85 protein-coding genes, 1 other RNA gene and 1 pseudogene (1 of these 87 cut by a window edge) are annotated in these 95,763 nt (G+C 48.3%); 8 read left to right on the plus strand and 79 right to left on the minus strand.

What is annotated here, in order from left to right:
* The 21 genes from lepB to I2G42_RS01610 all read right to left on the minus strand — a co-directional run.
* Positions 1-292, minus strand: the 5' portion of a protein-coding gene (lepB, locus tag I2G42_RS01510; RefSeq protein WP_055218369.1) for a signal peptidase I. 269 nt of this gene lie to the left of the window's left edge; only the first 292 of its 561 coding nucleotides appear in the window; it begins with the start codon at positions 290-292; the stop codon falls past the left edge of the window.
* Between the two features lie 81 nt (positions 293-373).
* Positions 374-721 (minus strand): 50S ribosomal protein L19, encoded by a 348-nt coding sequence (rplS, locus tag I2G42_RS01515; RefSeq protein WP_022461510.1) that lies wholly within the window; start codon positions 719-721, stop codon positions 374-376.
* Between the two features lie 88 nt (positions 722-809).
* Positions 810-1,934, minus strand: a complete 1,125-nt coding sequence (gene trmD, locus I2G42_RS01520) for a tRNA (guanosine(37)-N1)-methyltransferase TrmD (RefSeq protein ID WP_117760368.1) — start codon at positions 1,932-1,934, stop codon at positions 810-812.
* An 18-nt stretch (positions 1,935-1,952) separates the two neighbouring features.
* Positions 1,953-2,459, minus strand: coding sequence for a ribosome maturation factor RimM (gene rimM, locus I2G42_RS01525; protein WP_022461508.1), 507 nt, complete (start codon positions 2,457-2,459; stop codon positions 1,953-1,955).
* A gap of 176 nt (positions 2,460-2,635) precedes the next feature.
* Positions 2,636-2,866 (minus strand): KH domain-containing protein, encoded by a 231-nt coding sequence (locus I2G42_RS01530; protein WP_022461507.1) that lies wholly within the window; start codon positions 2,864-2,866, stop codon positions 2,636-2,638.
* 21 nt (positions 2,867-2,887) lie between these two features.
* Positions 2,888-3,133, minus strand: coding sequence for a 30S ribosomal protein S16 (gene rpsP / locus I2G42_RS01535; protein WP_195530648.1), 246 nt, complete (start codon positions 3,131-3,133; stop codon positions 2,888-2,890).
* 54 nt (positions 3,134-3,187) lie between these two features.
* Positions 3,188-4,537, minus strand: coding sequence for a signal recognition particle protein (ffh, locus tag I2G42_RS01540; protein WP_022461505.1), 1,350 nt, complete (start codon positions 4,535-4,537; stop codon positions 3,188-3,190).
* 2 nt (positions 4,538-4,539) lie between these two features.
* Complete coding sequence (gene ylxM / locus I2G42_RS01545; protein WP_330377042.1) at positions 4,540-4,884, minus strand: YlxM family DNA-binding protein; 345 nt, start codon at positions 4,882-4,884, stop codon at positions 4,540-4,542.
* 160 nt (positions 4,885-5,044) lie between these two features.
* Positions 5,045-6,298: a peptidoglycan-binding protein gene (locus I2G42_RS01550; RefSeq protein ID WP_173815689.1), complete on the minus strand. Its 1,254-nt coding sequence runs from the start codon at positions 6,296-6,298 to the stop codon at positions 5,045-5,047.
* A gap of 73 nt (positions 6,299-6,371) precedes the next feature.
* The gene (rseP, locus tag I2G42_RS01555; RefSeq protein WP_173815690.1) at positions 6,372-7,664 is read right to left on the minus strand and encodes an RIP metalloprotease RseP; all 1,293 of its coding nucleotides are present in this window, start codon (positions 7,662-7,664) and stop codon (positions 6,372-6,374) included.
* Positions 7,665-7,670: 6 nt separating this feature from the next.
* Positions 7,671-8,825 carry a 1-deoxy-D-xylulose-5-phosphate reductoisomerase gene (locus I2G42_RS01560; RefSeq protein ID WP_173812433.1) on the minus strand — a complete coding sequence of 385 codons (1,155 nt, stop codon included), beginning with the start codon at positions 8,823-8,825 and terminating at the stop codon, positions 7,671-7,673.
* 50 nt (positions 8,826-8,875) lie between these two features.
* On the minus strand, positions 8,876-9,667 hold the full coding sequence (locus tag I2G42_RS01565) for a phosphatidate cytidylyltransferase (RefSeq protein ID WP_173815691.1): 792 nt from the start codon (positions 9,665-9,667) through the stop codon (positions 8,876-8,878).
* A 5-nt stretch (positions 9,668-9,672) separates the two neighbouring features.
* Positions 9,673-10,410 carry a polyprenyl diphosphate synthase gene (gene uppS / locus I2G42_RS01570; protein ID WP_022461499.1) on the minus strand — a complete coding sequence of 246 codons (738 nt, stop codon included), beginning with the start codon at positions 10,408-10,410 and terminating at the stop codon, positions 9,673-9,675.
* Positions 10,411-10,477: 67 nt separating this feature from the next.
* Complete coding sequence (gene frr / locus I2G42_RS01575; RefSeq protein WP_373141022.1) at positions 10,478-10,996, minus strand: ribosome recycling factor; 519 nt, start codon at positions 10,994-10,996, stop codon at positions 10,478-10,480.
* A 210-nt stretch (positions 10,997-11,206) separates the two neighbouring features.
* Positions 11,207-11,905: a UMP kinase gene (pyrH, locus tag I2G42_RS01580; RefSeq protein ID WP_022461497.1), complete on the minus strand. Its 699-nt coding sequence runs from the start codon at positions 11,903-11,905 to the stop codon at positions 11,207-11,209.
* 58 nt (positions 11,906-11,963) lie between these two features.
* The gene (locus I2G42_RS01585) at positions 11,964-12,200 is read right to left on the minus strand and encodes a helix-turn-helix domain-containing protein (RefSeq protein WP_118594719.1); all 237 of its coding nucleotides are present in this window, start codon (positions 12,198-12,200) and stop codon (positions 11,964-11,966) included.
* A 209-nt stretch (positions 12,201-12,409) separates the two neighbouring features.
* The gene (locus I2G42_RS01590) at positions 12,410-13,729 is read right to left on the minus strand and encodes an aspartate kinase (RefSeq protein WP_117800910.1); all 1,320 of its coding nucleotides are present in this window, start codon (positions 13,727-13,729) and stop codon (positions 12,410-12,412) included.
* 134 nt (positions 13,730-13,863) lie between these two features.
* The gene (locus tag I2G42_RS01595) at positions 13,864-15,183 is read right to left on the minus strand and encodes a glycoside hydrolase family 32 protein (RefSeq protein ID WP_118594786.1); all 1,320 of its coding nucleotides are present in this window, start codon (positions 15,181-15,183) and stop codon (positions 13,864-13,866) included.
* A 117-nt stretch (positions 15,184-15,300) separates the two neighbouring features.
* Positions 15,301-16,161, minus strand: coding sequence for a carbohydrate ABC transporter permease (locus I2G42_RS01600; protein ID WP_022461494.1), 861 nt, complete (start codon positions 16,159-16,161; stop codon positions 15,301-15,303).
* Positions 16,161-17,033 carry a carbohydrate ABC transporter permease gene (locus I2G42_RS01605; RefSeq protein WP_022461493.1) on the minus strand — a complete coding sequence of 291 codons (873 nt, stop codon included), beginning with the start codon at positions 17,031-17,033 and terminating at the stop codon, positions 16,161-16,163. Before I2G42_RS01605 ends, I2G42_RS01600 begins: the two co-directional genes overlap by 1 nt.
* A gap of 27 nt (positions 17,034-17,060) precedes the next feature.
* Entirely contained in the window at positions 17,061-18,434 is a 1,374-nt protein-coding gene (locus I2G42_RS01610) for an ABC transporter substrate-binding protein (protein WP_117760371.1), read from the minus strand.
* 312 nt (positions 18,435-18,746) lie between these two features.
* Between I2G42_RS01610 and I2G42_RS01615 the strand changes: the two genes are divergently transcribed.
* Positions 18,747-19,775: a LacI family DNA-binding transcriptional regulator gene (locus I2G42_RS01615; protein ID WP_117812866.1), complete on the plus strand. Its 1,029-nt coding sequence runs from the start codon at positions 18,747-18,749 to the stop codon at positions 19,773-19,775.
* Between the two features lie 114 nt (positions 19,776-19,889).
* Here I2G42_RS01615 and I2G42_RS01620 read toward each other — a convergent pair whose 3' ends face one another.
* The 8 genes from I2G42_RS01620 to I2G42_RS01655 all read right to left on the minus strand — a co-directional run bounded on the left by I2G42_RS01620 (position 19,890) and on the right by I2G42_RS01655 (position 28,913).
* Positions 19,890-20,585, minus strand: coding sequence for an L-ribulose-5-phosphate 4-epimerase (locus I2G42_RS01620; protein ID WP_022461490.1), 696 nt, complete (start codon positions 20,583-20,585; stop codon positions 19,890-19,892).
* Between the two features lie 34 nt (positions 20,586-20,619).
* Positions 20,620-22,212 carry a xylulokinase gene (locus I2G42_RS01625; RefSeq protein ID WP_334294850.1) on the minus strand — a complete coding sequence of 531 codons (1,593 nt, stop codon included), beginning with the start codon at positions 22,210-22,212 and terminating at the stop codon, positions 20,620-20,622.
* 32 nt (positions 22,213-22,244) lie between these two features.
* Positions 22,245-22,727, minus strand: coding sequence for a GntR family transcriptional regulator (locus I2G42_RS01630; RefSeq protein WP_055226473.1), 483 nt, complete (start codon positions 22,725-22,727; stop codon positions 22,245-22,247).
* Between the two features lie 123 nt (positions 22,728-22,850).
* Positions 22,851-23,468 (minus strand): DUF5662 family protein, encoded by a 618-nt coding sequence (locus tag I2G42_RS01635; protein ID WP_243277111.1) that lies wholly within the window; start codon positions 23,466-23,468, stop codon positions 22,851-22,853.
* Entirely contained in the window at positions 23,446-25,341 is a 1,896-nt protein-coding gene (locus tag I2G42_RS01640) for an alpha-amylase family glycosyl hydrolase (RefSeq protein ID WP_195530649.1), read from the minus strand. The genes I2G42_RS01635 and I2G42_RS01640 overlap by 23 nt, the downstream gene beginning before the upstream one ends.
* A 96-nt stretch (positions 25,342-25,437) precedes the next feature.
* The gene (locus I2G42_RS01645; protein WP_117509068.1) at positions 25,438-26,193 is read right to left on the minus strand and encodes an exodeoxyribonuclease III; all 756 of its coding nucleotides are present in this window, start codon (positions 26,191-26,193) and stop codon (positions 25,438-25,440) included.
* Between the two features lie 81 nt (positions 26,194-26,274).
* The gene (locus I2G42_RS01650) at positions 26,275-27,735 is read right to left on the minus strand and encodes an aminotransferase class I/II-fold pyridoxal phosphate-dependent enzyme (protein WP_195530650.1); all 1,461 of its coding nucleotides are present in this window, start codon (positions 27,733-27,735) and stop codon (positions 26,275-26,277) included.
* A gap of 113 nt (positions 27,736-27,848) precedes the next feature.
* On the minus strand, positions 27,849-28,913 hold the full coding sequence (locus tag I2G42_RS01655; protein WP_195530651.1) for a branched-chain amino acid aminotransferase: 1,065 nt from the start codon (positions 28,911-28,913) through the stop codon (positions 27,849-27,851).
* 278 nt (positions 28,914-29,191) lie between these two features.
* On the opposite strand from I2G42_RS01655, the gene I2G42_RS01660 reads away from it, so the two are divergent.
* From I2G42_RS01660 to I2G42_RS01670, 3 genes are all read left to right on the plus strand, one after another.
* Positions 29,192-29,560, plus strand: coding sequence for a DUF1292 domain-containing protein (locus tag I2G42_RS01660; protein WP_117509071.1), 369 nt, complete (start codon positions 29,192-29,194; stop codon positions 29,558-29,560).
* Positions 29,561-29,778: 218 nt separating this feature from the next.
* Positions 29,779-30,102 (plus strand): helix-turn-helix domain-containing protein, encoded by a 324-nt coding sequence (locus I2G42_RS01665; protein ID WP_055218165.1) that lies wholly within the window; start codon positions 29,779-29,781, stop codon positions 30,100-30,102.
* Positions 30,103-30,291: 189 nt separating this feature from the next.
* Positions 30,292-33,882: an ABC transporter ATP-binding protein/permease gene (locus I2G42_RS01670; protein WP_119198151.1), complete on the plus strand. Its 3,591-nt coding sequence runs from the start codon at positions 30,292-30,294 to the stop codon at positions 33,880-33,882.
* A 94-nt stretch (positions 33,883-33,976) separates the two neighbouring features.
* On the opposite strand, the gene I2G42_RS01675 is transcribed toward I2G42_RS01670, so the two are convergent.
* The 11 genes from I2G42_RS01675 to I2G42_RS01725 all read right to left on the minus strand — a co-directional run bounded on the left by I2G42_RS01675 (position 33,977) and on the right by I2G42_RS01725 (position 49,135).
* Positions 33,977-35,287, minus strand: coding sequence for a M18 family aminopeptidase (locus I2G42_RS01675; protein WP_119198150.1), 1,311 nt, complete (start codon positions 35,285-35,287; stop codon positions 33,977-33,979).
* A 240-nt stretch (positions 35,288-35,527) separates the two neighbouring features.
* A complete protein-coding gene (locus I2G42_RS01680; protein WP_022463286.1) occupies positions 35,528-37,453 on the minus strand; it encodes an ABC transporter ATP-binding protein in 1,926 nt (641 codons plus the stop codon).
* Between the two features lie 3 nt (positions 37,454-37,456).
* The gene (locus tag I2G42_RS01685; RefSeq protein WP_022463287.1) at positions 37,457-39,205 is read right to left on the minus strand and encodes an ABC transporter ATP-binding protein; all 1,749 of its coding nucleotides are present in this window, start codon (positions 39,203-39,205) and stop codon (positions 37,457-37,459) included.
* Positions 39,199-39,660, minus strand: coding sequence for a MarR family winged helix-turn-helix transcriptional regulator (locus I2G42_RS01690; protein WP_022463288.1), 462 nt, complete (start codon positions 39,658-39,660; stop codon positions 39,199-39,201). Before I2G42_RS01690 ends, I2G42_RS01685 begins: the two co-directional genes overlap by 7 nt.
* A gap of 237 nt (positions 39,661-39,897) precedes the next feature.
* Complete coding sequence (locus I2G42_RS01695) at positions 39,898-41,685, minus strand: cobaltochelatase CobT-related protein (RefSeq protein WP_119198149.1); 1,788 nt, start codon at positions 41,683-41,685, stop codon at positions 39,898-39,900.
* A gap of 11 nt (positions 41,686-41,696) precedes the next feature.
* The gene (locus tag I2G42_RS01700; protein WP_119198148.1) at positions 41,697-42,608 is read right to left on the minus strand and encodes an AAA family ATPase; all 912 of its coding nucleotides are present in this window, start codon (positions 42,606-42,608) and stop codon (positions 41,697-41,699) included.
* A gap of 269 nt (positions 42,609-42,877) precedes the next feature.
* Positions 42,878-44,335 (minus strand): radical SAM protein, encoded by a 1,458-nt coding sequence (locus I2G42_RS01705; protein WP_055226489.1) that lies wholly within the window; start codon positions 44,333-44,335, stop codon positions 42,878-42,880.
* A gap of 230 nt (positions 44,336-44,565) precedes the next feature.
* Positions 44,566-45,024 carry a cyclase family protein gene (locus I2G42_RS01710; protein ID WP_022463293.1) on the minus strand — a complete coding sequence of 153 codons (459 nt, stop codon included), beginning with the start codon at positions 45,022-45,024 and terminating at the stop codon, positions 44,566-44,568.
* A 323-nt stretch (positions 45,025-45,347) separates the two neighbouring features.
* A complete protein-coding gene (gene aspS, locus I2G42_RS01715; RefSeq protein WP_330418062.1) occupies positions 45,348-46,682 on the minus strand; it encodes an aspartate--tRNA(Asn) ligase in 1,335 nt (444 codons plus the stop codon).
* 387 nt (positions 46,683-47,069) lie between these two features.
* Positions 47,070-48,242 (minus strand): metallophosphoesterase, encoded by a 1,173-nt coding sequence (locus I2G42_RS01720; protein WP_117760381.1) that lies wholly within the window; start codon positions 48,240-48,242, stop codon positions 47,070-47,072.
* Between the two features lie 92 nt (positions 48,243-48,334).
* Positions 48,335-49,135 carry a PHP-associated domain-containing protein gene (locus tag I2G42_RS01725; RefSeq protein ID WP_055218178.1) on the minus strand — a complete coding sequence of 267 codons (801 nt, stop codon included), beginning with the start codon at positions 49,133-49,135 and terminating at the stop codon, positions 48,335-48,337.
* A 296-nt stretch (positions 49,136-49,431) separates the two neighbouring features.
* Between I2G42_RS01725 and I2G42_RS01730 the strand changes: the two genes are divergently transcribed.
* The gene (locus I2G42_RS01730) at positions 49,432-50,454 is read left to right on the plus strand and encodes a hypothetical protein (protein WP_055218180.1); all 1,023 of its coding nucleotides are present in this window, start codon (positions 49,432-49,434) and stop codon (positions 50,452-50,454) included.
* Between the two features lie 21 nt (positions 50,455-50,475).
* Here I2G42_RS01730 and I2G42_RS01735 read toward each other — a convergent pair whose 3' ends face one another.
* The 35 genes and pseudogenes from I2G42_RS01735 to I2G42_RS01905 all read right to left on the minus strand — a co-directional run bounded on the left by I2G42_RS01735 (position 50,476) and on the right by I2G42_RS01905 (position 85,634).
* On the minus strand, positions 50,476-51,024 hold the full coding sequence (locus I2G42_RS01735) for a TetR/AcrR family transcriptional regulator C-terminal domain-containing protein (protein WP_055218182.1): 549 nt from the start codon (positions 51,022-51,024) through the stop codon (positions 50,476-50,478).
* 120 nt (positions 51,025-51,144) lie between these two features.
* The gene (locus I2G42_RS01740) at positions 51,145-52,743 is read right to left on the minus strand and encodes a sensor histidine kinase (protein ID WP_243109116.1); all 1,599 of its coding nucleotides are present in this window, start codon (positions 52,741-52,743) and stop codon (positions 51,145-51,147) included.
* On the minus strand, positions 52,740-53,423 hold the full coding sequence (locus I2G42_RS01745) for a response regulator transcription factor (protein WP_022463300.1): 684 nt from the start codon (positions 53,421-53,423) through the stop codon (positions 52,740-52,742). The genes I2G42_RS01740 and I2G42_RS01745 overlap by 4 nt, the downstream gene beginning before the upstream one ends.
* A 260-nt stretch (positions 53,424-53,683) precedes the next feature.
* Positions 53,684-54,787: a glycerol dehydrogenase gene (locus tag I2G42_RS01750; protein ID WP_117760383.1), complete on the minus strand. Its 1,104-nt coding sequence runs from the start codon at positions 54,785-54,787 to the stop codon at positions 53,684-53,686.
* Positions 54,788-54,819: 32 nt separating this feature from the next.
* The gene (locus tag I2G42_RS01755) at positions 54,820-55,212 is read right to left on the minus strand and encodes a nitroreductase family protein (RefSeq protein WP_117760384.1); all 393 of its coding nucleotides are present in this window, start codon (positions 55,210-55,212) and stop codon (positions 54,820-54,822) included.
* 124 nt (positions 55,213-55,336) lie between these two features.
* The gene (locus tag I2G42_RS01760) at positions 55,337-56,626 is read right to left on the minus strand and encodes an ATP-binding protein (RefSeq protein ID WP_195530652.1); all 1,290 of its coding nucleotides are present in this window, start codon (positions 56,624-56,626) and stop codon (positions 55,337-55,339) included.
* Between the two features lie 223 nt (positions 56,627-56,849).
* The gene (locus I2G42_RS01765; RefSeq protein ID WP_055218189.1) at positions 56,850-58,400 is read right to left on the minus strand and encodes an ATP-binding cassette domain-containing protein; all 1,551 of its coding nucleotides are present in this window, start codon (positions 58,398-58,400) and stop codon (positions 56,850-56,852) included.
* 313 nt (positions 58,401-58,713) lie between these two features.
* Positions 58,714-59,634 carry an aminoglycoside phosphotransferase family protein gene (locus I2G42_RS01770; RefSeq protein ID WP_055218190.1) on the minus strand — a complete coding sequence of 307 codons (921 nt, stop codon included), beginning with the start codon at positions 59,632-59,634 and terminating at the stop codon, positions 58,714-58,716.
* A gap of 153 nt (positions 59,635-59,787) precedes the next feature.
* The gene (locus I2G42_RS01775) at positions 59,788-60,333 is read right to left on the minus strand and encodes a hypothetical protein (RefSeq protein WP_022463305.1); all 546 of its coding nucleotides are present in this window, start codon (positions 60,331-60,333) and stop codon (positions 59,788-59,790) included.
* A 201-nt stretch (positions 60,334-60,534) separates the two neighbouring features.
* Positions 60,535-60,711, minus strand: coding sequence for a YccF domain-containing protein (locus I2G42_RS01780; RefSeq protein ID WP_082424435.1), 177 nt, complete (start codon positions 60,709-60,711; stop codon positions 60,535-60,537).
* Between the two features lie 38 nt (positions 60,712-60,749).
* Complete coding sequence (locus I2G42_RS01785) at positions 60,750-61,226, minus strand: LURP-one-related/scramblase family protein (protein WP_055218192.1); 477 nt, start codon at positions 61,224-61,226, stop codon at positions 60,750-60,752.
* A 116-nt stretch (positions 61,227-61,342) separates the two neighbouring features.
* Entirely contained in the window at positions 61,343-61,936 is a 594-nt protein-coding gene (locus I2G42_RS01790; RefSeq protein WP_022463308.1) for a type IV toxin-antitoxin system AbiEi family antitoxin domain-containing protein, read from the minus strand.
* A 607-nt stretch (positions 61,937-62,543) separates the two neighbouring features.
* Entirely contained in the window at positions 62,544-63,164 is a 621-nt protein-coding gene (locus tag I2G42_RS01795) for a hypothetical protein (protein ID WP_195530654.1), read from the minus strand.
* A 16-nt stretch (positions 63,165-63,180) separates the two neighbouring features.
* Positions 63,181-63,945, minus strand: coding sequence for a carbohydrate ABC transporter permease (locus tag I2G42_RS01800; RefSeq protein WP_147326093.1), 765 nt, complete (start codon positions 63,943-63,945; stop codon positions 63,181-63,183).
* Positions 63,946-63,966: 21 nt separating this feature from the next.
* On the minus strand, positions 63,967-64,815 hold the full coding sequence (locus I2G42_RS01805; protein ID WP_055266562.1) for a carbohydrate ABC transporter permease: 849 nt from the start codon (positions 64,813-64,815) through the stop codon (positions 63,967-63,969).
* 35 nt (positions 64,816-64,850) lie between these two features.
* A complete protein-coding gene (locus tag I2G42_RS01810) occupies positions 64,851-66,164 on the minus strand; it encodes an ABC transporter substrate-binding protein (protein ID WP_195530655.1) in 1,314 nt (437 codons plus the stop codon).
* 428 nt (positions 66,165-66,592) lie between these two features.
* Positions 66,593-66,899: pseudogene (locus I2G42_RS16940) on the minus strand (DUF188 domain-containing protein); the annotation flags it as partial.
* A gap of 13 nt (positions 66,900-66,912) precedes the next feature.
* Positions 66,913-68,373, minus strand: a complete 1,461-nt coding sequence (locus I2G42_RS01820; RefSeq protein ID WP_195530656.1) for an RNA-binding domain-containing protein — start codon at positions 68,371-68,373, stop codon at positions 66,913-66,915.
* A gap of 745 nt (positions 68,374-69,118) precedes the next feature.
* Positions 69,119-69,476: a transfer-messenger RNA gene (gene ssrA / locus I2G42_RS01825) on the minus strand.
* 128 nt (positions 69,477-69,604) lie between these two features.
* Positions 69,605-70,075 carry an SsrA-binding protein SmpB gene (gene smpB, locus I2G42_RS01830; RefSeq protein WP_195530657.1) on the minus strand — a complete coding sequence of 157 codons (471 nt, stop codon included), beginning with the start codon at positions 70,073-70,075 and terminating at the stop codon, positions 69,605-69,607.
* A 19-nt stretch (positions 70,076-70,094) separates the two neighbouring features.
* Positions 70,095-71,924, minus strand: a complete 1,830-nt coding sequence (gene rnr, locus I2G42_RS01835; RefSeq protein ID WP_416388225.1) for a ribonuclease R — start codon at positions 71,922-71,924, stop codon at positions 70,095-70,097.
* A gap of 223 nt (positions 71,925-72,147) precedes the next feature.
* Positions 72,148-72,384 (minus strand): preprotein translocase subunit SecG, encoded by a 237-nt coding sequence (secG, locus tag I2G42_RS01840; RefSeq protein WP_055226503.1) that lies wholly within the window; start codon positions 72,382-72,384, stop codon positions 72,148-72,150.
* 86 nt (positions 72,385-72,470) lie between these two features.
* Complete coding sequence (gene eno, locus I2G42_RS01845; protein WP_117814074.1) at positions 72,471-73,814, minus strand: phosphopyruvate hydratase; 1,344 nt, start codon at positions 73,812-73,814, stop codon at positions 72,471-72,473.
* Between the two features lie 56 nt (positions 73,815-73,870).
* Positions 73,871-74,104: a hypothetical protein gene (locus I2G42_RS01850; protein ID WP_195530658.1), complete on the minus strand. Its 234-nt coding sequence runs from the start codon at positions 74,102-74,104 to the stop codon at positions 73,871-73,873.
* Positions 74,105-74,374: 270 nt separating this feature from the next.
* Positions 74,375-75,916, minus strand: a complete 1,542-nt coding sequence (gene gpmI, locus I2G42_RS01855; protein WP_055218206.1) for a 2,3-bisphosphoglycerate-independent phosphoglycerate mutase — start codon at positions 75,914-75,916, stop codon at positions 74,375-74,377.
* A gap of 180 nt (positions 75,917-76,096) precedes the next feature.
* Entirely contained in the window at positions 76,097-77,386 is a 1,290-nt protein-coding gene (locus I2G42_RS01860; RefSeq protein ID WP_195530659.1) for a homoserine dehydrogenase, read from the minus strand.
* Positions 77,387-77,401: 15 nt separating this feature from the next.
* Positions 77,402-77,785 carry a RidA family protein gene (locus I2G42_RS01865; protein ID WP_055218381.1) on the minus strand — a complete coding sequence of 128 codons (384 nt, stop codon included), beginning with the start codon at positions 77,783-77,785 and terminating at the stop codon, positions 77,402-77,404.
* Positions 77,786-78,082: 297 nt separating this feature from the next.
* On the minus strand, positions 78,083-78,835 hold the full coding sequence (tpiA, locus tag I2G42_RS01870) for a triose-phosphate isomerase (RefSeq protein WP_022463322.1): 753 nt from the start codon (positions 78,833-78,835) through the stop codon (positions 78,083-78,085).
* A 31-nt stretch (positions 78,836-78,866) separates the two neighbouring features.
* Complete coding sequence (locus tag I2G42_RS01875; protein WP_173815701.1) at positions 78,867-80,060, minus strand: phosphoglycerate kinase; 1,194 nt, start codon at positions 80,058-80,060, stop codon at positions 78,867-78,869.
* A 214-nt stretch (positions 80,061-80,274) separates the two neighbouring features.
* On the minus strand, positions 80,275-81,288 hold the full coding sequence (gene gap / locus I2G42_RS01880; protein WP_022463324.1) for a type I glyceraldehyde-3-phosphate dehydrogenase: 1,014 nt from the start codon (positions 81,286-81,288) through the stop codon (positions 80,275-80,277).
* A 263-nt stretch (positions 81,289-81,551) separates the two neighbouring features.
* The gene (locus I2G42_RS01885) at positions 81,552-82,352 is read right to left on the minus strand and encodes a histidinol-phosphatase HisJ family protein (RefSeq protein WP_173815702.1); all 801 of its coding nucleotides are present in this window, start codon (positions 82,350-82,352) and stop codon (positions 81,552-81,554) included.
* Positions 82,349-83,443 (minus strand): tRNA 2-thiouridine(34) synthase MnmA, encoded by a 1,095-nt coding sequence (mnmA, locus tag I2G42_RS01890; protein WP_022463326.1) that lies wholly within the window; start codon positions 83,441-83,443, stop codon positions 82,349-82,351. Before mnmA ends, I2G42_RS01885 begins: the two co-directional genes overlap by 4 nt.
* Before the next feature lie 2 nt (positions 83,444-83,445).
* Positions 83,446-83,883: a Fe-S cluster assembly scaffold protein NifU gene (gene nifU / locus I2G42_RS01895; protein WP_022463327.1), complete on the minus strand. Its 438-nt coding sequence runs from the start codon at positions 83,881-83,883 to the stop codon at positions 83,446-83,448.
* Between the two features lie 107 nt (positions 83,884-83,990).
* A complete protein-coding gene (gene nifS / locus I2G42_RS01900) occupies positions 83,991-85,172 on the minus strand; it encodes a cysteine desulfurase NifS (RefSeq protein WP_022463328.1) in 1,182 nt (393 codons plus the stop codon).
* 6 nt (positions 85,173-85,178) lie between these two features.
* Entirely contained in the window at positions 85,179-85,634 is a 456-nt protein-coding gene (locus tag I2G42_RS01905; protein WP_022463329.1) for an RrF2 family transcriptional regulator, read from the minus strand.
* A gap of 158 nt (positions 85,635-85,792) precedes the next feature.
* Between I2G42_RS01905 and I2G42_RS01910 the strand changes: the two genes are divergently transcribed.
* Complete coding sequence (locus tag I2G42_RS01910; RefSeq protein WP_022463330.1) at positions 85,793-87,154, plus strand: oligosaccharide flippase family protein; 1,362 nt, start codon at positions 85,793-85,795, stop codon at positions 87,152-87,154.
* 167 nt (positions 87,155-87,321) lie between these two features.
* A complete protein-coding gene (locus I2G42_RS01915) occupies positions 87,322-88,356 on the plus strand; it encodes a 3-deoxy-7-phosphoheptulonate synthase (protein WP_117804024.1) in 1,035 nt (344 codons plus the stop codon).
* Between the two features lie 98 nt (positions 88,357-88,454).
* On the opposite strand, the gene xerD is transcribed toward I2G42_RS01915, so the two are convergent.
* From xerD to I2G42_RS01930, 3 genes are all read right to left on the minus strand, one after another.
* The gene (xerD, locus tag I2G42_RS01920; RefSeq protein WP_118594699.1) at positions 88,455-89,336 is read right to left on the minus strand and encodes a site-specific tyrosine recombinase XerD; all 882 of its coding nucleotides are present in this window, start codon (positions 89,334-89,336) and stop codon (positions 88,455-88,457) included.
* Positions 89,337-89,447: 111 nt separating this feature from the next.
* Positions 89,448-90,023, minus strand: a complete 576-nt coding sequence (locus tag I2G42_RS01925) for a stage II sporulation protein M (protein WP_117814068.1) — start codon at positions 90,021-90,023, stop codon at positions 89,448-89,450.
* Positions 90,024-90,237: 214 nt separating this feature from the next.
* The gene (locus tag I2G42_RS01930; protein ID WP_173815703.1) at positions 90,238-92,820 is read right to left on the minus strand and encodes a glycoside hydrolase family 3 protein; all 2,583 of its coding nucleotides are present in this window, start codon (positions 92,818-92,820) and stop codon (positions 90,238-90,240) included.
* A gap of 187 nt (positions 92,821-93,007) precedes the next feature.
* On the opposite strand from I2G42_RS01930, the gene I2G42_RS01935 reads away from it, so the two are divergent.
* Positions 93,008-93,838 (plus strand): AraC family transcriptional regulator, encoded by an 831-nt coding sequence (locus tag I2G42_RS01935; RefSeq protein WP_055267029.1) that lies wholly within the window; start codon positions 93,008-93,010, stop codon positions 93,836-93,838.
* 112 nt (positions 93,839-93,950) lie between these two features.
* Here I2G42_RS01935 and rny read toward each other — a convergent pair whose 3' ends face one another.
* Entirely contained in the window at positions 93,951-95,516 is a 1,566-nt protein-coding gene (gene rny, locus I2G42_RS01940; RefSeq protein WP_173815704.1) for a ribonuclease Y, read from the minus strand.
* Between the last annotated feature and the right edge of the window lie 247 nt (positions 95,517-95,763).

The following is a 95,763-nucleotide window of genomic DNA, read 5'->3' on the forward strand; positions in this document are numbered from 1 at the left end:
ACGCAATCACACGCTTGATGTGGATGCTCGCCTTCTTGTCCTCACTCGTCCGGAACGCGATGATATCCCCGCGTTTCGGAGAACTTAAGCGGTACCAGGCGGAGTCCATCAGCACACGCTCCCCCGGCACGAGAGTCGGCTCCATCGAGCCCTCCTGCACCACGACACTTCTGCAGAAAAACCAGGAAAATGCCGCCGCAAGAAGAATCGCTGCGATGATTTCCAGATTCCATACAAACATGGAACGGATCTTTTTCTTGTAGAAATATTCTTTTACATATCTGGTATTCATACCCATAGTGTAATTCTCCGTAAGACAAAACCGGAGAAACACAATTGCTCATGTTCCTCCGGCCATCCTTTTAACGACTTATTATTTTACCAGCTCTTTCACTTTCGCTGCTTTACCAACACGGTCTCTTAAGTAGTTCAGTTTCGCACGTCTTACTTTACCACGTCTGATAACTTCTACTTTCTCAACGTTCGGAGAGTGTACCGGCCATGTTTTCTCAACGCCTACGCCGTTAGAGCTCTTACGAACAGTGAAGGTCTCTTTGCTTCCGCCGCCCTGTCTTTTCAGGACAACGCCTTCGAATACCTGGATACGCTCGCGGTTACCCTCTTTGATTTTACCGTAAACTTTAACGGTATCACCAACGCGGAACTCCGGTGCTTCTGCTTTTAACTGTGCATCTTCGATTTTCTTAATAATGTCGTTCATTTCTTTATCTCCTTTTTTTACCCTGGATGTTCTTAATGCCTTTTTGCAACAGCGGACCATCTCTTTACTCACAACAAGTTACATTATACTATAATGCATCCGCAGATGCAAGTATTTTTTTCACTTTCCATTCGCCGCTGTACAGCAGACTGCGAAGCGCGAAAGAAAACCGCTGCAGGCCGTCCGCGGACGGTATGCCGGTAAGCCGTGCGACCAGACGGAAACCGTTTTTTTCCAGCTGCTCTTCGAGTTTTTCTTCCTCTTCTGAGAATCCGTCCGGGCACAAAAACACCAGCGGTGTTTCTTTTCCGGCAAAGCTGCGGATATACTCGCTCTTTGCTTTCATACCCTCCTCAAGCGTTCCCGGAAGCTGCAGAATCAGCAGATCATGGTCATCAAACAGATTTTTCTGTTTCCGGATCTTCTTTCGTCCGAGATCAAGGCTTACACCATAGCGTGTCATGCCTGCCAAAAGATCGTGCGCCCAGGCAGACGATTCCTCTTTTTCATTGCATGCGCAGGAAATCTGGAATGCATTTTCCAGAAGGTCCGGCCGCCGCTCGGCTGTCCGCACCAGGGATGCCTCATGACGCCACGCTTCGATCTTTTTGTGGTCACCGGAAAGAAGCACCTCCGGAACTTTTTTCTCGTGCCATGTCTCCGGTCTTGTGTAATGCGGATACTCAAGCAAGTTGTCCTGCAGCGACTCAAACTGCGAAGATTCCTCGTTGCTTAAGACACCCGGCACAAACCGCGATACCGCATCCACCAGCACCATTGCACCGAGTTCTCCGCCTGTTAAAACATAATCCCCGATCGAGATATAGTCCGTTACCACTTCCTGCAGTACGCGGTCATCGATGCCCTCATAGTGGCCACAGAGCAGCACAAGATCGTCCTCAAGCGCCAGCTCTTCCACCATCGTCTGGTTCAGTACTTTTCCCTGCGGTGTCAGATAGACCGTGCGCGGCTTTTTCCCGATCTTTTCGGCTACCGACTGGTAGGCGCGGAACACCGGCTCCGCCTCCATGACCATGCCCGCACCGCCGCCGTACGGGTAATCGTCCACGCGGTTGAATTTATTTGCTGAAAAATCCCGGATATTCGTCGTCTCGAGGGAAATATAGCCGTTGTTGATGGCTCTTCCGAGGATGCTGGTGTGCAGCCCCTGCTCGATCATCTCCGGAAACAGCGTCAGAATATGATATTTCATCGTTCTTTACTCTCTTTATCAGTCAATCAGGCCCGGAAGAAGGTGAATCGTCATCTTCTGTTCATCCAGGTCCACATCCAGAATGCAGTCATGGATCGCCGGAATCAGAACCTCTCCGTGCTCTTTCGAATCTACAATATAGACGTCGTTCGCACCGGTCTCCATCACATCGCGGAGCGTGCCGAACAGTTCGCCGTCCTCGGTGTACATCTGCATTCCCTGCAGGTCTGCGATATAGTATTCGTCCTCTTCCAGCGGAATGGCATCCTCTCTCGTCACATAGAGGCTGCAGCCTTTATACCGTTCGATATCGTTGATGTTGTCAATTCCTTTGAATTTTACAATGGCAAGCTGTTTGAAAAAACGCACGCCAGTTACATGGAGTTCTTTTTTTTCTTTTCCTGTATCGAGAAAAACGCGGTCCAGAGAAAGAAAACGCTCCGGATCTGTCGTCGGGTATACCTTTACCTCACCGCGTACGCCGTGGGTTGTGGTAATTACGCCAATCTGCAAATATTCTTCCATTCAAAAACCCTTTCCAACCAGTTCTACTGTGTATTGCGGCTTGAGAAACACGCTTTGCGAGTTTCTCAAGTTATCGCGGCAGTCGCCAAGGTCCCGTGCAAGCACGGACTTTGTCTCGTTGCCCGCGTAAAGAAAGGAACCGGCAACAACTGTCGGTTCCTTTTCCTATCTTTTACTTACTGTAAAATTTCTACGACAACTTTTCTGTCGCTCTTTGAGGAAGCTGCTTTTACAACCGTACGGATTGCTTTCGCAATGCGTCCCTGACGTCCGATGACTTTTCCCATATCTGACGGATCTACTTTGAGTTCCAGCAGAAGGTCATCACCGCTGACGGTTTCTGTCACAACTACCTCAGATGGATGATCAACCAGAGATTTTGCAATTACTTCGATAAGTTCTTTCATTACAAGATACCCCCGTATGAATTATTTCTCGATACCAGCCTGTTTTAAGAGTTTGGCAACGATTTCGGTCGGCTGTGCGCCGTTAGCCAGCCATTTTTTAGCAGCCTCCTCGTTGAAGCTGATTGCGCTCGGCTTGCGGTTCGGATCGTAAGTTCCGATCTCCTCGATGAAACGTCCGTCTCTTGGGGATCTGGAATCTGCTACAACGATTCTATAAAAAGGAGCTTTCTTCTGTCCCATTCTTCTTAATCTCATTTTTACTGCCATTTTTCTTTACCTCCATTGTAAATTCATGTATTTATTTATATTTTTTCTTTTATGCTAAAAGGGAAGTTTGAATCCTCCTCTTTTACCACCCTTACCGACCATTCCGGTCATCTGTTTCATCATTTTTCTTGACTGTTCAAACTGTTTGATGAAACGGTTTACCTCCGCGATGTCAACACCGGCGCCTTTTGCAATTCTCTGCTTTCTCGACGGATTGATGAGATCCGGGTTTTCTCTTTCCTTTGGCGTCATAGAAAGTACAATAGCTTCCTTTCTTGCCATGTCTTTTTCATCCACCATGCTCTCAAGATCCTGGCCCTTCATTTTCGCGCCGACGCCCGGAAGCATATTCAGGATGCTGGAGATGCCGCCCATATTGCGCATCTGCTCCATGGAATCCAGATAATCGTTGAAGTCGAACTGCGCCTTCTTCATCTTCTGTTCCATGGCTTTTGCTTTTTCTTCGTCGATGTTTGCCTGTGCTTTTTCAATCAGGCTCATCACATCGCCCATGCCGAGAATGCGGGACGCCATACGGTCCGGATAAAACTGTTCCAGATCCGAAAGCTTTTCGCCCATGCCGACATAGAGAATCGGTTTGCCGGAAACTGCGCGGATCGAAAGTGCCGCACCGCCTCTGGTGTCACCATCTAATTTTGTAAGTACTACGCCGTCGATGCCGACTTTATTGTTGAACATCTCGGACACATTGACTGCGTCCTGTCCGGTCATAGCATCTACTACCAAAAGGGTCTGATCCACAGGAACAGCCGCTTTGATATCCTGTAACTCCTGCATCATCTCTTCGTCGATGTGCAGACGGCCTGCCGTATCCAGAATCAATACATTGAAGCCGTTTGTCTTTGCATGCACCAGCGCTGCCTTTGCGATATCCACCGGACGGTTTTTATCTCCCATGGCGAACACTTCCACGCCCTGCTTTTCTCCATTGACCTGCAGCTGTTTGATCGCTGCCGGGCGATAGACGTCACAGGCGGCAAGGAGAGGTTTTCTTCCCTTTGCTTTTAACTTTCCTGCAATTTTTGCGGTTGTGGTTGTTTTACCGGCTCCCTGAAGACCTGCCATCATGATGATGGTAACTTCGCTTGCCGGGCGCAGTGCAATCTCCGTTGTCTCGGAGCCCATCAGCTTAACCAGCTCGTCATTTACGATTTTAATGACCATCTGTCCCGGGTTCAGTCCGTTCATGACGTCCTGTCCGACTGCCTGCTCCTGTACGGATTTGATAAACTGTTTTACTACTTTGAAGCTGACATCCGCCTCGAGAAGTGCCATTTTAACTTCCTTCAGCGCAGTCTTTACATCCGCCTCGGTAAGACGGCCCTTGCTTCTGAGATTTTTGAAAACATTCTGGAGTTTCTCGGTTAAACTTTCAAATGCCATGCTCAAAGCTCCTCTAATATATCCGATGCAATTGCCGCAATCCGCTGCATCACATCTTCTTTCGGGGTATCACCGGATGGGTCTGTCAGCTTTCGGATCTCGTTCACATTTTCCCTGATCTGTACAAAGCGTTGTACCAGATGAAGCTTTTCTTCATACTCTTCCAGTGTCTTGTTGCAGCGTCTGACCAGATCGTGGACTCCCTGGCGGGAAATGCCCCGCGCTGCCGCAACCTCGCTCAGGGAAAAATCGTTGAGCACCACGTCTTCGTATACCTGACGCTGATGTTCAGTCAGAAGTTCGCCGTAAAAATCATACAGTAATGTCTGTTCCAATATTTTTTCCATTGCGATCACCTTGGTTATCATACACGAAATGATGCTGGGTGTCAAGTATTTTTTCTTGACAGTTTTAAAATTTTTCTGATCCGTTTCAAAAGCCGCAGAAAAGGCGCATTTTCCGCGTTTTTTCGCAGAAAACACGCCCCTTATAAAGACTTTTGTATACCTACTGCAGCTCCGCAATCCTCGTCACAGCCACATAAATCGACTGGATTTTGTACCACGTCGGATAATCCACAATGCCGGAAACCGGCAGGCCGAACAGCCGCTGGAACGCTTCGACGGCGTCCTGCGTCTCTTCATCGAAATAGCCATTTTCATAGACCGTCGGAATCGATGAATACACCTCCGCAATCACGTTCAGCTGCTCCTGCATCTGCAGTACCTTGTTCCCGGACGAGCCGATGGTGAGGTCATACCCCGGCCAGGAGGACGGGATGCCGGAAATCTCCTCCGCCGTGTTGATATACATATTGTCTCCATAATAATTGCGGAGAATCTGAATCGTTGAATACCCTTGGTCCGCCAGGTTTTTGGACCCCCACTGGCTCATCCAGTTCGGGCAGCTCACACGGTTTCCGTCACAGTACTGCGTCAGAATCGGTTGTTTCACATTCGGGCGCGACAGGTAATCGGCAAAAATCTCATCGACCACAAGGGAAATGCTGTCGAAAATATTTCTGCCGTAAATCCATTTGTGATCGTAGGCTGTCGACGAAGTGATCGTAAAATCGTATCCCTTGTTGCGGTACCATTCTGTATAGACACGGTTCAGCGTAAATGACATGATTGCGAGGATATTCGCCCGGATCGCCGCATCCGGCCATGTTGCATAGATTTCCGAGCACGCCACGTTTTTGATGTAGTCGCGGTACCGCACATAATAGTCGCGCGCCGTGCTGTCGGTCGGCGCTCCGTCGTGGACAACGACATACTCCGGGATCACGACGCGGGACAGCACAATCTCACCGCTCTCCCACGTCGGCTTGATCTCACTTTCCGGAATTTTCGCCGGATATTCGCCGAACAACGTATGGTCCGGGATCGTCACATCCGCAAACGCTGCGCCCTCTGCCGGTCCGAGGTCCACCTGCTGGACGGACTGTTCTCCTGAAAGAAGCTCGGAGCCCGTCACTTCAACCGGTTCATACCCTTCCGCCTCCACTTTCACCGTATATTCGGAATACGGCTGATTCACATTCGGTTCCAGACTGTACTCGAGCGGCGGCGTCGCCAGATCCAGCGTCTCCGTTCTGCCGTCCCCGTCGGTAATCAGCTCCTCGATCACATTCTGCGGATCTCCCGTATACGAAACCGTCACCCGCGCCCCGGAAACAGGCCGCGCCTGGATTCTTGCATTTACCCGGATTTCCAGCCGCCCGCGGTCAGTCATTTCCTGCTGCATACGCAAATTTTTCATAAAAAAGCCCCATATCCTGCACTCCTTTTATGGTATGCAGAATATGAGGCTTTGTTGCTTTTCACTTTTCGATTTACAGGATCCGCTGGACGTCGTGGATCATGACGTAGACCATCAACGCCATCAGAAGCACCAGGCCCGCGAAGTGAACCATACCCTCCAGGTCTCGCCGGATTGGTTTTCTGCGGATGGCTTCTATGATCAGAAAGACAAGCCGTCCGCCGTCGAGTGCCGGGAGCGGCAGCAGGTTCATGACGCCAAGGTTCGATGACAGCAGAATCACCATGTTCAGCATCGTCATCACCGTAACCAGAACGCCCTGCGATTTTACATCATCATAGGCGGTTCCGATCGCATCCACCACGCCGACCGGGCCGGAAAGATCGTTCACGGAATACTGTCCGGTGATCAGCATACCGACGCTGTCAATGACGGTGCGCACCCAGTATTTGATCTCCAGCACGCTGTATTTCAGCACGCCGATCGGGGACTGTTTCTCCCGGAGCTGATACGAAAACTGTACATTCGCATACATGTTTTCAACCGGTGTCACCGTAATCTCTTTCGTCTTTCCGCTGTGCTCATACTCCAGCGTCACAGCGCTTCCATCGAAAGGATGCTCTGTCTGGTAAGCAGTAAAATCTGCCACACAGGTGATCGGCGCTCCGTTGATCGATACGAGCAGGTCGCCCGCGACAACACCCGCAGCGGCAAGCGGCATATTCTGCTGCACATACGTGAATTCCATGCCGCGGTCGCAGTCATCGTAGTTGAAGCCCATCATATACCGCGTTGTCACCGTCGGTTCATATGTGATCGTTTTCTTTTCCCCGTCGGCCTTTTTAACCTCCAGCGTAATCTCATCCGTCGGCACGCCCTGTACCGTCATCACAGAGTTCAGCTCTTTTCCGATGGAAATATGTCTTCCCTCATAGGAAGTGATGATATCTCCCGCTTCCAGGCCTGCCTCTGCCTCCGGCGAACCGTCTGCCACTTCTGTGACGCGCGCCGGGGAACTTCCCGCGTAACTGATCACAAAGATTGCGCAGAAAAATGCCAGAATCATGTTGAACACCGGTCCCGCCACAACGACGGAAATTCTTGCCCACACGGATTTGCTGTTAAAGGTTCCTTCCCCCTCCTCTTCACCGTCCTCGCCGAGCATCTGGCACGCACCGCCGAAAGGCAGAAGTTTTAAGGAATAGATCGTTCCTCCTTTTTCTGTCTTTACCACCGTCGGGCCAAAGCCGATCGAAAATTCCGTCACGGTAATACCATTCGCTTTCGCCAGAAGAAAGTGCCCCAGCTCATGGATAATGACGGTGATTCCGAAAATGAGTACGGCTATCAGGATTTTTACAATCATGCTGTCTTATTCTCCCATCTTATATCTGTTCGCAATCCATTCATACGTCTCCTGCTCCGCCGCGAGAATCTGCTCCAGCGTCGGATCGGCAATCGTTTTGTGTGCTTCCATTGCACCGGCGATCACGTCGTAAATCTCGAGGAAACGGATCTTCTTCGCGAGGAACAGTGCAACGGCGCGTTCATTTGCCGCATTGAAGACCGTCGGCATGGAGCCGCCCGTCCGGGACGCCTTCATTGCCATCGGAAGGCCGAGGAAGGTATCCATATCCGGTTTTTCAAACGTGATCTGTGTCAGCGCCGCAAAGTCGAGGCGGTCGCCTGCAAGGAAGCGGCGCTCCGGGTAATACAGTGCGTACTGGATCGGCAGTTTCATATCCGGTGTGCCAAGCTGTGCCATGACAGCGCCGTCTTTAAATTCTACCATGGAATGGATAATGCTCTTTGGCTGTACCACAACCTGGATGTGGTCGAGATCAACACCGAACAGCCATTTTGCTTCCATGACTTCCAGTCCTTTGTTAACGAGTGTCGCGGAATCAATCGTGATCTTGTGCCCCATCGACCAGTTCGGATGACGGAGCGCCTGCTCTACCGTTACGTTTTCGAGCTCCGCTCTTGTTTTTCCGCGGAACGGACCGCCGGATGCAGTAATCAGAAGTTTTTCAATTTCTTTTCTGTTTTCCCCGTGCAGGCACTGGAAAATCGCCGAGTGCTCGCTGTCCACCGGAAGGATCTGCACACCGCATTCCTCTGCCAGCGGCATAATAATGTGTCCCGCCGTTACCAGTGTCTCTTTGTTTGCCAGTGCAATGTCTTTTCCTGCCTTCATCGCCGCAACCGTCGGGCGGATGCCGATCATGCCGACGATCGCTGTCACAAGGATTTCGCTCTCCGGCATCGTGGCAAGCTCGATCATGCCGTCCATGCCGCTGCCGATTTTTACAGGAAGATCCTTCACTCTGTCACGGAGTTCTGCCGCTTTCGCCTCATCGCCAACTGCCGCAAACTTCGGATGAAATTCCCGGATCTGCTGCTCGAGCAGTGTAATATTGCTTCCGGCACTGATGCCGACCACCTCAAGATCGCCGTTGGCACGCACGACATCGAGGGTCTGGGTTCCGATCGAACCGGTTGAACCAAGAATTGCTATTTTCTTCATATTCCAGTTTCTCCCATCTGCTTCCCGTTTATGCTGTAGGGGAAGCTTTTTTAATGAATCAGAAGCACCGACAGGAAATAGATGATCGGTGCGGTAAAGATCACGCTGTCGAAGCGGTCGAGAATACCGCCGTGGCCCGGAATCAGCTTTCCGTAATCCTTGATGCCCTGATTTCGTTTGATTGCGGATGCCGCAAGGTCTCCGACCATGGAGATCAGCGCGCCGACACCGCAGATGATGGCGTATTCCACCATGCCGCCCTTTGTCGCAGCCGCATAGATGATGCCGAGCAGAATCGCTCCGACAACACCGCCGACAGCCCCTTCTACGGATTTTTTCGGGCTTAAAACCGGTGCCATTTTATGTTTTCCAAAGAGTACGCCGACACAGTATGCACACGTATCGCAGCCCCAGGAGCACAGGAAAATCAGCCATACATGGAATTTTCCGCCGTCCAGCATACGGGTCTGATATACATAGGAAAGCATTACGCCGACATAGACAACCGCAAAGAACGCCGGCATCACCTGATTGGCGTTGTATTTCGGATAAGTAAATACGTATACTGCCATCAGAAGCACGAGATCCAGGATCAGCGCGAGCATCTGGTACATCGGGTCATGAAGCAGCAGGGACAGATAGAAAATCACAACGCCCGCATAGCCCGTAATTTCCAACAGATTCCATTTATCTTCTCTTACCTTCATCGCGCGGAACAGCTCTCCTGCGCCAATCAGCGACAGGCACAGAACCGTCATATAAAGCACGGTTCCGCCGCTGCAGATCGTAAGCAGCGCCACAAGGACGAGCACGATGCCGCTTAACAGTCTTGTCTTAAACATCTTTTTTATTCCTCCTTCACGCCGCCGTAACGCCGGTCTCTGTTATTATATTGTTCGATGGCTTTTCTCAATTCCTCTTCGTGGAAATCCGGCCACGGAACCTCGGTAAAGTAAAATTCCGTGTAGGCCAGCTGCCACATCAGGTAGTTGGAAAGGCGCTGCTCGCCGCTTGTACGGATCAGAAGATCTGGATCCGGGATTCCAGCGGTGTCGAGGTAGCTCTCAAAACACTGCTCCGTCAGTTTTCCGTTCTCATCAAACGCATTCTCTGCGAGAGTTCCGTTTTTCACATCCTCGATCATGCGGGTCATGCCGCGCAGGATCTCATCGCGGGAACCGTAGTTCATTGCGATCTGGAAGTACATGTGATCGTAATCTTTGGAGCACTCCTCCAGTTCATGAATGCTGTCCTGAATATCCTGCGGGAATGCGCTCGGATCTCCGATGATTTTGACGCGCATCTGATTTTTATGTGCTTTTTTGATGCATCGTTTCAGATACTGGCGGAACAGCTTTAAGAGGCCCTCCACCTCGGCGCGGGAGCGTTTCCAGTTCTCGGTTGAGAACGCATAGACGGTCAGATATTTGACACCCATGTCTTTAATCACGTCACACATTTTTTCCAGATTGTCGCATCCGACGATATGGCCGTAGCCGCGCGGCATATTGCGTTTTTTCGCCCATCTGCCGTTTCCGTCCAGGATGATGGCGATGTGATTCGGCACTTTTAATTCATTATCCATACTTTTTTCCTCCGTAAACGATAACAGGCTGCCTGCAAATGACAGGCAGCCCCTCGTTTTCTTTGTATTACACGGTCATAATTTCTTTGGATTTTACGTCCACCATCTGATCTACTTCTTTGATATATTTGTCTGTTAATTTCTGGGTCTGCTCCTCGAGCTCTTTGATTTCGTCCTCGGAAACGTCCTCTTTGGCAAGTTTCTTGAACGCATCATTGGCATCGCGGCGGATGTTGCGGATGGCTACCTTTGCGCCCTCTGCTTTTTTCTTTACCTCTTTTACCAGCTCTTTACGACGGTCCTCGGTAAGCTCCGGGAATACCAGACGGATGACTCTTCCGTCATCGGACGGGTTGATGCCAAGGTCAGACATCATGATCGCTTTCTCGATCTCTTTTACCAGGGATGCTTCCCACGGCTGGATCTGGATCATACGTGCTTCCGGAACAGAGATGTTTGCCACCTGCTGCAGCGGAGTCGGTGTTCCATAGTAATCTACAGTAATGCGGTCCAGTACGTGCGGGTTTGCACGGCCTGCGCGGATGGTTCCGAATTCGGAATCGAGGCTTGCAATGGATTTGCCCATTTTTACCTCAAACGGTTTTACTCTCTCGTCGATCTGATTTGCCATATTAAATTTGTCCTCCTGCTATCTCTTATACGGTCACAGTTCTGCGAACTGTGACATTCGCAGCTCTCATTTAAAGTTTTGCTTCGCAAAAGGAGAGCTGCTCACACCTGAATCATTTTCTTACGCAGTAAAACAGCAAGTGTTTTACTGCTGAATTTTTATTAATTATACCGTTACTCTTGTGCCGTTAATTTTTCCGTTTGCAGCATTTACAATGCTGTTCTCTTCATTTAAACCAAATACCAGCATCGGCATTTTGTTTTCCTTGCAAAGGATGGATGCGGTCATATCTACCACTTTCAGATCCTTTTCAATGACTTCCTGAATGGAAATCTCGTCAAATTTCTTTGCATCCGGGTTTGTTTTCGGATCGCTGTCGTAGACACCGTCTACTGCTTTTGCAAGCAGAATCTCGTCTGCCTCGATCTCAATCGCGCGAAGTACGGTTGCCGTATCGGTTGAGAAATATGGATGGCCTGTACCGCCGGCAAAGAATACAACCATGTTGTGCTGGAAATATTTGTTTGCACGGTCTTTGGAAAATCCTTTTGTGAACTCTCCGCATGGAAATGGAGTCAGAACTGCGGTCATCATTCCCTGGGAACGGAAGATTTCTGATACATAGATACAGTTCATAACGGTTGCCAGCATACCGATCTGGTCTGCTTTGGTACGGTCGATATTTTCGGAACTGCGTCCTCTCCAGAAGTTTCCTCCTCCGATTACGATGCCGACTTCAATCCCCTGGTCTACCAGAGTTTTTACCTGTTTTGCCACTTTTGTGACGGTCGGCTCGTCAAAACCGGTGTGTTTCTCTCCTGCAAGAGCTTCTCCGCTCAATTTCAGTAATACTCGTCGTTTCATCTTGCATCCTCGTTCCTTTATGATATTTTTTCACAAATGTCTTGCATTTATGAAATGATTATACCATCTGTTCCCAAAAACGACAAGGGCAAAATTCGTTTGTGTTCCGCAGATTGTCTGCCGCTGCGAGAATCCGTCTCCACTGCAGATATTCCGTCGGCGTCCGGTGCAGATACGCTTTGAAAATCCGCTGACATTCCCGTGGAGAGAGGTGAACGCTTGCGGCGATTTCTTTTAAAGTGAGCGGCTCCGTCAGATGGTTTTCCACCCAGGACATCATCTCTTTGATGTGCATTTATACTCTTCGCCCTGTTTCTCGTCCCGTCGATCGGATACCGCGCCGGCTGCTTCTGCGAACCGACGACCTGGATCATCTGTTGTGTGGTAATCTGTATTTTTACATTCACCATTCGAAAAGAATTCCGCGATACGGCGGCATAAAAACCATAAAAAAATCTCTGTCGGAAGTTCAGACTCCTGACAGAGATTTTTTATAGATTCATTTTAGATCTGCGCTACGACAAAGATATCATAAATTGCTTTGATTGCTGTTTCAAAGTCGCGGTTTTCAACGCCAATGATGATGTTGAGCTCGCTGGAACCCTGATCGATCATCTTAACGTTGACGTGTGCATGCGCCAGTGCAGAGAAAATCCTTCCGGCTGTGCCTCTCGTTCTTCTCATGCCGCGGCCTACAACAGCGATCAGCGCCAGATCGGATTCAAGATCAATAGAATCCGGCTGTACGGCACGATGCAGTCCTGCGATAACCTGCTGTTCTTTTGCTGCAAACTCACTCTGATGAACAAATACCGTCATGGTATCGATGCCGGACGGCATATGCTCAAAGGAAAGATTGTTGTCCTCAAAAACACCGAGCACTTTTCTGCCAAAGCCGATCTCGGTATTCATCATGCTCTTCTCAACCGTGATGGATGCAAAGCCTTTCTTTCCGGCGATACCGGTGATGGTGAATTTCGGTTTGCTGCAGGTATTCTCCACGATCATGGTTCCCGGATCCTGCGGTGCGTTGGTGTTCAGCACGTGGATCGGGATTCCCTCCTGACGGAGTGGGAAGATGGAGTCCTCATGAAGGACGGTAGCTCCCATGTAGGAAAGCTCACGCAGCTCACGGTAGGTAATGGTGGAAATGACTTCCGGATCCTTGACGATACGCGGATCGGTTACCAGGAAACCGGAAACATCGGTCCAGTTCTCGTAGATGTCAGCGTGTACGGCCTTTGCCACGATGGAACCAGTGATATCGGATCCGCCGCGGGAGAAGGTTTTTACGCTTCCGTCCGGTTTTGCGCCGTAGAATCCAGGAACGACTGCGTTATCCAGATCTTTTAAACGCTCGGAGAGCACTTCGTCAGTCTTGTCTGCAAGGAAGTTTCCGTTCTCATCGAAGCAGATCACTTCTGCAGAATCAATATACGTATATCCCAGATAATTTGCCATCACGATACCGTTCAGGTACTCTCCGCGGGATGCGGCGTAGTCCTCTCCGGCTGCTGCGGCAAAGTTTTCTGCGATTTTTTCAAATTCCGGGGAAAGATCCAGGCTGAGGTTCAGACCGTCGATGATCTCCTGATATCTCGCTTTGATGTTCTGCAGTTTCTTCTTGAAATCTCTTCCAGCAACTGCAGTGCGATAGCAGTCATACAGCATATCGGTTACTTTCGTATCAGCAGAATTTCGTTTTCCAGGAGCGGAAGGTACCACGTATCTTCTTCCCTCATCTGCGCGGATGATGTCTCCGACCTTCTTAAACTGCTCTGCGCTCGCGAGGGAACTGCCGCCGAATTTTACTACTTTCTTCATAATAATCTCTCCTTGCGTTCTTTTCGGATATCTTTCGAAATCTCGTTTTTCAGCCCGTCACTTTAACGTTAGAAAGCTGTTACGTACTAGATTAGAACAAAATCCCGTATGCGTCAAGAACTTTTTGGGCTGATTTATTCATTCCACAGATAAATTTCCGGTTTTTTCTCCATTTCATAGGAGAATGTCTCTCCAAGCCCGTAAACTGCCTGGCTTAATACGTACTCGCCGTTGTTTGCATAGATTTCGATCATATTCGGATCCACGAAAATCTCAAGAAGATCGCCCTCTTTTAACTGCGGCGTCTCGGCATGAAGCCATCCTTTTGCACCGGATGGATAGACATCCGTGCGGTCTGCGCAGACTTTTCCGCTCTGCCGCCAGATCTTATAGCCGCCGATTTCCAGGCTCTCACCCTCTTTTAATTCGGCGCGGATCATGGCACACTCTCCGCATGCCGAAACGAGGGAATCCGTCTTTTTGCAGAATCCGTCGCGGATGGCAGGCAGAACACGGAAGTAAATATGATCGTTCTGTACATCCACCACACGCGGCAGGCAGAACATGCCTTGCCATATACCATCTACCGGTTCCGGCATCCGAAGCCATGCGATGGAAATCCGGTTTCCGTCCGCATCCGTCATGGTCTGCGGTGCATAGAGGTCACCGCCGCAGTCCAGAAGCTGCCAGTTCTCCGGAAATTTCATTGTGCAGGTTTTTTCATCAAACTCAGGCAGCATACAGATCGCCCGATCCGCATAGCCGTCGGGGTCCTCGATCAGTTCCATCGGGGAGAATACAAAGACGCTGCGTCCGTTTACGTTAAAGAGATCCGGGCACTCCCACATCCAGCCGAGCTTCTGTTTCGTCGTCGCCTGTCCGGCCAGATGCCAGTGGGAAAGATCCTCACTCTTATAGAATAATGCCTCGCCCTTGTGATCCTTCGTCGTGCTTCCAAGCACCATATACCATGCGTCGCTTCCCTTCCAGACTTTCGGGTCACGCGTGTGCGTATTGTCGCCGATTTCCGGATCGGTGAGTGCCGGGATAACAACCTCCTTATCCCCGAAGACATCAAAATGCATACCGTCCTTCGAAGTAAGGTGAAGCTGCGCCGAGGTAAAATCCTGATCAAGGCACTGATGAATATCCTTCGGATTTACCTGATTATAGTGAACACCCGTGTAAAAGAGATGCATCACGCCGTTCTCTTCTACTGCGCTTCCGGAAAAGCAGCCGTTCTGGTCCTCGGAAAGACTCGGGAACAGGGCAACGCCGACATGCTCCCAGTGAATCAGATCCGGACTCACCGCATGGCCCCAGTGCATGGTGCCCCAGCGCGGCGCGTACGGAAAATGCTGATAAAAAAGATGATACTGTCCCTTATAATAAATCATGCCGTTCGGGTCATTCACCCAGTTGCCCGGCGCTTTTACGTGTAATCTGTTTTTCATGTGTTTGATTTCCTTTCTGTCTCTTTCTTGTTGTCTCTGATAAGAAAAGCCGGAAAAAGAAAGCATTTTTAATTCCGCCCTCCTTTGCCCGGCTTGTTCTTGATTTCTATGATTTACTTATTTGACTGCTCCGGCTACGACACCGTTGATGATCTGTTTCTGCAGTGCCACGTACAGAATCAGGATCGGGATGACGCAGAGCAGAAGACCTGCCATGATGGTTCCGTAATCTGCGGAGTAAGTTCCGTAGAAGCTGTAGGTGGAAAGCGGCAGAGTCAGCAGCTTTTTGTCGGTCAGCACCAGGGACGGCAGCAGGAAGTCATTCCAGAATGCCATCGCATTCATGATTACCATGGTGGAAATGATCGGCTTTAACAGCGGGAACACGATGCGGAAGAAGGTCTGGGTGTGGGTACAGCCGTCGATGTAAGCGGCCTCCTCCAGCGCCAGCGGGATACTTCCGCGGATGAATCCGTGGAACATGAACACGGACATCGCCATGGAAAATCCGGTGTGCATGAAGATCAGGGTCAGTCTGTGGTTCAGAATGTTTAAGGTTCCGCCGTATACACTGACAAGCGGGATCATGATTGCCTGGAATGGAATGATCATGGATGCAACCATCAGTGCAAAGATGATATTGGAAAATACGTTGACATTACGCACGATGTAGTAAGCCAGCATAGCTGCGAGTACCGTAACCAGTACGGTTGCTGTTACGGTTACAACCAGAGAGTTCTTGAAGGCATTCAGGAAGTTCATCTGATTGAATGCTTTTACAAAGTTGTCAAACGAAAGACCTTTGATGGTAAACAGCCAGGAGAACGGGCTCTTGATGATATCACGTTTCTGTTTTAAGGAGTTGATGATAACCATGACAAACGGGAACATGAACGCACAGAAAACGATGATCATAAGGAGCATAGCCAGCGCGTCAGTTACTTTTTTCTTTGTTCCGCCAATTTTCTTCTGATTCATTATGCTTCAACCTCCCTCTTCTTGGTGGTGTATACCTGAATACCGCTGATGCAGGCTACAATGATAAACAGGATAAAGGCTTCTGCCTGGCCGACACCGAACTGTCTCGATGTGAATGCTTTCTCATATACGTGCATGGCTGCCATCTCGGTGGTTCCGTACGGAGCACCGCCGGTTAAGGACAGGTTGACATCGTATACCATGAACGCACGGGACAGGGTCAGGAAGAGGCAGATAGTAACGGAGGACATCATCAGCGGAAGGATAATGTTTTTCATTTTTACCCAGCCGGATGCACCGTCGATGCTTGCCGCCTCGAGCACGTCCTCGGAAAGTCCCATAAAGCCGGCGACGTAGATCAGGATCATGTAGCCTGCCAGCTGCCATACTGAAACGAGCACCAGCGCTGCAAATGCTTTGTTCGGGGTAGAAAGCCAGGAAATTTCAAACAGGCTCCATCCTGTGGTCTCACCGATGCTGACGAAAACACGGGAGAATACGAACTGCCAGATGTATCCAAGTACGATACCGCCGATCAGGTTCGGGGTGAAAAATCCGGCGCGGAAGAAGTTCTGACCTTTGATGCCGCGGGTCAGAATATAAGCCAGTAAAAAGGCGATCACATTGACGAGAACAACAACCGCAATGACATATTTAAAGGTTAACAGCAGGGATTTCCAGAACTGCGCGTCGCGCATAACGGCTGCGAAGTTGGAAAGTCCTACAAAGTTTTTCACGCTGGAAACACCGTTCCAGTCGGTTAAGGTCAGGTAAATACCGTAGATAAACGGTACCATGACGACTGCCAGGAAGCAGAACAGGCCCGGCAGCGCAAATACACAGAAATCTTTTCCCTTGTTGCTTGATTTCATTTTCGTTCCTCCTTCATATCCTCCGGCTTACTGCTCATCCCAGTATGCCTGGATGGAATCTATCAGTTCCTCGCGGTCACTTCTTCCGGCCAGATATTTCTGCATTGCCGCACCAAGGACAGACCAGTGATCGTTCGGCACGATCGCAGATGCGTTGAATGCTCCGCCGTTCTGTACTTTTTCGTAAATGTCGCGGCTTAACGGATCGCTTGGCTCGTTCGGGTTGTTTTTAAACGGAGGGATCAGGCTGCAGGTCTTTACAACCATCTGCTGTCCGATCTCACTGTAAACCAGCCAGTTCAGGAACTCTTTTGCTGCTGCTTTCTGCTCGTCGGTAGCCACGATATCATCCAGCATGATCTGTTTGGACGGGGATGCCTGGATTTTGCTGTTGACGAAGTCGTCCGGATCATTGTTCAGGAAGTATGGAAGGAAACCGTACTCGTCGGTCGTCTCGGCTCCTGCCTCCTCAAGGTTCGGCCATGCCCAGTTTCCGTTGAACCAGAAAGCGGTTTTTCCGTCTGCCAGGTCAATTGCCATCTCATCGTAATCTGCGCCGAGTGGATCGCCCTTTGCTACGTTGTACTCTTTTAACAGGTCAAAGGTATTCAGGAACTCGTTCATGCGGGTGTAGTCCGGCAGATATAAGGTTCCGTCCTTCAGCTCGTTGATGACTTCTGCTGCACCGTCGGAGGTTCCGTTGTATGTCTCGTAGATGTACTGCAGCTGGTGTGCTCCAAGGGACCAGTCTTCTTTTGCCATGGAGATCGGATTCTTCATTCCGTTGTCCCGCAGGCTCTGGAGAAGTGCTGCGAAATCGTCCTGGGTTTTGATATCGGATGGATCGAACTCGGTACCTAAGGTATCTTCAATCACGCTCTTGTTGTAGATAATACCGCGGCCCTCGATACAAAGCGGGAAGCTGTAAACCTTTCCGTTGATTTTGGTCAGGTACTCTTCTGCCTCGCCGGTCCATGCTTCATTGCTTAAGTCGGCTGCTTTTTCTTCTGCCAGTGCAATGACATCGGTCGTATCCAGAATGGAAAGTGTCGGCGGGTTTCCGGAGTTGTAGAGGCTGACTACTTTGGTATAAGGAGAATCGCCGTCCGTTACCGGCATGATCTCAATATGTACGCCTGCTTTCTCCTCGAACACTTTTGCAATCTCTTCCAGTGCTGTCTGGATTTCTGCTTTTGTGTTCATGATGACGATACTCGTTCCGGAAAGCGACGTATCGTACTGGAAGGTATCGGTGGTCATGTCGATCGGCACTTCTTCTTTTACTGCGTTCGGGTCATCCGGATCGCTTGCGAAGCCGAAGGTGCATCCGGTCAGTGCAGAAGTAAGAAGCACGCCAGACATTCCAAGAGCTGCCGCCCTGGCACTAAATTTCTTTCTCATCACAATTCCTCCTGTTATCTCTGGACAGCTGGTCCTGTCCTTCGTTTTGTGTAACCGGTCAAGTAACCGGTTACTTTCATTGTCTTTATCATAGCATTGACAGTGGGTTTCGTCAATATTTTCTTTACTTTTCGTGATTTTCCATAATTTTGTTTTTGGCTTTTGTGGAACTTTTACAAAACCGGTTACTTAACCGATTCCCGCTTGTTCCGGCGGGCGAGAAATGTTATACTATCTTCATATATTATTTGTTTTTTTCTGAAAGCTTACATGATTCACGCAACACTTTTGAAGGGAAGGACACTTGAACTTATGGCACGAAAAAAAAATGTAACCTTTAATGATATTGCACAGTACACGCATTTTTCCAAAACAACCATTTCCCGGTATTTCAACAACCCGGATTCCCTGACACCGGAAAATCAGCAGATCATTTCCGATGCACTGGATAAACTGAACTATAAAGAAAACAAAGTGGCAAAAATTCTCGCGAACGGACAGACCGAATTTGTCGGCGTCCTGATCCCGAGTCTCTCCATGAACTACTATTCCGAGATGCTGAATCAGATTCTTGCTTCTTATGAGAAATATGGCTATAAATTCCTCGTCTTCGCCGGAAACGGCCACGACGAGACGGAGCACCGCTACATTCAGGAGCTGATGTCGTACAAAATCGAGGGCCTCATCGTCCTCTCCCATACACTCTCCTCCCGCGAACTCTCCGATCTGCAGATCCCGGTCGTTGCAATTGAGCGCGAAGACCAGTTCGTCAGCAGTGTCAATACAGACAACTACCTCGGCGCGTACGAAGCGACTTCGCTTCTGATTCATAACCACTGTGATGTCCTGATTCATCTGAACTCACCGACCAAAGAAAATGTTCCTGCCTACCGCCGTCTCGCCGGTTTCCAGGATGCCTGTATAAAGGCCGGTGTACCGCACAAGGTTATCATTCGGGATTTTGGACTCTCCTATCAGGAAGCCGCAGCACCGCTGCAGGAAATCTTTGACAACATCGAACAAAAATATGCCGGTCAGAAAAAGGGCATCTTCCTCTCCAACGATGATCATGCCAATATTCTTTTAAATCTTCTGATCCGCAAGTACCATACCCTGCCGAACGATTACGAACTCATCGGCTTCGACGGTGCGCCGATTTCCGAGCAGGCTATCTATCCGATCAGCACTGTCGGCCAGCAGATTGACCAGATTGCAGACGAGGCTGTTTCCCTTCTGGTCTCCCAGATGCAGGAACGGAAAAAACGCCACCCGGTGCCGCTTGCCGAGCCGGTTCACAAGACCGTTCCGCCGCTTCTGATCCGGCGTCAGACGACCACTTGATTTTAAAAGCAGATTTCTATCATAAAAATGTTTTTATCAAAAAAGTGTCATCCACCTGCGGGCTGTGTGCCCTGCAGCTTGTGGATGACACTTTTCTTATCTTCTTACTCTTTTTTAGTTCTGTCCGTAATAAGCATTTGCACCATGCTTACGGTAATAGTGTTTATCCTGCAGCTCCTGCGGTGCCGGCTGGATTCTCGGGTTGATGGTCTCGGCACGGTATGCCATTTTGGCAACCTCTTCGAGGACAACAGCATTGTGAACAGCCTCATGCGCATCTTTGCCCCAGGTGAACGGTCCGTGGTTCTTGCAAAGAACGGCCGGAACGGCTTTTACATCTTTTCCCATCCGTTTGAACTCATTGACGATCAGATGGCCGGTGTTTTCCTCGTATGCCTCGTCAATCTCTTCTTTTGTCAGGCAGCGCAGGCACGGTACTTCACCGTAGATGTAGTCTGCATGGGTTGTTCCGTAGCACGGAATGCTTCTTCCCGCCTGTGCCCAGCTTGTCGCATAGGAGGAATGGGTGTGAACAATGCCGCCGATCTCCGGAAATGCTTTGTACAGCTCCAGATGGGTCGGGGTGTCAGAAGACGGACGGTAGCGTCCTTCTACTTTGTTTCCGTTCAGATCCATGACAACCATATCGTCCGGTGTCAGCAGGTCGTAATCCACGCCGCTTGGTTTGATGACGAACAGACCGCTTTCCCGGTCAATCTCGCTGACATTTCCCCAGGTAAAGGTAACCAGTCCGTATTTTGGAAGAAGCATGTTGGCTTCGTATACTCTTTTTTTCAGTTCTTCTAACATTGTGTTGTCCTTTCTGTCTTTCCCAAACGATGGTTCATTTTAAGCTCTCTACTGCTGCACGCTCAATCGGCAGGCCTTTTTTGTAGCGCTCGGTGAATACTTCAAATCCAGCGACGTCTGCCGGGTCCGGATCCATCTTGGTTCCGGCATTTCCTGCGAAGACTTTTGCATCGAGGTAATCCTCGAGTGTTTCATTCTCTTCTTTGTTGATCATATAAGAAGCCAGCAGTGCGATGCCCCAGGCTCCGCCCTCTCCTGCTGTCTCCATGACGGAAACCGGTGCGTCGATGGCACCTGCGAGGATCTTCTGGCCGACACCTTTTGTCTTGAAGAGACCGCCGTGGCCGAGAATCTGGTCGACCTGCACATGCTCCTCTTTCATCAGGATATCAAGGCCGACTTTCAAGGCGCCAAGGGAAGTAAACAGGTTGACTCTCATAAAGTTTGCCAGATTGAATTTCGCATCCGGAGTACGTGCGAAGACAGGACGGCCCTCGTTGAAGCCGGTTACGTGCTCGCCGGAGAAGTAGTTGTAGGCAAGGAGTCCGCCGCAGTCTGCGTCGCCCTCCAGGGCTTTGTTGTACAGCTTGCCGAACAGATCATTCGTGCTGATTTCCATGCCGAAGGTCTGCGCAAATTCACGGAAGAGATTGACCCATGCATTCAGATCAGAAGTACAGTTCTGGCAGTGCACCATGGCAACCGGATGACCGGACGGGGTTGTTACCATATCGATCTCCGGGTATACTTTGGAAAGGTTCTTCTCCAGAACGATCATAGCAAAAACGGAAGTTCCGGCAGACACGTTTCCGGTTCTGACGCGGACGCTGTTTGTTGCTGCCATACCTGTTCCGGCATCTCCCTCCGGCGGGCAGAGCGGAATGCCTGCTTCCAGATTTCCGGACATGTCGAGAAGTGCGGCACCTTCTTTTGTCAGAACACCGGCATTGTCACCTGCGGTCAGAACGTGCGGCAGAACATCGAGTGCTTTCCATGAATATGCTTTGTCTGCGACTGCCTCGTCAAATTTGGCGATCATGTCGGCAAAGTAAGTGTTGGTTTCAGAATCGATTGGAAAGATTCCAGATGCCTCGCCGACACCAACGACACGCTCGCCGGTCATTTTCCACTGAATGTATCCGGCAAGGGTTGTCACGTAGTCGATATCTGCCACATGCGGCTCACCGTTTAAGATTGCCTGATACAGATGGGCGATAGTCCATCTCTGCGGGATGTGGAATCCGAAAAGATCGGTCAGCTTCTCGCTTGCTTCTTCTGTGATATTGTTTCTCCAGGTGCGGAACGGCACGAGGAGGTTTCCTGCTTTGTCAAATGCCATATAGCCGTGCATCATGGCACTGAAGCCGATGGCTCCGACGCGGGTCAGGGTGATGTCGTATTTTTCTTTAACATCAGCTGCCATTTTGGTATAGGCATCCTGCAGGCCCGTCCAGATGTCCTCGAGGGTGTAGGTCCACACGCCGTTGTCGTAGCGGTTTTCCCACTCGTGATCTCCGGATGCGATCGGGGCGTTGTCTGCGCCGATCAGGACGGCTTTGATTCTGGTTGAGCCGAGCTCAATACCAAGTGCTGTTTTCTGTTCGAGGATTGCTGTTTTTGCATCCATTCCCATTGTTTTTTCCTCCCTTGGGTTCTTTTCTATTTTTTCGTCTCTGTTGACAGATTTTTTCCTGCGGTGGATTCTCTTACGATGAGTTCCGGGGAAATCAGGCGTTTGACGCTGCTTTCTTCTTCCGGGACTTTTCTGATTTTTTCGAGAATGAGCTCTGCTGCCATCTCACCGAGTTTTTCCTGCGGATGGGCAATGGTCGTGATCCCGATCGGACTGCTCTGGCCGATCAGCGAGTTGTCGTATCCGGTGACGGCGATGTTTTTTGAATTATGACGCTGGATTACGCGCTCGGAGCAAAAGGTTCCTTTGCCGTGCTGGGCGGTGATGTAGCCTTCATTTTCGAGAAGAGCGAGGGCCTTTCGGACGGTGTGGCGTGAGAGGGCGTATTCCCGGGTCAGTTCGTTTTCGGAGGGAAGCTTCTGGCCGGGTTTTATGGTTCCGGAGAGAATCTGCTCTTTTAGGGCTTCCATCAGGGTGTAGTATTTGGCTTTGCCGGTGGTTGGTTCCATGTGATTGGTGATTCCCCTTTCTGGAATTTATAATACAACTTGTACGGTTGTTGTAACAAGTTGTATTTTTGTTGTGGGAAAGGGACGCTCAGGAGTATCGGGAGGGCGGGTGGGTCCAATACCTTAATGAGTGGACGGGGACACTTTCTTGCGGATGGCCTCTTCGTAGACGGTGTATTCTTGAGGACAGTGCATTCGCGGGACGGGGTCACCTTTTAGAAAGTGGTAGCGGATGTAATAGAGGGTATCGTCTTCGCCGCGTTCCGAGAGCATGCGCAGCAGAAATTCGAGCTGCGAGAGTGTCTCGGGATGGACGAACCAGAGGTGGCCGATTCCTTTTTTGAGATACTGGTACGGCGCCTGATCGGTATAAGCGTCTCCGAGGTAGACGCGGGACGCGCTGATGCGGTCCATAATCATCTCGGCGACGTAGCGGCGCGGCATTGGGACGCCTTTGATGATGGTGTCACAATTGATACCGTAATCAATCCAGTATTCAAAATGATGTTTGTTGCGCCCTTTATGGTGCATCCAGGATTTTGACATGCCGGTGTCTTCGCGCTCGGCGTTATTGGGACTCCGGTCGCCCTGATAGTATTTCATGCCGACCAGAAATTCCGTCGGCGAATATTTCGAGAGGTCGTGGGTCAGTCCCTGCCAGTACAGTCCTATTTTGAAGCAGTACCGCATGACCCATATTTTGTGTGTGGTAATGGTTTTAAAGTGCTGCCATGCTTTCATCATTCTGTCTCTTCTCCTGCTTTCCTGTTAAAATTATGATACTGCGCGGCGGCACGATGACCGTTTTTGCGCTGACTTTTTTCTGATTTTCTTCTGTCAGGAATACTTCCGGTGTGTTGGTGTCGGCCGTCAGATACCAGACCTTCTGTTCCGGGAGGGACGGCAGTGCCAGCTCATGCGGATTCCAGTGCATGTTGTAGGCAATATAAAGATCGTCGTCCTTGTTTCCGTCTTTGTCCTGGAAATAACTTCCGCAGTACATCACACCGATAAAACGGCACGTATTTTCCATCTGGGAGAACCAGGCTCTCTGGCTGTGGAAGGACATATCCGGGCAGCCGTAGGATTTGTAGTCGATGAGGCGCGGCTCGCGTTCGCCGTGCAGCGCCGGATGCGCTTTCCGGAAGGCGATTGCTGCTTTTACAAAGGCGGCAAACTCCGGATTCCGGGCGGCTGCTTTCCAGTCGATCCAGCCGGTTTTGTTGTCCTGGCACCAGGCGTTGTTGTTGCCCTTCTGGCTGTTGCCGAATTCATCGCCGCCGTAAATCAGCGGTGTTCCCTGGCTTGTCATCAGCATGAGAACGGCATTTTTCAGCTGGCGGAGACGCAGCGCGCGCACAGCCAGTTTCCGGGTCACGCCTTCTGCGCCGCAGTTCCAGGTCAGGTTTTCGTTGGAACCATCCATATTGTCTTCGCCGTTGTCCAGATTGTGTTTCTGTTCGTAGGAAACGCTGTCATACAGGGTAAAACCGTCGTGATCCGCAAGATAATTGATCACACCGTGTGTCTCCGGGCTTCTTCTCAGATAATAGGTGAAGTCGGAAAGGCTGCCCTCATCGCCTTTTAAGAAGCGGCGGATATGGTACTGGTAGCCCTGATTGTGTTCCCCTAAATTCCGGAACCACGGGCGTTTTCCCTGATAGATCCGTGCGCCGTCAAAACCGAGGAAAATCAGTTTCGTCTTCCGAAGGAGTGCATCTTTGGACGCTTCTTCTGCCAGCGATGCATCGCCGACCAGATGGAAACCGTCGATCTGATAGCGGAGCTGCCAGTGGTGCAGAACCTGCAGGGCAAAACCAGAAGGCGTTCCCGGGGCAAAACAGAATTCCATCAGGCATTCGATACCATTCTCATGCAGGGCATCGACCATCTCTGCGAACTCTGCGACGGCATCTGCGGATGCAGCATACGAAGCTTTCGGAGCAAAATACAGGGCCTTTGTGCCATATCCCCAATAATTCACGCGCTTCTCTTCCGCCGGCACCGGATATACATAGGCCGGCTCCGTAAGGGAGGTCCACTCAAAAAACTCGTAGGACGGCATCAGTTCTACTGCATTGATACCGAGTTCTTTTAAGTATGGAATTTTTTCGATCACGCCGCGGAACGTTCCCTTGTTCTTTACACGGGAGCTTCCGTCTTTGGTGAAGCCGCGCACATGGAGCTTATACAGAATCGTCTCCTCATACGGCCGGTGCAGTGAGGTGGTGCGCATTACCGGGTACTCCGGGAGAAGGCAGCAGCAGGCGCCCTCTTCTTTTTCCATCGGTGCACCGAAGGTTTCTCTTCCTTCTACTGCTCCCGCATACGGATCCAAGCAGAAAACTTCATCCATCCGGTAGGCATACGAAAACTTTCCTACCGTCAGGCCTGTGATTTCCACGGAACTGATCACGCCAGTGCGCTCCTCTTCCGGAAGCGGCACGGTAAGAAACGGTTTCTGGTGACCTTTCCGGTACAGCAGAAGCTCTGCTTTTTTTCCATCTGATACTTCTACGGCAAAATTGTATCCGTCTTTCGTCGCCGATGCGCCCATTTTCTCCGGATTTCCCGGTAAAATTCGATATTTTCCTCTGTTTTTTGTCTGTATCATAATTCCCGCCCTTATTTTTTATAATTTGTTGCAATTGTCATACTATTAATGTAAATCATTTGAATAAAATTGTCAATTGACCAATGTTACCAATTGTTATACCTCTAAATCCAGTTCCACCGGGCAATGGTCGGAACCGAGAATTTCGGTATGGATTTTGGCATCTGCAACTGCATCTTTTAAGGACTCTGATACCATAAAGTAATCAAGCCGCCATCCTGCATTCCGCTGGCGTGCCTGAAAGCGGTATGACCACCAGGAATACGTCACGGTGTCCGGATACAGCATACGGAAGGAATCAACAAAGCCTTTTTCTTTGATCACAGCAAATTTTTCGCGCTCCTCTTTCGTAAAGCCGGCGTTTTTCTCATTTGCCTTTGCATTTTTGATATCCATCTCGGTCGCTGCGACGTTCAGATCTCCGCAGAAAATCACCGGTTTTTCCTGCTCCAGTCCTTTTAAGTAAGAAAGAAACGCATCCTCCCACTCCATCCGGTAGGCAAGGCGTTTTAATTCATCCTGTGAATTCGGTGTGTAGACGGTTACAACAAAGTATTCCGGAAACTCTGCCGTGATCACACGGCCTTCCATATCATGTTCTTCGATTCCGATACCATAGCGAACAGAAATCGGCTCCTCTTTGGTAAACAGGGCCGTGCCGGAATATCCTTTCTTTTCCGCATAATTCCAATACTGATGATAGCCGGGCAGCTCAAGGTCGATCTGTCCTTCCTGCAGCTTTGTCTCCTGCAGGCAGAAAATATCGGCATCTGCCGCCTCAAAGTATTCCTGAAAGCCTTTCTTCATACAGGCTCTCAGTCCATTTACGTTCCAGGATATCATTTTTTTCATACGCAATTCATCTCCTTTTCCTGACAGTCTGTTCTCTGCGGTTTCTGTTGCAAAGCGCTGGGAACCGACTTCCGTTTTCTTTTATTCCTCTTTCAGAACATACAGCACTTCCAGCGACGCATCCGACGGTCCGTGAAATTCGCAGCCGTCTGCTTTATACTGGCGCATCAGTTCCAACATTTCTCTGCTGTACCGCTCGCCCGGGCAGATGAGCGGGATTCCCGGCGGATATGGGGCTGCCATCTCGGCTGCAATTCGTCCTTCCGCTTCTGCAAACGGAACGGCTTCCTTCTCCGCAAAATATGCCTCGCGCGGTGTCTTTACCATCTCCGGCAGGCTGCGGAACAGCCACTGCTTTTCTGTAAACTTCGTCCGCCCCGTCGTTTTCCCGCTCTCTGCTGCCGAAATTCCTGCCAGCGCATCGATCAGCCGTGTGATATCTTCCTCGCTGTTTGCCCAGGTAATAACGCAGACCACGTTCTCCTCGTCGGCAAGCTCTGTACTGACGCGGTATTCCTCGTACAGACGCACCTGCAGATCGTAGCCGGAAATACCAAGTTCTCTTGCCGAGAATACAAGACGCGTCAGGTCGATCTTCCATACGCCGCACGTTCCTTCCATCTCGGTCCCAAGAACTTCGATTCCTTTGATCTTTGCAAGCTCCTGCCGCGCCCTCTGGCCGAGTTCCAGCGCGCGTTCCATTCGCTCTTTTCCGTGCAGCGCCATCCCGCGCCGCGCCGCATCGAGGGATGCCATCAGAAGGTAGGACGGCGATGTACTCTGTACCATCTGCAGATTGGCGGCCACTCTTGCCTCATCGAGACGGCCAGAACCGAGTGATAAGAAGGAGCTCTGTGTAAAGGAACCCGCCGTTTTGTGGATACTCTGCGCGCAGGCATCCGCACCACTTTCCAGTGCGCCGAGAGGAAGCTGTTCGGAAAAATAGAGGTGCGATCCATGTGCTTCATCGACAAGAAGCGCTGCGTTGTGGCAGTGACAGATTTCTGCGATCGCCTGCAGATCACTGCAAAGACCGTAGTACGTCGGGCTGACCAGAAGTACGGCTTTCGCATCCGGCGTTTCCGCGAAGGCTTTTTCGATCGTCTCCGGCGTTACGCCGCCCCACATCTGCCATTTCGTGCTGTACTCCGGCATCACATAAACCGGTGTGGCTCCGCTTAAAATCAGGCCCATCAGCACCGATTTGTGCACGTTTCGCGGAACAATGATTTTTTCGCCCTCTTTCACAGACGAAAGCACCATCGCCTCGTTGCCGCATGTCGTACCGTTGACGAGAAAGAACGTTTTTTTTGCCTTCCACGTTTCTGCCGCCAGACGCTGCGCCTCCGCGATCACGCCCTCTGCATGGTGAAGATCGTCGAGGCCTTCTGCCTCCGAGAGGTCATACGCTGCAAGCGATGCTCCGTTTAGCGCCTCATCCAGCCCCCGCTCAAACCGGTGTCCCGGGATGCGGAAATAAGCCGGCGCTTCCTCCCTGAACTGTTGTAACGCCTCCACAAGAGGCATTCGATTCTGATCCATTCTGTTTTGTTTCCTTTCCAATGGTTTCTCCATCTTTTTCTGAAACGAAAGAATCCTCCCCGCACCGCCGTGCGGGAAGGACCCCTTATTCGCATTTTTCTGTTTATTATGGTTTATTCTACCGGAGTAGTCCAGCCATATTTGTCTTCCAGCTTGCCCCACTGGATACCGGTCAGGGTATCGTACAGTTTCTGGGTCAGCTCACCGATCTTGAAATCGTTGACGATAACGGAATCGTCTTTGTATACGAACTCGCCGACTGGAGATACAACAGCTGCTGTACCGGTACCGAATGCCTCTTCCAGTGTGCCGTCATGGCCTGCTTTCATCAGGTCGTCGATGGACAGGTGGGTCTCGTTTACTTTGTAGCCCCAGTCACGCAGGATGTGGATCAGGGAATCACGGGTTACGCCCGGAAGTACGGTTCCTTCCAGCGGTGCGGTGTAGATTTCGCCGGCGATCTTGAACATGATGTTCATGGTTCCAACTTCCTCTACATATTTACGATGTACGCCGTCCAGCCACAGAACCTGGGTGCATCCCATCTTCTCTGCTTTTACCTGGCCTGCGATGGAGCTTGCATAGTTACCGCCGCATTTTGTGAAGCCTGTGCCGCCTTTGACTGCACGGACATATTCATCCTCAACCAGGATCTTAACCGGGTTGATGCCCTCTGCATAGTATGCTCCAACCGGAGTGGTGATGATAACGAATTTGTAGGATTTTGCCATATGTACGCCAAGGCTTGCCTCAGTAGCGAACATGAACGGACGGATGTAAAGAGATGTACCTGGCTCAGACGGTACCCAGTCTTCCTGTGCTTTAACCAGTGCTTTGACAGCTTCTACAAACATCTCCTCCGGTACGCCCGGCATGCAGAGTCTCTCGTTGGATTTAATCATACGGCGTGCGTTCATTTCCGGACGGAACAGCTGGATCTTTCCTTCTGCTGTTCTGTAGGCTTTCAGTCCCTCGAACGTTTCCTGTGCATAGTGAAGTACCATGGTTGCAGGATCCATCGGGATTCCGCCGTACGGTACGATTGCTGCATCATGCCATCCCTGCTCTTTGTCCCAGTCCATGACAAACATATAGTCTGTAAAGTGTTTTCCGAATCCAAGATTTTTCTGATCCGGTTTTTCCTGTAAATGTTCTCTTTTTTCAAATCTGATATCCATTTTTTGCCTCCCCGGCAGTTGAGGATAAGTTTGTTCAGCTGCCTGTATATTTAGATTCAATAGTGATAGTATAAAACTGTACCCGAAAACAGTCAATAGAAAATACGACTAATTTTTCATTTTTTCGTTCTTATTTATTGTATCTTTTCCGTATTTTCCTGTATCAGCCGCATTTTTTCTGCTTTCCCGGCACAGCCATTGTGTTTTTTTCTATTATCTGTTAGAATGGCAGACAAGAACCTGATAAGACTTGAACACGAAAAAGGAAGGTAATACAAATGAGTGAAGAATTATTCAACAGCGCATCCTGCAGCGGAGACTGCGCAGACTGCGGCAGCGACTGCCAGGATCTGGATCAGCCGACTGTTACCCTGACACTGGACGACGATACCGAAGTAAAATGTGCCGTACTGACCATTTTCCCAGCTCCGAACCAGAAAGAGTACATCGCTCTTCTGCCGCTCGATGAAAACGGCGAGAACGAAGACGGCGAAGTTTATCTGTATCGTTACTACGAAGAGAACGGCCAGCCGAACCTCGACAACATCGATTCCGATGAAGAGTACGAAATTGCAGCAGACGCATTCGACGAGCTGATGGATACCGAGCAGTTCAACGAGATGGAAGAAAATTCCACCGAAGAGTAAGAATCACAGACTTTGAAACGATTGCAGAACCCGGCGGGAGACCTTATTTTCCTGCCGGGTTTTTCTCTCTTTTTCTCTCAAATTCCCATTATTTCTTATTTGTACAGCTTTTCTGCATCTCTCTTTAAGATCTGTTTCTATTCTTTTACAGACGTATAATATATGTGAGTAGCAATTTTCATGCCGCTACATTACATAGGAATACGAGGTATCTTTTTATGAGAGATAAAGATGTGATACAGCACATTCAGGATTTATGCAAAGAGCGTTCCTGGACTTATTACCGTCTTGCAAAAGAGGCGGACATTCCCTATTCTACCTTAAATAATATGGTAAACCGCACCAATATTCCAACCATCCCTACCCTGCAGAAGCTCTGCGACGCTTTCGGCATCACACTTGCCGATTTCTTTCTCGACGAGCCGGATGCCCTGCAGCTTACCGAAGGACAGCAGGAAATCATTACGCTTTACAATAATCTTTCGCTGGAGAAAAAGAAAATCTTAAAAGCTTATATGAAAGGTCTTCTGATGGAAGTCTGACTTTTCCGGCATCATAAGTATCACAGATAAAGAAAGTTCCGTTTTTTGTTTTTCTAAAACAGAGGCGGAACTTTTTTTCTGTCGATAAACTTTTCTTAAATTTTTCTAAAGCCCGGGACTTTTCCCGTATTTCGTTGTAGAATAAAGGACAACTGTTCACATATTAATCACAGAAGGAGTTACCCTTTCATGCTACAGATTCAGCATATCAAAAAAGAATACCGGACCGGGACGCTGGTACAGAAAGCGCTCGACGATGTGTCCTTAAATTTGCGCGACAACGAGTTTGTCGCTATTTTAGGGCCGAGCGGTTCCGGAAAGACGACGCTTCTGAATATCATCGGCGGCCTCGACCGCTACGACAGCGGCGATCTGATCATCAACGGCATTTCCACGAAAAAGTATAAGGACCGCGACTGGGATTCCTACCGGAACCACACGATCGGCTTTGTCTTCCAGAGCTACAACCTGATCCCGCACCAGACCATCCTTGCAAACGTAGAGCTGGCGCTTACCATTTCCGGTGTTTCCAAAGAGGTGCGGCGCAAAAAAGCAATCGCGGCACTTGAAAAGGTCGGTCTTGGAAAACAGCTCCACAAGCGGCCGAGCCAGATGTCCGGCGGTCAGATGCAGCGTGTCGCCATCGCCCGCGCTCTTGTCAATGATCCGGAAATTCTGCTTGCCGATGAGCCGACCGGCGCGCTCGATTCCGACACCAGTATTCAGGTCATGGACCTGCTGCAGGAAGTTGCCAAAGAACGCCTTGTCGTCATGGTCACACACAATCCGGAGCTCGCCGAGCTTTACGCCAACCGGATCGTCACCCTGCGTGACGGTGTGATCTGCTCCGACACGAACCCGTTTGAGCCGGATTCCGAAACCCTGCTTCCGCCCAAACACAAAAACATGGGCAAATCGTCGATGTCCTTTCTGACGGCACTCTCCTTAAGTTTTAATAACCTGCGCACCAAGAAAGCGCGGACCTTGCTCACCTCGTTTGCCGGCTCAATCGGCATCATCGGCATTGCACTGATTCTGGCACTCTCCTCTGGTGTCAACGAGTATATTCAGAATATGGAAGAGGAAACTCTCTCCGAATATCCTCTTCAGATCCAGAGCACCGGCTTTGACCTCACTTCGATGATGGTCGGCTCACAGAATGCCGGCAAAGACTCAAAAGATTCCGGCAAAAAGAATGAAATCAAAGTCCAGGAAGTCGTGACCAACATGTTCTCCACCATGAACTCCAACGATCTCGCTTCCCTGAAAAAGTACCTTGACGGCGGTGCGGACGGCATTTCCGACTACACAAATGCCATCGAATATTCCTACTCCGTCACGCCGCAGATCTACCGCGAAAACGGCGATTCCATCCGCCAGGTGCACCCGGACCAGTCGTTCCGCTCGCTCGGCCTTGGCGCAAGCTCCAACAGCATCATGTCATCCATGATGAGCACCAACGTCTTTTACGAGATGCCGGACACCGCTTCCCTGTACGAGAACCAGTACGACTTAAAAGCCGGACACTGGCCGGAAAACTATAACGAATGTGTGCTTGTCCTCACTTCCGACGGCGGAATGAGTGATTTTCTGCTCTACACCCTGGGGCTCCGCGATGCACTCGAGCTGGATGAGATGGTCCGCCAGTTTTTAAATGAAGAAACCGTCGAGACCCCTTCCTCCATCGGCACGTATTCCTACGATGATATCCTCGGCACCACGTTCCGTCTTGTGAACAGCGCCGACTGCTACGAATACGACAGTCAGTATCAGGTCTGGAAAGATAAAAGCGACAACGAAGACTATATGAAAAAGCTCGTTGCCAACGGCGAAAAGCTCACAATCACCGGTATTGTCCAGCCGTCCCCTGACTCTGCCGCCTCTGCCCTGACCGCCGGCATCAATTACCCGGCATCGCTGACCCGCCACGTTGTGGAGGAAGCAAAGAAATCCGAGATTGTGAAACAGCAGATGGCGGACTCCTCCATCGATGTCTTTACGAATCAGGAATTCGGCACCGTGGATCAGAACAGCGGTCTTGATATGGATTCCTTTATCACTGTCGATGAGGACAAGCTGCAGAACGCTTTCCAGTTCGACGATTCCGCACTCTCCGGTGCTTTTTCCGGTGATTCCATGAACCTTGATTTTTCCAGTGCCTTTGCGGACGCCGGAAGCAGCATGGATCTCGCGGGTGCGATTGACCTCAGTCAGATCTCTCTTAATTTCGACGGACTGCCGCAGCTTGATCTTGGCCAGATTTTATCCGGGCTTACTCTCAATGTCAGTGAAGACGGCATGCAGGAACTGGCTTCCAGCCTCATGGAGGGCTATCAGGGCTACGCCTCGGAGCACCCGGAGGCGGATTATTCCCATTTACAGGAGGATTTCGTCTCCTACATCAATTCCACGGAAGCACAGGAAATCCTGCGGCGCCACATCCAGACCATCATTGCAGGCGGCGGTGTTTCCATTACACAGGAACAGATCCAGGAACTCATTCAGCGGATCTTCAAAGGGTATCAGGCATACCTGATCAAGATGGGCTACACCGACCCGGAACAGTTTGATGCTTATCTTGCGGAGTATCTGCAGACCGAAGAAGCTGTTCAGATCATCAACGACTGGATTTCCGAGGTGATGCAGAACAACGGCAATATCGAAATTACATCCGACCAGCTCACTGCGCTTGCGACGGAGCTTTCCAACGGTTATCTCGCTTACGTGAAGGAGAACGGCCTGCCGGATCCGACGGAGATGGGCCAGCACTTTATCGCCTATCTGAACACGGCGGACGGCCAGCAGCGGCTGAACAGCGGTATCACAAAAATCGTCGATCTCGACGGACTGCAGTCCCAGGTTTCTTCTGCGCTCACAAACTACATGGCAGGCGTTATGGGAAGCTACTCCGCTTCTGTCGCCTCGGTTCTGCAGACACAGATCACTTCCGCGATGGAACAGATGATGACGCAGATGGCCTCTGCAATTCAGTCCGAGATGGAGCGCGCCATGACGCAGGTCGGTAATTCTCTTCAGGATTCGATGGGCGATGCCATGAAGATTGACACCGATGCCTTTGCAAGTGCCTTCCAGATGAATATGACTGAGGATGATATGAAAGAGCTCTTCGCTTCTCTTAGTTCTTCCGGCTCTTCCACCTATGAGGGCAATCTGCAGAAACTGGGCTACGCTGATTTTGACGAACCTTCTTCGATCAGCATTTACCCGAAAAACTTTGAGAGCAAGGAACACGTTGTCTCCATCCTCGACGGTTACAATGACACGATGGAAAAAGAAGGCAAAAACGAGCAGGTAATCTCGTACACCGATATGGTCGGCACTCTGATGTCCTCCGTCACGGATATCGTCAACATCATCAGCTACGTGCTGATCGCTTTTGTCGGCATTTCCCTTGTGGTTTCCTCGATTATGATCGGCGTCATCACCTATATCAGTGTTCTGGAACGCAAGAAAGAGATCGGTATCCTGCGCGCGATCGGTGCTTCGAAACGCAATATTTCGCAGGTCTTCAATGCCGAAACCTTCATCATCGGACTCTGTGCAGGACTGATCGGCATCGGGCTCTCGCTGCTTCTGATGATTCCGGGCAACCTTCTGATCCACCATCTGGCGGATACGACGAAGGTCAGTGCTTCTCTTCCGCTCGTCCCGGCGCTTGTTCTGATTGCACTCAGCGTCGTTCTGACCCTGATCGGCGGTCTGATTCCGTCGAAGAAAGCGGCAAAAAGCGATCCGGTTACGGCACTCCGGACAGAATAATCTGATCCTTAAAACACACTTTGCAAGTACGCAAAAAGCGGCCGGCAGAGGCTTTTCAAAAGTCCCGCCGGCCGCTTTTTTCTATCTTAAACTTTTATTTTTCTTCCAGAAAAAATCCATGCTCTGTCCGCACCAGTGTCGTCTCATAGAAGGTCTTTGCGAACTGCACCAGATAAGCAGTATCTTTGGCGCCTGCCGTCTCATACGGGGAATGCATCGCAAGCTGAGCCATTCCGATATCCACGCTTGTCACCGAGACAAGAGAGTTCAGAATTGCGCCGAGCGTGCTTCCGCCCGGAATGTCGGCGTGGTTTGCGAATACCTGGCACGGTACGCCGGCCTTCTCGCAAATCATCTTTGTTACGGCTTCCGAAACAGCATCGGTCGTGTATTTCTGGTTTGCACTCTGTTTGATGACAACGCCGCCGTTCATGTAGACGCGGCTCTTCGGATCGTATTTCTCCGCATGCGCCGGATGGAACGCATGTGCATTATCGGCAGAAACCATAAAGCTTCCCGCAAGATCTCTGTGGTAAGCGATCGTATCTTTTCCGCACGCTGCGTTGATGTGCTGCAGGGTCTCAGTCAGGAACGACGAATCTGCGCCCTGTTTGGTAAGGCTTCCGACTTCCTCGTTGTCAAAGATTGCGCAGACATTAACCTGACCTGTCGCTTTTGCGGCAAGGAATCCTTTTAAGGAACCGAATGCGCTCTGCAGATCGTCGAGGCGGCCGCTGGACAGAAATTCTTTGCTGGCGCCCCAGATAGAGCCCTCCACGCGGTTGTACAGATAAAGTTCCATCGAGAGGATGTCCTCTTTTGCCGTATCCGGCAGAAACAGCTCATAGAAATGATCTTTCGCTGTCTCATCACCGAGAATCGGGAGCATGTCGGTCTGCACACTGTATTTGATTCCGTTGTTGATGTCGCGGTTCAGATGAATCGGCAAATTCGGGATCGTCACCAGATCTCGTCCGGCATCAACCAGCACGGATTTCACGCTGTTTCCGTCACGTACCACCATGCGGCCCGCCAGGGAAAGCGGACGGTCAAACCATGGGGAACGGATCATTCCGCCGTAGCCCTCCACGTTCAGGCGGGTATAATGACCATCCGTCACGAATGGGTCCTCTCCCTTTACTTTAAACGTCGGACAGTCGCTGTGGCTTGCGATGATCTGGTAGCTGGAAAATGCGCTCTCCGGGATCTGGAACGCAATCACCGAGGATTCATTTCTCGTCACATAATATTTTCCGCCCGGAACGAGACTCCATTCTTTTGTCTCCTCCAGTTTTGTATATCCATTTTCGTTCAGCAGATCACTGGCTTCTTTTACCACATGAAACGGGCTTTTGCACCGCATGATAAAATCGAGCAGCTCCTGCGCTGTATTCAGGTATTCCATAGTTTTTCTCCTTTGCATATATTCAAACGCTTCTTCTATTTTATAAAATCCCGCTGTCTTTTTCAAGACCCAAAAACCTGTGGGAACTTACTGTATCACTCGCAATCATCGTTTCGAATCGGATATTCGCAATCCGCTTCGCTACTCGCACATAAAACCAGCCGCTGCTTCACAAAAAAATCCCGCACAGACAGATTTTTATTTTCTGTCGTGCGGGACTTACTTTTTCCGTTTTTTCTGCTATGCAGAAACCTGATTTCCGGTATACAACTGATAATATTTTCCTTTCTGTTCCATCAGCTGATCATGGGTACCGCGCTCAATAATTTGTCCCTGCTCAAGAACCATGATACAATCGGCGTTTCGTACGGTGGACAGACGATGTGCGATAACAAAGGTTGTTCTTCCGCTCATCAGCTTATCCATACCATCCTGAACAATGCGCTCGGTACGGGTATCAATGGAGCTTGTCGCCTCATCGAGAATCAGTACCGGCGGATCCGCAATGGCTGCACGCGCGATCGCAAGAAGCTGCCGCTGACCCTGGGACAGATTCGCACCGTCTCCGGTCAGCATTGTGTCATAGCCCTGCGGCAGACGCATAATGAACCCGTGCGCATTCGCCAGTTTTGCTGCTGCTACAACCTCATCCTCCGTCGCATCGAGCTTTCCGAAGGCAATATTTTCTCTTACCGTTCCCGTAAACAGATGTGTATCCTGCAAAACAATGCCAAGCGATCTTCTCAGATCGTCTTTTTTGATCTTTCCAATATTGATCTCATCGTAACGGATCTTACCTTTCTGAATATCATAAAAACGGTTGATCAGATTGGTAATGGTTGTTTTTCCGGCTCCGGTGGAACCGACAAACGCGATCTTCTGACCCGGCTCCGCAAACAGTGATACATCGTGCAGAACGATTTTATCCGGGTTATAGCCGAAATCAACATGTTCGAATACCACACGGCCCTGCAGCTCGCGGTAATCCACAGATCCATCTGCCTGGTGCGTATGCTTCCATGCCCATTTTCCGGTACGCTCTTTCGTCTCGGTGAGTTTTCCGTTTTCTTCCTTCGCATTGACAAGCGTTACATACCCCTCGTCCAGCTCCGGCTCTTCATCCATCAGGCGGAAAATACGTTCGGCTCCTGCAAGTGCCATAACGATTGCGTTCAACTGCTGGCTGACCTGGTTGATCGGCATGTTAAAACTCTTGTTGAAGGTCAGAAAGCTTGCCAGACCACCGAGCGTAAAGCCACCGACATTGCCAAGGGCAAGTGCACCGCCGACAATCGCACAGACAACATAGCTCATATTTCCAAGCTGTGCATTGATCGGTCCGATGACATTCGCAAACGCATTGGCATTGTAAGCACTCTCATACAGATTGTTATTAATTTCTTTGAATTTTTCGATATTCTCCTCTTCATGACAGAATACCTTGACAACCTTCTGGCCATCCATCATCTCTTCGATAAAGCCGTTGACTTTACCAAGATCCCTCTGCTGTTTTACAAAGAAATTTCCGGAAAATCCGGCCACCTTTTTTGTCACTCCCAGCATGATAGATACCATAACCAGCGTTGTAATCGTCAGCGGGATGTTCAGAATCAGCATACTGACAAAGACACTGACAATCGTGATTGCACTGTTGATGATCTGCGGGATACTCTGACTGATCATCTGGCGCAGAGTATCAATATCATTTGTATAAATCGACATAATATCGCCGTGCGCATGCGTATCAAAATATTTGATTGGCAGCTTTTCCATATTGCCGAACAGATCATTTCTCAGATTCCGCAGGGTTCCCTGGGACACATAAATCATGGTACGGTTCTGAATGAACGCAGCCACAATACCGATCCCGTAAAATCCGGCCACCCGCAAAATTGCGTGGAGCAGCGGGCCAAAATCCGGATCCGGCTGGGTCAGCATCGGCGTGATATAGCCGTCAATCAGCGTTTTCATAAACATCGTTCCCTGTACGTTTGCCAGGACGTTGACAAAAATCGCAATGACAACAGCGATGCAATGTACGGTATAATCCTTTAATGCATATTTCATAATTCTGGTAAAGATCTTCATCGGATTCTTGACCTGCGGTTTCACCCCTCTTGGAGGTCTTGCGCCCGGCCCCTTTACCTGCTGTACTCTCTCTGCCATTCCTTACTCACCTCTCTTTTCGTCAAAGTCTCCGCCGCCACCGGTCTGAGACTCATATACTTCCCGGTAAATTTCATTGGTTTTCAGTAATTCCTCATGGCTTCCAAAACCATTTACTTTTCCGTTCTCCATGACAATGATACGGTCTGCGTCCTGCACACTGGAAATACGCTGTGCAATGATCAGCTTTGTCGTTTCAGGAATCTCGGTCAGGAATGCCTTCCGGATTTTTGCATCGGTTGCGGTATCGACAGCACTTGTACTGTCATCCAGAATCAGCACCTTTGGTTTTTTCAGCAGCGCTCGTGCGATACAGAGGCGCTGTTTCTGGCCGCCGGATACGTTGGATCCGCCCTGCTCGATGTAGGTGTTGTAGCCCTCCGGCATCCGGTCGATAAATTCATCAGCGCAGGCAAGACGGCAGACACGCTTGCACTCTTCTTCCGAAGCATTTTTATCACCCCAGCGAAGATTGTCGAGAATGGTACCGGAAAACAGCACATTTTTCTGTAAAACAACGGCTACTTCATTTCGCAGAGTTTCCATATCGTAGGAACGGACATCCTTTCCGCCGACTTTGATGGAGCCTTCCGTGACATCGTACAGACGGCTGATCAGGTTGACAAGACTCGTCTTCGCACTTCCGGTTCCGCCGATGATACCGATGGTCTCACCGGATTTGATCGAAAGGTTGATATCCGAAAGAACCGGCTCGCCTGCTCCCTTTTTGTAGTTGAAGTAGACGTGATCGAAGGTAATGCTTCCGTCCGGAATATCAAAGTCCGGATTCTCCGGATTGTCGAGATCGCTCTTCTCATTCAGAACCTCGGTAATACGGCGCGCACTCGCAAGGCTCATCGTGATCATAACGAATACCATCGAAAGCATCATGAGGCTCATCAAAATGTTCATGCAGTAGGTCAGAAGGCTCATCAGCTCTCCTGTTGTCAGGCTGCTTCCGACGATCATCTTCGCACCGAGCCAGCTGATCAGAAGAATACAGCTGTAAACGGTAAGCTGCATCAGCGGCGCGTTGAAGGAAAGGTTTTCCTCTGCTTTACAGAAAATTTTGTAGATGTTCTCTGCTGCTTTGTGGAACTTACTTGTTTCATGATCCTCACGCACATACGCTTTTACTACGCGGATGGCGGATACGTTTTCCTGTACGCTCGCATTCAGCTCATCGTACTTCGGAAATGCCTGATCGAAATATTTCATCGCGGAACGCATGATCAAAAACAGACACGTTCCGAGGATAAGAATGGCTACCAGATAAACGCTTGCAAGACGTGCATTGATATAAAACGACATAATCATCGCGATAATCATGCTCGACGGTGCACGCATGCACATACGAAGAATCATCTGATAGGCATTCTGCAGGTTGGTGACGTCTGTCGTCAGGCGGGTGACAAGACCTGCGGTGCTGAATTTGTCGATATTCGAAAATGAATATTCCTGAATGTTTTCAAACATGGCCTGACGCAGATTTCTTGCAAATCCGGCAGACGCTTTTGCTCCATATTTTCCGCCCATGATACCGGCAAACAGACCGATGGCTGCTGCTGCCACCATGAACGCTCCCACCACGTAGATGTGATGGAGATCGCCTTTTTCTACACCATCATCGATAATGGATGCCATCATAAGAGGAATGATCATCTCCATGATAACTTCCAGAATCATGAAAAGCGGAGTGGCAATGGAGGCTTTTTTAAACTCTTTTACCTGTGCTCCAAGTGTTTTTAACATGATGTCTCTCCTAACATATTTTTTACATTGCTTTTGAGCTGGTCGATGACACGGTAGAAGGTATCGAGATCTTCTTTTGCAATTCCTTCAATTGTCTGTTCTTCCAGAATATCGATCATATCTTTCGTCTTCTCGTGAAGCTCTCTTCCGGTATCGGTCAGCACCAGTTTCTTCAGACGTGCATCATAGGGAACGGACTCCCGTCGGATGTAGCCCTTTTTCTCCATGAGCTTTAAAATATTCGTCACGGTGGACCGACAGATCTTAAACTCCGCCTCGATATCCTTCTGGAAAATATCTTTGTCTTCGTTCCGGCACAGATACCCTAAAATCCATCCGTGCATGGCGGTCAGTTCATCGACCCCCCGCTCTCTGGCGGCTGCCATCAGGTTCCGTGACATCATATTGTCCAGCGTCCGCAGTTCGTGGCCGATTTTTCTTTTTTTACAACACACGCTGCTTTTTTCCTCCTTTCCCCTTTGCTGCCGTCCCCATCTGTTCTTTATAAAACTGTTTGAACAAGGACTGTTCTATAAGCAACTGTTCTATAGATAACTGTTTCATATTAAACAGTTCGCTATAGAACATTCTAGGAGGTTTTGTGGGAAATGTCAACCTGTTTGCGTAAAAAAATTTGAAAAAAATGCTCCGGATAAAAGTTTTCCACTTTCCGCCCGGAGCATTCCGCTCGTTTATTCTTCGATTTTTCTTCTTAAATAGCTTCCCACCATATGGGAAAAGTTGCGGATGTCGCGCGCATATGCGAAATCCTTGCCGAAAATCTTCTGCTCCGCCATAAGCTCCGTCTCCTCGCCTACAAAGACCCCAAGCACCGAGACACCCTGCTGCCTAAGGCGCCGCACCTCAGTTGCCGTGTCATGCAGCGCATAGTCATCCCGGTACGGCTTTGGATTTCTCGCATTCGGCCGGTTCACCAGCACATCGTACGGCTTTCCGTCGCTTAAGAGGATCAGCAGCTTCCGGTCCTCCTGGCGTTTTAAAAGATCCATCCCCGCCGCCTTGACAGCAAGCCCGTCGCGGTTGTTTGATGATGTAATATACTCAAAAATATTGCTGTTCTTCTCCCGCGGATCGTCGTAATCGCGCATCCGGTGCAGAATCGTGTAATCCCAGAACGTACAGAAGCTCATCACGCGGAACGGGATGTGCAGGCGGCTTAAGGTCTCCGCCAGAATGTACGTCTGCAGTGTCACATTCTCCTGGCGCGGCCGCTGGGAACCGCTCGCATCCACGAGAATATCCACGACAAAATCCAGCGAATTCCGCCGCTGCTCCAGCCGGAACAGATCCGCATTCTGACTCCGTCCCACCTTCCACATCCGCGCGGGCTGTAAAATTCCGTGGTCTGCATCTGCAAACGACTGGTCCTCCTGCAGCAGCATCGCTTTTTTCAGTTCCTGATACAGCAGCGAAATGTTCTGCCGCACCGCGCGGTGCTGGTCGTAATAGGCATGAAGGTTTTTATCCTTCTGCTTCTGCGCGTAGGAGAGCTGATAATACTTTCCGACCGGATTTTTCAGCACACCCTCCGTGTAATAGAGGCTGCAGTCGCTGTGGATGCCGCGGCAGAGCTGGTAATTCCGGCTTTTCTCCTCACTCTCCGAGAGCCACGTTTTTCCGTAATTGCGCTGAATGTACTGATACATCCGTGCCAGCGCTTTCTCATCAACGACAACGACCTTTTTGGTATCGCTTCCCGCTGTTTTTTCTTTCTTCTCTTCCGCCTCTTTTGATGTGAAATTTGTCATATCAAGCGAAACTCGCTCCAGATATGTCTCGAGCCCGTCCTCGTACAGTTCCTCCGAAATGAAATCCTTCCAGGAATACTCGGTGAGCTCCTCGATCGTTACCGCAAGAACCGAGGCAAGATCACCGTGCTTTTTCACAAATGCGGGATCGACGACCTTATTGTACAGCTCGTCCGTCACCCGGATCAGTTCCATTGTATCCGCTGTTTCGGATGCGTGCTTCAGCAGCTCCATCCACTCCCGCGTTTTCCCCGAGTATGAAGGGCTTTTTTCCTCGTCCTCCTCTCTTCTTCCGCGCAGATACTCCAGTTTCAGGCGCCCTGTCTCATTTTTGGATAAAGATTCAAACGAGTGGTCCAGTATTTCCTCCGCTGCTCTCCTTCGAAAGCCCTTGACACCGGGGCGCTCGCTTTCGAGCCGCTTCGATACGGCCTCCTCCGTCACCAGCTGGGCGAGCATCATCAGTTCTCCCTCCGCTGCGCCGCTGTAAACCTTCTTCACCAGATACAGGCTGTAGGCTTCCCGATCAAAGTAACACGAAAAGGCACCCTGGCGGATCGTATCGTACAGCACCGTATCCGGCTCTTTCGCATACCGCTCCACGTCCGGGTTCAGCTTCAGCGTGTAGTCGCCGCTGACGGTCCAGACGAGATTGCGGATCCGGCTCTCCAGCTCCATCTCATGCGTTTTTAATGTTTCCTCTGTCACCATACGTATTTCCTCTAAAAAATATCCTGCGGCGTCCACTCTTCCGGAATCCGCGTGCGCACAACATCCCGCACGATCTCTTTTTCAAACAGGTCAAAGCATTTATTGACAATGCCGATCTGCACCGCAAGATACGGGGACAGCCCCTGGCGCATCGTACCGATCGCTCCGAACAGGCCGCGGAGGTCGAGCGCACGCGTGGTGATTTCCGCCTGTTTTGCCTTTTTCTGCAGATCGAGGTAAAGACCGGCCAGCGCATCGCGTGCCGCCGGTTTCAGATCCGGGAATTTTGACTGCATCAGATAAAACAGTGTCTCTTCCGTAAGCGACGGCATGTCAATCACCAGAAAGCGGGACACCAGCGCCTCGTTCAGCTCTCTCGTTCCCGCATAGCCGTAGTTCATCGTTCCGATCATCCGCGCCGCCGGGTGAAGCGGAATTTTATCGTAGCCCGGCACATCGATAATGCGGCGGTAGTCGAGCGCGGCGTGAAGAACACTGACTGCATCGTTTTTCGCCATGTTGATCTCATCGAGAATGCCAAAACCGCCTTCCTCTGCACAGCGGTAAATGCTGCCCTTCCGGAGTGTGACCTCCTGGTTCTGGAACGTATCGGTTCCGATCAGCTCGGCACTTCCTGTGTTTACATGGAAGGAAACGTTGTACGTCGGTCTTCCGAAAACATACGCCAGTGTCTCTGCCAGCACGTTTTTTCCCGTTGCCTTCTCGCCGGTCAGCAGCAGATTTTCGCCCTGCAGCAGCGCGGCAATTGCCATCTCCAGAATCTCTTTTCCAAAAAACGGGATTTCCGGCGTACTCATGCGGTTCTCTAAGCCCTCCGCCACCGGATAGCTCTCGCGGAATCTCCGCACGCTCTCAATTAACGCCCCGCTCACGCCCTGTTCCTGTAAAAATGAATCGTTCATCTTCTATTTTTTAATCCTCTCTGTCGTTAAAATATCTTTTTGCTTCTACCAGTATACGGGATCTGCCTTTTTTCTGCAAGACCTGTCGGACTTATAGTAATCCCCGAAAATAATGCAAAAAATTCGCGCTCTGCAGCACTGCCTTTTTTGCATTATTTTCGGGTCTTGCTATAGATTGAATTGAATTGAAACATAAAGACACCGGAAAACAGGCTTTATCCCGTTTCCCGGCGTCTTATTTCTGTCATTGATTCAGTTCATGCATCGCATTATCCGCGGATTCCGGAAAGAATTTCCTCTGTGGAAGCTTTTGCCTCCTCGTCCAGGTTCTCTTTCTTATAGTTCTCATATCTCTGTTTGTGATGCGGATTCTCTGCCCACAGCTCGTCTGCGGCTTTTTTCCACTCAGCAGCATACAGGTCACATTTTCCGCACAGATGCTCTGCGCTCTCCGGAGACTGCAGGTCGGTTGACTTCGCGCCGGTCTTCTCTACCATCTCACGCAGCAGTTCCGGATTTTCGAGCATCGGACATGGGCGCAGGTGGTTGCGGTTGAACGGCTGTCCATCGCGGTATGCCTGGAACAGCGGCTGCTGCAGTGCTTCGATCAGGGAAACTTCGTTGATGTTGGCGCCGGAGTAATGGATGAAAACACACGGCTCCACATCGCCGTTTGCATTGATATGGCAGTAGTTTCTTCCTCCTGCGATACAGCCTCCGACGAACTCACCGTCGTTCTGGAAGTCCATAACAAAGATCTGTTTGTCGCTCTTATCGGAACGGATCTCACGCAGTCTGTGATAGATATATTTTCTCTGCTCAACCGTCGGCATCAGCTCCGGTGCAGCGTCCATGCCGACCGGCATGAAGTGGAAATACCAGCTGTAACGGCATCCGTGCTCGATCAAAAGATCCAGGAACTCGTCACTTGTAACGGTCTCGAGGTTTGCTCTTGTGTAGCAGATGGAAGTACCAAAAAGCAGACCGTGTTTTTTCATCAGATCCATGGCTGCCAGAACTTTATCGAAAATACCCTCGCCGCGGCGTCCGTCGTTGACCTCCTCGAAGCCTTCCAGAGACAGGGAGAAGGAGATATTGCCGAGCTTCTGAACCGCCTCACAGAACTCCTCGTCGATCAGGGTTCCATTGGTGAAGCAGTGGAATTCACAGTCATGATGCTCTTCTGCCAGACGCAGGATGTCTTTTTTGCGCACAAGCGGTTCGCCGCCGGTGAACATGTAGAAGTAGGTTCCCAGCTCTTTTCCCTGGCTTATGATATCAGAAAGTTTCTCATAGGAAAGATTCAGCTTGTGGCCGTATTCTGCTGCCCAGCATCCGGTGCAGTGCAGGTTACAGGCACTTGTCGGGTCCATCAGCATCGTCCATGGGATGTTGCAGTTGTATTTTTCACGGTTCATACGGATCTGTTTCGTTCCGACGAAAGCTGCCTGGAATCCCAGGTTCAAAGCAGTCATTTTGATCACCTGCGGATCCAGCTCGTCCAGTCCGCGGTTGACATACTGTACCCATTTGTTGTCCGGATTCTGCAGCATGGTGCGGATGTTGTCGAAGGTTTTCTCCGCAAACATATTTCCGGTAAATTTCTGTACAAAATCCGTCAGATTCAACAGCGCTTTTGTTCTGTCGTCTCCGTGATTCACATATTTTAAAACACCATCGATCGCAGCGCCTGCAGCGGCTCTTTCTACTTTCATTTTTGCATCCATTGTTCACGATCTCCTTTGTAATAGTTTAATATTTTCGCCCGGAATTGATCTGGTTTTGAATACCACATCCTGGCTTTTTCCCATTATATTCTCCATATTTGGAAAATACAACCCAAAATTCCCTCGTTTTGGACACATCAAAAAAAGTGTCCCACAAGGGAACACTTTTTCCTGTTTTTCTCTTTCCGTTATATTTTACATTGCATTTTCAGATTCACACAAAGCATTTTCTAATTTTCGATCAGAACCGCGCGGATCGGTCCGCCGTACTGGTGTTTCTTTTTGACCGGAGCAGCCACAAGAAAATAATGACCCGAGGTCACTTTCTCCAGATTCAGATTTTCGACAATCACCGTACCTTTTTTCAGCAGCTGCTGATGAACATCATTCCCCGATGTCTCATTTCCGACAGTTTCCTGCTCCACACCGAGCAGCACCAATTTTTTCTCTGCCAGGTAATCTGCCCCATCGCGTGTAATCTGCGCATCGCCGCGGATCAGAAGACGTTCACAGTCCTCTTCCATGACCTCCTCGAGCACTTCTCTTGTCACTTTTCCCTCAAGCTCCGCCACCTGACAGATGCCAAGTGACCGATCGAGCGTCGTCTGCGCCGTTCCTTCCTCCGTCATCAGATGACGCGGCGCGTCCATTGCGGAAAACTGCTCTCCGGAAATGTCATATAATTTCATATTTTCCTATCCTCAAACCGGGAAACTCCCGTCTTTCTTTTTTCCAATATTTGCCGATACTGCCAGATTCTGCCGGCAGCCAAACCTTGTTTAGTATAGCCTATTTTCGGACGCTTTACAAGGCTCATTTCTGCAAAAATTCTGACTTTTATACAGCAATCCTATCTGCAATAAACAATTTGTCATTTTCACTCCCCTGGTGTATAATAGAAATATCCAAACGGTTACGCTATCTTTCAAAAGGGAGGGAAATCTTATGAAACTCCGGCTAAGCCCGTGGATCTGCGCCACAGCTTCGCCGGAGTTTTTTACACTCTTCTGGTTTACGGAATCAGACGGTGAATGTCTCTTGGAAACAGGGATGCGTTCCGCACATTTTCAAATCCGAGAAGCCGTGCCGTAAACCGCTCCAGCCCAAGACCGAGACCGCCGTGCGGAGGCATGCCGCAGCGGTGCATCATTAGATAGCTCTCAAACGCTTCCACATGCATGCCGCGGCTTTCGATCTTTTCCACCTGCTCCCGGTAATTGTGGATGCGCTGGCCGCCGGTCGTCACTTCAAGGCCGCGGAACAGAAGGTCAAAGCTTTCCGTCTCTGCCGGGTTTTCTCTGCTGTCCATCGCGTAGAACGGGCGCTTGGCGCTTGGATAATGTGTCACAAATACGAAGTCACTGCCTGTCGTTTTCTTCACGTATTCGCACAGCAGTTTTTCCTCCTCCGGTTCAAAGTCCAGTTTCTCCGAAAAGGCTCTTTTGTATACGCGGCTCACCAGCTCTTTCGCCTCGGAAAAACGGATTCTCGGAATCTCCGTGATCACCGGCACCTCTGCTTTTAAAAGCGAAAGCTCCGCTCCGCATGTCTCCTGCAGCCGTCCAAATGTGTACCGCAGCATTTCCTGCTCCATCGCCATGATGTCCTCAAAATTCTCGATATAGCCCATCTCAAAGTCCACGCTTGTATATTCGTTCAGATGACGCGCCGTGTCGTGCTTCTCCGCCCGGAAGACCGGTGCGATCTCGTAGACACGCTCGAAGACGCCGACCATCATCTGCTTGTAAAACTGCGGGCTCTGCGCCAGATATGCCTGTTCGCCGAAATACGACAAAGAGAAGATATTAGCTCCGCCCTCGGCTCCCGCCGCTACGAGCTTCGGTGTGTGGATTTCGGTGAAGTGCTGTCCATCCAGAAATTCGCGGAACGCCTGACAGATCTTTGCCTGGATCTGGAAAATCGCGCGCTCTTTTTCGTTGCGCAGCGTAATTGGGCGATAGTCCAGCAGGTTCTCGATGGAAGTGTTGACCCGCTTCTGGTTGATGACAACCGGCGGTACTTCTTCCGGCTCGGAGAGGATTTCCACGTCTAACAGATGCAGGTCATACCCGCTTCTGGAACGCTCTTCACGGATCACCTCCGCGGTAAACCGGACACACGCCTCTTCTTTTAATTCCTCCAATGCAAACCGGGCATACGCCGGCTCGTACACGCACTGTACCATCTGCCGTTTCGTCCGAAGCAGCACAAATGCAAATGAGCTCATTTTTCGGATTTTGTAAATGCTTCCATGCAGCCGCACGATTTCGCCGATGTGTGCTCCTAACTGCTCTGCTTCGAGTTCCTCTGTTTTTCTTACTTTTACGGTATTCATTTCTGTCTTCATAGTCTTTTCTGCCTTTCTGTTCTGATTTTTCTTTATCGCCGCAAAATCAGCAGAAAATCCATATGGACATAATCTGTATGTCCCATACGATCACAACCCTTCTCTGATGTAAATTTCAAGTCATTCCCGCATGGATAAAAAATGGCAAAGAAAAACCACACGGGGTATTTCTTTTTCTCCCAGTGTGGTTTCCCTTTGCCTTATCTTCCACACAGGTACAACACAATCAGCGCCTGTACCTGTGAAGTATAGTAGTCTTCACTTTGATACAAGCGCTATCAATCGTCGTCCCTGTGCATCTGTACGCTGTGCATCTCGTTCATCGTTGATAACCTCTGTTTCGTAGTTTTGTTGTATTATAATTCTGCGTTCCGGTTTTGTCAACCCTTATTTTCCGTAATTGATGATCACCACTTCCGCTTTCGTCCCGATCCGCATCGGCGGTCCCCAGAGACCCACGCCGGATGTGACGATGCTGTACATGTCTCCGACTTTCTTCATCCCGCAGGCATTCTCCCACATCAGGCCGGTAAGGATATTTCCTGGGAAGAGCTGTCCGTCATGCGTATGGCCGCCAAGATCAAGGTCTGCGCCTGCCTCTGCCAGCTCGGTCAGCTCCGACGGCTGGTGGTCAATCACAAAAACTGGAAGCGACTGGTCCAGTCCGGTAAGCAGTTCGGACGGCGTGTCGCGTGTCTCCTGCGTTTTGCGGATCCGGTCGGGATCTTTTCGGCCCGCCAGATAAAAGGCATCATCGATACAAACCACATCATCCTCCAGCAGATGAATCTTCGCGCGGTCCAGGAACTCACCGAACCGGCGGTCGGCGACGCGCTCCTCCTTCGTCTCAAACGTAAAGCCCGCGAGAATCTTCTCATCGAGATCGTGGTTGCCGTAGCAGGCGTACGTGCCGTACCGGCTCTTTAAGCCCGCCAGAAGATCCGCCACGCGGTCCGGCTCATAGATGGCATCGTACTCATTATCAAAAATATCCCCGGCAATCACAACGACATCCGGCTCCTCAGCGTTGATTTTTTCCACCATCTCTTCCATCTGATGACTGCCGATGCTGTACCCCAGATGAAGATCTGCGACGAGCGCAATTTTCAGATGTGCATCCTTTTTCGATGGAACCTCATATCGTGTCGTGTAAATATGGACTGCATGCACCATTCCATAGATGCACATTCCCGTCACAAAAAGGATCGCGCCAAGGCCGACCGCTTTCAATCCCATCGGAGAATACAGCCAAGTTTTCGTCAGTACCGTATGCGCAAAAATGAAGCGCAGCAGCACCAGAATCGCGGTGAAGCCAAGAAAATACAGATACATGCCGAGCCAGCAGTTGCTGATGACCTTTAAAATCCGGTGAACGGGATCTCTTTTGATCAGAAAGCTCGTCAGCAGGGAAAGTGCAAAAAATGCATACAGCACCAAAATGACACCCAGCACGGCCGGATGGCGGAACAGAGGATGCACCTCCTTCATCCACCGCAGCAGCCAGTAGGCGGTAAATACATTTGCCAGTATGTAGACCGGCGCAAGAAATATTGCAAGCATACGTATGTTTCCTCTCTTTTTCGATTCAAATACAGGGCAGGAAAAAGCGTGCCGAACGAAACGTTTCCGGCACGCTTTTTGCCAGGCATTCATCAGAGTTTTTTCTCTATGATATCAAACAGCTCACGTCTCCGCTTCCGCCAGCGCCAGCCATTTGCAAGTTTGTTGTAGAAATAGAACGAATCCACAAGCACCATGTTCAGGCGGCCGATCCGGTCTTTCGTCGTTCCGTTGTAATGTTCGCCGCCGCATTCGATCTGCGGGCACGTTTTTACGTAGGCGATCAGATCATCCTCACTTCTGATGGTATCCGGCAGCTCGGTGTACGCTTTTCCGATGCAGTCCAGCCGGTGCGCATCGCTTCCACCAAAGCCGGGCTTATTGAATTTCTCCGCCAGCCGTTTCGCTTTTGCGTTCGTCTCCGCGCTTTCACACGCATTGAAAATTTCAACAAAATCGAACTGCGGGAGAAGCTGGGCAATCCGCTGCTGATACTTTTTCTTCCGTTCATTCGTGCTGATCATGCTCATAAATTTTTCGCCGTACGGATGCGCCGGTCCTAAAATTCCGCCGTACGCATGGACGATCTTGACAAGGATCGATCCCGGCAGGCCGCGCAGCTCCAGAATTTTTAATTTTACGCCGAACGGCATAATCACAAGAATGTGGCCGCAGTCGCACGTATCGTACTCAACACCTTTTAATACCACAAAATCCTGGTGTGCTCTTCCCTTGATGGCATTCTTCCACTCGCGGTATCCGTCATAGGAATCGTGGTCGGATACCAACATTCCTCCAAATCCTTTTCGTTTCAGTGTTCGGATGTACTCCTCAATCATGACTTTTCCATCCATCGAACCCTCTTTTGTGTGGCAGTGCATATCAAATTTCATGCAAAACGCCTCCTTTTATCTTCCATGTTCGAAAACCATTTCGTTTTTCCTATTTTTCTGGAATCGTTTCGGATGGTTCCGCCGCGTTTTTGGCGCGGCAGAATCGATAGTTTGTACCATCTAACTTTATTTTACCACTTTTTCCACAAAAGAAAAAGAAATTTCTTCTGAAGATCTGGTAAATTTTCCTTAAAGAATGGAGTTTTTAGACAATTCCTGTTCTTTGTCCCTGTTTTTACCGTGTTCTTTTTGCTATGATAAAAACAGCTTATTTTACTTGATCGGAGGAACACATTATGAATTCACAGGACATCACCCGCGCACTGATCGACACAACAGTTGCACGCGCGATGGTGGAGATGGACGCAGATCCGAAACGCAGCGTCCGCAAGCTCTGCGATCTTGGCCGCCAATTTTCCCGCGGCCGCTTTCAGAATCAGATTTTTGCCATTTTTCAGGATCTTCTGCGCAACGATGAAAGCCCGTATTATCAGGCGATCGACTTTCTGCTGCGCAGCAACGATCCGGAAGCGCTTCGTCAGTTCGGCATCAACATCGGCTACAACAGTTTTACCTACGGTGCGCAGATTCTGCGCCAGAAGCAGAAAGAACTTTCCTTTGCTGTTCCCTGGGTTGTCAAGCTCCGTCTCGACAGCCGCATCCCGGACACTTACGATTCCTCGTTTTTTGCATCCGTGGTCAGAACCGGTCTGACATACGGCATCTACTCTTATCAGCTCCGCTCCATGGATCATCATGAGGATATGGAATCCTACCTTGCCGTTATCCAGTCGCATCCGGAATGCGCGTTTCTCTGGTTTCTTTCCGATACGCCGCTTACCGAAAAACAGCAGAAACTGCTTTTATCCTGCCCGAACCTGATGGTTTCTCTTCCAATTGATGCCCCCTCAACGGCTTCCATGGCAAAAGCCCTGCGCCGTCAGAAAACGCTGTTCGGTATGCACAAAGTCTATCAGGATGCAGATGCTGCCGCTTATCTGCTCTCTTTTGACCACCTGTATTCCCAGATGGAACAGAGTGTCTTTTTCTTTCTGGTCGCAGATGATTCGTGCTCAAAAGAAAGTATCCGGGCTGTTTCCGATGTTGTTCAACAGTACCGCTTCACCCCCATACAGCCATTCTTCCCGATCGAAGTGCAGGAAGACTCCCGCAAAATTGAGCAGATTATCACCGCCAATCCGGCGTATCTGCTGCTTCTGCCGGATCACATGGCCCGCACACTCGATACGCCCACCGTTTCCTTTGAAGAGTTGTCTCTTCGGAATATATTTTACCGTGAACTGCTCGCAGATGCATAAAAGTACAGCCAAAGCGGAATTTTATTTCTTTGGTTCCGCTTTGGCTGCTATTTTTTCTGATGATCTGCATATCACTTCTTTCAGTTCTTCGACAAACGTTTCCGGTTCCAGCTCGCTTTCCATGGAAAACCAGCGCAGAACCGCGGTCAGGAAGGCATCACAGAAGAACGTTACAAACAGTTTCTGATTCTGTACCTGAAAGAGATCCTGTACAAAAAACGCCATGACCGGCTCGAGCATCTCGTAAAAGTAATCCTTAAAACTGTTCTGCCCTTCGATCCTCAGGGCACTCTGGTAAAATGCTTTATTCTGATAGAAAATATTGCAGACCGCCACCAGCACATCCCATTCATTCTCAAAGTTCTTTCCGCCCATGTTTGTCAGAAAGTCCACATAAAAGATCCAGTTTACCAGATCGTATTTATCTTTAAAATGATAATAAAAGCTTTTCCGGTTCAGACCGCATTCCTCGCAGAGATCTGAAATACTGATTTTCGCAAAAGACTTGCATACCATCAATTTTTTCATTGCATCTGCAAGCGCACTCTTTGTACTGTTGGAATCCGCCATCTCTTCTCTCCCTCTCTTTTCGACCGTTTGTGCTATTATTCTACACCATCTTTTTCCTTTATGCAAGAAAAGCGCACCAGGAAAAGGCTGTATTTCCTTTTTCTGGCACGCTTTTTGCAATCATGCTTCTTCCGTTTTTCCATCTGCCTCCAGTGTGAACCAGAATGCCACACCGTTGTCGTAATTCTGGCAGCCGCACTGCTGCTGGAAGGAATCCATAATGGCTTTTACGATGGAAAGGCCGATGCCGCTTCCGCCGTATTCCCTTGTTCTCGCTTTGTCCACCTTGAAGAATTTCACCCATACCTTGTCGAGATCCTCCTCCGGGATCGGGTCCCCGGTATTGAAAACGGTTGTCTTTACGACATTCCCTTCTTTTTTGCAGCTGATCTCAATCGTGTGGTCGTAGTCCAGATGGTTGAGGGCATTCGTCAGATAGTTGGTGATAACCTCCTCGACTTTGAATTCATCGCCCCAGACATAGAGCGGGTCGCCGCCGGTAAAGAGCACTTTTGCCTCTTTCTGGCGGATCAGGATGTCGGAGGACTGCAGCACGCCTTTAATCACGGCGTTCAGATCGAACCGTTCCATATTGACCTGATCCTCACCGAACTCGAGTTGGTTCAGGTTCAGGAGTTTTTTGACCATCTCGTTCATCTTTGCCGCCTCGTCGATGATGACATCGCAGTAGAACTCGCGGCTTTCCTCGTCGTCGTTGATGTTGTCTTTCAGGCCTTCCGCATAACCCTGAATCAGAGCGATCGGGGTTTTCAGCTCATGTGTGACATTTGCGAGAAACTCGCGGCGCATTTCATCAATCTGCGTTTTTTTGTCAATATCTTTCTGCAGCTCAACGTTCGCACTTTTCAGCTCGGAAATCGCCTGCTCAAGCTGTTCGGACATGACATTGAAGTTGTTTCCAAGCTCGCCGATCTCGTCTTTTCCGCCGCTCACGTAGCGGGCATCGAAGTCAAGGGCTGCCATTTTTTTCGAAATTTCGGTCAGCTCCTGCACCGGACGGACGATCTGGCGGGTGATGATCCAGATCACAATGGCACCGATGATGATGATCGGAATGCCGATAAAGAGGTAAAACTGGTTGGAAAGGCCGACCGCATCCGTGATGCTCTCCAGCGGGCATCTTGCAAAGTAGCAGTTTCCATTGTCAAACCAGCCGATGATCTGCAGATACTCGGCATCGGCGTGGCTGTCGTAGAATTTCTGGATCTGATAGTTGTCTTTGCTGTCAACGACTTTGGTATTTGCCTGCTCGTTTCCGCTGATCAGGCCGAAGATCAGGGTCTGGAGGCTCTGGCGGTCGGTTGCGTTGGAATAGACGAAGCTGCTGAGCTCCGGTCCGGTGATAATGACTTTCAGGTTGTTGGTAACGCAGAACTGCTCGAAGGTATCAGGGATATCGTCGCTGTCTCCGCCTGTCGCATTCAGTTTCTGAAAGCTCTCTGCCAGAATGTGTTCTTTATCCCGGATATAAAAGGACCCGAGAAAGAAGTAATTGATCAGGCCGATGATAAGCAGGGTAGCCGCCATGGTCGCAATAAAAGTGTAGGCAATTCGTTTTTTGACGGAGTGTTTTCTTCCCTTTTGTGGCATTTTCAAGTGAAACCGGTGCTTTTTCTCCGTCTGGTTTCCCATTGTCACACGAGAATCTTCTGCAGGTATCTCCATGGAAGTCTCATTTTGTTTTTCTGTTCCGTTCATGATTCGTCCGCCTCGAATTTATAGCCCATGCCCCAGATGGTCTTGATTAAATCGCCTTTGTCGCCCATTTTGCTGCGAAGTTTTTTGACGTGGGTGTCGATGGTGCGGGCGTCGCCGTAGTAGTCGTAGTTCCAGACGTTGTTCAGGATTTTTTCTCTGGAGAGGGCGATTCCCTGGTTTTCGAGGAAGTAGGTGAGGAGTTCGAATTCTTTATAGCTTAACTCCATTGGTTTTCCGTCAATGGATGCCATGTGGGCGGCTTTGTCGATGCGGATGCCGCCGGCTTCTAATACGTCGTCTTCGCCGGTTTTGCCGCTGCGGCGCAGGATGGCTTCGACGCGGGCGACGAGGATTTTCGGGGAGAATGGTTTTGAGATGTATTCGTCTACGCCGAGGTCAAAGCCGAGGAGTTCATCGCGTTCTTCGCTTTTGGCGGTGAGCATGATGATCGGGACTTTGGAGTTCTGGCGGATTTCGCGGCAGACCTGCCAGCCGTCCATTTTGGGCATCATGACGTCGAGGATGATGAGGGCGATGTCTTTCTGGGCGTAGAAGGTGTCTACGGCCTGTTCGCCGTCACCGGCTTCGATGACGTCGTATCCGGCTTTTACTAAAAAATCTTTGACAAGTTTGCGCATACGGCTTTCGTCGTCTACTACTAGGATTTTTAATTTGTCCATGATTGAAAGTCTCCTTTATTTGACGGACGGAAAAAAAACGGCTGCCCGCCCGCTCGTGCTTTTTCCTAATCTCGTTGTGTTTTTATGTTTGATATTTTTACCATTTTACTTTAACATGGGTTTATGTTTTTTCTGTGAAATGGGGTGAGTTTATTTTAACATATAGAAAGGGAGTTGGAAACTTCTATTTTTTGTATTGATTAAATTTGGGTATGAAAAAAGATCTCCTGGGGTTGGCAGGAGATCTTTTTTCATACGGGTTATTCTTCTTCGTCGAGATAGTATCTACCGTAGGCGTCGGCTGCTTTAATGGCGGCGAAGACGGTCTCCGGGGTTACTTCGAATGGCATGTTGTGGAGGGTGTCGGTCTCTGCGCATGCGGTTTTGGCTACTTCCATGAGCTGGTCGTCGGTTACGTTTCCGGCACCGAGTTCAGCCAAGGTGACTGGGAGACCGACTTCGATGCACCATAAGATGATGTCTTCGAGTTCATCGAGCGGTACGTTTTCCAGGACGAGCTGAGTCAGGGTTCCGAAGGCTACTTTTTCACCGTGGTACATGTGATGGCACTCTTCGAGTACGGTGAAGCCGTTGTGGATGGCGTGGGCTCCTGCGAGGCCTGCGCTTTCAAAACCGATTCCGGAAAGGAGGGTGTTGGCCTCGATGACTTTCTCGACTGCCGGGGTGCATACGCCGGCTTCAAGAGCGATTTTGGCTTTTACACCTTCTTCCATCAGAGTGTCAAAGCAGAGTTTCGCGAGTGCCATCGCTGCCTCGGTTGTTTTTCCACCGGCGCAGGAAGTAGCTCCGCTTCTCTGGCAGGCTCTTGCTTCAAAATAGGTGGCAAGTGCATCACCCATTCCGGCTACGGTCAGGCGGACTGGAGATTTTACGATGATGTCGGTGTCCATCAGAACCAGGTTCGGGTTTGCCGGAAGGAAGAGGTATTTCTCGAATACACCCTCTTCTGTGTATACAACAGACAGTGCGCTGCACGGTGCATCGGTCGATGCGATGGTCGGGCAGATGAATACTGGTTTTTCTGCGTAGTAGGCAACTGCTTTTGCGGTATCAAAAATTTTGCCTCCGCCGACACCGATGACCAGATCACAGCCTTTTTCTTTCACGATAGCAACCAGACGGTTGATCTCACTCTCACAGCACTCGCCGTTGAAATAATCAAAAACAACGTTGCAGTCGCTTCCCGCAAAGCTTTCTTCGATCATTGTTCCGATCCGTCTGTAGCCTCCCTGGCTGATCAGAACCAGTGCTTTCTTTCCGCATTTTGCAGCATATGTTCCGATGTTTTTCATTTCCCCTGCGCCCTGTAAATATTTGGAAGGGCTGATTAAAATTTTTGCCATTTCTCTTACGCTCCTTTTTTGTTTTTTGAACGTCATCCTCCGCTTCTGGCGTTTTCTGCGAAAAACGAGTTTACTGCAGAACTTGTCTTTATTATAATAACTGTGCTGTAAAATTGCAAGAATATTTCCATCCAAAAAGCACCCAGGAAGTTCACATATTTCCCGGGATTTTTCGGTTTATTCTGCCTGATCGTAAATGATTTTGCAACGCAGCAGTCCTGTGCGTCGTTTGGGTAGGTATACGGTGCAAACAGATAGACAACTGTCGGGGCATCGTAAAAAGCATTCTGGATTGTGCTGTCATCAGCGATGCTGTCGGCTTCGAGAATTTTGTCCAGTTCTTCCTTTTTGATCTGCTCCGGCTGGTAAAACGGGTGGAACGTCTGGCTTTGATTAAAGTAACCGCCCCTCTGATACGTTTTCACGTAAATTGGCTAAGGGTTGGCTGTGTTGACGATCGCATCGGCATGAACTTTTGTGATGTCGTTTCGGATGATTTTAAATGGCATGGGGATCACCTTCTTTCGTGGGATTTATAGCTGTTTTAATTTATAAGTTACAAACAGCGTATAATGGTATATTTACCATCCACTCCTGCTCTTTATACTTCAATGTTGAAAATCGAACTGCTTCTTCCGGCTGGAACTTTTCGCAATATGTTTTAAGACTATGGGATCGAATGTTCTGTTCTGCCTTTACTTCAATCGGCACAATACTCTTTGCCTTCTGAATCAGAAAATCCTGCTCGAAAGTTGCTTTTTCATTTCCATAATAATATGGCGTATAAGGGGTATCTGAAATTAACTGCTGCAGAACGTACTGTTCTGTAAGCGCGCCTTTAAATTCAACAAAAATATCGTTACCTTCCAATATGGATTCTGCTGGCAGTTCACTCATTGCTCCGAGCAGTCCTACATCCAGTACGAATAATTTATATGCATTCATATTTTTATACGCCTTCAGCGGCATATGAGGCTCATTTACCCGGTTGACTTTATATACTAATCCACAATCCAGAAGCCACTGAATTGCTATTTCGAATTCGCTGCTTCTGGCTCCTTTCTTTATCTGTCTAAAGAAAAATTTTTTATTCTCCTTCGCCAGCTGCATCGGAATAGAATCCCATACCATTCGTATTCTTGGGAGAACTTTTGCTTTGATATGTTTTCCAAAATCACCCTCATACTGCCGTACAATATCACTCTGTATCTGTCGTACCTCTGCATAATCTTTGTTCAGCCGAAATGCATCCACAACTGCTGGCATGCCTCCTGTATAATAATAATTTTTTAACCAGAACAAATATTTATCTGAAAAATTGTCAATCAAGTTATAATCTTTTGTTTCCAACGCGCTTTCCAGTCCTTCTTCGTCCATAGCGCACAGGAATTCTCTGAAATTGAATGGATATAAGTCCAGTAAATCTACTTTTCCCACCGGGTAGGATATTCCCTCATGAAGTGCCACACCAAGAAGTGAACCTGCTGCTATTACATGATATTCCGGTGCTTCTTCGCAAAAGTACTTCAAAGATTCTAACGCTTTTGGTGCATTTTGAATTTCATCCAGAACAATCAATGTATTCTCTGGGGTAATCGTTACGCCTGATTCAATATTGAGGTTCATAATAATACGTTTTATATCGAAATCCGTATCGAAAACCGCCTGCATTCTCTGATTATTGTAAAAAGAAATGTAGGCGGTTTTTTCATAATATGTCTTACCAAATTCTTTCATTAACCACGTTTTACCAACCTGCCGGGCTCCCATTAAAATCAGTGGTTTTCTGTTACTTTTTTTCTTCCAGTCTAATAGTTTATCCATTGCAAATCGACGCATGCTGATCTTCCTCCATTTCTCTTTTTTATTATTTCACATTTTTCCCTGGTTATTCTTACTCTAATTTAACATTTTTCCAGACCTAATTCAATATAAAATTAACATTTTTCCCGACTTCACCGGAACAGAATCTGCTGTAAAACCTTCTCTTAAGACAAACATAATCTCTCCACGGAAAAATACGACGGCCAGCCACCGTCGTATTTTTCGTTATCGAATATTTTTATTTTTCTTCTCTGATCAGTCTGAGTCCGTCTTTTTCCAGCAGATACTCCTTCCCGCACACCTCCCCGATATACTTCCTGTCATGCGAAATGCTGATGATGGCGCCTGGAAATTCGCGGAGCATCTTTCTTATCACCGGTCCGGACAGAGGTGAAAAGTTTCGGGTTGGTTCATCCAGAATCAGCACATTGGCATTGCCAAGGCTCATTTTCAGAAGCAATACTTTTGCCTTCTGGCCGCCGGACAGTTCGCGGATGGGGTGATCCATCTCGTCTGCCGTGTATTTCAGCGATCCGAGATACGTCCGAATCTTCGTCCTCTCACTCTTCTCCCCGGTGGAATCCAGAAAATCGACCGGCGTCATGGAAAGATCCAGCTGATCCTCGTAGTTCTGCGGCATGTAATCTACGCGGAGATCTTCCCGTGCTTTCAACTCTGTCGCAATCTTTTTCAGCAGTGTTGTCTTGCCTGCCCCGTTCGGGCCGACAATGCATATTTTTTCCGGTCCTCTTATCTTTAAGGTGATATTTTCCGCCAAAACCCGCTCTCCATCCGGCGTTTCCAGTTTCGGAAGACGGTATTCGATGACCGTTTTCCCGGCGGGCATGGCTGCCTCTGCTCCTCCAAGCTGGAAGTAAATCGCTTCCTCCTGCTCCGGCATTTCTGTCATGCTGGCATCTTCTTTTTCAAATCTGCGGTTCATCGCCTTTACGGTATGCATTTTGTCCTTCAGATTTTTCGCCACGGACGGTGCCTGACGGGAACAGTTGTTCAAGGCGTTCTGCACGCTCTGGTATACCTTTCGGTATTTCTCATCGCGCAGCGCTTTCTCTCTCCTGTCACTCTGCGCCTTCTGTTCCTGGCGCTCGAAATTCTGCAGGCGCTCCTCTACATACGTCCGATAGGGAAGTTTCGCAACCGTGTATCTCGATTTTGTCTTCCGCACAATCTGTTCAATATGAATGACCATATTTGCCGTGTTTTCAATCAGCGTTTCATCGTGCGAAATAAAAACAACAATATGCTCCCATTCGCGGATCAGTTTCTCCAGAAGTTCCAGTGTCGCAAGATCAATATCATTTGACGGCTCGTCCAGCAGAAGGACCGTGGCATCCTCCATGAGAAGACGCATCATCTGCGCTTTCACCTTCTCGCCGCCGGAAAGCTCCCTCATCTGCTGATCCCGATAGAAAAACTCTTCCGTCAGACCAAATTTTCTTGCCAGCACCGCCAGATCCTTCGGTGTCTGATCCCAGAACTTTTCTTTTTCATAGAAATACTCATACACCGTCTTCGTTTTCTCCGCCTCCGGAAGTTCCTGTGGCAGATATCCAAGCCGCTCCTTTCCGATGATGCGCTCGCCTGTGGATTCGATGTAATCTTCCGTCAGTGCGGGATCGTACATCCACTTCAGCAGCGTCGATTTTCCGTTTCCCTCCTCTCCAATGATAACGGCCTTATCACCGTCATTCAGTACAAGCTGAAAATCTTCGAGAATCACCCGCAGATCTTTTTTATGTGTCAGTGTTAATTTTTTTATCTGCATCATACAGAAGCCCCCTTTGCTCCGGCAGCCTCTTTTCTGCTTTTTTACGCAAAACGAGCCTGTCCTGCGTACGCAAAACAGACCCGCAAAAAAATATCCCTGTTCTATTCTCATAAAAAAGGGAAATGATTCAGCGATTCTCGTCTTTAAGCGTACACGAAAAACAGGCCTGTTTTCCAGGCTGTCCATTCTTTGTGTTTTTCTTAAAGTCGATTATCGCAGAAACATTCCCTCACCTTTACACCAATGGTGCTCTTTCTTTTTATTTTCTGTTCCCTATTATAGGACAACTTACAGATAAATGCAATCCGTTTTTTTACAAATTGAGAAGTTCCTCTGCCAGCGCCTGTGCATGCTCCAGATACCAGCCGTCTTCGTCCTCTTCTGCTTCCACAAACTCGATATACTCATTCAGCGTGGCCAGCTTCACATCCAGATTGAACTGTTCGCGTGAAATCTTTGTCTTTAACGCTTCATACATCCGATCCAGAAACAGCTCTTTCTGTGCATCGTTCATGTAGAACGGGAAAGTACTCCGTGTCTCGGTCGCATGTGCCAGGAATCTTGCAATGTCCAGAGAATACGGCATCATTCCACCAAATCCCCAGTCAATCATGACAACATTTTCGCCGTCATAGATCACATTCCACTGCAGGAAATCACCGTTTGACATTGTACATGGACAAGTCAGCTGGCGGTCCAGGAACATCTGATACACTTTCCGCAGAATTGGATCATCCGCTACGGACGATGCTCGGCGCAGAACGCGTTTCCAGTATTCGACAAATCTCTGCTCCACTTCATTTTCCGGCGCTTTGTCCATCGACGGTGTCCAGAAATACGACTGAATTTTACTTAAGGTTTCTGCCGCTTTTTCTGTTGTCTCGTCCGTCATATCCCGCATGTCGTTTCCTTCTACATACTTCATGCAGATCCAGTCCGCATCCTCTGCCTGCCGCATGCCGACATACTGCGGTACGTGAAACTCTCCTTTTGACAGATACTGCGCATAAATCTGCGCTTCTTTGCTGCCGGTTTTCTTCAGTGTATATTTTCCTGCATCTGTCTCGATCACATACACATCGTACTCCCGCACTTCATCTTCCGCCTCGCCCCACTGCTCGCAGATGCGGGAAACCGCTTTCACCGGTTTTCCGATGATTTCAAATGCCATTGTTTTGATTTCATCTGAATCTACTGATTTCTGAAAATTTCCTAACTCCATCTCTTTTGTCAAATCCTTCTCTTTTTCACATTATTCTATTACTATATCACATCTGTGACACTTTTGTCATTCTATCTTTCTGGCTTTTAAAAGCTTTGGAAAGTTTTTTCACAAAAAAGCAGGCGCACCAGACATTGCCGTCTGATGCGCCCGTATCTGTCAATTTTATGATCCAATCGAGTATTCCATCGATGCCACGCTTAAGATAACGGTTGCGCTTTCATCCCCTTCCGTAAAAGCCGTCAGCTGCAGAACCGTATCCTGCTCCCCCTGCCACTGATAAATCTGATTTCCGAGTCCAGTTGCAATTCCTCCGCCGTATAAAGAATTCAGTTCGTCTACTTCTTTCTGAATCCATGTATTGGCATCCTGTTCGATGTCAAAAGTAAAGGAAACCTGACTCAGCTGACCGTCCGAAAATTCCAGATCCATGTTAGATTCTGCATTTTCCAGGGAAAATTTTTCTTTGCTCTCGTATGTCTTTGTGCTGCTCTCATCACCCTGTCCCAGATCTTTTTCATCAAACTTCAGGGAGCTCTGTTTGAAAAGCTGTTCCGAATCCGTTCCCCATTCAAAATCCGCATACTGGAAAACCTGCTCCTCTGTACAGAGTTCCTTTAAATCCAGATCTCTGCTCTGTGATCCTCCTGCAGATGCGCAGCCCGCCAGCAAAAACAAAGGTAATAAAAAGATTGTCTGTCTTATCTTCATAAACTTCCCCCCTTCTGTTTCCTGATTTTTTAATTAATACTAAATATTCTATCGTTTCTTTATTTTTTCTGTAAATTTATTGTATCATACTTTATTCTGCTGCGCAATACTTTTATCATGTTTCTATTTGCATCAAAGGAATGGCCGCCTCATGATACGCATAGAAAAAGACCGGTAACCCGATCTTTTTCCATACACCTTTTATCCAATTACACTCGTGCCAAATGGCATAAACGAAAGCCTTGCCATCTTGAAAAACTGCCGTCCAAACGGAATTCCAACAATCGTAATACACCAGATGCATCCTGCAAAAATCCATGCAAGTCCGCCGAACATGCCTCCAAATATAAACCACAGAATATTTCCCAAAGTTCTCATATCCGCATCTCCCCTGACGCCATTCCAGACACTGCCAGCTATCCATTATTTTGTGAACAGTTTGCCGCATCGATCGCCAGCACCAGTAATAATGCCGGAATTTCATTGCTCGGATTATCATATTCGATGACATACGTGTCACCCCAGCTCAGAAGTTTTTTATGTACGTGGACGACTGCACTGCAGGCTTCATATACATCGTAATCCCATCCCATGAAGTCACCTTCTGCACGCCATCCCATGAAATCTACATCGTATTGGGGGCGGAACAGTGCAAAACGTTTTTCGATATGTCCCATTAACTGCCCGTTCCATTCAATTTCAAAAGTCGGAAGAAAGCAAAATAATTTCTGTTTGATAAACCCAATTTCATTATGCGCCGCATCGTACACATGCAGACGGTGTCCCAGCGAGATAAATTCATTTTTCACAAAATACTTTTGGTTCCCCTGCTCGTCATAGATATCATACGTGTCTGACCAGGAAAATACACGTTGTTTGATTAGTAACTGCATATCTGCTCCCCTTTTCATTTTTCTATCAGATAATCAACTTTTTTATGGAAAATTTTTCCTTTTCCCCTTAATTTTCGACCGCGATTTTGACCCCATTTTTTTCGGTCTGAAACAGTCTATAGCAAAACCTCCATATATCGCAGCACCTTGGGCTTCACACGAAGCTGATCTGCGTACTGCATCAGTCTGTGAATGTTCTTATCCTTGGATGCTGCATAGCGTTTCATAGCTTCTCCGACAATCTGTATATCACTGCCGCTGCCGCGCAGGATGTCACACAGCGTCCGTTCCAAATTGTAAACACGAATTGGATTGCCGGATGGGGATTTCATTTCAATTCTGCCAAGTTCATAGTTCTCCGGCACAACGCGCTTGACAATTAGATTTTCCCGTTTCAAGGATGAAGCATTGTAGCCTTTGGGAAAGGTCATCGTATATTTTGCCGGGGTACGATCCGAATAGCCCCGCAGATACAAAGCAGTATCGTGCGAATAAATTCCGCGCCCATACTTTCGCTGTAAAAGGTAGAAATCATCCTCCCATACGTCGCTCCACACATACAGGCCACGCCCGAAGCGGTATATCTCGCCGCTCTTGACAAACTTCTGTAAAACGCTGCGGTGCAGTCCGGCTTCTGTTACTTGCGCTGCGGTAATCGTACCGTCCTCTGACGCTTCTCGCAGTTCTTCGATTTTCTCCTTAACATTCATGTTTCTCACCCCTCTTTGACAATCACACATTATATTATATTGAAATAATGTGTGATTATCAACTGTAAAGCGACGAACACACATTAAATTACGTAAAAATAATGTGTGATTGTCAGATACCAGGGAATTTCTAACATGTACTTAAGTAAAAAACAAAGAACGGCATAGCCGTTAAGCTATATCGTTCCTTGTTTCCATATTTTTTAAATTACCACCGCATTACTGGCGTTTTTTCTGCGGACGGTTTCTTCCAGCACACCGAAAAATCCTGCCACCAGCGCCATTAAAATGCCGGTCAAGGTCGCATCTCCTGTTTCTAGGCTTCCGGCTTTGGTGATAGTCGTACATTTTTCATTGTCATTCACAATGTTTCCAGTTCTTACGATTAGGACCGTAGTTCTTATGAAGCGGTTATGGCATAATCAATATATAGAAGCAAATGCAATTGATAAGTTACGGAATATATTGGGCTACAATGCGAAAGGTATCATGACGCATTATTCGGATGATAATGTGTTTTAAAGCCTGTATAAATCGGCACATGCATAGAACATAATGAAACAGCCTCACCCCTGAAAGTCCCGGTAGTGAGGCTGTATTCTTTTCCTTAATCTTTTTCTGTTAATTTCACCCGTTCTCCATTTGTCAGTTCTGATGTGCTTACGACCATCGGTTCGTCTACTTCTGATAAAAGTACCACGAAATCTGAATTTCTATTTGGAAAACATGTCACAGCTTTTTCTTCCAGAATATTTTCATACCCCCAGGCTCCCTTCTGACGCTTAATATAATAGACACACGTTTTTCCAAAGTCTCCTTCATGAATCGCCTGCCGTGTGATCACTTTTGAAAAAACATCTTCAGAAGTGATTTCGATTTTTCCCTCAACGTTTTCACCAATCGAATGTTTTTCATACAGATCTACCGTAAGCTCATACAAATCATCCTTTCGAATGACAGAACACACTTTTCCAACCAGAAGATCTCTGCCCTCCTGCAGCAAAGATTCCGGAACGTTATCATACACGCTGATATAGCCAATTGCCTGATCAGCTGCGCTTACTTCCAAATCAACTGGAAATTCATACTCAATGCTGCCTTCCTGTGCCTCCTCTGTCCAGACGGAAGGAAGCGTTTTGTTCTCTTCTTTGACCGACCAAAACGTTGCGGCAGTTAAAAACAGAAACCACAGAGCGATTAACCCTATACTTATTTTTTTGAACTTCATCGTACTTTCTTCCCCTCTACGCTTTCACACCGGACATACTGATTCCCTGTATCAAATAGTCCTGTCCCATTAAGAATATCAATAAAACTGGTACTGCGTAAAAAACGGACGCTGCATAAAAGATATCCGGCTGTTCCTCTAAAATCTGGCAAAGATACACGGATAACGGCTGCTGATATGGCTCTCTCAAAAAAATGACCGCCTGGTCTACAATATTCCAATTGTCAATAAAAATCAGGATTAATGCAGCAGCAATGGCTGAACTCAAATTAGGCTTTACAATGGAACGATAAATTCTGTATTCGCTGGCTCCGTCCAGTCTGGCTGCTTCTAACGTTTCCTGCGGAAAATCCTGTATCTGCTGACGAATCAGAAATACCCCCAATGGCTGAAACATTGCCGGAAGAATAATTGCCAAGGACGAATTTTGAATGCCCAGCCAATTCGCCACTAAATAATTTGGCACTAAAGTCAGCTGCAGCGGCATAAGCATGACAATCATGTAAAGATAGAACAAAATCTCCTTGTATTTCCACCTGCATTGCCAAAAGCCGTATGCGGCAAGCGGTGCAAGCAAAAGCTGTCCAATCAAAACCGGAATAGTAATAATCAGGGAATTCCACATCATCCGCAAATACAAAGGTCTCTTAAAGAGCAATATAAGATACTCTTCTGGAACTTGTACCGACTTTCCAGCCACAAACAACAACGGAATGACTGCCAAAATGACAGCTCCCATGCAGATCAGCTTTTCGAAAAAATTCGAATATCTCTTTTTCATAAAATCACCCACAAAAGATCTTTACAAATAATCCAGATTCTTCCTCTGGACCCGATAAATGATGCCCAGAAAGATTCCCAGTATGAGAAACATACACCATGCTGCAGCTGACAGTTTCTGCATATTAAGTGACAAAAACTGGTTATTCATATAGTGCTGCAGCATATAAACATACGGTGATGGATAGGCCCCATACAGCATATAGATCTCTTTAAAAACCTTAAAAGAATTCACGATCGACATCAACAGCACAACTAACGTCGTTGGTTTTAATAAGATCCATGTAATATATTGGAATTCCTGCCGCCCTGTAGCTCCATCCAGCTGGCACTGCTCATGATAGATCTGCGGAATCCAGTTTATCCCGGACCAGAAAAGGACAATCGAAAAACTGATATTTTTCCACAGATACATCAGGATAATAATCAAAATGGCCCATCTGGAATTCTCAATATCGAACATGTTTTTTCCAAAAAGCTGTAAAAACCCATCCAGAAAACCATTTCTCTCAAACAAATATTTCCAGAAAGCAATCACCGTTCCAGATGGAACGATTAATGGGATCAGGAGCAGGATAAGAAGAATTCGACCTCTCCTCTGCTTTTTCAAAACCAGTACCAGAAGCAAAGCAATCGCCATTCCCAGCGGTATTGCAATCCCGCAAAAAATTCCGGTATTACGGAGTGCTGAAAGGAATAACTCATTTTCGAATAACAGTTTAAAGTTTTTAAGACCCACCCATTCCTTGTTCATCATGTTGTCAATCACTGCAAAATACAAGGACAGAAGAAACGGCACGATGTAAAAAGCCATGATCCCGATAAAACTTGGAAGGATAAAACACATATAAATAAAATTTCGTTTTTTCATTTCATATACCTGATTCCATGGATTAAGGACAGCTTCTACTCATTAACATAAAGCTCTGCTCTTTGCTGAAAAAGCTTCGCACATTCCTCTGGGGTGATTTTCTGCTCCATACATTCGTTTCGAATTTCAGTCAAAATACTGTCTAACTGTAAATCCCGAAAAGCTTTTGCAGAAACTTTTTCATTGTATGCTTCCCATTTTTCTGCTGTGTCGTCATCATTTTCCAATTGATACGCAACAAGCTGCCGTGTGTTTTCTTTGTTCAGCATACTGCCATAGGTAAAGAAATTTCTGTAGTAAGAATCACTGTTTGCATCTTCGAACTCAAATTGTTTCTGACCAATGCAGAATTTGATAAATTCCCATGCAAGCGCTTTATCTTTGCAGCCTGAACTCATGGAAAAGTCCTCACCAATTCTCCAGAAAGGAATTTTTCCATCCGTTGATTTCAACAGGATCGGTTTTGTTGCCGTATCGGTTTCTTCAAACATTCCGCTCGGAGAACCTTCGAGTAAATTTGTAAATGTATTCAGCAGGACACTCTTTCCGGAAAAGCTTTTAATATCCGTGAATGCATGGGTCGCATAGGATGGTTGATATTGATACAGTTCCTGCATTTTTCTCAGAAAATCCACATAATTTTCTGAATCAAAATTTACTTCTTCCTTCTTCAAATAAGCTCTGTCCTCTGTCATCGGCAGAAACACGTAAATATTGTTTTGTACATCAATCGTAAAATCATCATCTGCAATTGGCTTGGCCTGCTGATATAACTCATATAAATCATTGATATCCATTTCGTCCGGGACTTCATAATTCAGTTCATCCGTTATGTTTCTATTCAACCGAAGCATAACATAATAAAAACCTTCCGGAATTTGATACAGTTTTCCATCGACTTCTGCTGCTCGCAGGATATTATCGTAATAATCATCTCTGTTAAAATTAGGATCTGCATCAATATACTGATTTAAGTCCTCGAAATAGCCGCTGCCTTTCGTCTTAATTTCCGATGGTAAATACGTTGCATCATAAATATCCGCCCGTTGATCCGATGCAAGTTCTGTAAGCAAGGTATTTAAGCCTTCATTATACTGTTCATCCGTAACATCATTGTCAAAAACAACCTTTGTTTCAATTTTTACGCCTGGATGCTCCTTCATAAATAAATCAATCATATGCTGGGTCTGCGGCTCAATAAATAAGGTTCCATATGTAAGCGTTCCTTCCAAATCAGCTCCCTCTTCATAGACAGAAATATCATTTCTCACATCTTTTTCATCTTGGGACCCACTTTGTGTGCTTCCACAGGCGCCAATCGCTGCTGCACATAGCATTCCAATTACCACGCAGAATACCTTTTTACCATATTTTCCGAGTTTTTTCATAGGCACTTTTCCTTTCAATTTTTCTCACCGCTTATATTTCTATATTTTATTATATATCCTCCGTTTCATTTGACAATATGCTTATTTTTACTATATTTTCAGAATTATTTTTATTAGTTTTGCACATAAAAATGCCCTGACACTTTTTCCTTTTTGAAAAATAGCATCCGGGCATATCTCCTAATATTATCAAATCACTTTATTTCACTCTCTGATAATTTTATCTTCTAAACTCTTTTCCTTCTTTCTCCTGTATCATCCCTAACATTTTTTCAAAAGACTGTTCAAATCCCTCAGTATCCGCCTTTTTTTCGCTTCTTTGTCCTTCTGACACGATGATGCGGGTATTTTTTCACTTCGTTGTTTAAATAACGCTCCATGAGCATCTAATCGATATTCTTATTCGTGTACCATTTACCAGAATGATGAATCGCATAAGAACCTCTTCCCAACGCTATCGCCGTCACACCATAATCCTGCGATACGACAATATCGCCTTTATGACAGACACGGATCAGTTCATAATCCACAGCATCTGCTCCATCACCAACCACGACTATTTCGCTATAATCCGATATCAAATATCAAATCATGATTGGTATCGCACAACAGTGTTACCGGAACACAATGCTCTTTTGCAATTTTCTCAACCGTCTCAATTACCGGACAGGCATCTGCATCGACCAATATTTGCATTCTTCTGTTTCTCCTACTTTATGATTACCCAATTCGATTTTCTGTTTGTTCCATTTTGTACCAACACACCATTTTGCTGTAAAGAAACAAATATTCGTGAAACAGTTCTTTTGGACACACCGATCTGTTCCGCATAATACGCCTGGGTTGCAAATGGGTTCTTTTCTATAGCCTGTAACAGTTTTTCTATCTGAACCTGTTCCTTCGTTCGTGATATTTTAACGCCATCAATGCCATTTTTTATATCATTAACGCCATTTTTTGTTTTCTTGGCGTTGATTCTGGCGTTATTTGTATCGTTTTGTCCTCGATAGATATTGATACGCAAGTCAACTTCTCCACCAATAAACTCCGGTTCATGTAGTCCAGCAGATTTTACCTTGTCTATAATTCTCGGAATCCCGCTTCCCCAATGTTCAATCAGATTCATATACGAAAAGGCATGTGCAAGGGCTTCATTCCTGATTTTGGAATAGCCTTCTTTCATACGCTCCAACGTTTGTCCCATCGGCAATTTCCCCGGCGATGTGATTTCCAGTCGGTTGTCATACACCGCAACCTGTATTGTACCATGATCCAGATAGCTGCGATGCACCACCGCGTTGATAATCAACTCACGAATTGCATCCGGCGGGATTTCATAAATATCCTGACGGTAAATGCCGACAAGCGTAGCTCCCAGATGAATATTTCGCAGAACAAACTGAAATGCTTCCTCTATTTGTTCCCACAAAGGACCCGTATATTCCCTTCGATCAACAAAAACCGCTTTCGTTGTTCCCTTAAACACACCGCACTGAATGGCAACATGAAGCCCTCCACAGCCCGTTAAGATAGCATAAGCGTTAGAAGGGTAGTCTTTTCCATCACGTTCAATCAAAATACCCCATGATCGAAGCTGCTGCTTTCCAACGTCTTTTACCGATGCTTTCTGCTCCTCATTATGGGCATTTTTGACTGCCTGCTCCTTCATCGCTTTACAAAGCGTATCAATTTCTTCTTCTGTAACACTCAGTCCAGTACATAACGCCTGATCAAAATAACGATTGCTTCCCTCAAGCATCAGCTCTTTGATCATATACTCGTCAGCAAGCCGGGTTGTTCCAGCAACACGGACATATACGCCTCTCTCTCGTCCAAGCGCTTTAATGTAATATGGCCGCTGTCTGCCTTCAGAAATTTCTGCCACAATAACCGTCTTGCCATCAACTGTCTGCAGCGTAATATCTGGAATAATTGCCGGTTCACAGCTATCCGAGACGGCATTGGCAATCGCATCCATCTTTTTGAATACATCTTCCTTGTCAAAGCCAACCACTTCTCGGGTTTTATCCGCAATTCCAAAAATAATTTTTCCTCCGGTTCCATTTGCAAAGGCAACCACAGACTTCATATATTTGATGCTCTTTTCCGGCAGGTTCTCTTTGAATTCTACGTTTTTGGATTCTCCTGCAAGAATTTCTTCTATGGTCATAAATACACCTCGCTATCCGTGTTTATTTTAATAAATCAATGCTTAAAGTTCTCTTTATATCTGTTACCTTAACATATAATTCTCATTCAAGCAATGCAGTACTTTTAAAAATCGTAATTCATTTTTTCAAGTCTGTCAATTCTATTATTTTCCTTTTCTCGCGCATGATCAGATTCAATCATAGGGCGAAAAGTACAGAATCTATTAGTCCCTTACCAACTCAAAACATCCTTAAGCATTTGTTTTACCGCTTCAAAAGTTAACCTGCTGGATATTTTTTTATATTGTGAACAGAAATCTTTGTTATACGGAGCCACCGTTTTTAAATAGTGCATATGCACTATTTTCTTACCGAAGATGACGATCTTGATAAGGATGAATTTGAAGAAGGCTTTTACATTGACTTCTTTTAATCTATCGTCTGTTTGCCATGCCCGCCTTTGTGCGGGCTCTTTTTATCAAGAGTTCGACGGAAGTCGAACTTTCCTATTGTACAAAAAAGCAGGCACATCAAGTATCTCTACTTCATGTGCCTGCAGCACTTTGAAACGGTCTCTTTTACGTTCTTAACAGTGCGAATAAAGATAAAGTTTGACAAAATTTCGAATTTTTCCTTTCTTTTTTGACCAAAATTCATGCGGTTTTAAACGGTCTGAAACGGTCTAAAGCGGCATTTTTGCCCTGTTTTTTCCATCAAAAATGTACAAAAAAACCGCTAAAACACTGGATTTTAGCGGTTTTTCAGGTATGGACCTGAGGGGAATCGAACCCCTGTCCGAAAGCCTATTCATTCAGGCATCTCCCATTACAGTCATTCTATTAAAGGTTCCCCCATCGGCACGCCGGATGACAGGCTTGCCGCTTCGGTAGCTTCATAAAATCTTCCATCTCCGCAAAGCTTTGGAAACGAAGTGCTCCGCATCTGTTTGATGCCAGGAGAATAGCCGCGGAAAACTATTCAGCTGACAACGCCGCACTTAGGCAGCGTACGCTACGTAATTATCGTCTGCGTTTAAATTTAGGTTCCAGGTTGATGACGCGGTCCCGGAGTCCACGAATGGCTTCCCAAACTTCAAAACCCCCGTCGAAACCAGTACAAGCCCGTGCTGGTTCTACAGACGCTTTTCTTTGATACGGGGACGCAAACAGATCGTCCCGGTGCAGTGAAAACTCTCTTTCAACTGCCGTATATCGTATTATAGTCTTTCCCCATACTTTTTGTCAAGGATTTTTAATACAGATTTTTAACTTTGAAATCTCTCTCCGCCTCACGTCTCTGATCCTTCTTTGCGATATCCTGCCGTTTATCATACAGTTTTTTACCGCGTGCCAGACCGATCTCGACTTTTACGAGGCTGCCTTTAAAATACACCTGCAGCGGAACGAGCGTGTAGCCTTTTTCCTTGATCTGCGCCTCAAGTTTGCGGATCTCATAGTCGTGTAGCAGCAGTTTCCGGATGCGCAGCGGGTCTTTATTGAATATGTTGCCCTTCTCGTACGGACTGATGTGCATGCCGTATATGAATACCTCATCACGCTCAATGCGGATGAAGGATTCCTTGATGCTGCATTTTCCCATGCGGAGGGATTTTACCTCGGTACCGGCAAGGGAGATGCCGGCCTCGTATTTATCCTCGATAAAATAGTCATGATATGCCTTTTTATTGTTGGCAATCATTCGATTTCCTTTTTGTTTTGTCATAGCTTTTTCCTCCAGGGATTTATTCTGTCTCGGTTTCTTTTTCTACATACGTAAAATCGATTGTCCGGTTGGCAGGCTCGGCGTTTCGTACACGGACACGCACCGGCTCACCAAGGCGGAATACTCTTCCGTGCTGCTCTCCGACCAGACGGTAATTTTCTTCATCGAAATTGTAATAATCGTCTTTGAGTGTCATAATGTGAACGAGTCCCTCGACGGTATTTGGCAGCTCTACATAGAAGCCCCAGCCGGTCACGCCGGAAATGACGCCGTCGTACTCTTCGCCGACATGCTCCAGCATATATTCGGCTTTCTTCAGCTTCACAGCCTCTCTTTCTGCCTCTGCAGCACGCTGCTCCATCGCACTCGACTGCTCCGCCACATGCTGCAAAATGGACGAATATTTGCCGATTCTGCCGCCCTTGTCGAGACGTCCCCGCAGATCATCCTTGATAATGCGGTGGATCTGCAGATCCGGGTAACGGCGGATTGGTGAGGTAAAATGGCAGTAATATGACGCTGCCAGTCCGAAGTGGCCGCTGCATTCCGGGGTATAAATGGCTCTTGCCATCGACCGGAGCAGCAGGCGGCTGATCAACGGCTCTTCCGGGGTTCCCTCGATGCTGGTGAGAATCTTCTGCACCTCACCCGGCGTAATCTCATGGGAACGCTTTTCGACTTTGATGCCCTGTTCACGGATCAGCGTCAGCGTTGCCTCCATGCGGTCTCCGTCCGGCTTGTCATGCGTCCGGTATAAGAACGGGATTTCGCGTGTGCAGTATTCCTCTGCCACGGTCTCGTTCGCCATCAGCATGAAGTCCTCGATCATCCGTGTTGCCACGTTCGACGGATACGGGCAGATCTCCACCGGCGTCCCTTCTGCATCAAGAATTACTTTGCTCTCCGGGAATTCAAAATCAATTGCTCCGCGTTCTTTCCGACAGCTCCGGATCAGTGCAGACAGTTCCTGCATCTGGCGGAACATCGGAACCAGCTCATGATATTCCTCCATCAGCTCCGGATGTGCTTCCGGCTCGGTCAGGATTGCATTGACGGCGGTGTAGGTCATGCGGCGGTCCACGCGGATCACCGTCTCAGCGATCTGATGGCCGATCACACGGCCTTTCTCGTTGATCGTCATAATACAGGAGAGTGCCAGGCGCTCCTGTCCTTCATTCAGGGAACAGATGCCGTTTGACAGACGCTTCGGCAGCATCGGAATGACGCGGTCCGGCAGATAGACACTGGTGCCGCGCTTTAACGCCTCACGGTCGAGGGCGGAATTTTCCTGCACATAGTTGCTCACATCAGCGATATGAACGCCAAGCGTCCACGTATCGCCCGCTTTTGTGACGGATACGGCGTCATCGAGGTCTTTGGCATCCTCGCCGTCGATTGTCACCATCTGCCAGCTTTTCAGATCGAGGCGGCCGTTGTAATCGTTTGGAATTACTTCCTCCGGGCATTTTTCTGCCTGTGTGATCACGCGTGCCGGGAACTCCTCCGGGATCTGGTAAGCGTCCACGACTGCCTGGATATCGACAGTCTGGATACGCGGCTTCTTCTCTGTGTCGCCGTCCTTTCCATTCTTTCTGTGGAATCGGTCATCGCGTCCTCTTCTGCCCTGCTCTCCGGCGCGGCGGTCTCTTTTTTCCCGTTTTTCCGTCGTTGTGGATGCACCGCGGCTCTTCTGGTAACGGCCGTCGGAGATCACATCGATTTTTCCTTCTTTTACCAGGATTTCCATAACCTCCGCAAGCTCCGACCGTTTTGCTTTCGGCACCTGCAGCAGCATGGCAATGTCTTTCAGACGCATCGGCTCATAGTTTTTCGAGCTTACGAGATCCATGAGCAGCGTCTTGCGGTTTTTCAGCAGTTTCGAACTTCTGGAACGCGGATGGCCCGCATGACCGCCATGGTTCCCTCTGTTCTGTCCTGCATGGGACGCCGCGCTGCCCTGCGGATATTTCCTCCGATCTTTTTTCTTCTTATTATCTTTCATCTATTATCTCCTCTTTGTAGAAAAAGACACCCTTACGCCTTCTCGTGGGAATAAGGATGTCTTTACTTTGCTAAAAATTCATGTTTAATACAACCGACAGTACAATAAACAGAACTGCCATGATTTTTGTTGCACGGATCAGAGTTCCTTCTGCAGAACGGCTTTTGTTTCTTCCCCAGTAAGTGTCTGAGATACCTGCAATAGCACCGAGACCCTGCTGTTTTCCTTCCTGCATCAATACAACAACGGTTAAAGCAATACAATCAATGACATAAATGACTGTCAAAATCGTTCTTAAAATTTCCACAATTACACCTCCTACGGCTAACTTATATTATTTTACCATAGTGGAAGAACGATTTCAACTGTTATTTGCCTGTTTTACGCCGTTTTTCACCATTCTCTTACGCCGGTTCCCTTTTGCGGGAACGGATTCCGGTATTTCGCTTCCTCACCGAGGCGTTCCTCGATGCGGAGAAGCTCATTGTATTTCGCATTCCGCTCCGACCGGCACGGTGCTCCGGTTTTGATCTGGCCGGCGCCTGTCGCGACGGCAAGGTCTGCCAGAAAATCATCCTCTGTCTCTCCGGACCGGTGGGAAATGACGGCGCGGTACCCTGCTCTCTGCGCCATCTCCACCGCATCCAGCGCCTCAGAGAGCGTTCCGATCTGGTTTACCTTGATCAGAACCGCATTTGCCGTGCCAAGTGCAATGCCGCAGGAAAGCCTTCTTACATTCGTCACAAACAGATCATCCCCGACCAGCTGTACTCTGTTCCCGAGCGCTTCCGTCATCTGTTTCCAGCCTTCGAAATCGTCCTCGCACAGCCCGTCTTCGATGGATACGATCGGGTATTTTTCGATCAGTTCCTCATAGTAGGCAACCATTTCTGCGGTATCCCGAAATACTGTCTTTCCGCACTGACGGGATTCCCCGGGAAAGTAGTAGACGTTCCTGCTCTCCTCGTAGAGCTCGCTTGCCGCCGCATCGATCGCGATCATCACGTCGTTTCCGGGCGCATAGCCGGCTTTCTGGACCGCATTGACAATGAGCTGCAGTGCTTCATCGGAATCCTTTAAATCCGGCGCAAAGCCGCCCTCATCGCCGACAGAAGTCGAGTATCCCTTCTCCTTCAGGAGCTGCTTCAGCGTATGGTAAATCTCCGCGCACATGGAAAGACCCTCCCGGAATGAGGGAGCGCCGCACGGCATAATCATAAATTCCTGCAGATCGACGGTGTTGTCGGCATGACGGCCGCCGTTTAAAATATTCATCATCGGCACGGGCATACGGCTTGTGTGGCAGCCGCCCAGGTACTGGTACAGCGGCAGATGAAGCGCATTTGCCGCCGCGCGCGCCACAGCAAGTGAGACACCGAGAATGGCGTTTGCCCCGAGGTTTTCTTTCGTTTCGGTTCCGTCTGCCTGGCACAGGATATGGTCGATCCGCTCCTGCTCGAGCGCATTCTCTCCGACAACGGCATCGGCCAGCACGGTATTGACCGCTTCTACAGCCTTTCTCACGCCCTGCCCCAGATAGCGCGCTTCCTGATCTCTTTTTTCCAGTGCCTCAAATTTTCCTGTCGATGCCCCGGACGGCACCTGGGCACGCCCCATATGGCCTTCCAGCCCGAGAATCCCCTCCCCGACGGCCACTTCCACCTCTACGGTCGGATTTCCGCGCGAATCCAGAATTTCTCTTCCTGTCACGCTTCGAATTGGTAAATATCGAAACATAGTTTTCCCTCCTGTTTTGCTGCAAAGTGAACAGTAACCAAGTTTCTTCTCTGCGTTCACAGTATGACCGTGCTATGGGAAAAATATGTTACTCTCTCTGTCGAAACCTCTTTTTTCCAGTCCTTATTCTTTTCAAACATAAAAAACGCAATATGAAAGCCATCCGATTTTTCCATTTTCGGATGGCTTTCATAAGTTAGAACTGTGCATTGGACTGAATCCTTTCTTTTTTTGTTCTTTTGTTCTTTTGTTTCGCTTTGGGGTACTTCGTTACGTTTTCTTGGGTCCATACCTTCGCTTTCTTAGTTTATGGGGTAATTCGTTATGTTCTCGGTGGTCCGTCCTCTCTTTCTGTTTTTTTCTTCCGTTTTCTTTTGTTGACTTTACTATATCAGTTTTCTCACCATTTGTCAACACCTTATTTTGATTTTTTATCTGTTTTCCATTTTTATTCTGTCTCTTATTGCGTAATTATTTTTATTTTCAGATTATTATAGCAAAATATCCCTGCCGCACCCGTTTCAAAACGAATCCGGCAGGGACATTTTCACGATTTCTCTTTATTTCTTAATCAGCAGGGATTTTCCTGTCATTTCTTTTGGCTGCTCCATTCCCATCAGCTCGATCAGGGTCGGTGCGATGTCTGCCAGGCAGCCGCCCTCTCTTAACGTGTAGGATGGATCTGCATTTACCAGGATGAACGGAACCGGGTTGGTGGTATGAGCGGTATATGGCTCGCCAGTCTCATAGTCTACAAGCTGCTCTGCATTTCCGTGGTCCGCACAGATGAACATCTGGCCGTCAACCTCTTTTAATGCATCAACTGCCTTGCCTACGCACTCATCAACAGCCTCAACTGCCTGGATTGCTGCGCTCTCAACACCGGTATGGCCAACCATATCCGGATTTGCAAAGTTGATGATGATAACATCATATTTCTGGGAACGAATAGCATCCGTCAGCTTGTCGCATACTTCGTAAGCACTCATCTCCGGTTTCAGGTCATAAGTAGCAACCTTCGGGGATTTTACAAGGATTCTATCCTCACCTTTATTTGGCTCCTCAACGCCGCCATTGAAGAAGAAGGTTACATGTGCATATTTCTCGGTCTCAGCAATACGTGCCTGAGTCATGTTATGTGCTGCCAGATACTCACCGAAAGTGTTGGTGATCTCTTCTTTTTTGAATGCAACGGATTTGTTCGGGATAGTCTCATCGTATTCCGTGAAGCATACGTAGGTCAGATCCAGACGTTTTTCTCTCTCGAATCCGGTGAACTCATCTGCGCAGAATGCTCTTGTCAGCTCTCTTGCACGGTCCGGGCGGAAGTTGAAGAAAACTACAGAGTCTTTATCCTGAATCGTTGCAACCGGTTTTCCGTCTTTTTTCAGAACGGTCGGCAGAACGAACTCATCTGTTTTTTCAGCATCATAAGAAGCCTGAACAGCCTCTGCTGCATCGGTTCCTTCTACGCCTTCCCCTTTTGTCAGCGCTTTGTAAGCCAGCTCGACACGATCCCAGCGGTTATCACGGTCCATTGCATAGTAACGGCCGGAGATCACGCCGATTTCGCCGACACCGATCTCATCCATTTTTGCCTGCAGCTGCTCAACATAGGATTTTCCGGATGCCGGAGGAGTGTCACGGCCATCCAGGAAGCAGTGTACATAAACTTTCTCGAGACCTTTGCGTTTTGCCAGCTCCAGAAGTCCGAATACGTGGGTGATGTGGCTGTGAACACCGCCGTCAGAGAGAAGTCCGAACAGGTGCAGTGCGGAATTATTTGCTTTTGCATTCTCAACAGCCTTTACCAGCTCTTCATTCTCGAAGAAATCGCCGTCCTGGATTGCTTTTGTGATTCTGGTCAGCTCCTGATATACAACGCGGCCTGCGCCCATGTTCAGATGGCCTACCTCAGAGTTACCCATCTGTCCGTCCGGAAGACCTACAGCAAGTCCGCTGGCCTGTCCTTTTACGTACGGGCACTGGCTCATCAGCTGGTCCATAATCGGAGTTTTCGCTTCGCAGACAGCGTTATGCTCGCATTTGTCATTCAGTCCATATCCGTCAAGAATCATTAATACGGTTGGTTTTTTACTCATTGTGAATTCCCTTCTTTACTTAAATTTTGGGTAACAATCCAGAGCCCCGTCTCGATTCCGCTTACGCTGCATCTCGATGTTGCTTTTCGCCATATGAAATTCCAGAAAAAGCGCTCCTTCACGCAAGCATGATTCGCGATTTTTCTTCCATTTCGCATGGCTCTGAATTGTTACATTTTTTTAGTATACCCGGATTGTCGAGGAAATCTCCTGGATCATCGACATTCCGCCTAAAATCTGCATGGCATCCTCAAAATGGCGCTCTTTGACCTCGTCCGTAATGACGACGATCTCGGCGTATTTTCCATTGACACGTTTCTGAAGCATCTGTGCAATCGAAACCTTGTTGTTTCCAAAGACAGAAGCTACCGATGCCAGCGTTCCATACCGATTTTCAATCTGCATGCGTACAAAATATTTCGACTTAATTTCGCCGACACGCTTGATCGGGCATTCCCGGTAGCATGTGCAGCCGATTCTGCCGCAGCAGTTCCATAAAATATTGCGCACAACATCGAAAATATCGCCCACAACAGCACTCGCAGTCGGAAGCTCTCCGGCACCTCGTCCGTAAAACATCGTATCCTGTACGGCATCGCCTGTCAGGAATACGGCATTGTAGGAATCATTGACAGTCGCGAGCGGATGATTGCTGTCGATCAGCATCGGATGAACGCGGGCTTCGATTCCTTCCGGGGTATCTTTTGCCACGCCGAGCAGCTTGATCGTGCATCCCATCTCTTTTGCGTACTCGATATCGGTCGCCGTGATTTTGGTAATGCCTTCGGTGTAAACATCTTCAAATGTCACTCTGGAGTTGAACGCTGCCGAAGCCAGGATTGCTACCTTGCGGCCGGCATCAAGACCTTCCACATCTGCGGTCGGGTCTGCTTCTGCATAGCCCATGTCCTGCGCCAGACGGAGCGCATCACCAAACTCCATGCCTTCCTGCGACATTTTTGTGAGAATGAAATTTGTGGTACCGTTGAAAATACCCATCAGCTCTGTGATATGATTGGCGGAAAGGCACTGTTTCACCGGACGGATGATCGGAATTCCTCCCGCCACGGATGCCTCATAGAGAAAATCTTTTCCGTTTCTCTTTGCTGTCGCAAGGATTTTTTTGCCCTCGGATGCCACCAGATCTTTATTTGCCGTTACAACATTCTTTCCAGCATCCAGGCAGGCAAGAATGTAATTCATGGCCGGCTGTTTTCCACCCATAACCTCAACAACAATCTCGATTTCCGGGTCATTGGCAATGTCCTCAAAGTTCGTGGTAATGATCGACGGATCATCAACCTTTGCAGCTGCTTTTTCCACATTGCGCACGAGAATTTTTTTCAGCTCCACACGCGCTCCCAGCTTCGGAAGCATTTCCTCCTGCTGGCTTTTCAGCACTTTGTACACACCGGTACCGACGGTGCCAAGACCCAGCATTCCGATTTTAATTACTCTTTCCTCTGCCATACTCATCTCTCCCTCTTATTTCAGGGATACGATGCATTCAATTTCCACTTTTGCTGCTTTCGGAAGAGCGGCAACTGCTACACAGGAACGAGCCGGTTTGGACTCGCCAAAGAAAGCACCGTATACTTCATTTACCTTGGCAAAATCGTTCATATCGGTCAGGAAAATGGTTGTTTTCATCACTTTCGTGCGGTCAGTTCCTGCTGCTGTCATGATTGCGTCCAGATTCTTTAAAGAGAGGGTTGCCTGCTCTTCTACGGTTTCCGGGATCACGCTGCCATGCTCTACATCAAAGCCAAGCTGTCCGGAAATAAATAAAAGGCCGTTGTCTGCGACTGCCTGTACATAAGGTCCGATTGCTGCCGGTGCTTTTTCTGTATTAATGATTTCTCTTGCCATAATCATATTCTCCTTTATGCTTTCTTTCGCGTCGTCTGATTTGCCGCGTTTTTTCCCTCTATCATGCGGTTTTTCCGACACTTTTGTCGTTCCCATCATATCACATGTGGGAGATGTCCGCAAGTGCGAAAAAGCATTGCAGAAGTTTATTACGCCAGATCCTAAAGAGCGGTATTGCCATCACGTCGCAAAACAGCAAACGCCACCAAACACTTTCCCTTTGACATTTCTGCCAAATTTCACCGTGTTTGGTGGCGTTTTAGCCTGTTTTATTGATTGATTTCGTACAAAATCTAATTATTTATTGTAGTTTACGATAGCTCCGAAATCTGGTTTCAGGGATGCTCCGCCTACCAGGCCGCCGTCGATGTTCTCCTGTGCGAACAGTTCCGGTGCAGTTTTTGCGTTTACAGAGCCGCCGTACTGGATACGGATAGCTGCTGCTGTTGCATCATCATAGATTTCAGCGATGCACTCGCGGATGCCTTTGCAAACTTCCTCAGCCTGCTCTGTTGTAGCAGTTTTGCCGGTTCCGATTGCCCAGATTGGCTCGTAAGCGATAACGGCTGTTTTGGCCTGATCTGCTGTTACATTCAGGAATCCAACCTTTACCTGCTGACGAATGAAGTCCATCGTTACACCCTGCTCTCTCTGCTCCAGAGTTTCTCCGCAGCACATGATCGGGGTGATGCCGTGCTCGAAAGCTTTCAGCATTTTTTTGTTTACGGTCTCGCTTGTCTCTGCGAAGTATTCTCTTCTCTCAGAGTGGCCAAGTACAACGTATTTCACGCCAGCGTCTGTCAGCATAGCCGGGGAGATTTCGCCTGTGAAAGCACCTTTCTCCTCAAAATACATATTTTCAGCACCAATCTGGATGTTGGAGCCTTTTGCAGCCTCTACAACCGGGATGATATCGATGGCCGGTACGCAGAAAACAACGTCAACGTCGTCATTTGCCACCAGTGGTTTTAATGTATTAACTAACTCTACTGCCTCGCTCGGAGTCATGTTCATTTTCCAGTTTCCGGCGATAATTTTCTTTCTTGCCATGATCGTTTGATCTCCTTAGTTTTACTTATCTTTATTTGTCGTTTGCTGCTGCAACGCCCGGCAGTTCTTTTCCTTCCAGGAACTCCAGGGAAGCGCCGCCGCCAGTGGAAATATGAGTCATCTTATCGCCATATCCAAGCTGGTTTACAGCTGCTGCGGAATCTCCGCCGCCGATGATCGTAACTGCATCTGTTTCAGCCAGTGCTGCTGCAACTGCTTTGGTTCCTGCCGCGAATTTCGGCATCTCGAAGCATCCCATCGGTCCGTTCCATACAACGGTTTTAGCAGTTTTAACAGCATCAGCGAACAGTTTTGCAGTTTCCGGTCCGATATCCAGACCTTCCCAGCCATCCGGAATCTGTCCGGCCGGAACAACCTGTGTATTTGCGTCGTTTGAGAATGCATCTGCAACAACGTTGTCTACCGGAAGAAGCAGTTTCACGCCTTTTGCTGCTGCTTTTTCTTTCATTTTGTTTGCATAATCCAGATAATCCATCTCAAGCAGAGAATCACCAACGGTGCCGCCTGCTGCTTTTGCGAAGGTATAAGCCATACCACCGCCGATGATCAGGACATCAACTTTATCGATCAGGTTGTCGATAACAGAAATCTTGCTGGATACTTTGGATCCGCCAAGGATGGCAACAAACGGACGCTCCGGATTGTTGACAGCATTTCCAAGAAATGCGATCTCTTTCTCCATCAGGTAACCAACAACAGCAGTGTCAACATATTTGGTAACACCAACATTAGAGCAATGAGCACGATGTGCGGTTCCGAATGCATCGTTTACGAATACGTCACACAGGGAAGCCAGTTCTTTGCTGAACTCCTCACCGTTTTTGGTCTCTTCTGCACGGTAACGGGTGTTCTCCAGAAGGATTACATCTCCGTCTTTCATAGCCTCAACAGCTGCTTTTGCGTTCGGTCCTACAACCTCAGGATCTGCTGCAAATTTAACTTCCTGTCCGAGAAGCTCGGAAAGGCGAACTGCAACCGGTGCAAGAGAAAGCTCTGGTTTTGGTTCTCCTTTCGGTTTTCCAAGATGAGAGCAGAGAATTACTTTTCCGCCGTCAGCGATCAGTTTTTTGATGGTTGGAAGAGCTGCTACCAGACGGTTCTCATCTGTGATTTTTCCATCGATCAGCGGAACGTTGAAGTCGCATCTTACAAGGACTCTTTTTCCTTTTACGTTGATATCATCTACGGTTTTTTTGTTTAACATGGGCGTTTCCCTCCATATATCCAACTGCATCTGCCGCGCCGTTTCTTTGTTTTTGCGGCATCGCGGTCCTTATTTAAAAATGCAGTTTATAATTTTTGCACACGGAAAAGGGCTGTTTTTGTGCCGTATTTTTCCGCCGCATTCGCAAAAAGGGCCCGGTCCTTAACAGACCGGACCCTTTGGGCTCTGAAATTTTGCCGTTCAGTTTGTTAAATTATGCTAACTCGCTGAAGTATTTGATGGTACGAACCATCTGGCTTGTGTAGGAGTTCTCGTTATCATACCAAGAAACAACCTGTACCTCTGTTGTTCCGTTGTCCAGCGGAAGAACCATGGTCTGAGTTGCATCGAACAGAGAACCATATCTCATACCAACGATGTCGCTGGATACGATTTCATCTGTGTTGTATCCGAAGGACTCGGTTGCAGATGCTTTCATTTTTGCGTTGATCTCGTCAACAGTTACAGTTCCTTCTACAACTGCTGTAAGGATTGTGGTAGAACCGGTTGGGGTTGGAACACGCTGTGCAGAACCGATCAGTTTGCCGTTCAGTTCCGGAATAACAAGGCCGATTGCTTTTGCAGCACCGGTGCTGTTTGGAACGATGTTAACTGCAGCTGCACGGGATCTTCTCAGATCGCCTTTTCTCTGCGGTCCGTCCAGAGTCATCTGATCTCCAGTGTAAGCATGGATAGTAACCATGATACCGGATTTGATCGGAGCCAGTTCGTTCAGAGCTTTTGCCATAGGTGCAAGGCAGTTTGTGGTGCAGGATGCAGCGGAGATGATGTTATCGTCTGCTGTCAGGGTCTCATGGTTTACATTGTAAACGATGGTCGGAAGGTCGTTACCAGCCGGAGCGGAGATAACTACTTTACGAGCGCCTGCATTGATGTGTGCCTGAGCTTTTGCTTTGGAGGTGTAGAATCCGGAGCACTCCAGAACTACGTCTACGCCAAGCTCTCCCCATGGGCAGTTGTTAGCATCCGGGAAAGCATAGATTTTGATGTTTTTGCCATCTACTGTGATGGAATCTTCATCGGATGTTACGGTATCAGCCAGAGCATATTTTCCCTGAGAAGAGTCATATTTTAACAGATGAGCTAACATCTTCGGGGATGTTAAGTCGTTGATTGCTACTACTTCATAACCTTCTGCTCCAAACATCTGTCTGAATGCAAGACGTCCGATACGGCCAAAACCATTGATTGCTACTTTTACTGCCATGATTTTCAATTCCTCCTAAAAAGTGAATTTTAATTTTGAGTCTCTGTACTTTGTTAAAGAAACATCAACCTTATCTGTATAATACCTAATTTCGTCGGAAAATTCAAGTTCTATTTTCAAGAAAATACGAAATTATTTCTAAAATTTGTGAAGAAGCCGGATGCCAATCCGTATTTCTGCAAAATTTCGAAAGATCCGTCTATTGCAGAAAGAGCCGGAATCCAGCCTTTCTGGGGCTTTTTCCGGCTTTTCCTGCGTGTTTTCTATTGGATCGGCAGATATTCCGGCTTTTTCTCTTTAAACCGCACGTAGTACCGGAATCCGGCTTCCTGCGCGATAGCTGCCGCGTCCGCGAAATGAAACGCTATATGTTCCGGTTTGTGGGCATCGGCACCGAAAGTGATCTTTTCGCCGCCCAGTTCCCGGTATCTTCTGATGACATCCGGCGTCGGATTCGGCACGCCAAGGCCTGCCTTGTAGCCGCCGGTGTTGATTTCCAGCGCGATATCGTACTGAATCAGCTCTTTTAAAATGGTATCGATCTCGTCCGCAAATGCGCGGTAGCTGTAATCTTTTCCCTTTTCTCTGCAGTAGCGTACCACATAATCCAGATGACCAAGCGTCTGGAAATTGTGGAAGAACCGGATATTTTCTGCTGTAGCCCGAAAATACGCCCGGTACAGCTCTTCTGCTGTCCAGTCCGGGAAAGCATCCTCATAATAGGGGTCTTTTCCGTCAATGACATGCATGGAGCCGATCACATAGTCGAACGGCCACGCATTTACATACTCTTCCATCCGTTCTTTTAAGTGGAGCTGCAGTCCCAGTTCCACGCCGAATCGGATATCGATTTTGTCGCGGTATTTTTCCTGCAGTTCCCGGATTTTTGCCGCATATGCCGGTGTATCGAGCTGGAACTCGCCGGTACTGTAATCCATATCGTAGTGATCCGTCAGGCAGATTGCCGGAAGTCCCAGCTCGACTGCCCGTTTTACCATCTCTTCTGTTGGTGCTTCGCTGTCACTTGAAAAGAAACTGTGCATATGACAGTCCGCTATTTTCATCTTTCGGCCTCCGTAATCGTTCCGCCTCCGCCGACACAGCCGTCCACGTAGAAGACAACAGCCTGTCCCGGTGTCGGAGCACGCACGCCGTCCGGGAAGGTACAGGTAATCTCATCTTCCCCGGTCCGTTTGATCACGCACGGGGACCCTTTGTGCCCGTACCGGATTTTTGCGGTGCAGGAGAGCTCTTCTCCAAGTTCCAGCGGCGGAATTGCCATATAGTTTACTTTGTTTGCTTTTACTACTTTTGCGAAAACCTCTTCATTTTCGCCGACCACAACCTCGTTCGTCTCCGGACGGATTTCCAGTACGAACACGCGGTGTCCCATCGGAAGGCCGAGTCCGCGGCGCTGTCCTACGGTGTAATGGGTAATCCCCTCATGGGTACCGAGGATTTCACCCTTTGTATTCACGAAATTGCCTTTCGGTGCCACGATTCCTGTCTCGTTCTGGATAAAGGAAGCGTAATCCTGATCCGGCACGAAGCAGATTTCCTGGGAATCCTTCTTTTTTGCTACCGGAAGACCGATTTTTGCTGCAATCTCACGAATCTGATCTTTTGTGTAGTCTCCGACCGGCATCAGCGTATGCGAAAGCTGCTCCTGGGTCAGATTATACAGTGCATACGTCTGGTCTTTTGCCGCTGTTACCGAATTTGCAATCGCATACCGTCCATTGGCAAGCTGTTCGATTCTTGCATAATGTCCGGTCGCAATGTAGTCCGCTCCAATGGAAAGACTGCGCTGAAGCAACGCTTCCCATTTCACATAGCGGTTGCAGGCGATACACGGGTTCGGTGTTCTGCCGCAGAGATATTCGTTCGTGAAATAGTCCATGACGTTATCACGGAACTCTTTTTTGAAGTTCATGACATAATACGGAATGTCCAGCACCTGTGCCACGCGCCTTGCATCATCAACAGCAGAAAGGCCGCAACAGCCCCCGTTTTCCTCCTGGACTGTCTCGGCCTCATCCTGCCAGATCTGCATGGTCACCCCGATGACATCGTATCCTGCTTTTTTCAGGAGATACGCTGCCACCGAGGAATCTACGCCGCCGGACATTCCAACGACTACTTTCTTTTTTCCCATACTTAGTATTCTTCCTCTTCCTCGCCCTCGCTGATATCAGACTTCGGTTTTGCAAGACCTTCGATCTTGATGTGGTGTTTCTCTGCGTAATCCCAGAGTGCAGCGTGAATTGCTTCTTCTGCAAGCAGAGAACAGTGAACTTTGACCGGCGGAAGTCCGTCGAGTGCTTCCATAACGGCTTTGTTGGTTACTTCCAGAGCTTCCTGGATGGTTTTTCCTTTTACCAGCTCGGTTGCCATACTGCTGGTTGCAACTGCGGCGCCGCAGCCGAAGGTTTTGAATTTGCAGTCCTGAATGATGCCGTTATCGTCGATGTCAAGATACATTCTCATGATATCGCCGCATTTTGCATTTCCAACGGTACCTACACCGCTTGCGTTCTCAATTTCTCCTACATTTCTCGGATGCTGGAAATGATCCATTACTTTTTCACTGTACATTGTTATTCTTCCTCCTGAACTATTTCAAAGCAGTCCTCCTCCGGCACAGCTTTTACCTGAATTTTTCTGTACCGGCTTTCTGGATGGACTGTCTTATTTTTTTAAACTTATTTACCCTGCTGTTTTTTGATGTAATCCTCATACAGCGGGGACATGCTGCGCAGACGGTCTACGATCGCTTTAATCTGCTCTACAACGAAATCAACGTCCTCTTTTGTGATCTCCTCACTTAAAGTCAGACGTAAGGAACCGTGTGCTTTCTCGTGCGGCAGTCCGATGGCCAGCAGTACATGGGACGGATCCAGGGATCCGGAAGTACATGCAGAACCGCTGGATGCGCAGATACCTTTCATATCCAGCATGATCAGAAGGGACTCTCCCTCGATGAATTCAAAGCTGATGTTGCAGTTGTTCGGCAGACGTTTTACCGGATCGCCGTTCAGACGGCAGTTCGGAATCTCGGTTAATATGCGGTTGATCAGATAATCACGTACTTCGATTTCTTTTGCGGTACGCTCCGCCATAGTTCTTGCCGCACGCTCTGCCGCAACTCCATATCCTACGATGCCCGGTACATTTTCTGTCCCGGCACGGCGTTTTCTTTCCTGCGCACCGCCGTGTACGAAGGAGCGGATTTTCACACCCTTTCGGATGTAAAGGAAGCCGATTCCTTTCGGTCCGTTAATCTTATGACCGCTGGAACTGAGCATATCAATATTGCACTCATCCACATTGATCGGGATCTGGCCAAATGCCTGTACGGCATCTGTGTGGAATAAAATATTGTGTTCTTTTGCAATTCTTCCGATTTCCTTGATCGGCTGAATCGTTCCGATTTCGTTGTTTGCCGCCATAACGGAAATCAGAATGGTCTCAGGTGTGATGGCTGCTTCGAGTTCATCCAGATTGACAACGCCGTTCTCATCGACGCCGATATAGGTGATTTTCGCACCGCGCTCTTTTTCCAGATACTCACAGGTATGAAGAATCGCATGATGCTCGATTTTTGTGGTGATGATGTGGTTTCCTTTATTTTTATATGCTTCAAAGGTAGCTTTTAACGCCCAGTTATCGGACTCGCTGCCGCCGGCTGTGAAATAAATTTCCTCCGGTTTTGCGCCGAGCACGTTTGCGATCTGCTCTCTTCCTTTGGTGATGGCTTCTTTGCTTTTTCCTGCAATTGCATAAATACTGGATGGATTTCCGTAGTATTCGCTGAAATAAGGAAGCATAGCCTCGACAACTTCCGGGGCTGTTTTTGTTGTTGCCGCATTGTCCAGATAAATCATTGTTGTTCACTCCTTGTCATTTCTATCGCTGTTTCTGTTTTTCTCTAATTGCCGGCTCTGCTGAACCAGCTCTCCGAGGCTGATGGAATCCACAGCGTTCGTAATTCCCTCATTGATCCTCTGCCACACAAAACGCGTGACGCAGAAATCGGCCGCATCGCAGCCGCCTAGGCCTTCATTGACCGAGCACGTGACTGCCTCGAGTCCGCCCTCCAGCACACGGAGAACATCTCCTACCGAAATGGAATCTGCCGGTTTTGCAAGTACATATCCACCGCCTGCTCCCCGCACACTCTCAATGAATCCGGCTTTTCGAAGCGGACGCACCAGCTGCTCCAGATAGCTCTCTGAGATATTCTGGCGTTCTGAAATGCTGGCAATGGACACTGCACCCTCTTCTTCGTGACTCGCCAGATCGATCATGGCACGCAGACCATATCTTCCTTTGGTCGATAATTTCATTCCTGGTTCTCCTTTTTCCTGTGCTGTCGTTTTCCAATTCCGACAGTTTTAATCGGATTTATTTCTCACTCAGAATAGCACCTATCACGGGGTTCTGTCAAGGAGTTTTTTCGCATATTTTAGACTATCTGCGCAATGCCGTGAAAGGAGTCTATCCCATGCTGAAAATCACAAGAAAGAACACGCTTCTTCTTGGCACACTGATCCTGACCGCGTCCGGGATCATCTGCAGAATTCTTGGATTTCTCTATAGAATATTCCTGTCGCGCCGGATCGGTGCGGAAGCCTTTGGTATCTACCAGCTCGCCACACCACTCTACGCACTGATGCTCTCCCTTGGCGCAGGCGGCATGCAGACGGTGCTCTCGCGCTTTGTCGCATCGTACCTTGCCAAAAAGGATTCCAGACGGGCAAAGATCTGTCTGGCGGCCGGATGCGGCATTGTAGTGATACTTTCCTTCTCCGCCTCCATCTTTCTCTTTTTCAGCGCGGATTTTATCGGAACACGGCTTCTTTTTGAGCCGCGGACGATTCTGCTCCTCCGGATTTTATCACTCGGCATTCTCCCCTCCGGGATCCACAACTGTCTCTCGGCATGGTATCTTGGCCAGAATCAGACGGCACTGCCTTCTTTTTGCCAGCTTTTGGAACAGTTCGTGCGCATGGGCGCTTCCTACCTTGCCTGGCTTTTCTGTCTTTCCACAAGCCTCCCCTCTGCCGCTGTCGCTGCATTCGGTACTGCCGCCGGCGAACTCTTTTCGTGTCTCTTTCTGATGGCCTGCCTGTCCGTCTCGCACAGCAGGTCCCCTCAGAAACACCGCCCGATTTCTGTTTTTTTCAAAGAAAAGACCCTCTGGTACGATACCTTCCGAGAGCTTGCCGTTTTGAATCTTCCGCTTACGCTGAACCGTATTCTTCTGAATGTCCTCCACAGCATTGAAAGTGCTCTGCTCCCCGGCTGTCTGGTCACTTTCGGTCTTTCCCGGAAAGCAGCGCTCTCGCAGTATGGCATTCTCACCGGTATGGCACTTCCGATGATCTTTTTTCCATCTGCCATCACCCACGCGGTGTCCGTCATGCTTCTGCCCGGCGTAGCAAAACAGCAGGCCGACGGTACGCCGGAGCAAATATCAGACACGATCCGTTATACAATTTCTTTCTGTGTGCTGCTTGGCACTTCCGCTGTTTTTGCCTTTTTCTTTTTCGGTCCGTGGCTTGGACGTTTCCTTTTTCAAAACGAAGAAGTCGGCGTTTTTCTGCGTATCCTTTCATTTTTAAGTCCTTTTCTCTATCTGGAAACGATACTTGGAAGCATTTTAAACGGCCTTGGAAAAACTTCTCTCGTTTTTTTCCAGAACCTTGCCGGAGATGTAATTCGTATTCTTGCAATTCTTTTTCTCGTCCCGGTTTTAGGCATCCGTGGCTATCTCTATGGTATTCTTGCAAGTGAACTTACCATTATGACAATGGCACTTTTGTTCCTGCATCGGGAATCTGCAAACGGATTTGCTGTTCATTGATACCTTTTTTCTATCTTTTTTAAGAGAAACAGAATTTTCGCCGAAAAAATATCGACAATCTTCGCGTTATGTATTATAATTTATAGATAGTTTGCGACGGGGCACACAAGAACGCTCCTCTGTCCGCAGCTAGAAAAGAAGTGCATCTAAGATAAAGGAGAACGAAAATGAGCCTTGAATTTGTAAGAAAACTTCCCACCCCAACAGAGATCCGGGAACAATATCCCTTAAGCGCCCGCGCAACCGAAATCAAAAAACAGCGTGACGCTGAAATCGCAAAAGTCTTTACCGGGGATTCCGATAAATTTCTTGTTATCGTAGGACCTTGCTCCGCAGACAACGAAGACGCTGTTCTGGAGTACAATCACCGTCTGGCAAAGGTTGCCGACAAAGTATCCGACAAACTGATCATCATCCCGCGTGTCTATACCAACAAACCGCGTACCACAGGTGAAGGCTACAAAGGTATCGTTCATCAGCCGGACCCGGAAGGAAAGCCGGACCTGCTGCACGGCCTGATTGCCATGCGTAAAATGCATATGCGTGTAGTAGAAGAGACTGATCTGACTTCTGCAGACGAAATGCTGTATCCGTCCAACTGGAGCTATCTGTCCGATATTCTCTCCTATGTTGCGGTCGGCGCACGTTCCGTAGAAAACCAGGAGCACCGTCTGACTGTTTCCGGCATCGACATTCCGGCCGGCATGAAAAACCCGACCAGCGGTGATCTTTCTGTTATGATCAACTCCGTCATTGCCGCACAGGGCTCCCACTCCTTTATTTACCGTACCTGGGAGGTAAAGACAAGCGGAAATCCGCTGGCGCACACCATTCTCCGCGGTGCGACCAACAAGCACGGCAACTCCGTGCCGAACTATCACTACGAGGACATTCAGCTTCTGCTGGAGAAATACAACGAAACACATCTCGTAAACCCGGCTACCATCATCGATGCCAACCATTCCAACTCCGGAAAGAAATACGAGCAGCAGATCCGTATCGTCAAAGACGTTCTGCACACAAGACGATGCAACAAGGATATCGAAAGTCTCGTAAAAGGTGTTATGATCGAAAGCTATCTGGAGCCTGGCAATCAGAAAATCGGATGCGGAACCCATGTTTACGGAAAATCCATTACCGACCCGTGTCTTGGATGGGATCAGACCGAACGACTGATTTACGATATTGCTGAGGAGTGCTAAATTTTCTCAACACCCTAAAAACATCAAAAACCTTCGCTGCAGTTTTTCACCAGTCTGCGGCGGAGGTTTTTCTATCGTTTTACTTTTTTGTTCCACCTTTACTTTCTCGGATGTGCCTTCCGGTACACATCCCGGATCTTATTCACACCAAGGTGGAGATACATCTGCGTTGTCGAAATATCGGCGTGTCCCATCATCTCCTGGACACTCTTTAAGTCCGCACCGTTTTGCAGCAGATGGGTTGCAAACGAATGGCGCAGGGTATGCGGCGTAATATCCGCCGTAATGCCTGCGGATTTCGCATAGGATTTCAGAATTTTCCAGAATCCCTGACGACTCATCGGACCTCCGGAGCAGTTGACAAACAATACATCATCCTCCCGTCCATGCATCAGGGCTGCGCGCGCACTGCCCAGATACTGCTCCAACGCCTTTTTCGCCGGTCCGCCGAACGGAACGATCCGCTCCTTTTCATCGCGGCAGGTGATATAGCCCATCATAAGATTGACATCCTGTGTTTTCAAATGGATCAACTCACTGACACGGATACCGGTCGCATACAGCATTTCCAGCATTGCTTTGTCGCGGATACCCTTTGGCGTGTCGGTTTTTGGCTGGCGAAGCAGCAGATCGACCTCTGCGATGGAAAGGATCTCCGGCATTTTCCGTTCAACCCTCGGTGGCTGCAGTGCTTTCGACGGGTCAGATACCATTTTCCCCTCCTGACATGCATATTGGCAAAACATATGAATCGCCGCAATGCTGCGCGAGATCGTTGCCGGGGAAAAGTGTTCCCGCTCCAGATATAATAAATAAGAATTTAAAACCGTTGCATTCATCTGCTCCGGTTTTTCTATTCCGTGCTCCTTCAAAAAAACTGCCAGCTTTCGAAGATCGCGCTGATAGGAGACTTCTGTATTTTTTGACGCTTTCTTTTCCGTCTGTAGATAGTCCGTAAATGACTGTATCGTTTCCTGCATAGCTTTTTTCCTTTTTGCTTTTTTCTCCCTCTCACTGCCCGATAAAGGGTAACAATGCTTTTAATTATATACACGTTTTTTCAAAAATGCAATTCCCTTTTCCGACCGTTTTTACAGGATTTTCGCAAGAAACCACGGATTGACATAACTCTCAAGCAGAATACCCCACAGAAGCAGGATCAGTGCAAAGAAGTAGCGCACGCCAAAGCAAAAATATTCCTTTTTCTGTATGCCGCCGGCAAGGTGATTCGTCTCTGCCATCCGGCTGCACGCAGCAGCCATCAGAAATAACGCGGCAAGGTAGAGGAAAATCTGCGGAAAAAGAGCCAGAAAAAAGAATAAAAGACCTGCCATTCCGTTCTGCAGATAGGCAGCCGAGAGAAAGACGCCACACAGAAAACCATATGCCCAAACGGCAGCAGTGGCAAAATACGCACCGATTGCCGTCAATCCAAAGAGAAGTCCCGCAAATGCCGGTGCTAACCGTACCTTTAGAAGATAGGAAAAGCAGGCCTTTGCGGAAATTTTTCTTCCCAAAAACGCCTCCGCCTGAAAGAGGCGGACGCTATTTCCCTCCTTCATTCCCGTGTGGGATGCCGTAAGCAGCAGCAGTACACCGAGGGTCATACCGGCCGCAAACCAGAGGGCAAAAAAACGAATATATGCATTCTCATCCCGTTCTCTCATTTGCTTTTTGCGCCTCCTTATTTTCTGCCTTACTGTCAATGTATTCACGGTTCATAGACGATATACGTAAAAGAAGTGCCTGCTCCGCAGACCCCCATCTGCGAATGGCACTTCTTTCCTCTTTTCAGGGTCCCCCAATGTCTCACGCACCGAAATGTCCGATCATTTCAAACCCTGCTTTTTGTATATCCCCATAAGATATTTTTCACTTCTTTTATTTCACGACAAGATAGGTATCCAGATCATCGAACTGATCAAGGTAGCTGACTGCGCCCTCGTACATATTGGACTGCAGTACGATATTTACCGTGTTATAGATGCAGCGTTTCAGTTCTGCCATCGTCAGAGTTCCATCTGCAAGTTCTTTTTTGATGTTCTCGTGATCCTCCGGCAGACCCGGCATTACCATGTCATTTCCGGCTCTCATGCAGCCCGCTGCCGTACACTCGCCCTGGATCTGTACGTTGGTGGTTGTCCAGTCGGTCATGATAGCTCCTGCAAATCCCCACTCATCTCTCGCTGCTTTCGTGCAGGTATCGTAGCAGTTTGCAGCGTGCACACCATTGATCAGGTTGTAAGATGTCATAATGGACATCGGCTGTGCATCTTTGGCTGCGATTTCAAAACCTTTCAGATAGATCTCACGCAGTGCACGCTCGGACAGGATGGAATCGGAGCCCATACGGTTATCCTCCTGATTGTTGCATGCGAAGTGTTTGATCGTGGTTCCGCAGCCCGGTACCTTCTGTACACCGAGTGTCATGGCAGCCGCCATCATACCGGCAAGCAACGGATCCTCGGAATAGTATTCAAAGTTTCTTCCGCAGAGCGGATTTCTGTGGATGTTCATACCAGGTGCCAGCCACAGTGTTACGTTGAACAGTTCCATCTCATGGCCGATCATTTCGCCGACTCTCTTGATCAGTTCTACATCCCAGCTCTGTGCCAGAAGTGTTCCGACCGGAATTGCGGTACAGAACTGATAATAGGTTGTTCCGCGTTTTTCCTGCGGTTTGCTGAAGAATCCGCCTTCCAGTGCCGCCAGGAAATCGCTCGCTACGATCTCTCCGTTGTCTACCTGGTATTCTCTCTTCAGACGAAGACCTGCAGGTCCGTCCACCAGAGCAATGGTGGTTACATTCCACGGCTCCTCCGAAGCACACGGGGATGTCTCCGCTGCTGCTCCCGGAACAGAAATTCCTGCGGAGCCAAGCGCGTTGCCCTGTGCTCTTCCCGGATCACCGGTTGCAAGGAGTGCCAGCTGATCCACAGAAAGGGATTCCACAATCTTTCCTGCTTTTCCAGGAAGCTCTTCCGGTACCGGCTGGTAATCTACTTTCTCAGTTGGAATCTCAGATGCTTTGAGCTCGATCACGCTCATTCTCTTTTCTTTTACTTCCTTCTGCCATACAGCCTCTCTTGCCTGAACTTTTTCTGCATCAGGAACAATCTCATTCAATTCCTCTTTCATCGGGCAGATATTTTCACACGCTGTCATGACTGCTTTCTCGTCCAGCTCCAGCGCGCCGGAGAGAACAGATGTATTCAGATCATTTCCAATCCAGATACCATACATGCCCGGCTCCAGAATCCAGGATGCGCTTTCCTCCTCATAGGAAGTCAGCTGATACAGCGGGAAGGTGATGGTCATGGTCTGGGATTCCTTCGGAGCCAGCAGTTTTGTTTTTCCAAAGCCTGCCAGACGGCGGAACTCTTTCACCAGTCTGCCCTGCGGGCAGGAAGCGTAGATCTGTACAACTTCTTTTCCTGCATAAGTATCGCCGGTGTTGGTGACGGTAACAGTCACGCTTACTTTCGGATTCATCATACCGCGGCCGCTTACTTTGATGTCATCGGTTCTGATCTCGAAATCGGTGTAGGACATACCGTAACCGAAGGAGTAACGGACTGGTACTTCAAAGGTATCGAAGTAACGGTATCCAACGAAGATACCCTCTTCGTATTTTTCTTTCATGAGGTCGCCGCTCTTGTAGCTGTAAACCTCTGCACCCGGATAATCATAGTAATCTTTTGCCCAGGTATCTGTCATTTTTCCGGATGGGGTTACATCGCCGCTTACAACATCAGCAAATGCATTTCCGCCTTCCTGGCCTGCCTGTACGTACTGTAAAATAGAGCGGATATTGTCAAATTCTTCTACGAATGCCAGATCCATCAGGCCGCCGGTGTTGATAACAAGAACAACGTTTTTATAGCATCTGGAAACCTGTGCCAGAATAGCTTTCTCTTCTTTGGAGATGAAGTAGTCACCCTCCGTATCAAAACGGTCTTTGTTCTCTCCTGCGATACGTGCCAGAACGAAGAATGCGGTGTCTGCACCGTCGGCTGCTGCTTTCTCTTCATCGATTGGGTTTCCGGATGGCATAAAGAACGGGGTTGCAGAGTAAGCATCAAAGAATTTTGTGTCGTCTCCGTTCAATTTTGTGAAAATCTCATTTTTCCAGTCCAGTCTTGCCTGTACGTAGAGTTTATCGTAATCCTCCAGCCATTCACTGCTTGTTACGTCGTAGCCTGCATTTTTCATGCCCTGGAAAATATTAACGCTGTCACGCTCATTGACATCGCCGGAACCGGTGCCTCCTTTGATGGTGCGGATCGCACCTGCTCCGTAAAGACCTACCTTGCTGCCCTTTGCCAGCGGCAGGAAATGATCTTTGTTTTCCAGAAGAACGAATCCCTCTGCTGCTGCCTCGCGGGCAAGTTTGCGGTGATCTGTTTCACGCTGGGTTACTTCCGGAGATGTAGTTCCGTTAAAGGTTCTTACCTTTGCTTTCATGTCTTTGTTCCTCCCAAACTTTGTTTCGTACTAATGTCTCCATTATCTTCCCTTTTTCGTGTAACTTCTAGTTCCTTTCTTGTCCTTTCTCTGGTTGATATTGATATTTCGCCCAATTTCTGGTACAATATTCTTATCTTTTTTGATTATAATTGACGTATATTTCTATCACATCCTGGAGGTACTTATGGAATCCTGCTTTTACGAAACAATACACGAAACCGATCTGCTGCACGTCCGTTTTGAGCTGCAGGATGCGCCCGCTTTTGTTTTTCCGGCGCACTGGCACGAATATGTGGAAATTCTCTATCTGATCAGGGGACAGTTTTCCGCGATTGTCCAGGCAACGGAGTATCGGTTAAACGAGGGCGATCTGATTATCATCAACTCCGGCGACCTCCATATGACGCGCTCCAACACCTGTACATATCTTCTGCTGCAGATTTCCGCAAGCCAGATGCGCCAATATCTGCCGGACTTTGATACGATGCGTTTCGACACGATCATTCCCTGCTCGGAACAGCCGGCTCCGCTCCGCGCACTGCTCTCGGAGATGAACGAGATCCGGCAGAATCCTTCCGATTCATACCAGCTTCTCTTTACCTCACGACTGTACGAATTTCTGTACCATCTCTGCCGGTCGTATTCCCACCAGATCCCTTCGGCATCCCTCACGGGTTCACAGCGCGATCTGCAGCGCGTGACACACGTTATGAACTGGGTGAAAGTGCATTACCCGGAACCGTTAAGCCTCGAAACAGCCGCGGATTCCCTGGCGCTCTCGAAGGAGTATTTCTGCCGGCTCTTTAAAAAGTATACCGGACAGACCTTTCTCGAATATCTGAACGATGTGCGCACGATGCACCTGTACGAAGATTTACAGAATTCCGACGAAACGATCACGGTACTGATGGAGAAAAACGGGCTGTCGAATTACAAAATTTTTATGCGGACCTTCAAAAAGCTGTATGGCTCTACACCTCAGAAAATGCGCTCGAACCGGATACGGCACGTATAAATTCTTTTGAAATTTACTGTTCTTATACACACTGAAAAGGCTGTGGAACATGATTGCTCATGTCCACAGCCTCTTTTTGATTTCGTTATTAAATTGTTTCGTAGAAAGTCTTTTATTTCGCGTAATCCGTTACACGGCTCTCGCGGATAACATTGACCTTGATCTGTCCCGGGTATTCCAGTTCAGCTTCGATCTGTTTCGAGATATCCCTTGCGAGCAGTACCATTTCAGAATCGGATACCTGCTCAGGAACAACCATGATGCGGACTTCTCTACCAGCCTGAATAGCAAAAGATTTTTCGACACCCTTGAACGAATTCGTGATGTCTTCCAACTGTTTTAATCTGTTGGTATATGTTTCGAGTGTTTCTCTTCTTGCACCCGGTCTTGCTGCGGAAATTGCATCCGCTGCCTGAACGATACATGCAATCAGAGACTGGGGCTCTACATCCCCGTGATGTGATTCTACTGTGTTGATCACAATCTGAGATTCTTTGTACTTTTTGCAGAGATCTGCACCGATCTGAATGTGAGATCCTTCTACCTCATGGTCGATGGATTTACCGATATCATGAAGCAGTCCGGCACGTTTTGCCATGCGGACATCGCATCCTACCTCTCCTGCGAGGAGACCGGAAAGCTGTGCTACCTCGATCGAATGCTTTAATGCATTCTGTCCGTAGCTGGAACGGAATTTCATTCTTCCAAGGAGACGGATCAGCTCCGGATGAAGTCCGTGTACACCGACTTCCAGTGCGGCTGCCTCGCCTTCCTCGCGAATATTCTGTTCTACTTCTTTGCGGGCCTTTTCTACCATCTCTTCGATGCGGGCCGGATGGATTCTTCCGTCTACGATCAGTTTTTCCAGAGCAATTCTTGCCACCTCACGGCGGATCGGATCGAATGAGGAAAGAACGACTGCTTCCGGTGTATCGTCGATGATCAGGTCAACGCCTGTCATGGTTTCGAGTGTACGGATGTTTCGTCCTTCACGGCCGATGATGCGGCCTTTCATTTCATCGCTCGGAAGCTGTACCACGGAGATGGTACTCTCGGATACGTGATCGACAGCACATTTCTGAATAGCTGTTACCACATACTCTTTTGCCTTACGGCCTGCTTCCTCTTTTGCTCTGCTCTCCAGCTCTTTGTAGAGCTTTGCTGTGTCGATTTTTACTTCGTCTTCCACAGATTTTAACAGATACTCTTTTGCTTCCTCGGAGGTAAAACCGGAAATTCTTTCCAGTTCCTGTACTCCTTTTTCGTGTAGACCGTCTACTTCCTTTTCTTTCTTTCTGACGCTTGCCTCTTTTGCTGCAATTTCGTTTTCACGACGCTCCAATACGTCCGCTTTTTTATCTACAGATTCTTCTTTCGATAAAACGCGCTTCTCATATTTCTGCAGTTCCGCTCTGCGCTCTCGGGTCTCTTTTTCTACTTCATTCTTCGTACGAAGAGACTCCTCCTTCGCCTCCAGCAGGGCTTCCCGTTTCTTAGTTTCGGCAGTTTTCAGTGCTTCATCTATGATGTTTCTCGCCTTTTCTTCCGCTGTGCCAATTTTCTCAGCATTCTGCTTGATTTTATTGTCCACAGCAATTTTCCTGGTAACAGGAACCGCAATAAGCAGCGTGACTACTACAGCAATGAATACCAGCAGAATTGTAATACCTGTACCCATTACCGGAGCACCTCCTTATTTAGTTTTCATTGCACATTTACAACACTACAATTTTATACTGTTTTCACAAATTTGTCAATGTTTTAAAAATATTCATGTAATTTATTGCACTTGACACTCCCCACAGCTAAAGCAGGGGGATTCTTGTTTCTTCCACTACTGCATTGACGAATACCTTACGGTACTGCAATGTCTTACACAGTGTCCACAAGCTATGTTTATCCTGTTCCCGTATGCCCTGCGGTAC

The sequence above is a fragment of the Fusicatenibacter saccharivorans genome, assembly GCF_015557635.1.
GTDB classification, from domain to species: domain Bacteria; phylum Bacillota; class Clostridia; order Lachnospirales; family Lachnospiraceae; genus Fusicatenibacter; species Fusicatenibacter saccharivorans.

Excerpts from the sequence above, each read along its gene's own strand:
- rplS (WP_022461510.1), bottom strand. The coding sequence starts at position 721 with ATGAACGACATTATTAAGAAAATCGAAGATGCACAGTTAAAAGCAGAA.
- trmD (WP_117760368.1), bottom strand. The coding sequence starts at position 1,934 with ATGAAATATCATATTCTGACGCTGTTTCCGGAGATGATCGAGCAGGGG.
- rimM (WP_022461508.1), bottom strand. The coding sequence starts at position 2,459 with ATGGAAGAATATTTGCAGATTGGCGTAATTACCACAACCCACGGCGTA.
- I2G42_RS01530 (WP_022461507.1), bottom strand. The coding sequence starts at position 2,866 with ATGAAAGAACTTATCGAAGTAATTGCAAAATCTCTGGTTGATCATCCA.
- rpsP (WP_195530648.1), bottom strand. The coding sequence starts at position 3,133 with ATGGCAGTAAAAATGAGATTAAGAAGAATGGGACAGAAGAAAGCTCCT.
- ffh (WP_022461505.1), bottom strand. The coding sequence starts at position 4,537 with ATGGCATTTGAAAGTTTAACCGAGAAACTCCAGAATGTTTTCAAAAAT.
- ylxM (WP_330377042.1), bottom strand. The coding sequence starts at position 4,884 with ATGGAAAAAATATTGGAACAGACATTACTGTATGATTTTTACGGCGAA.
- I2G42_RS01550 (WP_173815689.1), bottom strand. The coding sequence starts at position 6,298 with ATGAAAAATTTGCGTATGCAGCAGGAAATGACTGACCGCGGGCGGCTG.
- rseP (WP_173815690.1), bottom strand. The coding sequence starts at position 7,664 with ATGATTGTAAAAATCCTGATAGCCGTACTCATTTTCGGAATCACCGTC.
- I2G42_RS01560 (WP_173812433.1), bottom strand. The coding sequence starts at position 8,825 with ATGAAGAAAATAGCAATTCTTGGTTCAACCGGTTCGATCGGAACCCAG.
- I2G42_RS01565 (WP_173815691.1), bottom strand. The coding sequence starts at position 9,667 with ATGTTTAAGACAAGACTGTTAAGCGGCATCGTGCTCGTCCTTGTGGCG.
- uppS (WP_022461499.1), bottom strand. The coding sequence starts at position 10,410 with ATGGATAATGAATTAAAAGTGCCGAATCACATCGCCATCATCCTGGAC.
- frr (WP_373141022.1), bottom strand. The coding sequence starts at position 10,996 with ATGGGCAAATCCATTGCAAGCCTCGATTCCGAATTCGGAACCATCCGC.
- pyrH (WP_022461497.1), bottom strand. The coding sequence starts at position 11,905 with ATGAAACGACGAGTATTACTGAAATTGAGCGGAGAAGCTCTTGCAGGA.
- I2G42_RS01585 (WP_118594719.1), bottom strand. The coding sequence starts at position 12,200 with ATGCACATCAAAGAGATGATGTCCTGGGTGGAAAACCATCTGACGGAG.
- I2G42_RS01590 (WP_117800910.1), bottom strand. The coding sequence starts at position 13,729 with ATGAAGAAAGTAGTAAAATTCGGCGGCAGTTCCCTCGCGAGCGCAGAG.
- I2G42_RS01595 (WP_118594786.1), bottom strand. The coding sequence starts at position 15,183 with ATGAAAAACAGATTACACGTAAAAGCGCCGGGCAACTGGGTGAATGAC.
- I2G42_RS01600 (WP_022461494.1), bottom strand. The coding sequence starts at position 16,161 with ATGAATCAGAAGAAAATTGGCGGAACAAAGAAAAAAGTAACTGACGCG.
- I2G42_RS01605 (WP_022461493.1), bottom strand. The coding sequence starts at position 17,033 with ATGAAATCAAGCAACAAGGGAAAAGATTTCTGTGTATTTGCGCTGCCG.
- I2G42_RS01610 (WP_117760371.1), bottom strand. The coding sequence starts at position 18,434 with ATGAGAAAGAAATTTAGTGCCAGGGCGGCAGCTCTTGGAATGTCTGGC.
- I2G42_RS01615 (WP_117812866.1), top strand. The coding sequence starts at position 18,747 with ATGGCACGAAAAAAAAATGTAACCTTTAATGATATTGCACAGTACACG.
- I2G42_RS01620 (WP_022461490.1), bottom strand. The coding sequence starts at position 20,585 with ATGTTAGAAGAACTGAAAAAAAGAGTATACGAAGCCAACATGCTTCTT.
- I2G42_RS01625 (WP_334294850.1), bottom strand. The coding sequence starts at position 22,212 with ATGGATGCAAAAACAGCAATCCTCGAACAGAAAACAGCACTTGGTATT.
- I2G42_RS01630 (WP_055226473.1), bottom strand. The coding sequence starts at position 22,727 with ATGGAACCAACCACCGGCAAAGCCAAATACTACACCCTGATGGAAGCC.
- I2G42_RS01635 (WP_243277111.1), bottom strand. The coding sequence starts at position 23,468 with ATGAAAGCATGGCAGCACTTTAAAACCATTACCACACACAAAATATGG.
- I2G42_RS01640 (WP_195530649.1), bottom strand. The coding sequence starts at position 25,341 with ATGATACAGACAAAAAACAGAGGAAAATATCGAATTTTACCGGGAAAT.
- I2G42_RS01645 (WP_117509068.1), bottom strand. The coding sequence starts at position 26,193 with ATGAAAAAAATGATATCCTGGAACGTAAATGGACTGAGAGCCTGTATG.
- I2G42_RS01650 (WP_195530650.1), bottom strand. The coding sequence starts at position 27,735 with ATGGATCAGAATCGAATGCCTCTTGTGGAGGCGTTACAACAGTTCAGG.
- I2G42_RS01655 (WP_195530651.1), bottom strand. The coding sequence starts at position 28,913 with ATGGATATCAGATTTGAAAAAAGAGAACATTTACAGGAAAAACCGGAT.
- I2G42_RS01660 (WP_117509071.1), top strand. The coding sequence starts at position 29,192 with ATGAGTGAAGAATTATTCAACAGCGCATCCTGCAGCGGAGACTGCGCA.
- I2G42_RS01665 (WP_055218165.1), top strand. The coding sequence starts at position 29,779 with ATGAGAGATAAAGATGTGATACAGCACATTCAGGATTTATGCAAAGAG.
- I2G42_RS01670 (WP_119198151.1), top strand. The coding sequence starts at position 30,292 with ATGCTACAGATTCAGCATATCAAAAAAGAATACCGGACCGGGACGCTG.
- I2G42_RS01675 (WP_119198150.1), bottom strand. The coding sequence starts at position 35,287 with ATGGAATACCTGAATACAGCGCAGGAGCTGCTCGATTTTATCATGCGG.
- I2G42_RS01680 (WP_022463286.1), bottom strand. The coding sequence starts at position 37,453 with ATGGCAGAGAGAGTACAGCAGGTAAAGGGGCCGGGCGCAAGACCTCCA.
- I2G42_RS01685 (WP_022463287.1), bottom strand. The coding sequence starts at position 39,205 with ATGTTAAAAACACTTGGAGCACAGGTAAAAGAGTTTAAAAAAGCCTCC.
- I2G42_RS01695 (WP_119198149.1), bottom strand. The coding sequence starts at position 41,685 with ATGGTGACAGAGGAAACATTAAAAACGCATGAGATGGAGCTGGAGAGC.
- I2G42_RS01700 (WP_119198148.1), bottom strand. The coding sequence starts at position 42,608 with ATGAACGATTCATTTTTACAGGAACAGGGCGTGAGCGGGGCGTTAATT.
- I2G42_RS01705 (WP_055226489.1), bottom strand. The coding sequence starts at position 44,335 with ATGGATGCAAAAATGAAAGTAGAAAGAGCCGCTGCAGGCGCTGCGATC.
- I2G42_RS01710 (WP_022463293.1), bottom strand. The coding sequence starts at position 45,024 with ATGAAATTATATGACATTTCCGGAGAGCAGTTTTCCGCAATGGACGCG.
- aspS (WP_330418062.1), bottom strand. The coding sequence starts at position 46,682 with ATGAAGACAGAAATGAATACCGTAAAAGTAAGAAAAACAGAGGAACTC.
- I2G42_RS01720 (WP_117760381.1), bottom strand. The coding sequence starts at position 48,242 with ATGCTTGCAATATTTCTTGCGCCGGTCTACATACTGGCAAATGTATTT.
- I2G42_RS01725 (WP_055218178.1), bottom strand. The coding sequence starts at position 49,135 with ATGAAATTTGATATGCACTGCCACACAAAAGAGGGTTCGATGGATGGA.
- I2G42_RS01730 (WP_055218180.1), top strand. The coding sequence starts at position 49,432 with ATGAATTCACAGGACATCACCCGCGCACTGATCGACACAACAGTTGCA.
- I2G42_RS01735 (WP_055218182.1), bottom strand. The coding sequence starts at position 51,024 with ATGGCGGATTCCAACAGTACAAAGAGTGCGCTTGCAGATGCAATGAAA.
- I2G42_RS01740 (WP_243109116.1), bottom strand. The coding sequence starts at position 52,743 with ATGAACGGAACAGAAAAACAAAATGAGACTTCCATGGAGATACCTGCA.
- I2G42_RS01745 (WP_022463300.1), bottom strand. The coding sequence starts at position 53,423 with ATGGACAAATTAAAAATCCTAGTAGTAGACGACGAAAGCCGTATGCGC.
- I2G42_RS01750 (WP_117760383.1), bottom strand. The coding sequence starts at position 54,787 with ATGGCAAAAATTTTAATCAGCCCTTCCAAATATTTACAGGGCGCAGGG.
- I2G42_RS01760 (WP_195530652.1), bottom strand. The coding sequence starts at position 56,626 with ATGCGTCGATTTGCAATGGATAAACTATTAGACTGGAAGAAAAAAAGT.
- I2G42_RS01765 (WP_055218189.1), bottom strand. The coding sequence starts at position 58,400 with ATGATGCAGATAAAAAAATTAACACTGACACATAAAAAAGATCTGCGG.
- I2G42_RS01775 (WP_022463305.1), bottom strand. The coding sequence starts at position 60,333 with ATGAAGATAAGACAGACAATCTTTTTATTACCTTTGTTTTTGCTGGCG.
- I2G42_RS01780 (WP_082424435.1), bottom strand. The coding sequence starts at position 60,711 with ATGAGAACTTTGGGAAATATTCTGTGGTTTATATTTGGAGGCATGTTC.
- I2G42_RS01785 (WP_055218192.1), bottom strand. The coding sequence starts at position 61,226 with ATGCAGTTACTAATCAAACAACGTGTATTTTCCTGGTCAGACACGTAT.
- I2G42_RS01790 (WP_022463308.1), bottom strand. The coding sequence starts at position 61,936 with ATGAATGTTAAGGAGAAAATCGAAGAACTGCGAGAAGCGTCAGAGGAC.
- I2G42_RS01795 (WP_195530654.1), bottom strand. The coding sequence starts at position 63,164 with ATGAAGTTCAAAAAAATAAGTATAGGGTTAATCGCTCTGTGGTTTCTG.
- I2G42_RS01800 (WP_147326093.1), bottom strand. The coding sequence starts at position 63,945 with ATGAAAAAGAGATATTCGAATTTTTTCGAAAAGCTGATCTGCATGGGA.
- I2G42_RS01805 (WP_055266562.1), bottom strand. The coding sequence starts at position 64,815 with ATGAAAAAACGAAATTTTATTTATATGTGTTTTATCCTTCCAAGTTTT.
- I2G42_RS01820 (WP_195530656.1), bottom strand. The coding sequence starts at position 68,373 with ATGACCATAGAAGAAATTCTTGCAGGAGAATCCAAAAACGTAGAATTC.
- smpB (WP_195530657.1), bottom strand. The coding sequence starts at position 70,075 with ATGACAAAACAAAAAGGAAATCGAATGATTGCCAACAATAAAAAGGCA.
- rnr (WP_416388225.1), bottom strand. The coding sequence starts at position 71,924 with ATGGATCTCGTAAGCTCGAAAAACTATGAGCCGATGCGTCTGAAAGAC.
- eno (WP_117814074.1), bottom strand. The coding sequence starts at position 73,814 with ATGTTTCGATATTTACCAATTCGAAGCGTGACAGGAAGAGAAATTCTG.
- I2G42_RS01850 (WP_195530658.1), bottom strand. The coding sequence starts at position 74,104 with ATGGACCCAAGAAAACGTAACGAAGTACCCCAAAGCGAAACAAAAGAA.
- gpmI (WP_055218206.1), bottom strand. The coding sequence starts at position 75,916 with ATGAGTAAAAAACCAACCGTATTAATGATTCTTGACGGATATGGACTG.
- I2G42_RS01860 (WP_195530659.1), bottom strand. The coding sequence starts at position 77,386 with ATGGCAGAGGAAAGAGTAATTAAAATCGGAATGCTGGGTCTTGGCACC.
- I2G42_RS01865 (WP_055218381.1), bottom strand. The coding sequence starts at position 77,785 with ATGGCAAGAGAAATCATTAATACAGAAAAAGCACCGGCAGCAATCGGA.
- tpiA (WP_022463322.1), bottom strand. The coding sequence starts at position 78,835 with ATGGCAAGAAAGAAAATTATCGCCGGAAACTGGAAAATGAACATGACT.
- I2G42_RS01875 (WP_173815701.1), bottom strand. The coding sequence starts at position 80,060 with ATGTTAAACAAAAAAACCGTAGATGATATCAACGTAAAAGGAAAAAGA.
- gap (WP_022463324.1), bottom strand. The coding sequence starts at position 81,288 with ATGGCAGTAAAAGTAGCAATCAATGGTTTTGGCCGTATCGGACGTCTT.
- I2G42_RS01885 (WP_173815702.1), bottom strand. The coding sequence starts at position 82,352 with ATGAAAATAGCGGACTGTCATATGCACAGTTTCTTTTCAAGTGACAGC.
- mnmA (WP_022463326.1), bottom strand. The coding sequence starts at position 83,443 with ATGGGAAAAAAGAAAGTAGTCGTTGGAATGTCCGGCGGCGTAGATTCC.
- nifU (WP_022463327.1), bottom strand. The coding sequence starts at position 83,883 with ATGTACAGTGAAAAAGTAATGGATCATTTCCAGCATCCGAGAAATGTA.
- nifS (WP_022463328.1), bottom strand. The coding sequence starts at position 85,172 with ATGATTTATCTGGACAATGCGGCAACAACAAAAACAGCCCCGGAAGTT.
- I2G42_RS01905 (WP_022463329.1), bottom strand. The coding sequence starts at position 85,634 with ATGAAATTATCGACCAAAGGAAGATATGGTCTGCGTGCCATGATCGAT.
- I2G42_RS01910 (WP_022463330.1), top strand. The coding sequence starts at position 85,793 with ATGCTGAAAATCACAAGAAAGAACACGCTTCTTCTTGGCACACTGATC.
- I2G42_RS01915 (WP_117804024.1), top strand. The coding sequence starts at position 87,322 with ATGAGCCTTGAATTTGTAAGAAAACTTCCCACCCCAACAGAGATCCGG.
- xerD (WP_118594699.1), bottom strand. The coding sequence starts at position 89,336 with ATGCAGGAAACGATACAGTCATTTACGGACTATCTACAGACGGAAAAG.
- I2G42_RS01925 (WP_117814068.1), bottom strand. The coding sequence starts at position 90,023 with ATGAGAGAACGGGATGAGAATGCATATATTCGTTTTTTTGCCCTCTGG.
- I2G42_RS01930 (WP_173815703.1), bottom strand. The coding sequence starts at position 92,820 with ATGAAAGCAAAGGTAAGAACCTTTAACGGAACTACATCTCCGGAAGTA.
- I2G42_RS01935 (WP_055267029.1), top strand. The coding sequence starts at position 93,008 with ATGGAATCCTGCTTTTACGAAACAATACACGAAACCGATCTGCTGCAC.
- rny (WP_173815704.1), bottom strand. The coding sequence starts at position 95,516 with ATGGGTACAGGTATTACAATTCTGCTGGTATTCATTGCTGTAGTAGTC.